The 112639-nt window shown below is 71.5% G+C and carries 111 protein-coding genes, 1 pseudogene and 2 riboswitches (1 of these 114 cut by a window edge); of the genes and pseudogenes, 58 read left to right on the top strand and 54 right to left on the bottom strand.

The features are described 5' to 3' along the window. Both AB0L75_RS20835 and AB0L75_RS20830 read left to right on the top strand, forming a co-directional pair. Positions 1-60, top strand: the final stretch of a protein-coding gene (locus AB0L75_RS20835; protein ID WP_365182774.1) for a cytochrome P450. Its footprint begins 1149 nt before the window's first position; the window shows 60 of its 1209 coding nt (coding positions 1150-1209); the start codon falls outside the window, past its left edge; it ends in the stop codon at positions 58-60. A gap of 125 nt (positions 61-185) precedes the next feature. Continuing rightward, complete coding sequence (locus AB0L75_RS20830; protein ID WP_365182772.1) at positions 186-464, top strand: hypothetical protein; 279 nt, start codon at positions 186-188, stop codon at positions 462-464. A gap of 18 nt (positions 465-482) precedes the next feature. On the opposite strand, the gene AB0L75_RS20825 is transcribed toward AB0L75_RS20830, so the two are convergent. The 5 genes from AB0L75_RS20825 to AB0L75_RS20805 all read right to left on the bottom strand — a co-directional run bounded on the left by AB0L75_RS20825 (position 483) and on the right by AB0L75_RS20805 (position 4073). Then, positions 483-1067: a hypothetical protein gene (locus tag AB0L75_RS20825; protein WP_365182771.1), complete on the bottom strand. Its 585-nt coding sequence runs from the start codon at positions 1065-1067 to the stop codon at positions 483-485. 31 nt (positions 1068-1098) lie between these two features. Further along, entirely contained in the window at positions 1099-2019 is a 921-nt protein-coding gene (gene htpX, locus AB0L75_RS20820) for a zinc metalloprotease HtpX (RefSeq protein WP_365182769.1), read from the bottom strand. A 113-nt stretch (positions 2020-2132) separates the two neighbouring features. Continuing rightward, the gene (locus tag AB0L75_RS20815; protein WP_365182767.1) at positions 2133-2387 is read right to left on the bottom strand and encodes a hypothetical protein; all 255 of its coding nucleotides are present in this window, start codon (positions 2385-2387) and stop codon (positions 2133-2135) included. A gap of 97 nt (positions 2388-2484) precedes the next feature. After that, positions 2485-2664: a hypothetical protein gene (locus AB0L75_RS20810; RefSeq protein WP_365182766.1), complete on the bottom strand. Its 180-nt coding sequence runs from the start codon at positions 2662-2664 to the stop codon at positions 2485-2487. 17 nt (positions 2665-2681) lie between these two features. After that, positions 2682-4073 (bottom strand): hypothetical protein, encoded by a 1392-nt coding sequence (locus tag AB0L75_RS20805; RefSeq protein ID WP_365182765.1) that lies wholly within the window; start codon positions 4071-4073, stop codon positions 2682-2684. Positions 4074-4251: 178 nt separating this feature from the next. On the opposite strand from AB0L75_RS20805, the gene AB0L75_RS20800 reads away from it, so the two are divergent. Next, positions 4252-5214: a hypothetical protein gene (locus tag AB0L75_RS20800; protein WP_365182763.1), complete on the top strand. Its 963-nt coding sequence runs from the start codon at positions 4252-4254 to the stop codon at positions 5212-5214. A 4-nt stretch (positions 5215-5218) separates the two neighbouring features. Here the strand turns inward: AB0L75_RS20800 and AB0L75_RS20795 are convergent, their stop codons facing one another. Both AB0L75_RS20795 and glnA read right to left on the bottom strand, forming a co-directional pair. Further along, positions 5219-5809: an isochorismatase family protein gene (locus AB0L75_RS20795; protein ID WP_365182761.1), complete on the bottom strand. Its 591-nt coding sequence runs from the start codon at positions 5807-5809 to the stop codon at positions 5219-5221. A gap of 167 nt (positions 5810-5976) precedes the next feature. Further along, positions 5977-7386: a type I glutamate--ammonia ligase gene (glnA, locus tag AB0L75_RS20790; protein ID WP_365182759.1), complete on the bottom strand. Its 1410-nt coding sequence runs from the start codon at positions 7384-7386 to the stop codon at positions 5977-5979. Positions 7387-7596: 210 nt separating this feature from the next. Here glnA and AB0L75_RS20785 point away from each other — a divergent pair, with 210 nt between their 5' ends. After that, the gene (locus tag AB0L75_RS20785; protein ID WP_365182757.1) at positions 7597-8067 is read left to right on the top strand and encodes an RDD family protein; all 471 of its coding nucleotides are present in this window, start codon (positions 7597-7599) and stop codon (positions 8065-8067) included. Between the two features lie 120 nt (positions 8068-8187). Beyond that, positions 8188-8688, top strand: a complete 501-nt coding sequence (locus AB0L75_RS20780) for a flavin reductase family protein (protein WP_365182756.1) — start codon at positions 8188-8190, stop codon at positions 8686-8688. Between the two features lie 22 nt (positions 8689-8710). Here the strand turns inward: AB0L75_RS20780 and AB0L75_RS20775 are convergent, their stop codons facing one another. From AB0L75_RS20775 to lipB, 4 genes are all read right to left on the bottom strand, one after another. Beyond that, entirely contained in the window at positions 8711-9400 is a 690-nt protein-coding gene (locus AB0L75_RS20775) for a DUF4191 domain-containing protein (RefSeq protein ID WP_365182754.1), read from the bottom strand. A 71-nt stretch (positions 9401-9471) separates the two neighbouring features. Next, on the bottom strand, positions 9472-9669 hold the full coding sequence (locus AB0L75_RS20770) for a hypothetical protein (RefSeq protein WP_365182752.1): 198 nt from the start codon (positions 9667-9669) through the stop codon (positions 9472-9474). Positions 9670-9887: 218 nt separating this feature from the next. Continuing rightward, entirely contained in the window at positions 9888-10853 is a 966-nt protein-coding gene (gene lipA, locus AB0L75_RS20765; protein ID WP_365182751.1) for a lipoyl synthase, read from the bottom strand. 77 nt (positions 10854-10930) lie between these two features. After that, positions 10931-11731 carry a lipoyl(octanoyl) transferase LipB gene (gene lipB, locus AB0L75_RS20760; protein WP_365182749.1) on the bottom strand — a complete coding sequence of 267 codons (801 nt, stop codon included), beginning with the start codon at positions 11729-11731 and terminating at the stop codon, positions 10931-10933. Between the two features lie 246 nt (positions 11732-11977). Here lipB and AB0L75_RS20755 point away from each other — a divergent pair, with 246 nt between their 5' ends. Beyond that, positions 11978-13447: a regulator gene (locus AB0L75_RS20755; protein WP_365182748.1), complete on the top strand. Its 1470-nt coding sequence runs from the start codon at positions 11978-11980 to the stop codon at positions 13445-13447. Between the two features lie 36 nt (positions 13448-13483). Here the strand turns inward: AB0L75_RS20755 and AB0L75_RS20750 are convergent, their stop codons facing one another. Then, positions 13484-14857, bottom strand: coding sequence for an NAD(P)/FAD-dependent oxidoreductase (locus AB0L75_RS20750; RefSeq protein ID WP_365182746.1), 1374 nt, complete (start codon positions 14855-14857; stop codon positions 13484-13486). Between the two features lie 205 nt (positions 14858-15062). Further along, on the bottom strand, positions 15063-15956 hold the full coding sequence (locus AB0L75_RS20745; protein WP_365182745.1) for a TIGR01777 family oxidoreductase: 894 nt from the start codon (positions 15954-15956) through the stop codon (positions 15063-15065). A gap of 64 nt (positions 15957-16020) precedes the next feature. Here AB0L75_RS20745 and AB0L75_RS20740 point away from each other — a divergent pair, with 64 nt between their 5' ends. Beyond that, the gene (locus AB0L75_RS20740) at positions 16021-16500 is read left to right on the top strand and encodes a GNAT family N-acetyltransferase (RefSeq protein WP_365182743.1); all 480 of its coding nucleotides are present in this window, start codon (positions 16021-16023) and stop codon (positions 16498-16500) included. Between the two features lie 3 nt (positions 16501-16503). On the opposite strand, the gene AB0L75_RS20735 is transcribed toward AB0L75_RS20740, so the two are convergent. Continuing rightward, entirely contained in the window at positions 16504-17688 is a 1185-nt protein-coding gene (locus AB0L75_RS20735) for a MarP family serine protease (protein ID WP_365182741.1), read from the bottom strand. Positions 17689-18356: 668 nt separating this feature from the next. On the opposite strand from AB0L75_RS20735, the gene AB0L75_RS20730 reads away from it, so the two are divergent. Further along, positions 18357-19145: a peptidoglycan recognition protein gene (locus AB0L75_RS20730; protein ID WP_365183117.1), complete on the top strand. Its 789-nt coding sequence runs from the start codon at positions 18357-18359 to the stop codon at positions 19143-19145. A 72-nt stretch (positions 19146-19217) separates the two neighbouring features. After that, a pseudogene (locus tag AB0L75_RS20725) lies at positions 19218-19454 on the top strand (hypothetical protein); the annotation flags it as partial. Positions 19455-19471: 17 nt separating this feature from the next. Here AB0L75_RS20725 and AB0L75_RS20720 read toward each other — a convergent pair. The 4 genes from AB0L75_RS20720 to AB0L75_RS20705 all read right to left on the bottom strand — a co-directional run bounded on the left by AB0L75_RS20720 (position 19472) and on the right by AB0L75_RS20705 (position 24763). Beyond that, positions 19472-19990, bottom strand: a complete 519-nt coding sequence (locus AB0L75_RS20720) for a DUF4240 domain-containing protein (protein WP_365183115.1) — start codon at positions 19988-19990, stop codon at positions 19472-19474. A gap of 67 nt (positions 19991-20057) precedes the next feature. Further along, positions 20058-21053 (bottom strand): WYL domain-containing protein, encoded by a 996-nt coding sequence (locus AB0L75_RS20715; protein ID WP_365182739.1) that lies wholly within the window; start codon positions 21051-21053, stop codon positions 20058-20060. A 125-nt stretch (positions 21054-21178) separates the two neighbouring features. Continuing rightward, positions 21179-23881, bottom strand: coding sequence for a pyruvate dehydrogenase (acetyl-transferring), homodimeric type (gene aceE / locus AB0L75_RS20710; RefSeq protein ID WP_365182737.1), 2703 nt, complete (start codon positions 23879-23881; stop codon positions 21179-21181). 258 nt (positions 23882-24139) lie between these two features. Next, positions 24140-24763 carry a GntR family transcriptional regulator gene (locus tag AB0L75_RS20705; protein ID WP_365182736.1) on the bottom strand — a complete coding sequence of 208 codons (624 nt, stop codon included), beginning with the start codon at positions 24761-24763 and terminating at the stop codon, positions 24140-24142. 258 nt (positions 24764-25021) lie between these two features. Between AB0L75_RS20705 and AB0L75_RS20700 the strand changes: the two genes are divergently transcribed. Further along, positions 25022-25237 carry a hypothetical protein gene (locus AB0L75_RS20700; RefSeq protein ID WP_365182735.1) on the top strand — a complete coding sequence of 72 codons (216 nt, stop codon included), beginning with the start codon at positions 25022-25024 and terminating at the stop codon, positions 25235-25237. Between the two features lie 56 nt (positions 25238-25293). Continuing rightward, positions 25294-25482, top strand: coding sequence for a hypothetical protein (locus AB0L75_RS20695; RefSeq protein WP_365182733.1), 189 nt, complete (start codon positions 25294-25296; stop codon positions 25480-25482). A gap of 92 nt (positions 25483-25574) precedes the next feature. On the opposite strand, the gene sucB is transcribed toward AB0L75_RS20695, so the two are convergent. From sucB to AB0L75_RS20670, 5 genes are all read right to left on the bottom strand, one after another. After that, a complete protein-coding gene (gene sucB, locus AB0L75_RS20690; RefSeq protein WP_365182731.1) occupies positions 25575-27365 on the bottom strand; it encodes a 2-oxoglutarate dehydrogenase, E2 component, dihydrolipoamide succinyltransferase in 1791 nt (596 codons plus the stop codon). Between the two features lie 61 nt (positions 27366-27426). After that, positions 27427-28815 carry a dihydrolipoyl dehydrogenase gene (lpdA, locus tag AB0L75_RS20685; protein ID WP_365182729.1) on the bottom strand — a complete coding sequence of 463 codons (1389 nt, stop codon included), beginning with the start codon at positions 28813-28815 and terminating at the stop codon, positions 27427-27429. A gap of 291 nt (positions 28816-29106) precedes the next feature. Continuing rightward, the gene (locus AB0L75_RS20680; protein ID WP_365182728.1) at positions 29107-30654 is read right to left on the bottom strand and encodes a leucyl aminopeptidase; all 1548 of its coding nucleotides are present in this window, start codon (positions 30652-30654) and stop codon (positions 29107-29109) included. Between the two features lie 308 nt (positions 30655-30962). Further along, on the bottom strand, positions 30963-31538 hold the full coding sequence (locus tag AB0L75_RS20675; protein ID WP_365182726.1) for an RDD family protein: 576 nt from the start codon (positions 31536-31538) through the stop codon (positions 30963-30965). A gap of 68 nt (positions 31539-31606) precedes the next feature. Continuing rightward, complete coding sequence (locus tag AB0L75_RS20670; RefSeq protein WP_365182724.1) at positions 31607-32392, bottom strand: adenosylcobinamide-GDP ribazoletransferase; 786 nt, start codon at positions 32390-32392, stop codon at positions 31607-31609. A gap of 60 nt (positions 32393-32452) precedes the next feature. Between AB0L75_RS20670 and AB0L75_RS20665 the strand changes: the two genes are divergently transcribed. After that, the gene (locus AB0L75_RS20665) at positions 32453-33217 is read left to right on the top strand and encodes a hypothetical protein (RefSeq protein WP_365182722.1); all 765 of its coding nucleotides are present in this window, start codon (positions 32453-32455) and stop codon (positions 33215-33217) included. On the opposite strand, the gene AB0L75_RS20660 is transcribed toward AB0L75_RS20665, so the two are convergent. The 3 genes from AB0L75_RS20660 to cobT form a co-directional block, all read right to left on the bottom strand. Further along, positions 33157-33918 carry a hypothetical protein gene (locus tag AB0L75_RS20660; protein WP_365182721.1) on the bottom strand — a complete coding sequence of 254 codons (762 nt, stop codon included), beginning with the start codon at positions 33916-33918 and terminating at the stop codon, positions 33157-33159. The genes AB0L75_RS20665 and AB0L75_RS20660 overlap by 61 nt on opposite strands. A 10-nt stretch (positions 33919-33928) precedes the next feature. After that, positions 33929-35734, bottom strand: a complete 1806-nt coding sequence (locus AB0L75_RS20655) for a phosphatidylglycerol lysyltransferase domain-containing protein (protein WP_365182719.1) — start codon at positions 35732-35734, stop codon at positions 33929-33931. 133 nt (positions 35735-35867) lie between these two features. Then, entirely contained in the window at positions 35868-36947 is a 1080-nt protein-coding gene (gene cobT, locus AB0L75_RS20650) for a nicotinate-nucleotide--dimethylbenzimidazole phosphoribosyltransferase (RefSeq protein WP_365182717.1), read from the bottom strand. Between the two features lie 133 nt (positions 36948-37080). On the opposite strand from cobT, the gene AB0L75_RS20645 reads away from it, so the two are divergent. Further along, positions 37081-38082, top strand: a complete 1002-nt coding sequence (locus AB0L75_RS20645; protein WP_365182715.1) for a class I SAM-dependent methyltransferase — start codon at positions 37081-37083, stop codon at positions 38080-38082. A gap of 35 nt (positions 38083-38117) precedes the next feature. Here the strand turns inward: AB0L75_RS20645 and AB0L75_RS20640 are convergent, their stop codons facing one another. Further along, entirely contained in the window at positions 38118-39320 is a 1203-nt protein-coding gene (locus tag AB0L75_RS20640) for a bifunctional adenosylcobinamide kinase/adenosylcobinamide-phosphate guanylyltransferase (protein WP_365182713.1), read from the bottom strand. An 80-nt stretch (positions 39321-39400) separates the two neighbouring features. On the opposite strand from AB0L75_RS20640, the gene AB0L75_RS20635 reads away from it, so the two are divergent. Beyond that, complete coding sequence (locus AB0L75_RS20635) at positions 39401-39616, top strand: hypothetical protein (protein WP_365182711.1); 216 nt, start codon at positions 39401-39403, stop codon at positions 39614-39616. 52 nt (positions 39617-39668) lie between these two features. Here AB0L75_RS20635 and AB0L75_RS20630 read toward each other — a convergent pair whose 3' ends face one another. From AB0L75_RS20630 to AB0L75_RS20620, 3 genes are all read right to left on the bottom strand, one after another. Beyond that, the gene (locus tag AB0L75_RS20630) at positions 39669-40751 is read right to left on the bottom strand and encodes a trypsin-like peptidase domain-containing protein (protein WP_365182709.1); all 1083 of its coding nucleotides are present in this window, start codon (positions 40749-40751) and stop codon (positions 39669-39671) included. 56 nt (positions 40752-40807) lie between these two features. Then, the gene (locus tag AB0L75_RS20625; protein WP_365182708.1) at positions 40808-41509 is read right to left on the bottom strand and encodes a methyltransferase domain-containing protein; all 702 of its coding nucleotides are present in this window, start codon (positions 41507-41509) and stop codon (positions 40808-40810) included. 83 nt (positions 41510-41592) lie between these two features. After that, a complete protein-coding gene (locus tag AB0L75_RS20620; protein ID WP_365182706.1) occupies positions 41593-42219 on the bottom strand; it encodes a DUF3043 domain-containing protein in 627 nt (208 codons plus the stop codon). A gap of 290 nt (positions 42220-42509) precedes the next feature. Between AB0L75_RS20620 and AB0L75_RS20615 the strand changes: the two genes are divergently transcribed. From AB0L75_RS20615 to AB0L75_RS20600, 4 genes are all read left to right on the top strand, one after another. Next, positions 42510-43301 carry a PspA/IM30 family protein gene (locus tag AB0L75_RS20615; RefSeq protein ID WP_365182704.1) on the top strand — a complete coding sequence of 264 codons (792 nt, stop codon included), beginning with the start codon at positions 42510-42512 and terminating at the stop codon, positions 43299-43301. A gap of 33 nt (positions 43302-43334) precedes the next feature. After that, positions 43335-43613, top strand: a complete 279-nt coding sequence (locus AB0L75_RS20610) for a hypothetical protein (protein ID WP_365182702.1) — start codon at positions 43335-43337, stop codon at positions 43611-43613. Between the two features lie 104 nt (positions 43614-43717). Continuing rightward, positions 43718-44950, top strand: a complete 1233-nt coding sequence (locus AB0L75_RS20605; RefSeq protein WP_365182700.1) for a histidine kinase — start codon at positions 43718-43720, stop codon at positions 44948-44950. Next, positions 44947-45624, top strand: a complete 678-nt coding sequence (locus tag AB0L75_RS20600) for a response regulator transcription factor (RefSeq protein ID WP_365182698.1) — start codon at positions 44947-44949, stop codon at positions 45622-45624. The genes AB0L75_RS20605 and AB0L75_RS20600 overlap by 4 nt, the downstream gene beginning before the upstream one ends. Before the next feature lie 87 nt (positions 45625-45711). On the opposite strand, the gene nadA is transcribed toward AB0L75_RS20600, so the two are convergent. Beyond that, on the bottom strand, positions 45712-46896 hold the full coding sequence (gene nadA / locus AB0L75_RS20595) for a quinolinate synthase NadA (RefSeq protein WP_365182696.1): 1185 nt from the start codon (positions 46894-46896) through the stop codon (positions 45712-45714). A gap of 264 nt (positions 46897-47160) precedes the next feature. On the opposite strand from nadA, the gene AB0L75_RS20590 reads away from it, so the two are divergent. Further along, a complete protein-coding gene (locus AB0L75_RS20590) occupies positions 47161-47517 on the top strand; it encodes an iron-sulfur cluster assembly accessory protein (RefSeq protein ID WP_030340884.1) in 357 nt (118 codons plus the stop codon). A gap of 88 nt (positions 47518-47605) precedes the next feature. On the opposite strand, the gene AB0L75_RS20585 is transcribed toward AB0L75_RS20590, so the two are convergent. Then, complete coding sequence (locus tag AB0L75_RS20585) at positions 47606-49240, bottom strand: hypothetical protein (protein ID WP_365182694.1); 1635 nt, start codon at positions 49238-49240, stop codon at positions 47606-47608. A 102-nt stretch (positions 49241-49342) separates the two neighbouring features. Next, on the bottom strand, positions 49343-49552 hold the full coding sequence (locus tag AB0L75_RS20580) for a hypothetical protein (RefSeq protein WP_365182692.1): 210 nt from the start codon (positions 49550-49552) through the stop codon (positions 49343-49345). 132 nt (positions 49553-49684) lie between these two features. On the opposite strand from AB0L75_RS20580, the gene AB0L75_RS20575 reads away from it, so the two are divergent. Further along, the gene (locus AB0L75_RS20575; protein WP_365182690.1) at positions 49685-50665 is read left to right on the top strand and encodes a carbohydrate kinase family protein; all 981 of its coding nucleotides are present in this window, start codon (positions 49685-49687) and stop codon (positions 50663-50665) included. Positions 50666-50690: 25 nt separating this feature from the next. On the opposite strand, the gene AB0L75_RS20570 is transcribed toward AB0L75_RS20575, so the two are convergent. Continuing rightward, the gene (locus tag AB0L75_RS20570) at positions 50691-52067 is read right to left on the bottom strand and encodes an aminotransferase class V-fold PLP-dependent enzyme (RefSeq protein WP_365182688.1); all 1377 of its coding nucleotides are present in this window, start codon (positions 52065-52067) and stop codon (positions 50691-50693) included. Positions 52068-52347: 280 nt separating this feature from the next. Here AB0L75_RS20570 and coxB point away from each other — a divergent pair, with 280 nt between their 5' ends. The 4 genes from coxB (at position 52348) to AB0L75_RS20550 (ending at position 56872) form a co-directional block, all read left to right on the top strand. Next, positions 52348-53307 carry a cytochrome c oxidase subunit II gene (gene coxB / locus AB0L75_RS20565; RefSeq protein ID WP_365182686.1) on the top strand — a complete coding sequence of 320 codons (960 nt, stop codon included), beginning with the start codon at positions 52348-52350 and terminating at the stop codon, positions 53305-53307. Then, entirely contained in the window at positions 53304-55037 is a 1734-nt protein-coding gene (gene ctaD / locus AB0L75_RS20560; RefSeq protein WP_365182684.1) for a cytochrome c oxidase subunit I, read from the top strand. The genes coxB and ctaD overlap by 4 nt, the downstream gene beginning before the upstream one ends. After that, complete coding sequence (locus AB0L75_RS20555; protein ID WP_365182682.1) at positions 55034-55432, top strand: cytochrome c oxidase subunit 4; 399 nt, start codon at positions 55034-55036, stop codon at positions 55430-55432. The genes ctaD and AB0L75_RS20555 overlap by 4 nt, the downstream gene beginning before the upstream one ends. Before the next feature lie 177 nt (positions 55433-55609). Continuing rightward, positions 55610-56872 carry an Ig-like domain-containing protein gene (locus tag AB0L75_RS20550; RefSeq protein WP_365182680.1) on the top strand — a complete coding sequence of 421 codons (1263 nt, stop codon included), beginning with the start codon at positions 55610-55612 and terminating at the stop codon, positions 56870-56872. A gap of 63 nt (positions 56873-56935) precedes the next feature. On the opposite strand, the gene AB0L75_RS20545 is transcribed toward AB0L75_RS20550, so the two are convergent. Continuing rightward, complete coding sequence (locus tag AB0L75_RS20545) at positions 56936-57337, bottom strand: hypothetical protein (protein WP_365182678.1); 402 nt, start codon at positions 57335-57337, stop codon at positions 56936-56938. Between the two features lie 167 nt (positions 57338-57504). Between AB0L75_RS20545 and AB0L75_RS20540 the strand changes: the two genes are divergently transcribed. The 6 genes from AB0L75_RS20540 (at position 57505) to AB0L75_RS20515 (ending at position 64567) form a co-directional block, all read left to right on the top strand. Further along, on the top strand, positions 57505-58125 hold the full coding sequence (locus AB0L75_RS20540; protein WP_365182676.1) for a heme-copper oxidase subunit III: 621 nt from the start codon (positions 57505-57507) through the stop codon (positions 58123-58125). Between the two features lie 62 nt (positions 58126-58187). Beyond that, entirely contained in the window at positions 58188-59000 is an 813-nt protein-coding gene (locus AB0L75_RS20535; protein WP_365182675.1) for a c-type cytochrome, read from the top strand. Continuing rightward, complete coding sequence (locus tag AB0L75_RS20530) at positions 58997-60055, top strand: Rieske 2Fe-2S domain-containing protein (protein ID WP_365182673.1); 1059 nt, start codon at positions 58997-58999, stop codon at positions 60053-60055. Before AB0L75_RS20535 ends, AB0L75_RS20530 begins: the two co-directional genes overlap by 4 nt. Continuing rightward, a complete protein-coding gene (locus AB0L75_RS20525) occupies positions 60052-61686 on the top strand; it encodes a cytochrome bc complex cytochrome b subunit (protein WP_365182671.1) in 1635 nt (544 codons plus the stop codon). Before AB0L75_RS20530 ends, AB0L75_RS20525 begins: the two co-directional genes overlap by 4 nt. A 118-nt stretch (positions 61687-61804) precedes the next feature. Then, positions 61805-62869, top strand: coding sequence for an anthranilate phosphoribosyltransferase (gene trpD, locus AB0L75_RS20520; protein WP_365182669.1), 1065 nt, complete (start codon positions 61805-61807; stop codon positions 62867-62869). A 75-nt stretch (positions 62870-62944) separates the two neighbouring features. Beyond that, positions 62945-63061, top strand: a riboswitch (SAM riboswitch). Positions 63062-63202: 141 nt separating this feature from the next. After that, a complete protein-coding gene (locus AB0L75_RS20515; protein ID WP_365182667.1) occupies positions 63203-64567 on the top strand; it encodes an aminotransferase class V-fold PLP-dependent enzyme in 1365 nt (454 codons plus the stop codon). A gap of 41 nt (positions 64568-64608) precedes the next feature. Here the strand turns inward: AB0L75_RS20515 and AB0L75_RS20510 are convergent, their stop codons facing one another. Together AB0L75_RS20510 and AB0L75_RS20505 are read right to left on the bottom strand one after the other, a co-directional pair. Continuing rightward, positions 64609-64890, bottom strand: coding sequence for an Lrp/AsnC ligand binding domain-containing protein (locus AB0L75_RS20510; RefSeq protein WP_365182666.1), 282 nt, complete (start codon positions 64888-64890; stop codon positions 64609-64611). Beyond that, complete coding sequence (locus AB0L75_RS20505) at positions 64887-65630, bottom strand: rhomboid family intramembrane serine protease (RefSeq protein WP_365182664.1); 744 nt, start codon at positions 65628-65630, stop codon at positions 64887-64889. Before AB0L75_RS20505 ends, AB0L75_RS20510 begins: the two co-directional genes overlap by 4 nt. A 312-nt stretch (positions 65631-65942) precedes the next feature. On the opposite strand from AB0L75_RS20505, the gene AB0L75_RS20500 reads away from it, so the two are divergent. The 5 genes from AB0L75_RS20500 to AB0L75_RS20480 all read left to right on the top strand — a co-directional run bounded on the left by AB0L75_RS20500 (position 65943) and on the right by AB0L75_RS20480 (position 71404). Next, complete coding sequence (locus tag AB0L75_RS20500) at positions 65943-66182, top strand: hypothetical protein (RefSeq protein ID WP_365182662.1); 240 nt, start codon at positions 65943-65945, stop codon at positions 66180-66182. A 51-nt stretch (positions 66183-66233) separates the two neighbouring features. Continuing rightward, complete coding sequence (locus AB0L75_RS20495) at positions 66234-67577, top strand: NYN domain-containing protein (protein WP_365182660.1); 1344 nt, start codon at positions 66234-66236, stop codon at positions 67575-67577. A 220-nt stretch (positions 67578-67797) separates the two neighbouring features. Beyond that, complete coding sequence (locus AB0L75_RS20490; RefSeq protein WP_365182658.1) at positions 67798-68832, top strand: NlpC/P60 family protein; 1035 nt, start codon at positions 67798-67800, stop codon at positions 68830-68832. A 318-nt stretch (positions 68833-69150) separates the two neighbouring features. Continuing rightward, positions 69151-70179, top strand: a complete 1029-nt coding sequence (locus tag AB0L75_RS20485; protein WP_365182656.1) for an NlpC/P60 family protein — start codon at positions 69151-69153, stop codon at positions 70177-70179. 28 nt (positions 70180-70207) lie between these two features. Then, complete coding sequence (locus tag AB0L75_RS20480) at positions 70208-71404, top strand: hypothetical protein (RefSeq protein ID WP_365182655.1); 1197 nt, start codon at positions 70208-70210, stop codon at positions 71402-71404. Positions 71405-71903: 499 nt separating this feature from the next. On the opposite strand, the gene AB0L75_RS20475 is transcribed toward AB0L75_RS20480, so the two are convergent. Continuing rightward, positions 71904-73139, bottom strand: coding sequence for a glycosyltransferase 87 family protein (locus AB0L75_RS20475; RefSeq protein WP_365182653.1), 1236 nt, complete (start codon positions 73137-73139; stop codon positions 71904-71906). A 169-nt stretch (positions 73140-73308) separates the two neighbouring features. On the opposite strand from AB0L75_RS20475, the gene AB0L75_RS20470 reads away from it, so the two are divergent. Next, the gene (locus tag AB0L75_RS20470; protein ID WP_365182652.1) at positions 73309-74451 is read left to right on the top strand and encodes a glycosyltransferase family 4 protein; all 1143 of its coding nucleotides are present in this window, start codon (positions 73309-73311) and stop codon (positions 74449-74451) included. Positions 74452-74553: 102 nt separating this feature from the next. Beyond that, the gene (locus AB0L75_RS20465; protein ID WP_365183113.1) at positions 74554-76140 is read left to right on the top strand and encodes a GMC oxidoreductase; all 1587 of its coding nucleotides are present in this window, start codon (positions 74554-74556) and stop codon (positions 76138-76140) included. Positions 76141-76168: 28 nt separating this feature from the next. Here AB0L75_RS20465 and AB0L75_RS20460 read toward each other — a convergent pair whose 3' ends face one another. Further along, positions 76169-77965 (bottom strand): AMP-dependent synthetase/ligase, encoded by a 1797-nt coding sequence (locus AB0L75_RS20460; protein ID WP_365182650.1) that lies wholly within the window; start codon positions 77963-77965, stop codon positions 76169-76171. A gap of 296 nt (positions 77966-78261) precedes the next feature. Here AB0L75_RS20460 and AB0L75_RS20455 point away from each other — a divergent pair, with 296 nt between their 5' ends. The 6 genes from AB0L75_RS20455 (at position 78262) to AB0L75_RS20430 (ending at position 83307) form a co-directional block, all read left to right on the top strand. After that, positions 78262-79059 carry a metallophosphoesterase gene (locus AB0L75_RS20455; RefSeq protein WP_365182648.1) on the top strand — a complete coding sequence of 266 codons (798 nt, stop codon included), beginning with the start codon at positions 78262-78264 and terminating at the stop codon, positions 79057-79059. A 123-nt stretch (positions 79060-79182) separates the two neighbouring features. Continuing rightward, positions 79183-79626 carry an SRPBCC family protein gene (locus tag AB0L75_RS20450; RefSeq protein WP_365182646.1) on the top strand — a complete coding sequence of 148 codons (444 nt, stop codon included), beginning with the start codon at positions 79183-79185 and terminating at the stop codon, positions 79624-79626. A 44-nt stretch (positions 79627-79670) separates the two neighbouring features. Then, on the top strand, positions 79671-80858 hold the full coding sequence (locus AB0L75_RS20445) for an ArsA-related P-loop ATPase (RefSeq protein WP_365182644.1): 1188 nt from the start codon (positions 79671-79673) through the stop codon (positions 80856-80858). A gap of 57 nt (positions 80859-80915) precedes the next feature. Then, complete coding sequence (locus AB0L75_RS20440; RefSeq protein ID WP_365182642.1) at positions 80916-81404, top strand: DUF5304 domain-containing protein; 489 nt, start codon at positions 80916-80918, stop codon at positions 81402-81404. Positions 81405-81471: 67 nt separating this feature from the next. After that, positions 81472-82425, top strand: coding sequence for an ROK family glucokinase (locus AB0L75_RS20435; protein ID WP_365182641.1), 954 nt, complete (start codon positions 81472-81474; stop codon positions 82423-82425). Between the two features lie 138 nt (positions 82426-82563). Next, on the top strand, positions 82564-83307 hold the full coding sequence (locus tag AB0L75_RS20430) for an endonuclease/exonuclease/phosphatase family protein (RefSeq protein ID WP_365182639.1): 744 nt from the start codon (positions 82564-82566) through the stop codon (positions 83305-83307). 39 nt (positions 83308-83346) lie between these two features. Here AB0L75_RS20430 and AB0L75_RS20425 read toward each other — a convergent pair whose 3' ends face one another. Both AB0L75_RS20425 and AB0L75_RS20420 read right to left on the bottom strand, forming a co-directional pair. Beyond that, on the bottom strand, positions 83347-83916 hold the full coding sequence (locus AB0L75_RS20425; RefSeq protein WP_365182637.1) for a hypothetical protein: 570 nt from the start codon (positions 83914-83916) through the stop codon (positions 83347-83349). Continuing rightward, positions 83909-84688 (bottom strand): alpha/beta fold hydrolase, encoded by a 780-nt coding sequence (locus AB0L75_RS20420; protein WP_365182636.1) that lies wholly within the window; start codon positions 84686-84688, stop codon positions 83909-83911. Before AB0L75_RS20420 ends, AB0L75_RS20425 begins: the two co-directional genes overlap by 8 nt. Before the next feature lie 188 nt (positions 84689-84876). Between AB0L75_RS20420 and AB0L75_RS20415 the strand changes: the two genes are divergently transcribed. The 4 genes from AB0L75_RS20415 (at position 84877) to AB0L75_RS20400 (ending at position 88687) form a co-directional block, all read left to right on the top strand. Further along, positions 84877-85605 (top strand): lysophospholipid acyltransferase family protein, encoded by a 729-nt coding sequence (locus AB0L75_RS20415; protein WP_365183110.1) that lies wholly within the window; start codon positions 84877-84879, stop codon positions 85603-85605. Between the two features lie 34 nt (positions 85606-85639). Next, positions 85640-86866, top strand: coding sequence for a DUF5931 domain-containing protein (locus tag AB0L75_RS20410; protein ID WP_365182634.1), 1227 nt, complete (start codon positions 85640-85642; stop codon positions 86864-86866). Continuing rightward, entirely contained in the window at positions 86863-87540 is a 678-nt protein-coding gene (locus tag AB0L75_RS20405; RefSeq protein WP_365182632.1) for a response regulator transcription factor, read from the top strand. Before AB0L75_RS20410 ends, AB0L75_RS20405 begins: the two co-directional genes overlap by 4 nt. A 118-nt stretch (positions 87541-87658) precedes the next feature. Then, positions 87659-88687, top strand: a complete 1029-nt coding sequence (locus AB0L75_RS20400) for a 6-phosphofructokinase (protein WP_365182630.1) — start codon at positions 87659-87661, stop codon at positions 88685-88687. A 5-nt stretch (positions 88688-88692) separates the two neighbouring features. Here the strand turns inward: AB0L75_RS20400 and AB0L75_RS20395 are convergent, their stop codons facing one another. Beyond that, positions 88693-90639, bottom strand: a complete 1947-nt coding sequence (locus tag AB0L75_RS20395) for an anthranilate synthase family protein (RefSeq protein WP_365182628.1) — start codon at positions 90637-90639, stop codon at positions 88693-88695. A 93-nt stretch (positions 90640-90732) separates the two neighbouring features. Next, a complete protein-coding gene (locus AB0L75_RS20390) occupies positions 90733-90789 on the bottom strand; it encodes a trp operon leader peptide (RefSeq protein ID WP_073894098.1) in 57 nt (18 codons plus the stop codon). Positions 90790-90896: 107 nt separating this feature from the next. Between AB0L75_RS20390 and AB0L75_RS20385 the strand changes: the two genes are divergently transcribed. Next, positions 90897-92249: a class II 3-deoxy-7-phosphoheptulonate synthase gene (locus tag AB0L75_RS20385; protein WP_365182626.1), complete on the top strand. Its 1353-nt coding sequence runs from the start codon at positions 90897-90899 to the stop codon at positions 92247-92249. A 151-nt stretch (positions 92250-92400) separates the two neighbouring features. Next, positions 92401-92643, top strand: coding sequence for a (2Fe-2S)-binding protein (locus AB0L75_RS20380; protein WP_365182625.1), 243 nt, complete (start codon positions 92401-92403; stop codon positions 92641-92643). A gap of 16 nt (positions 92644-92659) precedes the next feature. Here AB0L75_RS20380 and bfr read toward each other — a convergent pair whose 3' ends face one another. Continuing rightward, positions 92660-93142, bottom strand: coding sequence for a bacterioferritin (bfr, locus tag AB0L75_RS20375; RefSeq protein ID WP_123977855.1), 483 nt, complete (start codon positions 93140-93142; stop codon positions 92660-92662). A 174-nt stretch (positions 93143-93316) separates the two neighbouring features. Between bfr and AB0L75_RS20370 the strand changes: the two genes are divergently transcribed. Next, positions 93317-93949, top strand: a complete 633-nt coding sequence (locus AB0L75_RS20370) for a sulfite oxidase-like oxidoreductase (protein WP_365182623.1) — start codon at positions 93317-93319, stop codon at positions 93947-93949. A 3-nt stretch (positions 93950-93952) separates the two neighbouring features. Here AB0L75_RS20370 and AB0L75_RS20365 read toward each other — a convergent pair whose 3' ends face one another. From AB0L75_RS20365 to thiO, 6 genes are all read right to left on the bottom strand, one after another. After that, positions 93953-94426 carry a DUF4396 domain-containing protein gene (locus tag AB0L75_RS20365; RefSeq protein ID WP_365182621.1) on the bottom strand — a complete coding sequence of 158 codons (474 nt, stop codon included), beginning with the start codon at positions 94424-94426 and terminating at the stop codon, positions 93953-93955. Positions 94427-94501: 75 nt separating this feature from the next. Beyond that, the gene (locus tag AB0L75_RS20360; protein ID WP_365182619.1) at positions 94502-95398 is read right to left on the bottom strand and encodes a deoxyribonuclease IV; all 897 of its coding nucleotides are present in this window, start codon (positions 95396-95398) and stop codon (positions 94502-94504) included. Positions 95399-95440: 42 nt separating this feature from the next. Next, entirely contained in the window at positions 95441-97387 is a 1947-nt protein-coding gene (gene pknB, locus AB0L75_RS20355; RefSeq protein ID WP_365182617.1) for a Stk1 family PASTA domain-containing Ser/Thr kinase, read from the bottom strand. Positions 97388-97710: 323 nt separating this feature from the next. Then, positions 97711-98505, bottom strand: coding sequence for a thiazole synthase (locus AB0L75_RS20350; RefSeq protein ID WP_365182615.1), 795 nt, complete (start codon positions 98503-98505; stop codon positions 97711-97713). A 3-nt stretch (positions 98506-98508) separates the two neighbouring features. Next, a complete protein-coding gene (gene thiS / locus AB0L75_RS20345) occupies positions 98509-98709 on the bottom strand; it encodes a sulfur carrier protein ThiS (protein WP_365183109.1) in 201 nt (66 codons plus the stop codon). A gap of 2 nt (positions 98710-98711) precedes the next feature. Beyond that, entirely contained in the window at positions 98712-99881 is a 1170-nt protein-coding gene (gene thiO / locus AB0L75_RS20340) for a glycine oxidase ThiO (RefSeq protein ID WP_365182613.1), read from the bottom strand. Then, positions 99879-99990: riboswitch (TPP riboswitch) on the bottom strand. (Overlaps the previous gene by 3 nt.) 198 nt (positions 99991-100188) lie before the next feature. On the opposite strand from thiO, the gene AB0L75_RS20335 reads away from it, so the two are divergent. From AB0L75_RS20335 to AB0L75_RS20315, 5 genes are all read left to right on the top strand, one after another. Next, positions 100189-101421: an FAD-dependent oxidoreductase gene (locus AB0L75_RS20335; protein WP_365183107.1), complete on the top strand. Its 1233-nt coding sequence runs from the start codon at positions 100189-100191 to the stop codon at positions 101419-101421. A 133-nt stretch (positions 101422-101554) separates the two neighbouring features. Further along, positions 101555-101920 carry an Rv2175c family DNA-binding protein gene (locus AB0L75_RS20330; RefSeq protein ID WP_365182611.1) on the top strand — a complete coding sequence of 122 codons (366 nt, stop codon included), beginning with the start codon at positions 101555-101557 and terminating at the stop codon, positions 101918-101920. Positions 101921-102014: 94 nt separating this feature from the next. Beyond that, the gene (thiE, locus tag AB0L75_RS20325) at positions 102015-102662 is read left to right on the top strand and encodes a thiamine phosphate synthase (protein ID WP_365182609.1); all 648 of its coding nucleotides are present in this window, start codon (positions 102015-102017) and stop codon (positions 102660-102662) included. Between the two features lie 109 nt (positions 102663-102771). Continuing rightward, entirely contained in the window at positions 102772-103695 is a 924-nt protein-coding gene (gene metF, locus AB0L75_RS20320; RefSeq protein WP_365182607.1) for a methylenetetrahydrofolate reductase [NAD(P)H], read from the top strand. A 56-nt stretch (positions 103696-103751) separates the two neighbouring features. Continuing rightward, entirely contained in the window at positions 103752-104693 is a 942-nt protein-coding gene (locus AB0L75_RS20315) for a hypothetical protein (RefSeq protein WP_365182605.1), read from the top strand. A gap of 28 nt (positions 104694-104721) precedes the next feature. Here AB0L75_RS20315 and AB0L75_RS20310 read toward each other — a convergent pair whose 3' ends face one another. The 4 genes from AB0L75_RS20310 to AB0L75_RS20295 all read right to left on the bottom strand — a co-directional run bounded on the left by AB0L75_RS20310 (position 104722) and on the right by AB0L75_RS20295 (position 110151). After that, the gene (locus AB0L75_RS20310; RefSeq protein ID WP_365182604.1) at positions 104722-106233 is read right to left on the bottom strand and encodes an NAD(P)/FAD-dependent oxidoreductase; all 1512 of its coding nucleotides are present in this window, start codon (positions 106231-106233) and stop codon (positions 104722-104724) included. Positions 106234-106647: 414 nt separating this feature from the next. Next, a complete protein-coding gene (locus AB0L75_RS20305; RefSeq protein ID WP_365182602.1) occupies positions 106648-107277 on the bottom strand; it encodes a TetR/AcrR family transcriptional regulator in 630 nt (209 codons plus the stop codon). Positions 107278-107324: 47 nt separating this feature from the next. Next, entirely contained in the window at positions 107325-109409 is a 2085-nt protein-coding gene (locus AB0L75_RS20300) for a YhgE/Pip domain-containing protein (RefSeq protein WP_365182600.1), read from the bottom strand. After that, positions 109396-110151: an ATP-binding cassette domain-containing protein gene (locus AB0L75_RS20295; RefSeq protein WP_365183104.1), complete on the bottom strand. Its 756-nt coding sequence runs from the start codon at positions 110149-110151 to the stop codon at positions 109396-109398. Before AB0L75_RS20295 ends, AB0L75_RS20300 begins: the two co-directional genes overlap by 14 nt. A 174-nt stretch (positions 110152-110325) precedes the next feature. Between AB0L75_RS20295 and AB0L75_RS20290 the strand changes: the two genes are divergently transcribed. From AB0L75_RS20290 to AB0L75_RS20280, 3 genes are all read left to right on the top strand, one after another. Further along, complete coding sequence (locus tag AB0L75_RS20290; protein WP_365182599.1) at positions 110326-110889, top strand: SAV_6107 family HEPN domain-containing protein; 564 nt, start codon at positions 110326-110328, stop codon at positions 110887-110889. Positions 110890-111019: 130 nt separating this feature from the next. Further along, a complete protein-coding gene (locus AB0L75_RS20285) occupies positions 111020-111847 on the top strand; it encodes a methyltransferase (protein WP_365182597.1) in 828 nt (275 codons plus the stop codon). Positions 111848-112124: 277 nt separating this feature from the next. Next, on the top strand, positions 112125-112508 hold the full coding sequence (locus tag AB0L75_RS20280) for a DUF3040 domain-containing protein (RefSeq protein ID WP_365182595.1): 384 nt from the start codon (positions 112125-112127) through the stop codon (positions 112506-112508). The last annotated feature ends 131 nt before the right edge of the window (positions 112509-112639 follow it).

Below are 112639 nucleotides of genomic sequence, written 5' to 3'. Positions count from 1 at the left end.
CTCCGCTTCCGTGAGAACCCCGTCTTCCACTGCCTTGCCGAGCTGCCCGTCGCCTGGTGACCGACGAGAAGTCCGCATGCGGAAAACGGGATGCGAGTGGTACGGCGGTCTCCCTACGCTGAACAAACGGCACGAAGCCGACACACTCCACCCCAGCCACTCTCACCTCACGGGGGAGGTCCGTCATGCGTGGCATCGTCGCGTCCGGGACCGTCGTCCTGGTGATCCTCGGAATCGGAAACCATCTGTGGTGGCTCGCCGCCGTCGCGCTGCTGTATCTGTACGCGACGCACGGACGCGGTTCACCCGGCACCACACCACCCTCCGGCACGGGCACCGCGCCCCCGCCGGACAGTTACCGCACCTACCGCGAGCGCCGGGACCGGCAGGCCAAGTGGGAGCGGCGCTACCGCCGTGAGCGCCCCTACGAGGCCCGTCGGCAGGAGAGGGAGAAGAGCAGGTGAGGCGGAGGGCGCCCTGGGTCATAGACCGGGGGCGCCCCACACCGGGAACCAGCGGCTCAGGTCCTGCTCGATCCGCAGATCGTTCGCGAGTGCCGCCTTCACCTGGAGTTCCAGTGCGCTGTCCCGGCGCTCGCCGCCACCGGGCAGCGGGGCGAACGGGTAGAACGCGGCGCGCTTGTACAGATAGACCAGCGCCAGCCTGCGGCCGGCGTCATCCGTGAAGCCGGCCAGCGAGCACAGCAGCTGCGGGCCGAAGCCGTTGACCTCCATCGCGCTGTTCACCGCGTGCAGATCGTTGACCAGCTCCGGCAGCTGCTCCGGGCCGCGCGCGGAGACCAGCCAGGAGTAGCCGTAGTCGTCCCGCCGCAGCTCCACCGGCGGGCCACTGCGGTCGGTGTCCGCGTCCAGCAGCGCCTGCACCTCCCGGTGGGTCTGCTCGAAGGCGGCGCCCTCCACCGTGGCGAAGCACACCGCGCCGGTCCCGGTCGGTGTGAAACCGGCCGCGGCCTGCAGGGTCACGGCCGCCGACGGCAGCGCGAAGAGCTGGTCGAGATCGGGCGCGACCGGTTTCGTACGACCCAGCAGGATGTCCAGCAGCCCCAATGCTCAGCCCGCCTTCCGCAGTGCCATGGGTTCAGCCCGCCTTCCCGGGAGTGGTGGCCTCGCCCAGCTCCGCCGAGATCCGGCCCAGCTGGTCCAGCCGCTGCTCCAGTGTCGGGTGCGTGGAGAAGAACCGCTCGATGCCCGGCTCCTTGCCGGTCGCCGGGGTGAAGTAGAAGGCGTTGAAGGCCTGGGCCGTGCGCAGGTCCTTGGTCGGGATCCGGGCGATGTCCCCGGAGACCTTGGTGAGCGCCGAGGCGAGGGCCGAGGGGCGGCCGGTGAGATGCGCGGCCGCCCGGTCGGCCGCCAGCTCCCGGTACCGGGACAGCGCCCTGATCAGCAGGAAGCTGATCGCGTACACCGCCGCGGAGACGCCCATGACCGCGGCGAAGACGGCGGCGGTGTTCTGGTCCCTGCGACCTCCGCCGAAGATCTGCGAGTAGAAGGCGAACCGCACGATCAGCCCCGCCAGCACACCGAGGAAGGACGCGACCGTGATCACGGCGACGTCCTTGTGCGCCACGTGCGACAGCTCGTGCGCGAGCACGCCCTCCAGTTCGGCCGGCTCCAGCCGCCGTAGCAGCCCCGTGGTCACGCAGACCACGGCGTGGTCGGGATTGCGGCCGGTCGCGAACGCGTTCGGCATATCCATGTCGGACACCGCGACCACCGGCTTGGGCATGTCGGCGATCGCGCACAGCCGGTCGACTACCGCGTGCAGCTCGGGATACTCCTCCCGTTCCACGACCCGCCCGTGCATCGCGAACATGGCGATCCGGTCGGAGAACCAGAACTGCGCCACGAACATCGCTCCGACCAGCACGACGACCAGCACCCAGGACCTCAGCAGCGTGATCAACGCGGCGATGAAGCCCACGTACAGCAGACCGAGCAGGAACAGCGTGAGCCCCATGCGCACGGTCAGCCGTCGATCGCTCCGGAAGCGGCTCTGCATCTTGCATCACCCCGCAGTCAGGCACTCGTCCCGCTGTCCAGTGTGCACCTGCCCAATCCCATGAAGTGGTTCCGAACGGCCCTAGGAGCAGCAAAACGTACCTGTGAGCCGCCCTAGTGCGACGAGCCGAACTGCACCAGCCCGATCAGCACCATGACCACGATCACACAGCCGAACACCACGGCCGTCGACGCCCATGACGCCCGGCGCCGCACCGGATCGGCCTCGGCGCGGAAGGGCGCCGGGTCCGGCGGGCTCTCCTTCCAGCGCGCGGCGAGCATCCGGGCCCGGGCGGAGGGCTCCTTGTGCTCGGCGGAATTCGCCCACCGATGATCGAACTCCCGCTCCCAGTCGTCCTGTTCCGTCATCCCCGTTTCAACCTCTCTCGTCCGGCAGGGCCAGGAGGGATGATCCCCCGACAATAGGAAGTCTGGGAAGCACAAAAGGTTGCGTAAAAGGTCGCCCTCACCCCGCGTCCGGACCGCCCGGAGGCCCCTCGCCCGTGTCGTCCAGCTCCCGCCGTATCCGGCGCCAGGCCCGGATGATCCGCGGCAGCCTGCCGAGCACGTCGTCGATCTGCGCGAGCAGCAGCGTGACGCACCCGAACGCGGCGAGGACCGTCAGCGTGATGTCGTCCCAGCTCACCGCGGCACCCCCCGCTGTCACAGGCCGAGCAGGCCGCGGTCGGCCAGCCAGTCGAGGGCGGCCACGCCCAGCCGGTCCGGCGCCGCGAGCAACGCGGCCTCCACCGCGGGGAGGTCGGCGAGGGCGGCGGGCGCGTCCGAGCGGTCCAGGGCGGCGAGCCGCTCCATGACGGAGGCGACCACGGCGGGCCAGCCCGGCATGCCGAAGCAGGCGGCACCGAGGGTCGCCGCCGAGGCGGCCGAGAGCAGCACGCCTGCCCGCCAGCCCTGCTCGCGCATCACCTTCGCCGTGTACCGGACCCAGTCGCCGCTCCTCCGCACGAACTCCTCGGTCGGGGCGCCACTGCCCCGCAGGGTGAAGCGCGATCCCCCTGCCCACGGCAGATCCACGTCCGAGGCGACGGCCTGGAAGGCGAGCAGTGCCTCGGGCCCCTCCTCCCGGGCGGCGAGGAGGGCGGCCCGGGCCCTGCGGTGCAGGTCGGCGCTCTGCGCGAGGATCTCGCCGGCACTCGGCCCGCCGTCCGCCTCGCGGATCTCCTCCAGCGGCCCGTACCGCCAGGCCATGTCGACGAGCCCGACCGCCCCCGCACCGACCAGGACTTCCGGGTCGTCCGCAGCGACACCGGCCTGCGCCAGTACGGCGATCAGACCCTCGCTGTCCACCGTGCGCACCGGCCGCTCCGGCGCTGCCACCGGCATGGGGTCGTCCTGCGGGCGCTCGATCCCGACCCCGTGCTCCGCGAGGTCCTCGAAGATCGCGTCGGGTCCGCAGTCGACGTGGTCGGTGCCGTGCCGCCCGGAGCAGTCCTCGGGGCATTCCAGCTCCGCGCAGGATTCCGGATCGTCGGGCGCGCCCTCGTTGATCAGGTGGTAGGCGAGCCGGTGCGCGACCGCCTCGCGCGCGCAGATCATCTCCAGGCCCAGGCGGAAGTCCTCGTCCTTGAGAGCCGTGTCGTCCGGGCCGACGGACTCCGGTGGCTCGGGGGTGTCCCTGGTGGCCCAGGCGTACGCCGACTCCAGGGACACATACAGCCAGGCGATCCGCAGCGGCTCCACGGTCCCTTCGTCCGCGAGCCGGGCGACGGCCTCGGCCGCCTCGCGCACGCTCGTGACACCGGCCAGATACCGCTCGCGCCTCGCCTCCCACAGGGCTGCCTCGGTCCGCACCCGTTCGGCGTCCCGGACCAGCCGGGCATCGCGTGACCGACGTGCCCGTGTCACCAGCCGGGTCAGACAGGGGCGGCATCCGAACAGCCCGGACGTCGGTGTCGGCCCGAGCGGTACGGGTGCCAGGTCCTCGCCGAACGGTTCGTCGCACAGACAGCAGTGCAGGCCGCCGACCTGGCGGGAGGTGGGCCGGCCTGGCAGCGCGGCACGGATCGTGGCATGGGCGTAGGCAGGGATGTGCATGCGCGCAACTCCTCGGGCGAAGGCGCTCCGTCGGCGCCCTCTCCATGCTCACCTCGCCGATGGGCCGCGAGTCACGGTTTGGCGGGCGGGACGGCGAACTTGACGAAAGCTGACTCCGCCCTGGCCTGCGGCTTCTACGGTGTTGCCGAACATGACACCCCGAAGGGGAGGAACTCAGGTGTCTGCCTCCACCGTCTCGCCCCAACCAGGGGGCCCGCACCGGGAGTTGGCCGAGGCGCTGCAGGAACTGCACCGCGCGGCCGGCCGGCTGAGCTTCCGGAAGGTGAGCACGCTCATCCGCGGCCGCGAGGACCTGCTGTCGGACGCCAGCCATGAGAGCGTGCGGTCCGCCGTCAACGGGATACGGGTGCCGCGCTGGGAAACCGTCCACGACATCGTCATGGTCCTGGCCGGGCGGTGCAGCCCGTCGCGCGACGAGCACTCCGAGACCGCCCGGTTCCTGCCGCTGTGGCGCGCGATCCACGAAGGGGAGTCGGGCGCGCTGAAGTCGTTCCAGGAGCTGCTGGGCGGCGGCTGGGGCGGTGAGGACGGCAGGTGGACCCCGGAGCTGGTCATAGGCGCGTTGATCAATCCCTTCAGCGCCATCGAGATCCATCCCTCGCTCGCCGTGCCGCACGAGCCGCTGGTGTCGGAGGACACGTGGGTCCGCGCGATGGTCAGGTTCATCGAGGAGCAGGGGGCCGAACACGCGCTGCGGGTGCTGCTGCACACGCTCAAGGGCGACTATGTGGGGGCCGAGGAGGGCGCGCCGTACGGCTACCGGAATCCCGACCGGGAGGCCATGGAGGCGTACGCGGCGTTCCGGTACGGCTGCCGGGAGATCCTCAGGCGCCTTCGCCGCGAGCCCAATCTCCTCGCGGAGTCGATCCTTGCCATGCGCGCCGACGAGACGATGGACCGGGACGACCGGGCCGAGATGCTGGAGAACGAATCGGACCTGAGCCTCATGCGCGAGGTGATGATCGTGACTCCGGACACCTGGGACGAGGTCTCGGAGGACGCGCATCACATGGTCTTCGGCTATCTGATCAAGCAGATCAGCCCGGTGGGCCCGCTCGGCCTGCCCGAGGCCGAGCGGTTCCGGATCGTCTGGCGGGTGCCGGAGCCGCCGGACGAGTGAGCGGTCAGCCGAGCGACTCGGCCGACGGTACGACGACGCCGTACAGGTCGTCGATCGTCGCGAGCGCGCTGTGGTGGAGCTGCTCGGCGGACACCTCGGCGACGGCGGTGCGCAGCGGCCGGGTCGCGCAGGCGTCGGCGACGACGGTCGGCCGGTTGCCGCGCAGGAAGGCGCCCTGGGCGGTGAACACCACGCACATATGGGTCATGAACCCCGCGATCACCAGGTCCTTGTGCCCGGCGGTGTCCACGTGCGCGGCCAGATCGGTGTCGTGGAACGCGTTCGGCACCTGCTTGACGACCACCGCCTCGCCCTCGGCCGGCGCGACCTTCGGGTGGATCCGGCCGATCTCCTCGCGGATGTCGTACGGCGTTCCCGCGCCGCCGTCGTTGATGACGTGCACGACCGTCGCGCCCGCGGCGCGCGCCCGGGCCAGCAGCTCGGCGCCCGCGTCCAGGGCGGCCAGCCAGCCCTCCAGTTCCATCACGTCACGGGTGTAGGTGTTCTGGTAGTCGATGAGGATCAGGGTCGAATCGGCGAGCGAGGCCGGGGTCTGATCGAAGCCGTTGAGGTCACGCAGAGTCGTCGTAGCCATGTCCCTCACGCTATGAGTGGCCTGCCCATGTCAGCAATGTCGTGTAACTTGCAGATCCGGACATGCCGCTCGCCCTGGCCGGAGACCGTCGGCGACACCCGGGCCGAACACGACCGAGGCCCCCCGGCACGAGCCGAGGGGCCTGCTGATCCCGGGGGATCGGTCTGTCACACGTCGAAGTACAGCTCGAACTCGTGCGGGTGCGGACGCAGCTGGAGCGGCGCGATCTCGTTGGTGCGCTTGAAGTCGATCCACGTCTCGATCAGGTCCGGCGTGAAGACGTCGCCCTGGAGGAGGAACTCGTGGTCGGCCTCGAGCGAGTCGAGGACGGCCGGCAGGGAGGTCGGGACCTGGGCGACGTTCGCGTGCTCCTCGGGAGCCAGCTCGTACAGGTCCTTGTCGATCGGCTCGGCCGGCTCGATCTTGTTCTTGATGCCGTCCAGACCCGCGAGGAGCAGCGCCGAGAAGGCGAGGTACGGGTTGCCGGAGGAGTCGGGCGCGCGGAACTCGACGCGCTTGGCCTTCGGGTTGGAGCCGGTGATCGGGATACGCATGGCCGCGGAGCGGTTGCGCTGCGAGTACACCAGGTTGATCGGCGCCTCGAAGCCCGGCACCAGACGGTGGTACGAGTTCACCGTCGGGTTGGTGAAGGCCAGCAGCGACGGGGCGTGCTTGAGGATGCCGCCGATGTAGTAGCGGGCGGTGTCCGACAGGCCCGCGTAACCGGCCTCGTCGTAGAAGAGCGGGTCGCCGTTGCTCCACAGCGACTGGTGCACGTGCATGCCCGAGCCGTTGTCACCGAAGATCGGCTTCGGCATGAAGGTCGCGGTCTTGCCGTTGCGCCAGGCCACGTTCTTCACGATGTACTTGAAGAGCTGGAGGTCGTCGGCCGCGGCGAGCAGCGTGTTGAACTTGTAGTTGATCTCCGCCTGGCCGGCGGTGCCCACCTCGTGGTGCTGGCGCTCGACCTTCAGGCCGGCCGCCTCCAGCTCCAGGGAGATCTCGGCGCGCAGGTCGGCGAAGTGGTCGACCGGCGGGACCGGGAAGTAGCCGCCCTTGTAGCGGACCTTGTAACCGCGGTTGTCCTCGACGGCGCCGGTGTTCCAGGCGCCCGCCTCGGAGTCGATGTGGTAGAAGCTCTCGTTCGCGCTGGTCGCGAAGCGGACCGAGTCGAAGACGTAGAACTCGGCCTCGGGACCGAAGTACGCGGTGTCCGCGATACCGGTCGACGCCAGGTACGCCTCCGCCTTCTTCGCCACGTTGCGCGGGTCACGGGAGTACTGCTCGCCCGTGATCGGGTCGTGGATGAAGAAGTTGATGTTGAGGGTCTTGTCCCGGCGGAACGGGTCCACGCGGGACGTGGACAGGTCGGCGCGCAGGGCCATGTCGGACTCGTGGATGGCCTGGAAACCACGGATCGACGATCCGTCGAAGGCCAGCTCCTCGTCGGGGTCGAACGCCTCGACGGGCACCGTGAAGTGCTGCATGACGCCCGGCAGGTCGCAGAAGCGGACGTCGATGAACTTGACGTCCTCGTCCGCGATGAACTTCTTGGCCTCGTCGGCGTTCTGGAACATCCAGCTCCTCCTACTCCCGACCGTCCTCGCCGGGGTGGTAGATCGTTCGTGCGGCCAGTGCGGTGGCACACGCTGGCCTCGACCCTAGGGACGGGTGATTTCTCGGGCGTGACCCATTTGTTTCGCAGAAGTTAACCGGTCACGTATCCACCGTAGCCCCGACACACCCCTCGGCGTAGTGTCCGAATCCGGGCGCAGTACCGTGGACGGGTGGACAACAGGCAAGCACTCGGATCGTGGCTCTCCGGGCCCCGCGCGGCCATGGAAGAGGCCGGTGCGGACTTCGGCTACCGGGGTGAGCAGCTCGGCCTGCCCGAGGAGGGGCCGAACTCCATCGCCCGGCCCGGCCGGCGGCTCGGCGCGCTCGCCGTGGACTGGGGCCTGAGTGTCCTGATCGCATACGGCTTGATCACGGACGGCTACAAGGTCCCGGCCACCAACAACTGGGCGCTCGGCGTCTTCTTCGTCATGAGCGTGCTGACCGTGGGCACGATCGGCTTCACGCCGGGCAAGCGGCTGTTCGGCATCCGGGTCGTGGCCCTGGAGACCGGCACGGCCAACCCGCTGCGCTCGCTGCTCCGCACGGTGCTGCTGTGCCTCGCGATTCCGGCGCTGGTCTGGGACCGGGACGGCCGCGGCCTGCACGACCGGCTGGCGAAGACCGTAGAGGTCCGGATCTGACCGTCCGCGGCCGCGGGCCCGTCCTGGCTTTTCGCAACCCGGCATGCACCCGTGCCCGCCAATGGCCCGGATGCCCTCATCCAGTTGCCCGGTCAAACCCCCGGCGGCATCGTACGCGGTATGACCGATACACAGGATGTGATGGCGGCCGAGGTGACTCCCGAGGTCTTCCGGGACGCCATGGCGCGCTTTCCGTCGGGCGTGGTGGTGGTGACCGCCCGCTGTGAGGACGGCACCCCGCGCGGCTTCACGGCCAGCTCCTTCTGTTCGGTCTCCCTCGAGCCGCCGCTGATCCTGGTGTGCCTCGCGGACGCGGCCGATTCGGCGGCGGTCTTCGCCGGGTGCGACCACTTCGCGGTGAGCGTGCTGGCTCCCGAGCACCAGCCGCTGGCCCTGCTGTTCGCCACCAAGGGCGCCGACAAGTTCTCCGACGCCCTGCTGCAGCCGAGCCCCGCCGGGCTGCCGGCCGTGCAGCAGGCGCCGGTGCAGCTGGACTGTGCCGCATACGCGCGTTACCCGGCCGGGGATCACACGATCCTGATCGGCCGGGTAACGGGAGTACGGCTGGGCGAGGGGTCGCCGATGGTCTACTGCGGGCGGGAGTTTCGGAGGCTGAACTGACCGGCGGCGGCCGGCAGGGGGCTCAGCGGCCCTTCGGCATCCGCATGCCCTTGGGCATGGGGCCCTTCGGCACCGGCATGTTGCTCATCAGGTCGCCCATGGCCCGCAGCCGGTCGTTGGTGGCCGTCACCTGGGGGCCGGTGAGCACGCGCGGGAACTTCAGCATGGTCGTGCGCAGCTTCTTCAGCTCGACCTGGCCCTCGCCGGTGCCGACGATCACGTCGTGCACGGGGACGTCCGCGACGATGCGGTTCATCTTCTTCTTCTCGGCGGCCAGCAGGCCCTTCACCCGGTTCGGGTTGCCCTCGGCGACCAGCACGATGCCGGCCTTCCCGACCGCCCGGTGCACCACGTCCTGGCTGCGGTTCATCGCCACCGCCGGAGTCGTCGTCCAGCCCCGGCCGATGTTGTCCAGTACGGCGGCCGCGGCGCCCGGCTGACCCTCCATCTGGCCGAAGGCGGCGCGCTCGGCCCGGCGGCCGAACACGATCGCCGTCGCCAGCACGGCGATCAGCAGGCCGAAGATGCCCAGGTAGACGGGGTGGCCGAGCAGAAAGCCGATCGCGAGAAAGACAGCGAGGGTGCCGATGCCGACGGCCCCGAGTACAAGACCGATCTTCTTGTCGGCCTTGCGGGTCATCTTGTATGTGAGAGCGATCTGCTTCAGTCGCCCTGCGTTCGCGGCGTCCGCCGCGGTTTCCTTCCTCGCCATGCCACGAAGTCTACGTGCCCCGGGGAGCGCCTTCGACGGCAGTGCCCGGTGAGGAGGGACTGCGGAGGGGCTCAGGAGCGGCCGGCGGCCTGCTCCAGGACACGCTGCGTCTCGACCCGGTCCTTGGCACGACGTCGGTCCTCCAGCACAGAGGTCCACGCGTTGCGGCGGGCGGTGCGCTGACCGCCGCTCATGAGCAGGGACTCGACGGCGCGCAGGGCGTCGGTGAAGGACGGGATGGCGGTGGCGCGTACGGGCGCGGCCTGCATGATCGAGGTCCCCCCTCGGAAGCGGGTGGTGTACGAGGCGTGATACCAGAGTCACTGATTGGTGTTACCAGGGCGTGTCCGACCGGTCAAACGCCAATGAAGCCTTGATACAGAGCGCTGAAACGCTGACGCGGCCCTGATGCCCGCCCTCATCAGCGAGGACGGTCAGGACCGCGTCGAGTTGGCCATTACTGGCCGGTAATCACTTGTGCGTGAATTCACACAGCCTGGGCGGCGATGTAGGTACCGCGCTTCTCGATCGCCATCTGGTAGAGGCGCCCGGCGCGGTACGAGGACCGCACCAGCGGACCCGACATCACACCGGAGAAGCCGATCTGCTCGGCCTCCTCCTTCAGCTCCACGAACTCCTGCGGCTTCACCCAGCGCTCGACGGGGTGGTGCCGGACGGAGGGGCGCAGGTACTGGGTGATGGTGACCAGCTCGCAGCCGGCGTCGTGCAGCTGCTTCAGCGCCTCGCTGACCTCCTCGCGGGTCTCGCCCATGCCGAGGATCAGGTTGGACTTGGTCACCAGGCCGAAGTCGCGGGCCTCGGTGATGACCTTCAGGGAGCGCTCGTAGCGGAAGCCGGGGCGGATCCGCTTGAAGATCCGCGGGACCGTCTCGACGTTGTGCGCGAAGACCTCGGGCCGGGCGGAGAAGACCTCGGCCAGCTGCTCGGGAACCGCGTTGAAGTCGGGGGCCAGCAGCTCGACCTTCGTACGGCCGCCCTCGCGCTCCGCCGTCTGCTGGTGGATCTGGCGCACGGTCTCGGCGTACAGCCAGGCGCCGCCGTCCTCCAGGTCGTCGCGGGCGACGCCGGTGATGGTGGCGTAGTTCAGGTCCATCGTGACCACGGACTCGCCCACGCGGCGCGGCTCGTCGCGGTCCAGCGCCTCGGGCTTGCCGGTGTCGATCTGGCAGAAATCGCAGCGCCGGGTGCACTGGTCGCCGCCGATGAGGAAGGTCGCCTCGCGGTCCTCCCAGCACTCGTAGATGTTCGGGCAGCCGGCTTCCTGGCAGACCGTGTGCAGGCCCTCGCTCTTCACGAGGTTCTGCATCTTCGTGTACTCGGGGCCCATTTTCGCCCGGGTCTTGATCCACTCGGGCTTGCGCTCGATGGGGGTCTGGCTGTTGCGGACCTCCAGGCGCAGCATCTTGCGTCCGTCGGGTGCGACTGCGGACACGACCGGCTCCCTAGCGATTGATTCTTCGGCGTTCCCCAGGGTACGCCCGTTGATTTGGTGGTTCGGAGACGGTTGTTCTATGCCGCCGATGTCTTCTCGATCACGCGCGGCTTCAGCTCCGCGTTCTCCAGGATGTCCTTGAGGTGGCGCTCGGCCACCGGCAGGACCTCCTCGATGGTGACGTCCCGGCCCAGCTCGCCCGCGAGGGAGGCGACCCCCGCGTCCCGGATGCCGCACGGGATGATCCGGTCGAACCATTTGTTGTCGGGGTTCACATTGAGCGCGAAGCCGTGCATCGTGACGCCCTTGGCGACCCGGATGCCGATCGCGGCGATCTTGCGGTCCTCGCGCCGCTGGCCCGCGTTGGAGGGGGCGTACTCGGGGCCGTTGAGCCGCGGGTCGAATTCGTCGTCGGTCAGCCGCGGGTCGAAGTCCAGGGACAGCCCGCCGAGCACCGGCCGCTGCTCGATCGGGTCGCCGAGCACCCACACACCGCTGCGGCCCTCGACCCGGCTGGTCTCCAGGCCGAACTCGGCGCAGGTGCGGATGAGCGCCTCCTCCAGGCGGCGTACATGGGCGACGACGTCCACCGGGCGGGGCAGCTTCTGGATCGGGTAGCCCACCAGCTGGCCCGGGCCGTGCCAGGTGATCTTGCCGCCGCGGTCCACGTCGATGACCGGGGTGCCGTCCAGGGGGCGCTCGCTGTCCTCGGTGCGCCGGCCGGCCGTGTACACCGGCGGGTGCTCCAGGAGGATCACGGTGTCCGGGACCTCGTCGGCGAACCGGGCCGTGTGCACCCGGCGCTGCTCGTCCCAGGCCTCCTGGTAATCGACGGCATCCGCACCGAACCCCATGCGGACGAACCGCAACTCACTCACGGCAAGCGCCTCCCTCAGCGACCGAGCAATCGGTGTGTCAGGCACGTAACGCGCCCACGCCACTGTACGTCCGACCGGTGTACGTCAGCCCTGGGGAGGTTCCTCACACGATCGGATGAATACGCGGTGAAGGGTGTGATGGCCCGCTCACTCTCCGCTACATTCACGCCGGTCGAGAGGCTATAAGGGCAGCTCAACGGCAATCCGGGCGCTTCAGGGCCCGGTAGGCAGGAGACCGCACCGCAGATGACGGACCGACCCGCGCAGCGCACCCCCAACCGTCAGCTCGCCGCGCTCATCGCAGAAGCGGGGTTCTCCAACGCGGGTCTGGCCCGTCGCGTCGACCAGCTCGGCCTGGAGCACGGGCTGGACCTCAGATACGACAAGACCTCCGTCACCCGCTGGCTGCGCGGACAGCAGCCGAGGGGGACGACGCCCGCCCTGATCGCCGAGGTCTTCACCCGTCGGCTCGGGCGCCGGCTCACGGCCCAGGATCTCGGCCTGGACGCCTGTGCGCCGGTGTACGCCGGGCTGGAGTTCGCGGCCACCCCGGAAGAGGCCGTCGACATCGTCAGCGGGCTGTGGCGCAAGGACTCCGGCAGCCACGCCGAGCTGCGCAAGATCGCGTTCACCCCGGCGGGGCTCGTGGTGCCCAGCCGGGACTGGCTGATCGGCAAGCCCGACGACAAGGTGGCCCGCGAACCGGCGGCCCGGGTCCCCCCGCAGGGCCGCCCCGCCCCGGTCAAGCCCCCGGGCCGGCAGGCACTGGTGGTCCCGCCCCGGGCGCGCGGCCATGCCGAGCGTGCCCCCGGCCACCGGGTCACGGGCGGCGACATCGGCGCGCTGCGCTCGGTCGGCGAGCTGTTCCGCACCCTCGACGACCGGTTCGGCGGCGGCCACGCCCGGCAGGCCCTGGTGCGCTACCTGGAGCACGAGTGCGAGCCGATGCTCCGCGGCTGCTACGACGAGCAGACCGGCCGCCGGCTGTTCGGCGCCGCGGCCGATCTGACCCGGCTCGCCGGCTGGACGTCGTACGACATCGCCGCGCACGGACTCGCCCAGCGGTACTTCGTGCAGGCCCTGCGGCTCGCCCAGGCGGCGGGCGACCGGGCGTACGGCTCCTATGTGCTGGTCACCATGAGCCGCCAGGCCGTCTACCTCGGCCACGGCAGGGAGGCCGTGCAGCTGGCCCGGGTCGCCCAGCAGGGCGCCGGGACCGGTGGTCCGCCGGTCGTGCAGGCGCTGCTGCACGCCTCCGAGGCGAGGGCGCACGGCGTGCTCGGCGAGGTGCGGGCGTGCACGGCCGCGCTCGTGCGGGCCGAGCGCGCCCTGGAGGCGGCCCGGCCCGGGGACGAGGTGCCGTACTGGGCCAAGTTCTTCGACGAGGCGCAGCTCGCCGACGAGTTCGGGCACTGCCACCGGGATCTGCAGCAGTTCCGGGCGGCCGCCCAGCACGCCGAGCGTTCGCTCCAGCTCCGCGCGCCCTCGTACGCCCGCAGCAGGCTCTTCTGCCGGGTCGTCCTCGCCACGGCCCGGCTCGGCCTCGGCGAACTGGACCAGGCCTGCGCGCTGGCGGCGGAGGCCGCCGGGCAGGCCGCGGAGATGCGGTCCGCGCGCGCGATCGAGTACGTGAAGGACTTCGAACGCCGACTGGAGCCGTACCGCGACGCGGCACCGGTGCGGGGGTACCGGGAGAAGGTGGCGGCGCTGGGTTAGCCGGTCGCGCGGTTTTCCGCGCCTCTGGGGGGCGCGCTAGGCGGCCCTTGGCAGAGTCGGCGCGGGGTCCGCCCTGTGCATCGACCCCGCCGCACCCAGGTCCGCCAGAAGGGCGGCCGCGGCCCGGTGGGCCGAGTGCAGGGCGCCCTGGACCGTGCTGGTGTCGCGGTGGTCGCCGCAGACGTAGAGGCCGGCCAGCAGTCGTACCGGGCGGCGCAGGTCGTGCGGCGGGCGCATCGCCGGGACCGCCTCCGGCGTGTGGTGCACGGCCAGCGTCTCCCAGCGGCGCGTGGAGGTCCGGTAGAGCCGGGAGAGGTGGATGCGGACCGCGGTGTCGATGCCCTCGGGCGGTGTGCCGAGGACCGTCGAGGAGATCAGCACCCGGCCGACCGGTGCCCGGCTCGGGTCCACGTTGCTGAGCACCGCCGTGTGCGCCACCGGTCCGCCGCGGTCGGCGTCGAGCAGCAGCGAGGTGCCCGTCGCGAAGGCCGCCGCCGGATCGTCGGTGGTGTGGTGGACCACGGTCACCGGGTGGAAGCCGGGCACCCTCAGGCCCGGCAGCAGTCCCGCCGCGGCCCGCGCGTCCGTCGCCAGCAGCACCGCCCGGCAGCGGATCTCGCCGTGCTCGGCGGTGGTCACCGAGGTGGTGCACACCGAGGTCACCCGCACGCCGGTGCGTACGGTGCCGGGCGGCAGCGCCCGCGCCAGCAGCTCCGGCAGCACGTCCGCACCGCCCTCCGGTACACACAGGCGGCCGCTCGCGAAGGCGCGCAGCGCGAGGTCGGCGCACCGGCTGGAGGTGGTCAGCTCCGGGTCGCACAGCAGTGTGGCGAGCAGCGGGCGCAGGAAGCCGTCGATCGTGCGCGCCGGCATCCCGCGCTGGGCCAGGGCCTGTCGGGCGGGCATCTCGGGCCGGGCCAGGACGCGCTCCACGGGGGTGGCCGCGATGCGGCCGAGCGCGGCGCCGAGCCGGGCCTGGTCGACCGCGCCGCCCACCGGCGCGCCGACCCGGCCGGGGACGGCCGCCGGCCCCCTGGGGGCGCTTGCGAGGGCGCGCACCGCATGGAGTGCGCTCCGTGCGCCCCGTGCGCTCCCTCCGGTCGCCGGCGCGCCCGCGCGCTGGGTGCGTCCGTCGCGGTGCAGCAGGACGCCGGGAGCGAAGGTACGCAGGACCAGGGAGTCCAGGCCCGGGGTCGTGCGGAGTTCGGGGTAGGACGTGGACAGCAGCTGTCCGATGCGGTCCAGCCGGAAGCCGTCGACCTTCTCCGTCGACATGCGGCCGCCGACGTACGGGGCGGCCTCAAGGACGGCGGTCGAGATTCCTGCGCTGGTCAGCCGATGAGCCGCCGAGAGTCCGGCGATTCCGGCTCCCACGATGACGACGTCCACCTGGTACACGGGCTCAAGCACGAGGCCCCTCCTGTGGTTGCGCGGCCGGTGGAGACGTCATGCCCCCAACTGGCTCCAGGGATACTCGAGTTCGGGTCGAGGTTAGGTCCGTGATCGGTCACAAACAGTCGCGCATGGACAGGGCACGGTCGCATGGAGGTCGCATACGGTCACAAGAGGTCGCAGGACATCCCTGGCGTACGTCGGGCCGCCGGTATCGCGGACGTCAGGCCGCCCGGATCGCCTCGTCGATCCCCGCGAACGCGAACCGGAACCCCGACTCCAGCAGCCGCCTCGGCACCACCCGTTGACTGCCCAGCACATCCCCGGCCAGCTCACCCAGCACCGCCCGCAGCACCGGTGCCGGCACCGGGAACGGCGCCGGACGGCGCAGCACCCGGGCCATCGCCGCCGTGATCTCACGGTTCGTCAGCGGCTCGGGGGCCGTCAGGTTGACCGGCCCGGACAAGGTGTCGTTCTCGACGAGGTACCGGAGCGCGGCGACCTCGTCGTGCAGCGCGATGTACGACCAGTACTGCCGCCCGTCGCCCAGCCGCCCCCCGAGCCCCGCCCGGAACAGCGGGAACAGCCGTCCCCAGGCCCCGCCGCCACGGGCCACCACCAGCCCGGTCCGCGCGAACACCGTCCGCACCCCCGCCTCCTGCGCGGGCGCCGCCGCCTCCTCCCACTCCACGCACAGCGAGGGCAGGAAGCCGTCGCCCGGCGGCGCCTGCTCGTCCACCACCCGGTCGCCGGTGTCGCCGTAGAAGCCGATCGCGCTGCCGCTGACGAAGACCCGCGGCGGCTCGGGCAGCGAGGCCACCGCCTCCGCCAGCGCGGCCGTGCCCAGCACCCGGCTGTCCCGCAGCAGCCGCTTGTACGACGGCGTCCAGCGCCGGTCGCCGATCCCGGCCCCGGCCAGATTGACCACCGCGGCACAGCCGGTCAGCCCCGCCGCGTCCACATACTGCCCCTGCGGGTCCCAGCGGACCTCGCCCGGGCCCGAGGCGGCGCGGCGCACCAGCCGCACCACCTCGTGCCCGTCCGCGGTCAGGGACCGCACCAGGGCGCTGCCGATGAGCCCGGACGCGCCGGCCACCGCGATACGGAGACGTTCCATGGCTCCAGCATGCCCGGGTGAAAACCCCTGAGCCGCACCGGCCGCGCGCCGTAGAGTGATCGTCATGCCGGAGCCGTACATACGCGTCGCCGTGGCCGACGACGAGGAGGATCTCGCCCTCCTCGACCGCGCCACCTGGTCCCCCCTGCACGCGGTCTCGCCCCCGCCGCAGGGGCCGTTCTTCGACGAGCGCCATACCCCGGAGGACTACCTGGTCGCCGAGGCCGACGGGCGGGTCGTCGGCTACGTCCGGCTCGCCCGGCCCACCCGGCTCGCCTCGAACGCGCACGTGCTGCAGATCCAGGGCCTCGCCGTCGCCGAGGAGGCGCGCGGGCAGGGGCTCGGGCGCGCGCTGGTCCGGGCAGCCGTCACGGAGGCCCGCGGGCGCGGTGCGCGGCGGCTGAGCCTGCGCGTCCTCGGGCACAACGCCCCGGCCCGTGCGCTGTACGAGGCCGAGGGGTTCGTCGTCGAGGGGGTGCAGCCGGAGGAGTTCCTCCTCGACGGCGCGTACGTCGACGACGTACTCATGGGCCGGAACGTATGACGACTACGAGCTGACCAGCTGGCCCGTGTCCACCGGCGCCGTCGCCGCGGCCGCGCGCTGGGCGTCGCCGGCCACCTCGTCCGCCGTCAGCACATATCCCGTCTCGGCGTCCGAGGTGGAGCGGGCGAAGACCACCCCGAAGACCCTGCCGTCCGTGGTCAGCAGCGGACCGCCGGAGTTGCCCGGGCGGACCGTGGACCGGATCGAGTAGATGTCGCGGGTGACCGTGGCGTCGCTGTAGATGTTCTGCCCGGTCGCCTGCACCCGGCTCGCCACCGTCGCCGCCTGCAGATTCAGGCTGCCGTCCTGCGGATAGCCCGCGACCACCGCCGAGTCGCCGCGCGCCGCGCTCGTGTCGAAGCGCAGCACCGGGGCGCGCAGCCCCGGTACATACAGCACCGCCACGTCCCGGTCGGGGTCGAAGAGCACCACCCGTGCCGCGTACGACGGCCCGACCCCGCCCACCCGCACGCTCGGGTGGTCGATGCCCGCCACCACGTGGGCGTTGGTCATCACGTGCTGTGCGGAGTAGACGAAACCGCTGCCCTCGCGGCCCTCGCTGCCCGACACGCCCTCGATCTTGACCGTGCTGCGCTTCGCGGCGCTCGTCGCCGCCGGGGTGACGCTGTCGCCGGACGGCCGGGCCACCTGGGCCGTCGACTCGTTCTCGAACGGGTTGAAGACCTGCGGGAAACCCGCCTCCGTCAGCGCCGACGTGGCCCGTGAGAACCACGCGGGCGTCGTGTCCGGCATCGCCTCCTGCACCGCGCCCAGCAGCGTCGAGTTCCGTATCGCCGTCGCCAGCGTCTGCGAGGGGGCCGCGCCCAGCACGCTCGCCGCCACCCAGGCCACGATCAGCACCGCGACCGAGTTCGCCGCCGCGCCCCCTATCCCGTCCACGACCCGCAGCGGCCCCCGGTCCAGCTCCCCGCGCAGCCGCAGCGCCAGCCGGCCCGCCAGCTCATGCCCCACCACCGCAGGCACCAGCACCGTCGCCACCGCGAGGACCGTCGCCTGCGTCGTGCCGCGCTCCACCAGGCCCGTCACCCAGGGCAGCACCCACACACCGACGGCGGCACCGCCGACGAACCCGGCCAGCGAGACACAGCCGGCCACCAGCCCGCGCCGGTAACCGGACGCCGCGTAGACGAGGATCACCAGCACGAGCAGCAGGTCGAGCAGGTCCACGGAGCCGCCTTTCTCTCGGACCCCTCAGTACGGACGGGACGGGCCCGGTGATCAGTCACCCACCCACACACGACAGCGGCCACCGGGCGGCGAACCGGCCATGTATGTGTGTACCCACGGAAACGTGCCGGACCGGGACGATGGTTCCGCCAGGTGGCACAGCGCACATCGCGGGCACGACCCATCGACCCGAGAGTGGGACCATGCCCGACCGAACAACACTGCAGACGACCGGAGCCCCGCAGACCTCGGGGCCGCCGGACACGGAGACACCGGGAACCCCGCGGACATCGGGACCACCGGAGACAGAGGTGCCGGAGAGACCGGAGCCGGCGGAGACGGCCGCGCCACCGGGGAGTCCGGAGCCGGCGGGGGCGCCTGATCCGCAAGGGATACCGGAGACAGCCGGGGCGCTCGAGACGTCGTGCACTCCTGAGCCGTCTGAGCCCTCTGAGCCGCGGGAGACGCTGGGTCCGCCTGATCCGCAAGGGATACCCGAGACAGCCGAGGCGCCCGAGACGTCGTGCACTCCGGAACCGCCCGAGCCGCCTGAGCCGCTGGGCACACCGGCGCCGCAGGAACCGCCCGGGCCCCCGCGGGTGCCGCGAGCACCAGGGCCACCGGGCACCCGGAGCCGGTCCGCGCGGCGGATACCCGGAGCCGTGCTGGTGCTGCTCGGCAGTCTGCCCGGCCTGGTGGCGATCCTCGCGCTCGCCCTGTGCGCCCGCGGCGTCGAGCCCATCACCGTGGCCCGCCCCGAACAGCCCGTTCCGGCCCGCGCCCCCGCCGTCCACCGCGCCGCCCGGCCGCACATCGTGCCCCGCTCCGTCTGGCTGGGCACCGCCGGCCGCACCCAGCCGCCCCCGCGCTACGACGACAAGGTGGTCGCGGTCTTCCTCCACCACACCGACTCGCCGGGCGGCTACGACTGCGCCGACGCGCCGACCATCATCCGCCACCTGTACGCCGGCCAGACCGGTGACCGCCGCTGGGACGACATCGGCTACAACTTCCTCGTCGACCGCTGCGGCACCATCTACGAAGGCCGCGCCGGAGGCATCGAGCGGGCCGTCACCGGCGCCCACACCCAGGGCTTCAACCACCGCACCGCCGGAATCGCCGCGATCGGCACCTTCACCGCCGGCAGCCCCGTGCCCAAGGCCATGACCGACGCGATCGCCGCCCTGGCCGCCTGGAAACTCGGCCTCGCCGACGTCGACCCGCGCACCAGTGTCCGCCTGGTCTCCAGCAACAGCCTCAGCCGCTTCAGGACCGGGGCCACCGCGACCCTGCCCGCCCTGGCCGGCCACAAGGACGGCTTCATGACCAACTGCCCGGGCGCCGCCCTCACCGACCGCCTCCCCGAGATCAGGGACAAGGCCGCCCGGCTGCAGGGCCGGACCACCCCCGCGGTCACCCTCGGGACCACCCATGCGCCGCCCACAGGAAGCCCCTAGGCGCCACGCAGCCTCCTCCGAGCCCCGCGCCCTACGGTCGGCAACGACACCAGCCGACCGGAGGTGGGGATCATGAACAGCAGTCGTACGTGTGCCGGGACCACGGACGAGACCACGCAACGGGGTCGCCGGACGCGGCGGGCGCGCGGCCCCTGGGCGGTGGTCCGCGCGGTCGCCACCGTCGTCCTCGGGCCCGCCGCGGCCACCGCGTCCGCCCTCGGCCAGGCCAACGCCGCGCCGCTGCACCACGCGGTGGGGGCCGACCGGCAGGCCTCCGCGCCGGCCGACGCCACCCGCGGGCGCACGGCCGGCCGAGCCGGCGCCGGCTACTCCCGGAAACGGTCCCACAGCAGGGGAAACCGTTCGGCGAGGGCACGCTCGTTCTCGAAATCCACCGGCGTGCCCTCCGGCTCGGCGGGCGCCGGGGCGATGCCCAGATCCGGTGCGACGGTGCCGGTCAGCTGCTCGTACGCCTCGTCCGCCGCATAGCCCAGCTCCTCGCCGTCGCCGTCGATCTCCTCGTCGAACTCGCCCAGCAGCTCGGCCAGGGAGTCCGGCTCGTGCAGGGCGCCCTCGTAGACCTCCCGGCCCTGGCCGATCAGCCAGCAGCGGAAGAAGTCGAACGCGTCGTCGCTGGCCCCGTCCAGCAGCACCCAGGCGGCGCCCCACAGGTCCCAGCGGTAGGCGCGGTTGTAGCGGGCCTCGAAGTGACGGGCGAAGTCCAGGACCAGGTCGGGGTCCAGCTGGAGCAGCCGGTCCACGAGCACGTCGGCCTGTTCCTCGGGGTCGCCCTCGGCACTCTCGCGGGCGGCGTCGATCAGCTCCCAGAACTCCGTCTCGTCCATCACGGCACCAGCATCGGGCCTCCACCGGTGGGACGCACGCGGAGTACCCCTCAGTCACGGCGGATCGTTATCCGGCGTCGCCGCGGCCGTACAGCGCCGCGAGACGGGTGGCGTCCGCCGTGAAGCGCTCCCGCAGGCTCTCCGGGGCCAGCACCTCGGCCTCCGCCCCGAGCGCCGTCAGCTGCGCGTACGCGACCTCCTCGGACTCCACCGGCAGCGTCACCGTCACCCAGCCCGCCCCGTCCGGCTCGCCCAGCCCGCTCAGTGCCGCGCGCGCCGACACCGGCTCGACGGCGTACCGCAGCCTGCGCACGCCCTCCGGGGACAGCCGTACGACGACCTCGGCGCGCAGGATCGAGCGGGCGAACCGCTCGGCCTGCTCGGCCCAGTGGCCGGGCAGATCGAAGTCCGGATCACGGGTGAACCGTTCCTCCAGAGGCTCCACAGCGCTGAACCGGTCGATGCGATAGGTCCGGTACGTCCGGGCGGAGTCGCCGTCCGCCACTCGCGCGCACAGGTACCAGACGCCCGCCTTCAGCACGAGCCCGTACGGCTCGAGCAGCCGCTCGACCTCGTCCTCGCCCCGCCGGTACCGGGCGGTGACCGGGCGGTCGTCCCACACCGCCTCCGCGACCACCGGCAGCAGCGCGGGCGTCCGAGGCTCCTGGAACCAGGCCGGCGCGTCCAGATGGAAGCGCCGGGCCGCGCTGTCCGGGGCATCGCGCAGGGACGGCAGCAGCGCCGCGGAGACCTTCAGCCGGGCCGCGCAGGCGGCGTCCTCCAGACCCATCTCCCGCAGCGCCCCCGGCACCCCGCTCAGGAACAGCGCCTCCGCCTCGCTCCTGGCCAGCCCCGTCAGCCGGGTCCGGTACCCGCCGACCAGCCGGTATCCACCGGTCCGCCCGCGGTCCGCGTACACCGGCACGCCCGCCTCCGACAGCGCCTGCGCGTCGCGTGTGACCGTTCGCTCCGACACCTCCAGCTCCCGGGCGAGTTCCGCGGCGGTCATGGACGGCCGGGACTGCAGCAGAAGCACCATCCTGATGAGCCGAGCCGCACGCATCTCTTCATCATGCCGGGGACCACTGACAAAGAAGCAGCGGCAAAGGAGGCGGCGACAAAGAAGGGGTACGGCAGGTCGCCGTACCCCTTCACAGGATCTCAGTGCACCTCAGTGCACGTCAGTGCCTACAGCCCGTACTTCTCCCGGGCCTCCTTGACCGCCGTGGCCTTCACCTCGCCGCGCCGGGCGAGCTGGGCCAGGGCCGCGACGACGACCGACTGGGCGTCGATGCCGAAGTGGCGGCGGGCGGCCTCACGGGTGTCCGACAGACCGAAGCCGTCGGCGCCCAGCGAGGACCAGTCCTGCTCGACCCACTGCGCGATCTGGTCCGGGACCTGGCGCATGTAGTCGGAGACGGCCAGCACCGGGCCCTCGGCGCCCTGCAGCGCCTGGCGGACGTACGGCACGCGCTCCTCGCCGCGCAGCAGGGCCGCGTCGGCCTCCAGCGCGTCGCGGCGCAGCTCCGTCCAGGAGGTGGCCGACCAGACGTCCGCCGCCACGCCCCACTCCTCGGCCAGCAGCTTCTGCGCCTCCAGGGTCCAGTGGATCGCCGTACCGGAGCCCAGCAGCTGGATGCGCGGGGCGTTGGCAGCCGGGGACAGGCCCGCCGACTCCGCCGTGTTGAAGCGGTACAGGCCCTTGACGACGCCCTCGTCGATGCCGAGGCCCTGCGGCTTGGCGGGCTGCGGCAGCGGCTCGTTGTAGACCGTCAGGTAGTAGAAGACGTTCTGGTCCTCGCCCGGCTTGGCCTCGCCGTACATCCGGCGCAGACCCTCACGGACGATGACCGCGATCTCGTAGGCGAACGCGGGGTCGTACGTCAGCGCGGCCGGGTTGGTCGCGGCGATGACCGGGGAGTGGCCGTCGGCGTGCTGCAGGCCCTCGCCCGTCAGGGTCGTACGGCCCGCCGTCGCGCCGACGAGGAAGCCGCGGCCGAGCTGGTCGCCGAGCTGCCACATCTGGTCGGCGGTGCGCTGCCAGCCGAACATCGAGTAGAAGATGTAGAACGGGATCATCGCCTCGCCGTGCGTCGCGTACGACGACGATGCGGCGATGAAGTCGGCCATCGAACCGGCCTCGGTGATCCCCTCGTTGAGGATCTGGCCGTTCTTGGCCTCCTTGTAGTACATCAGCTGGTCGCGGTCGACCGGCTCGTACGTCTGGCCCTTGGGGGAGTAGATCCCGAGGGAGGGGAACAGGCTCTCCATGCCGAAGGTGCGCGCCTCGTCGGGGACGATCGGCACCCAGCGCTTGCCCGTCTCCTTGTCGCGGACCAGGTCCTTGATGAGGCGGACGAAGGCCATGGTGGTGGCCACGTTCTGCGAGCCGGAGCCCTTGTCGAAGGAGGCGAAGGCCTTCTCGGCGGGCGCGGGGAGCGGCGCGAGGGTGTGGGTGCGGCGGGCGGGGGCCGGGCCGCCGAGGGCCGCGCGGCGCTCCTGGAGGTAGCGGACCTCGGGGGAGTCGGCGCCCGGGTGGCCGTAGGGGACCACGCCGTCGACGAAGTCGCTGTCCTTGATCGGCAGGCCGAGCAGGTCCCGCATCGTCTTGAACTCGTCCACCGTCAGCTTCTTCATCTGGTGGTTGGCGTTCTTCGACGCGAAGCCGTCGCCCAGGGTGTGGCCCTTGACCGTCTGGGCCAGGATCACGGTCGGCGCGCCCTTGTGCTCGACGGCGGCCTTGTACGCGGCGTAGACCTTGCGGGCCTCGTGACCGCCGCGAGAGAGGTGGAAGACCTCGAGGATCTTGTCGTCGCTCAGCAGCTTCGCCATCTCGGCGAGCGCCGGGTCCTTGCCGAAGAAGTCGGCGCGGATGTATGCGGCGTCGCGGGTCTGGTACGTCTGGATCTGCGCGTCCGGTACCTCGCGCAGGCGGCGTACCAGCGCGCCGGTGGTGTCGAGGGCGAACAGCTCGTCCCAGGCGGTGCCCCAGAGCGTCTTGACGACGTTCCAGCCGGCGCCGCGGAACTGGGCCTCCAGCTCCTGCACGATCTTGAAGTTGGCGCGGACCGGGCCGTCGAGGCGCTGCAGGTTGCAGTTGATGACGAAGGTGAGGTTGTCCAGCTCCTCACGGGCGGCGAGCGCGAGGGCCGCCGTCGACTCCGGCTCGTCCATCTCGCCGTCGCCGAGGAACGCCCACACGTGCGAGGCGGAGACGTCCTTGATGCCGCGGTTGGTGAGGTAGCGGTTGAAACGCGCCTGGTAGATGGCCGAGAGCGGGCCGAGGCCCATCGACACCGTCGGGAACTCCCACAGCCAGGGCAGCCGGCGCGGGTGCGGGTACGACGGCAGTCCGCCCCCGCCCGCCTCCTGGCGGAAGTTGTCCAGGTGGTGCTCGTTCAGCCGGCCGTCGAGGAAGGCGCGGGCGTAGATACCGGGGGAGGCGTGGCCCTGGATGTACAGCTGGTCGCCGGAGCCGTCGCCCTCCTTGCCCTTGAAGAAGTGGTTGAAGCCGGTCTCGTAGAGCCAGGCCGCGGAGGCGAAGGTGGCGATGTGCCCGCCGACGCCGTGCTTGCTGCCACGGGTCACCATCGCGGCCGCGTTCCAGCGGTTCCACGCGGTGATACGGGCCTCCATCTCCGGGTCACCGGGCAGGCCCGGCTCGGCGGAGGTGGGGATCGTGTTGACGTAGTCCGTCTCGAGGAGCTTCGGCAGCGCGATGCCGCCCGCCTCGGCGCGCTCCAGCGTGCGCCGCATCAGGTACGCGGCGCGGTGCGGCCCGGCCTCCCTGGCGACGGCGTCGAGGGAGGCCTGCCATTCGGCGGTCTCCTCCGGGTCGCGGTCGGGGAGCTGGTCGAGCGCGCTCGGCTGGATGGCGTTGGGGTCGGTCATGTCGCCGCCTTCCTCAGTCGAAGGGGGTTCCCTCATCGGTAAGGGTTCGGGGGTGCCCTAGGTCTTTGGCAGGACAGGGCGCGGACTTCGGTGGAAGTCCGTCGGCGACTGTAACTCCCTGATCGATGATCGATCAAAGGGTTGACCTCGAAAACGTCTCGATTCCGAGAAAGTAGGCACGGGGTGCCTTGGGTGATGGCACCGGGTGACGCGGTTTCGCCTTGTTTTCGCAGGTGAGCGTAGGTCTGCTCGACTGCATCAGGCGCGCGGCGCGCACCCCAGGACATGAGCCTTCACGATCTCGGCGATCCGCGGGTCCCGCCGCTTGAAGGCGGCCACCAGCTCCTCGTGCTCCTCCGCGTACGACTGCTGCACCGTGCCCAGCCAGCGGATGGACAGCGCCGTGAAGACCTCGATGCCCAGGCCCTCCCAGGTGTGCAGCAGCACCGAGTTGTTCGCGGCACGGACCAGCTCGCGGTGGAAGCCCACGGTGTGGCGGACCTGGGCCGTGCCGTCGGCCTCGCGGTCGGCCTCGTACAGGGCCAGGACGTGCGGCTCCAGGGCCGAGCAGTCCTCCGCGAGACGGTCGGCCGCCAGCTCCGCCGCGATGGCCTCCAGCCCGGCTCGGACCGGATAGCTCTCCTCCAGGTCCGCCGCGGTCAGGTTCCGTACGCGCACGCCCTTGTTCGGCGCGGACTCGATCAGGCGCAGCGACTCCAGCTCGCGCAGGGCCTCGCGGACCGGGGTCTGGCTGACCTCCAGCTCGGTGGCGATACGGCGCTCCACGATGCGCTCACCCGGCTGCCAGCGCCCGCTGACGATCCCTTCCACGATGTGCTCGCGGATCTGTTCGCGCAGCGAGTGGACGACGGGCGCGGTCATGAGGGCTCCTCGGCAGTGCGGACCCGGCGGGTCGGCGGGACCCTTAGACAATACGGCGGCGGCCCCCGACGGGAGGGGTGCGGTCGCTCTCGCCACAGGTGATGCCTGTTACAGAGTGGTGCCCGCCGAGGGACGGAGGCATTCCGCCTCGCCGGCGCGGCGCTCCTGGGCGGAGTGCCAACGCGGTTGTGTGTCAGGGGCGTTGGAGTCCGTGACGGATCGGTGAGGCCATGAAGAAGCCGAGCCGAGGTGGACAAGGTGTCCACGCCCGCCGGCGACACCGAGGAGAAGCCGAGCGCGGCCCTCACCGCGTATCTGCGGCACACCTGGCACACCCGCCCCGCGCTCGCCGCCGCCGAGAGCCGGCTGCGGGAGTACGTGCGCACCCCGCCGGGGCGGCTGAGGACCCGGCTCGGCGGGTTCTACGCCCTGCCGGCGTGGGCCTGGCCGACGCGGAGATCCTGGACCGGCTGACCCTGCTCGCCGACCACATCCGGTTTCCCTGAGCTGGGGCAGTTCCTCGGCGGCTGGTGGGGGAGATCCGGGAGCTGCCGGCCCTCGGGCTCGACGAGAGCGAGGGCGCCGTCGGCGGCGCAGAGCTGGGCATGGAGGTCGAGGCCCAGGACCAGCTCGCCGTGGGCGGCTGGCTCGCGCTGGTGGGCCGCAGCCTCGCCCAGCGGCACTCCGCTCGCACGAGCGGAGCCCCCGCCCGGAGATGAACTCCGGGCGGGGGCTCCGTCGTGCTGACTGATCAGGGAGATCAGAGGCCTGGTTCGACTTCGTTCCGATCCTCGACCCGAAGGCCGCCAGGTCAGAGGCCGAGTTCGACCTCGAACTCGCCCGCCTCCAGGATCGCCTTGACCGCCGTCAGGTAACGGGCCGCGTCGGCGCCGTCGACCAGGCGGTGGTCGTAGGAGAGGGTCAGGTAGGTCATGTCGCGGACGCCGATGACCGTGCCCTCCTCGGTCTCGATGACGGCCGGACGCTTGACCGTGGCACCGATGCCGAGGATCGCGACCTGGTTCGGCGGCACGATGATCGTGTCGAACAGCGCGCCACGCGAACCGGTGTTGGAGATGGTGAAGGTCGCGCCGGACAGCTCGTCCGGGGTGATCTTGTTGGCGCGGACCTTGCCGGCCAGGTCGGCCGTGGCCTTGGCGATACCGGCGATGTTGAGGCCACCGGCGCCCTTGATGACCGGGGTCATCAGGCCCTTCTCCGAGTCCACCGCGATACCGACGTTCTCGGTGTCGAAGTAGGTGATCGTGCCCTCGGCCTCGTTGATCCGGGCGTTGATGACCGGGTGGGCCTTCAGCGCCTGGGCCGCGGCCTTGACGAAGAACGGCATCGGGGACAGCTTGACGCCCTCACGGGCCGCGAAGCCGTCCTTCGCCTTGGTGCGCAGCTTCATCAGGCGGGTGACGTCGACCTCGACGACCGACGACAGCTGGGCCTGCTCGTGCAGCGCCTTGACCATGTTGTCGCCGATGACCTTGCGGATGCGGGTCATCTTGACGGTCTGGCCGCGCAGCGGGGAGACCTCCAGCGCCGGGGCCTTCTTCGCGGCGGCAGCCGGAGCGGCGACGGCCGGAGCCGGGGCAGCGGCGGCGGCCTTCGCGGCCTCGGCGGCGGCGATGACGTCCTGCTTGCGGATGCGGCCGCCGACGCCGGTGCCCTTGACGGTGGCCAGGTCGACGCCGTTCTCGGCGGCGAGCTTGCGCACCAGCGGGGTGACGTACGCGCCCTCGTCGGTCGCCTGGGTGGCGGTCGGGGAGGTCGGCGCGGTGGCCGGGGTGACCGGGGCCGGCGCGGGCGCCGGAGCCGCGGGCTGGACCGGAGCCGGGGCGGCAGCGGCGGGCGCGGCCGGAGCGGCGGGGGCCGGGGCGGCAGGCGCGGCCGGAACCGGGGCCGGAGCGGCCGGGGCCGGAGCGGCCGGGGCAGCGGCGGCCGGAGCCGGGGCGGCCGGAGCCGGAGCGGCGGCCGGGGCGGCACCCGCGGCGCCGATGACGGCGAGCTTGGCGCCGACCTCGGCGGTCTCGTCCTCGCCGACCACGATCTCCAGGAGCACGCCGGAGGCGGGCGCCGGGATCTCGGTGTCGACCTTGTCCGTGGAGACCTCGAGCAGCGGCTCGTCGGCCTCGACGGAGTCACCGACCGACTTCAGCCAGCGGGTGACGGTGCCCTCGGTGACGGACTCACCGAGCGCGGGCAGGACCACGTCCGTGCCCTGGGCGCCACCGGCCGGAGCGGCGGGGGCGGCCGGGGCCTCGGGGGCCGGGGCGGGGGCCGGGGCCTCAGCCACCGGAGCGGCCGGAGCCGGAGCCTCGGCGGCGGCGGGGGCCGGGGCGGCCGCGGGGGCACCGGTGCCGTCGTCGATCACGGCCAGCTCGGCGCCGACCTCGACGGTCTCGTCCTCGGCGACCTTGATGGAGGACAGCACACCGGAGACGGGCGAGGGGATCTCGGTGTCGACCTTGTCGGTCGAGACCTCGAGCAGCGGCTCGTCGGCCTCGACGCGTTCGCCCTCGGCCTTCAGCCAGCGGGTGACAGTGCCCTCGGTGACGCTCTCACCGAGCGCCGGAAGGGTTACGGAAACCGCCATGGTTTCGGTTGCTCCTTACGAATTGCGGAAGTCTGTGTCGTCGCGCCCGTTGACCGAAGGCTCAGTCGTGGGAGTGCAGCGGCTTGCCGGCGAGCGCCAGGTGCGCCTCGCCCATCGCCTCGTTCTGCGTCGGGTGGGCGTGGATGAGCTGGGCGACCTCGGCCGGCAGCGCCTCCCAGTTGTAGATCAGCTGGGCCTCGCCGACCTGCTCACCCATGCGGTCGCCGACCATGTGGACGCCGACCACGGCACCGTCCTTCACCTGGACGAGCTTGATCTCGCCCGCGGTGTTGAGGATCTTGCTCTTGCCGTTGCCCGCCAGGTTGTACTTCAGAGCGACGACCTTGTCCGCGCCGTAGATCTCCTTGGCCTTGGCCTCGGTGATACCGACGGAGGCGACCTCCGGGTGGCAGTACGTCACCCGCGGGACACCGTCGTAGTCGATCGGAACGACCTTCAGACCGGCCAGACGCTCCGCCACCAGCATGCCCTCGGCGAAGCCGACGTGCGCGAGCTGGAGCGTCGGGACCAGGTCACCGACGGCGGAGACGGTCGGGACGTTGGTCCGCATGTACTCGTCGACCAGGACGTAGCCACGGTCCATGGCGACGCCCTGCTCCTCGTAGCCCAGGCCCTGCGAGACCGGGCCGCGGCCGACGGCGACGAGGAGCAGCTCGGCCTCGAACTCCTTGCCGTCCGCCAGGGTGACCTTCACGCCGTCCTGGGTGTACTCGGCCTTCTGGAAGAAGGTGCCGAGGCTGAACTTGATGCCGCGCTTGCGGAACGCGCGCTCAAGAAGCTTCGAAGAGTTCTCGTCCTCGACCGGGACGAGGTGCTTCAGGCCCTCGACGACCGTGACGTCCGAGCCGAAGGACTTCCACGCCGATGCGAACTCGACGCCGATGACACCGCCGCCCAGGATGATCGCGGACTTCGGCACGCGGTCCAGGACGAGGGCGTGGTCGGAGGAGATGATCCGGTTGCCGTCGATCTCCAGGCCCGGCAGCGACTTCGGCACGGAGCCGGTCGCCAGCAGGACGTGGCGGCCCTGGATGCGCTGGCCGTTGACGTCGACGGAGGTGGGGGAGGACAGCCGGCCCTCACCCTCGATGTAGGTCACCTTGCGGGACGCGATCAGACCCTGCAGGCCCTTGTACAGGCCGGCGATGACGCCGTCCTTGTACTTGTGGACGGCGGGGACGTCGATGCCCTCGAAGGTGGCCTTGACGCCGAACTGCTCGCTCTCGCGGGCCTGGTCCGCGACCTCGCCCGCGTGCAGCAGGGCCTTGGTGGGGATGCAACCCCGGTGCAGGCAGGTGCCGCCGACCTTGTCCTTCTCGATCAGGGCGACGTCCAGGCCCAGCTGCGCCCCGCGCAGGGCCGCGGCGTAACCACCGCTACCACCGCCGAGGATCACTAGGTCGAAAACGGTGCTGGCGTCGTTCGCCACGTCACGTCCTCCATGCATGTGCGCCTTACGCCGATCTCCTATGACCGGCGGGCGGCTGGTGTCCGGCCGCTTGATGCTTCGGCCCTTCGGTGGGGGCCCTGTCCTGCCGGGCTCCATCTTTGCACTTGTTCGAGGCGGACGAGACGCCGGGCTGGAGTGTGAGACACCCCACGTCCCCTTGAAATGAACAGGGCCGCGGCCGACCTGAAGGGGCGCGGGGAACTGCGCGAACAGCCCCCACGCCCCTTCAGGGCGCCGTACGACGGGTGGAACCGGGCTAGTGGGCGACCATCAGCCCAGGTCACCCGCAGCTGTGAGTTCCGCCAGCCGCACCAGCGTCCGTACAGCGGAACCCGTGCCTCCCTTGGGCGTGTACCCGAACGGCCCACCCTCGTTGAACGCCGGGCCGGCGATGTCGAGGTGCGCCCAGGTGATCCCCTCGCCCACGAACTCGCGCAGGAAGAGACCGGCGACCAGCCCGCCGCCCATCCGCTCGCCCATGTTCGCGAGGTCGGCGACCTGGGACTCCATGCCCTTGCGCAGGTGCTCCGGCAGCGGCATCGGCCAGGCCGGCTCGCCGACCTCCTCCGCCGCCTCGAACAGCGTGGAGCGGAACGCCTCGTCGTTGGCCATGACACCGAACGTCCGGCTGCCCAGCGCCAGCATCATCGCGCCGGTGAGGGTCGCGACGTCCACGATCGCGTCCGGCTTCTCCTGCGAGGCCGCCCACAGCGCGTCCGCCAGGACCAGGCGGCCCTCCGCGTCGGTGTTGAGGACCTCGACGGTCTTGCCGCTGTACATGCGCAGGACGTCACCGGGGCGGGTGGCGTTGCCCGACGGCATGTTCTCCGCCAGCGCCAGCCAGCCGGTGACGCTGACCTCCAGGCCGAGGCGCGCGGCGGCGACGACCGCGGCGAACACGGCGGCGGCACCGCTCATGTCGCACTTCATCGTCTCGTTGTGCCCGGCCGGCTTCAGCGAGATGCCGCCCGAGTCGTAGGTGATGCCCTTGCCGACGAACGCGAGGTGCTTGTCGGCCTTCGGGTGCGTGTACGACAGCTTGACCAGGCGCGGGCCCGCGGCCGAGCCGCCGCCGACGCCGAGGATGCCGCCGTAGCCGCCCTTGGCCAGGGCCTTCTCGTCGAGCACCTGCACCTTGATGCCGTGCTCCTTGGCCGCGGCCTGCGCCTCGGCGGCGAACGCCGCCGGGTTGAGGTCGTTCGGCGGCATGTTGATCAGGTCGCGGGCGCGGTTCAGCTCCTCGGAGACGGCGAGGGCGCGGGCGACGGCCGCCTTGTGGGCGGCGTCGCGCGGCTTGCCGCCGAGCAGCGCGGCCTCGGCCAGCGGCGCCTTGCCGTTCCTGGCCTTGGCGTCCTTGCCGTTCTCCTTGTAGACGTCGAAGGAGTACGCGCCGAGCAGCACGCCCTCGCCGATCGCGCCGACGGCGCCCGGACCGTCGATCGGCAGCGCGAACGCGGCCTTCTTCGAGCCGGCGAGCGCGCGGGCGGCGACACCGGCGGCCTTGCGCAGGGCCTCGGCGGTGTAGCCCTCGTCCTCGCTCTTGGCGTCCGGCTCCGCGCCCAGGCCGACCGCCACGACGATCGGGGCCTTGAAGCCGGCCGGTGCGGGCAGCTTCGTCAGCTCGCCCTCGGCACCCGAGGCACCGAGGGTCTCCAGGACGCCGGCCAGCCTGCCGTCGTACGCCTTGTCCACGGCCTCGGCGCCCGGCGCCACGACGAGGTCCCCAGACCTGGATCCAGTGCCCTTGGCGACACCGATCACGATCGCGTCGGCCCGCAGGCCGGGCGCCGCTGCGGTGCTGAGAGTCAGAGCAGTCACGGTGGTGAATTCTCGCTTCCGATGTGAAGTTGCTGTGGCCGTTGCGAATCCTCGGTCGCCCTGTAGGGAGACCGCCGCAAGGGGTGGGTCGACCGGGCCCGAGAGCCGACCCTGGGTCCAAACCTGGGCGCAGGTGGCAACCGGGGCCTTCACCCTGTCGGCGAACACCCGGGACGAGACTACGCGCGTGTGCGCCCTCGCTCATTCCTGCGGGTGTTCACCTGTGCGTGGCGGCGTGGCCATTTCCGCCTCCCGCACCCCGGGGAACGCGCCATGGTCACGGCCGCCGGAATCGAGGAGTCCGGGGCCTAGGGGCGCTGGAACGCGCCCACGACGGACGTGCCCGCCAGCCGGTCGGCGAGGGAGCGGCGGCCGGGGAGGAACACCGGCAGCGCGTTGATGAGGAACAGCAGCACCGCTGTGGCCCACACCAGCACCGACAGCAGGAACCTGCCCTCGATCAGCAGGACGCAGGCCAGCGCGTACACGGCCACGTCGGCGGCGGTGGTGACGGCGGCCCGGCGCAGGGAGTGCCGGGACAGCCGGGGGGTGACGTGCAGGCCGAGCAGGCCCTTGCCGAGGGTCCGGCCGAGCAGGGTGAGGCAGGCCCACTGGTAGAGGAACGTGACGACGACGAGCGCGCCGAAGGCCTCCTCCACGTCCAGCACGATCTGGTCCCACAGGGACAGGCCGAGGTGCTCGGAGGCGCCGATGACGTCACCGCGCGAGGTCACCAGGTCGAGGCCGCCCTTCGTGGCCAGCGAGGGCACGTCGGTCACCAGGGCGCCGATTCTGTGGAAGGTGAGGATCGCGAGCAGGGCGGCTGCCGCCGCCACCAGCGCGAAGTCTATGGACCAGGCCAGGGTGCGGCGCAGCCTCAGCACGGATTCCCCCCGAATCACCAAACTGTTGTCCGTGTACGGGCGAAGATCCTAGCCGCTGGCGGCTTGCGCTAACGGCCGCAGGCCAGGACCACCAGGGCCGCGGTCGCCGCCGTCTCCTCCAGCGCCCCGAAGACATCCCCCGTCACCCCGCCGAACCGGCGCACGCACCGGCGCAGCAGGAGGTGTGCCGCGGTCAGGGCCAGCAGGACCGCGCCCGCGGCCTGCGCGGCGCCGTACGCGCCGAAGGCCGTGCCTGCGGCCGCCACGGCCGCCGTGACGAGGGCCGTGACCGCCAGTGCGGCCGGCACCGGGACCACCCCGGCGACCGCCGCGCCCAGGCCCTCCGGGCGGGCGGCCGGTACGCCGGTGCGGGCGGCGAGGGTGAGGGCCAGCCGGGCCGTGACCGCCGCGGTCACGGCCGCCGCGGCGCCCCGGGCCCAGGAGTCGCCGTAGAGCTGTGCCAGCACGGCGACCTGGGCCAGGAGCGCGAGCACGAGGGTGAGGACGCCGAACGGTCCGATGTCCGACTGCTTCATGATCCTCAGGGCGTCCTCGGCGGGCTTGCCGCTGCCCAGCCCGTCGGCGGTGTCGGCGAGCCCGTCGAGGTGCAGCCCGCGGGTCAGCGCGGCGGGTGCGGCGACGGAGGCGACGGCGGCGAGCAGCGGGCCGGCGCCCAGGAGGAGCAGGAGCAGCCCGAGTCCGGCCGCGCAGCCGCCGACGACCAGCCCGGCCACGGGGGCGTTCAGCATCCCGCCGCGGGCGGCCTGCCGGTCCCAGCGGTGCACCCGGACGGGCAGCACGGTCAGGGTGCCGAAGGCGAAGCGGAGGCCGTCGAGGGGGGAGGACTTGAGCACCGGCGAAGGTTACCCGGCGGTCCTGGAGCCGCCCGTCCCGCCCAGGGATAAGGTGCGCATATGGGGCACTGGTGGGTACGGAACATCGTCGAACCGGGCAAGCTCCCGCTGCTGCTCGCCCTCGCCGCCTTCATGTTCACCTTCCTCGTCACCCGGGTGATCACCCGTCTGATCCGGGCCGGCAAGGGCCCGTTCGGCAACGTCAGGGCGGGCGGGCTGCACATCCACCACGTCGTGCCCGGCGTCGTCCTCACCGTCGTCGGCGGTTTCGGCGCGGTCGCCAGCGACCGGCACGGCGCGGGCGCGGCCGTCGCCGCCGTGCTGTTCGGGATGGGCGCGGGTCTGGTGCTGGACGAGTTCGCGCTGATCCTGCACCTGGACGACGTCTACTGGACCGAGGAGGGCCGCAAGAGCGTCGAGATCGTCGTGCTCACGGCCGCGCTCGTCGGGCTGCTGCTCGCCGGGTTCTCCCCGTTCGGCGTCAACGACCTCACCCAGCAGGAGCTGCAGGACCGCGGCGGCGCCCTCACCACCATCGGCATGAACTTCCTGTTCGCGCTGATCGCCCTGAGCAAGGGCAAGGCGCGCATCGCGGTCTTCGGGGCGATCGTGCCGCTGGTCGCGCTCGTCGGCGCCGTACGGCTCGCCCGCCCCGGCTCCCCATGGGCCCGCCGCTTCTACGGCCGCCGCCCCCGCGCCCGCGCCAAGGCCGCCCTGCGCGCCTACCACCACGACCGCCGCTGGGCCCGGCCGCGCCGCACCCTTCAGGACCTTATCGGCGGCAGGCCCGACCCGCGTCCGGTCCGGCTGTCCGACCGCCGCTGACCGCGCCGCGACAGACTGCCGGACGCGCGGCGCAGCCGGAGTCGCAGCCGCCCACGGCGGTGCCGCACCGCCACCGCCAGGCACAGCACGCCCACCGCCATCAGCGCGGCCAGATGCTCCTTGCCCGCCAGGTTCTCCTTGATCAGCACCTCGGCGACCATGGCGACGGTCACCGCACCGGCCGTCGCGTAGGCGCCGTACCGCCAGGCCACGAACACGGCGAGCCCCACCACCGCAGCCGACGGACCGGTGTCCACCACCTGGGCGTCCGTCCACGGCAGCCCGAACGGGGCGTGCGCGCCGAGCGAGATGCCGACGCGCGCGTACAGGGTCCCGGCGAGCGTGGCGACGTAGGCGATGACCAGCGTCCGCCACCAGCCGATGCACACCTCGGAGATCCCGAACACCAGCAGGATCTGCGCCAGCGCGCCCCACACCGGCAGATCCAGCGCCGGCACGAACAGCGACAGGGGAGTGCGCAGCAGGGCCAGCCACAGCGGGTCCTCGGCCCGTACGGCGCCCGTGTTCTGCACGAGCTGATAGCCCCACGGCTGGTTCTGCACGTACTGGAGCAGGGCCGTCAGACCCACCGCCCCGACCGTCATCGGCAGCGCCCGCAGCTTCCGCTTCAGCAGGGCTTCCCGCACGGTGACGTACAGCAGCCCCCACTCCTCACGGGCCCAGCGGGCGAGGGTTCTCATCAGGCGTTCCTCAGCGGTGCGTGTCCAGGTGTCTGCGGTGCAGCCACTTCGGCAGTCCCGGCGCTTCCAGAAAGCCCTCCGCGCGGGCTGAGGCGAGGCCGATGCGCGGCAGGTCCGCGCTCTTCTCGAAGAGCAGGAACCGCGGCTCCCAGATGGGCCGGTACTTGGCGTTGGCGCGGTACAGCGACTCGATCTGCCACCAGCGGGAGAAGAAGCTGAGCAGCGACCGCCACAGCCTCAGCACCGGTCCGGCACCGAGGCGTGCGCCACGTTCGAAGACCGATCTGAACATCGCAAAGTTGAGTGAGACCTGCGTGATCCCGATCTCGTCGGCCCTGCGCAGCAGTTCGATGACCATGAACTCCATCAGCCCGTTGTCGGAGTCCCGGTCGCGGCGCATCAGGTCCAGGGACAGGCCGTGCGGCCCCCACGGCACGAACGACAGCAGGGCGCGCAGCCTCCCCCCGGCGTCCGTGCACTCCAGCAGCACGCACCGGCCGTCCTCGGGGTCCCCGAGCCGGCCGAGCGCCATGCTGAAGCCGCGCTCGGTCGCCCCGTCCCGCCAGTCGTCCGCCCGCTCGACGAGATATGCCATCTCGCCCGTCGAGACGGCCGGGATGTCCTCGTGCCGCCGGATCCGCACCTGGTACCCGGCCCGTTTCACCCGGTTGTACGCCTGCCGGACCGTCCGCATCGCCCGGCCCTCCAGCGTGAAGTCGGCGACCTCCACGATCGCCTCGTCGCCCAGCTCCAGCGCGTCCAGCCCGTGCCGGGCATAGATCGTCCCGGCCTCCTCGCTCGCCCCCATCACCGCCGGGATCCAGCCGTGCGCCCGCGCCTCGGCCAGCCACGGCGCGATCGCGCCCGGCCACGCCTCCGGATCGCCGAGCGGATCCCCGGACGCCAGGCTCACCCCGCCGACCACCCGGTAGGCGACGGCCGCCTTCCCGGTCGGCGACCACACCACGCTCTTCTCCCGGCGCAGCGCGAAGTAGCCCAGCGAGTCCCGCTCGCCGTGCCGCTCCAGCAGGGCCCGCAGCCGCTTCTCGTCGTCCTCGGTGAGCGGGTCGACGGCGCGCCGGGAGCGGAAGGCGGCGTAGAGCACGGCGAGGACGAGGGCCGTACTGAGCACGTTGATCGCGACGTTGGCCCAGTTCGGCGGGTCGATGCCGGGGAAGCGGGACTCGTCGGCCGCCACCGACACCAGCCGCAGGGTGCCGTAGTGCCAGCGCTCCAGGAAGGTCGAACGGGCCGCGTCCGGCGCCTGGTTGATCACCGTCACCAGCAGTCCGGCCAGCAGGCTCGCGGCCAGCCCGCCGCCGACCGCGACCGTCGCCGCGAGCCGCGGGTTGGAGCGGTCGCCCTTGGCGTAGAACTCGCGGCGACCCGTCACCAGCGCGCCGACGAAGGCGGTCGTGAGCCCCAGCGAGATCCAGTTCTGCGGGTACCGCCGCAGCTCCGGGAAGACCATGGCGAACGCGAACAGGGCGAGGAAGGCCCCGCTGAGCACGAGGTTCAGGATCCAGGCGGCCCGCTTTCTGCGCCGCATGGTGATCGCCAGGAACGCCGTGAAGACACCCGAGGCGAAGCCGGCCGTCAGCAGGTACGGCGTGAAGTAGTCGTCCTGGTTGTGCCGGCGCACGTCCTGGCCGAGCGAGACCCAGACCGCGCTGAGGAAGTTGATGAAGGCGACGGTCCGCAGATACCAGACAGCGAAGGCGGCGGCCCGCCGGGAGGCCCCGGTGGACCGCCGCCCCTCCTCCCTGGGGCGCCCCGGCTCGGCTTGCGACGGCACGGCAATTCGGGCATCTCCCATGGGTAAGGATCATATGGGGGCTGCCCTGGCGAACCCCACTTTTCCGCCGCAACGGCACCCGGCCGGGACGGCGTGGCCGGGTCCCTCACGCCCTCAAGGCGGTGGGAGGCGTGCCGAACCGGCCGAAACCCGACTACTCCTCGGTCACTTCCGGCTCCTTCTCGGCCTCCGGCTTCTCGGGAAGCTCCGCGGCCAACGCGGCAGCGCTGCGCACCAGCGGCAGGGCCAGCAGCGCACCCGCGCCCTCGCCGACCTTCACCCCCTGCTCCAGCAGCGGCTCCAGGGCCATCCGGTCCAGCGCCTTCGCCTGCCCCGGCTCCCCGCTGTCGTGCCCGGCCAGCCACCAGTCCGGCGCCCGGAAGGCGATCCGCTGCCCGACCAGCGCACACGCGGAGGCCACGACACCGTCCAGGATCACCGGCAGCTTCCGTACCGCGCACTGCAGCAGGAACCCGGTCATCGCCGCGAGGTCCGCCCCGCCCACCGTCGCCAGCAGCTGCAACTGGTCCCCGAGCACCGGCCGCGCCCGCCTGAGCGCGTCCCGGATCGCCGCGCACTTGCGCATCCATGCCAGGTCGTCGATCGCGAGTCCGCCCCGCCCGGTCACCACCGACGCGTCGGTCCCGCACAGCGCGGCGATCAGCACCGCCGCGGCCGTGGTCCCGCCCACGCTGATGTCACCGAGCACCACCAGGTCCGTACCCGAGTCGGCCTCCTCGTCGGCCACGGCGACACCCGCGCGCAGCGCCGCCTCGGCCTCCTCCAGGGTGAGGGCGTCCTCGATGTCGATACGGCCGCTGCCGCGCCGCACCCGGTGCCGTACGACATCCTCCGGGAAGGCGTCCGGAGCGCAGTCCAGGGCCATGTCCACGATCCGTACGGGCACCTCCTGGCGCCGCGCGAGCACGGACACCGGGCTCGCGCCCTCCAGCACCGCCCGCACCAGCTGCTCCGCGCCGCCCGCGGGCCGCGCCGAGACGCCCAGCTCGGCGATGCCGTGGTCACCGGCGAAGAGGATCACCCGCGGCCGCTCGACGGGCCGTACCGGTACGGCGCTCTGCGCGGCGGAAAGCCACTCACCCAGCTCGTCGAGGCGGCCCAGCGCCCCGGGCGGCACGATCTGGCGCTCCCGCCGGGCCTCGGCGTCACGGCGCACGCCCCCGTCCGGGCGCTCGATCAGATCGGTGAAGTCGTCCAGATTAAGCCTGCTCATTCGCCGAACAGTACCGCCAGAGAACGAACGCGCCCGCGCCACATGGCCACCACACACCCATGACGTCATTGCGCCCAAGATCGTGATCCCATACTTTCCGGTTTATAGCGGAATGTCGCTCAGGGAGCCGCCCATGTCGACCTCGCCCGTCACCCCGAAGCCCCTTCCCGGGAAGGGGAACCCCCCACACTCCTCCGACCCGTTCCTCGAACCGCGCCGAGAGACCTGCCCCTGGTGCGGTTCCGCACGGCTGCGCACCCGGCTGCGGGCGAAAGACCCGCTGCGGCACCGGCCGGGCGCGTTCGTCGTCGACCGGTGCCGGGACTGCGCCCACACCTTCCAGAACCCCCGGCTCACGGCGGAAGGCCTCGCCTTCTACCACCGGGACTTCTACGAACGGCACCTGGAGGAGTTCACCGCCCGCGTCCTGTCCGCCCGCGCGGTCAGCCGCCGGCACCGGGCCGCCGCGTACAAGCTGTCGGCGCTGGCCGAGGCGGAGAGCTGGCTGGACGTGGGCACCGGCCACGCCGGCTTCCCCGAGGCGGCGAAGGAGTTCTTCCCGTACACGAGCTTCGACGGCCTGGACCCCACGGCCCGGGTCCAGCAGGCGCAACTGGAGGAGCGGGTCGAGGAGGCCCACCGCGGCTACCTCACCACCCCCGGAACGACGGCCCGGCTGCGCGCCCGCTACGACGTCGTCAGCATGTTCCGCCATCTGGAGCACACGCCCGACCCGCGCGCCGAACTCCGCGCGGCCCTGGCGGTCCTCCGCCCCGGCGGCCACCTCGTCGTGGAAGTCGCCGACCCGCGCTGCGCGTTCGCCACGCTGCTCGGCAGACGCTGGCTCCCCTACGGCCAGCCCCGCCACCTGCACCTGGTGCCGCTGGCGAACCTGCGTGCGGAGCTGGTGTCCCTGGGCTGCACGATCCTCGTCACGGACCGCCGCGCCGCGCACATCCCCTACGACCTCTCAGGCGCCGTCGCCCTGGCCTCGGCCCGCAATGCCGTGCTGAGGTTTCTCGCGGCGCCTGTGCTGGCCGCGGCGTCCGCGGTGGAGCACTTGCTGGCCCCGCTGCTCCGCCACACCTCGTTCTCCAACGCCTACAGGATCGTGGCCCGCAAGCCCGTCCGCTGACCGCGGGCGGGCGCCCCGCCGGCGCGGGCACCCGCTCACCCCCGGAGCACCGACGCCTGCCCCGCCACCACCAGCACAACCTGCTCGCACTCGTCGGCGAACGCCGCGTTCAGCCGCCCCAGTTCATCCCGGTACCGCCGCCCGGACGCGGTCGCCGGCACGATCCCCGACCCCACCTCGTTGGACACGGCGACAACGGTCCGCCGAGTCCCGCGCACGGCGTCCGCCAGCTCCCGCACCCGCTCCCGCAGGGACTTCTCGCCCCCGCCCGCCCACTCCGCGTCGTCCCACGCCCCCACGGAGTCCATGACGTCGGTCAGCCACAGCGACAGACAGTCGATCAGCAACGGCGGCCCGTCCTCGCGCAGCAGCGGCACCAGGTCCGTCGTCTCCGTCGTACGCCAGGACCCCGGCCGCCGCTCCCGGTGCGCGGCCACCCGCTCCGCCCACTCGGTGTCCCCGCCGCGCGTCCCGCCCGTCGCGACGTACAGCACGTCCGGGAAGGACTCGAGTCGCCGCTCGGCCTCCACCGACTTGCCCGAGCGCGCCCCGCCCAGCACCAGCGTCCGGCGCGGTACGTCCGGCACGTCCTCGTACGCGCCGACCGCCAGCGTCGTACCGTCCGGCACCGCCCGCGCCCCGGCCGCCGCCAGCCGGCGCCGCAACTCCGCGCCGGGCGGCACATCGTGGTCGAGGTGGACGGCGACCACGTCCGTCGTCGCACCGGCCGAGCCGACCGCCCGCAGCCGGGCCAGCGCGTCCGGGCGGGTCACGACGTCCGCGAGGACCAGGTGGTACGGCTCCGCCGTCGCCGCCTCCAGACCCGCCGGCGCCCCGCCCGGCGGCAGATACAGCAGCCGCTGCCCGTCCGGCCCGGTCACCGCGTACCCGGTGCCGCCCGCGTCCATCGCCACGGCCCGCACCCGATGCCCCGTCAGCAGCGCCAACTCCCGCCCGTCCGGCACCCGCACGGGCTGCGGCAGCCCGGCCGGCACCTCCACCGCCGGACCGTCGTGCGGATGCGACAGCAGCACCTGCCGTACCCCGCTCAGCGAATGCCCGGCCCGCGCCGCCGCGAACGCCACGCCCGGCGTCAGGTCGAGCAGCAGCGTCCCGTCCACCAGCACGGCCGTCGCCGCCCGGGCGTCCGGCCCCAGCGCGGTCGCGCAGGCGGCACAGGGGCAGTCGGGGCGGGGCAGTCCGGCCGGGGCGCCGGTACCGAGCAGAGTCACTTCCACGGAATCGATTTTCGCCTGTCTGATCAGGTCTTGCGCTTCCGGCTAGTCTTCCAGCAGGTGTGGGATCAAAGGAGGCCCAGATGACGGCATGGACGTGGCGATTCGAGAAGGCCGACGGGACGGAGGTCCAGCCCCCGGTGCAGCCCGAGGAGTTCACCACGCAGGGGGATGCCGAGTCCTGGATCGGCGAGGAGTGGCGGGCGCTGCTGGACGGCGGTGTGGACCAGGCGCGGCTGTTCGAGGACGGCACCGAGATCTACGCGGGTCCGATGAGCCTTCACGCCGACGAGGGGTAACCGTCCCGAGGGGTACGGCGCGAGGGGTACGGCCCAGGGGCCGTACCCCTGCTCACTGCTCGCCCAGCGTCGCGTTCGCCGTTCTCTCGGCGCCGGCGCGCTGGTACGTCACCGTCGTCTTCTGGCCCGGCTTGTCCGCCGCCAGCGCCTCCGAGAGGGAGGTGATGGTGTTGATCGGCACGTCATCCAGCTTGGTGATGATGTCGCCCGGTCTGAGGCCCGCCTTGTCGGCCGAGCCGCCGCTCTTGACGCTGACCACGGCCACCCCGGCGGGCTGGTAGTGGTCGTCCACCACGGTCCGCGCGGTGATGCCGAGCGCGGCCCGCCCCGAGTCGACGACCTTGCCGTTCTTGATGATCTGGTCGGCGATCGTCTTCACCATGGACGCCGGGATGGCGAACCCGATGCCGGGTGCCGCGCTGCCCCCGAGGTCGGGGTCGGCGGCGGCGAGCGTCGGGATGCCGATGATCTGCCCGTCCAGGTTGACCAGGGCGCCGCCGCTGTTGCCGGGGTTGATGGCGGCCGAGGTCTGCACCATGTTCGCGATGGTCGCGCCCGTACCCCCGCCCGCGGTCTCGCTGACGGTCCGCCCGGTCGCCGAGACGATGCCCTGGGTCACGCTGGACGACAGCCCGAGCGGCGAGCCCATGGCCAGCACGATCTGGCCGACCTCCACCTTCTCGGAGTCGGCGAAGGTCGCCGCCCTGAGCCCGGACGGCACCTTGTCCAGCTTGATCACGGCCAGGTCCTGCTGCGGGTAGGAGTACACCAGGCTCGCGGTGAGCGGCTCCTCGCTGTTGGCCGTGGTCACCTTGAAGGTCTTCTCCGACCGGACCACGTGCGCGTTGGTGACGATGTGCCCCTTGTCGTCGTACACCACCCCGGAGCCCAGGTCGTGGCTCGCCTGGATCTGCACGACCGACGGCAGGACGTTCTTGATGACCTTCTGGTAGTCGCTCTGCAGATCGTTCGCGGCCATCGGCAGGGCCGCCCGCGCGGTCGCCGCGGTGTCGGTGTCGGTGTCCTGCGCGGCCGGGGATGCGGAGGGGGAGCAGCCGGCGGCGAGGACGGCGCAGCACACCAGCGCGGCGGCGGCCACGGCCCTGCCGAGGGCACGGGTACGGGAAGCGTCCATGTCCCGAGTCTCACCGGAGGGTGAGCGACCGGCCCGTGGTGTTGCCCCGAACGGGCTCAGCCCCGGACACCGCACAGGTGCAGCAGTGCCGCCACCCCGCGGTAGGGGTCGGTGCGCCCGGCCCGCTCCTCGGCTGCCAGCAGCGGCTCCAGGTCCTCCGGGACCGGCGCGTCGTCCGCGGCCGTGTCCGTGAAGACCCGCACGCCGTACCAGGCGTGCAGCGGGGCGGCGATCCCGGCGAGCGTGGCGCTGACGGAGGCCAGCCGGTCGGCCCGTACGTCCAGGCCGAGGCGGTTGCGGTAGGAGAGGGTGTCGAAGGCGGCCAGGGCGTCCGGCCAGTCGCCGGACAGGCCCGCGCGCATGGCGAGCGCGTCGCCGTTGCGGACGAGGAGGGACAGCAGCCCGCCGGGCGCGAGCATCCGGGCCAGGCCCGCCAGCAGCGGATCGGGCTCGTCGACGTACATCAGCACGCCGTGGCACAGCACCACGTCGAAGCCGCCCGGCAGAAAGTGCACACCGGTGTCCCGCCCGTCGCCCTCGACCAGCCGGACCCGCTCGCGGATACCCTCCGGCTGCGCGGCCAGCGCCTCGCGCGCGGCGGCGATCATCGTCGCGTCCTGCTCGACCCCGGTCACCTGATGACCGAGCCGGGCCAGCCGCAGCGCCTGCGTGCCCTGGCCCATGCCCACGTCGAGCACCCGCAGCCGCTGCCCGACCGGGAACCGCCCCGCTATCTGCTCGTCGAGCTGCCGGGCCACCAGCTCCTGGCGTACGACATCACGCAGGCTTCCCAGCTTGTTCAGCCAGGACTGGGCCGCGCCCGGTGTGAAGGCGTCTGCGCTCAGGGCCGCTCTCCGCGCTTGACCTGCGGCTTCGGCAGCCGGAGCCGGCGCATCTGCAGGGACCGCATCAGGGCGTAGGCGACCGCTCCGCGCGTGTTCTGGTCCGGGAAGCGCTCCTTCAGCCGCTTCTTCAGCCGGAACCCGCTGAACGCCGCGTCCGCCACGATCAGCACGATCACCACCAGCCACATCAGCAGCGCGATCGACTGGATCGCCGGCACCCGCACCACGCTGAGCACGAGGATCACCACGGCGAGCGGCAGGAAGAACTCCGCCACGTTGAACCGCGAGTCCACCCAGTCGCGGGCGAACTTGCGGACCGGGCCCTTGTCCCGGGCGGGCAGATAGCGCTCGTCACCGGTGGCCAGCGCCTGGCGCTGCCGCTGCAGGGCCTGACGCCGCTCCTCGCGCTGGCGCTTCGCGGCCTCCTTGCGATTGGTCGGCGTGTTGGCCACGCTGCGCCGCTGGGACTGGGCCTCACTGCGCTTGGGCGTGGGCCTGCCCTTCGGGGCCTGCGGGTCACGGGGCTGCTTGGAGTCGGCTACCGGCGTCTTGTCGGCGGGTGCCTTCTCGTCCTTGGCACGGCTACGGAACACAAAACCCAAGGGTAAGGGCTTCACCGGCATGGACCCCAGCCGGGCGGGGAACGATCCGGCAACACCGGACGTCTGTAGAGGGACAGAGGGGACGTTGCAGGCGCTTCATCCGGCGGTCGCCGGCGGTCATCGACGGGCCTCGGAAGGGCCCAGCCCGAGGGCCACCTACTCCTCACGCCGGAGCGATACCGTCCGCAGTCGTCCTTGGGGATGAGCGTATCCGTCCCCGAACAGTGCGGTAATGGAGTCAGGGCCCGTACTGTGGGTCCTGTCGCAGGATCTGTGAGCTGGAGTCCGTCAGAAGGGGGCGCGCGAAGCCCATGAGCGGTGTCATGAAGCGTATGGGGATGATCTTCCGCGCGAAGGCGAACAAGGCCCTTGACCGGGCCGAGGACCCGCGCGAGACCCTCGATTACTCGTACCAGAAGCAGCTGGAGCTGCTGCAGAAGGTGCGCCGCGGTGTCGCCGACGTGGCGACCAGCCGCAAGCGCCTGGAACTCCAGCTCAACCAGTTGCAGCAGCAGTCCACCAAGCTGGAGGACCAGGGCCGCAAGGCGCTCGCGCTCGGCCGCGAGGACCTGGCCCGCGAGGCGCTGTCCCGGCGCGCCGCCCTCCAGCAGCAGGTCACCGACCTGGAGACGCAGCACACCACCCTGCAGGGCGAGGAGGAGAAGCTCACCCTGGCGGCTCAGCGCCTGCAGGCCAAGGTGGACGCGTTCCGTACGAAGAAGGAGACCATCAAGGCCACCTACACCGCCGCCCAGGCCCAGACCCGCATCGGCGAGGCCTTCTCCGGCATCTCCGAGGAGATGGGCGACGTCGGCCTCGCCATCCAGCGCGCCGAGGACAAGACCGCCCAGCTGCAGGCCCGGGCCGGCGCCATCGACGAGCTGCTCGCCTCCGGTGCCCTCGACGACCCGAGCGGCATGGCCAAGGACGACATCGCCGCCGAGCTGGACCGCATCTCCGGTGGTACGGATGTAGAGCTGGAACTGCAGCGCATGAAGGCCGAGCTGGCCGGAGGCTCCCCGCAGCAGGCCATCGAGGGCGGCACCGGCCAGGGGCAGAACCAGCACCAGCCGCAGGACACCCCGCGCTTCGACAAGCAGTAGTCCGGCACCGGGGGCCGAGCCGAGGAGGCCGACGTGATCGTACGGATCATGGGTGAGGGCCAGGTGCGCCTGGACGACTCCCACGTCGTCGAGTTGAACAAGCTGGACGACGAGCTGCTGGCGGAGATGGAGACCGGCGACGAGGCGGCCTTCCGCCGCACGTTCGCCGCGCTCCTGGACGCCGTCCGCCGTCTCGGCACCCCGCTCCCGGACGACGCGCTGGAACCCTCGGAACTGATCCTTCCCTCCCCGGACGCCTCGCTGGCGGAGGTCCAGGAGATGCTCAGGGACGACGGGCTGATTCCGGGGTAGCCCCGTCGGGGGTGCTCGCCGCCACGGGGTCCGCGTCCATGCGAGCGGGACCCCCGGCCGGCGGCAGCACAGGGCACTGCGCAGCCCCCGTACTGTGGTCACCCGTGAGCACTCTCGACCGCGCCCGCTGCAGCCTCAAGGCCCACCCCTGGGCCCTGGACGCGGCCATCGCCGCCGCCGTGCTCGTGTGCATGATCGCGGGATCCTTCGTGACGCCCCGCAGCGACAACGGCGTCACCTGGGGCGTCCGCAGTCCCGACCCCCTCAGCATGCTCCTCATGGTGCTCTCCGCGGCCGCCCTCGCCTTCCGCCGCCGCGCCCCGAGGACGGTCCTCGCCGTCACCGGAACCCTCTCCGTGATCGAGTCCGTCACCGGCGACCCCCGCGCCCCGGTCGCGATGGCCGCCGTCATCGCCCTGTACACCGTCGCCTCGACCACCGACCGCACCACCACCTGGCGCCTCGGCCTGCTCACCACGACCGTGCTGACGGCCGCCGCCATGCTCGGCGGCCCGCTGCCCTGGTACGCGCAGGAGAACCTGGGCGTGCTCGCCTGGACCGGCATCGGCGCCACCGCCGGGGACGCCGTACGCAGTCGGCGCGCGGTCGTGCAGGCCATCCGGGAGCGGGCGGAGAGAGCCGAACGCACCCGTGAGGAGGAGGCCCGCCGCCGGGTCGCCGAGGAGAGGCTGCGGATCGCCCGGGATCTGCACGATGTCGTCGCCCACCACATCGCCCTGGTGAACGTGCAGGCCGGGGTGGCGGCGCACGTCATGGACAAGCGGCCCGACCAGGCCAAGGAGGCCCTGGCCCATGTCCGCGAGGCCAGCCGCTCCGCCCTCGACGAACTGCGGGCCACCGTCGGCCTGCTCCGTCAGTCCGGTGACCCCGAGGCCCCGACCGAGCCCGCCCCCGGCCTGAGCCGCCTTCAGGAGCTGGCCGACACGTTCCGCAACGCGGGCCTGCCGGTGGCGGTGGCCCGCGCCGACCAGGGCACCGAACTGCCCGCCGCCGTCGGCCTGGCCGCGTACCGGATCATCCAGGAAGCCCTGACGAACGCCCAGAAGCACGCGGGGCCGGCGGCGAAGGCCGAGGTCAGCGTCGTACGCGTCGGGCCGAACATCGAGGTCACCGTGTTGGACGACGGCGCGGGCGCGGCCGGGGTGCCCGGGGCCGGCGGCGGGCACGGACTGCTCGGCATGCGCGAGCGGGTCACCGCCCTCGGCGGCACCCTCACCACCGGACCCCGCTACGGCGGCGGCTTCCGCGTCCATGCGATCCTGCCCCTCAAGACCCGAAGCGAGACCCGTACGACGGCCCCGGGGGAGCCCGCATGACGATCCGTGTCCTGCTCGCCGACGACCAGGCACTGCTGCGCAGCGCATTCCGGGTGCTGGTCGACTCCGAGCCCGACATGGAGGTGGTGGGGGAGGCCTCCGACGGGGCCGATGCGGTGCGGCTGGCGAAGGAGCACGGCCCCGACGTGGTCCTCATGGACATCCGGATGCCGGGCACGGACGGTCTCGCCGCGACCCGGCTGATCAGCGAGGATCCCTCCCTCACCGAGGTCCACGTGGTCATCCTGACCACCTTCGAGGTCGACGACTACGTCGTCCAGGCCCTGCGTGCGGGCGCCTGCGGCTTCCTCGGCAAGGGCAGCGAGCCGGAGGAGCTGCTGAACGCCATCCGGGTCGCGGCCGGTGGTGAGGCCCTGCTGTCGCCGACGGCGACCAAGGGGCTGATCGCCCGGTTCCTCGCCCAGGGCGACGACGACGGCCGCGACCCGGCCCGCTCCGAGCGGCTCGGCGCGCTCACCGGCCGGGAGCGCGAGGTACTCGTCCAGGTCGCGGGCGGCCACTCCAACGACGAGATCGCCGAGCGTCTAGAGGTCAGCCCGCTGACGGTGAAGACGCACGTCAACCGGGCCATGGCCAAGCTGGGCGCGCGCGACCGGGCACAGCTCGTGGTGATCGCGTACGAGTCGGGTCTGGTACGTCCGAGGACGGACTGATCCCGCCCCGGGCGACTACGACAACCCCACACCGAGGCTCGGCCCGCGTCCGGCGGGCCGAGCCTCGGTGTAGGTGCCGCTGAAGCCCTACGGCAGTGCGAGCATCCGCTCCAGGGCCAGCTTGGCGAAGGCCTCGGTCTCCTTGTCGACCTCGATGCGGTTGACCAGGTTGCCCTCGGCGAGGGATTCCAGCGTCCAGACCAGGTGGGGGAGGTCGATGCGGTTCATCGTCGAGCAGAAGCAGACCGTCTTGTCGAGGAAGACGATCTCCTTGCCCTCGGGCGCGAAACGGTTCGCCAGCCGGCGGACCAGGTTCAGCTCCGTGCCGATGGCCCACTTGGAGCCGGCCGGGGCGGCCTCCAGGGCCTTGATGATGTACTCGGTCGAACCGACGTAGTCGGCGGCGGCGACCACCTCGTGCTTGCACTCGGGGTGGACCAGCACGTTCACGCCGGGGATGCGGGCGCGCACGTCGTTCACCGAGTCCAGGTCGAAGCGGCCGTGCACCGAGCAGTGACCCCGCCACAGGATCATCTTCGCGGCCCGCAGCTCGTCCGCCGTCAGACCGCCGTTCGGCTTGTGCGGGTTGTAGACGACGCAGTCGTCCAGGGACATGCCCATGTCCCGGACGGCGGTGTTGCGGCCGAGGTGCTGGTCGGGCAGGAACAGCACCTTCTCACCCTGCTCGAAGGCCCAGTCCAGCGCCCGCTTGGCGTTGGACGAGGTGCAGATCGTGCCGCCGTGCTTGCCGGTGAACGCCTTGATGTCGGCGGAGGAGTTCATGTACGAGACCGGAACGACCTGCTCGGCGATGCCCGCCTCGGTCAGGACGTCCCAGCACTCCGCGACCTGCTCGGCCGTCGCCATGTCGGCCATGGAGCAGCCGGCGGCCAGGTCGGGCAGGACGACCTTCTGGTCCTCGGAGGTGAGGATGTCCGCCGACTCGGCCATGAAGTGCACACCGCAGAAGACGATGTACTCGGCCTCCGGGCGGGCGGCCGCGTCCCGGGCCAGCTTGAACGAGTCGCCCGTGACGTCCGCGAACTGGATGACCTCGTCGCGCTGGTAGTGGTGGCCGAGCACGAAGACCTTGTCCCCGAGCTTCTCCTTGGCCGCGCGGGCGCGCTCGACCAGGTCCGGGTCGGACGGCGAGGGCAGGTCGCCGGGGCACTCGACGCCCCGCTCGCTCTTCGGGTCGGCGTCACGGCCGAGCAACAGCAGGGCGAGCGGAGTCGGCTGCACGTCGAGATCCGGGGTCTGGGCGGTGGTCACGTCACGCACCCTTTCTACTTTTCGTCTAACTGACGCTATCTATCATAACTGGTTCATGTCACTTTGACGATGGCCATAACGTCGATGTGACATGAATCCCGCCCGGCTCCCTCCACAGGCCGCTGCCGCCGCCGTGGGGCATGTGCGAGCATGAAGAAGGAAGCAAGAACGCGACAACGCGACTGCCCGGCCCGGAATGAATCCGCGGAAGTGCCGGTTGCACTCGTCGGCAAGCAGTCTCCGTACAACCCGGGAGAGATGTAGATGTCCGTATCGGACGAGACCACCACCGTCACCGACGGCATCATCCTGACCGACGCCGCCGCGGCCAAGGTCAAGGCCCTGCTCGACCAGGAAGGCCGCGACGACCTCGCGCTGCGTGTCGCCGTCCAGCCCGGCGGCTGCTCCGGCCTGCGCTACCAGCTCTTCTTCGACGAGCGCTCGCTCGACGGCGACGTGGTGAAGGACTTCGGCGGGGTCAAGGTCGTCACGGACCGCATGAGCGCTCCGTACCTGGGCGGCGCCACCGTCGACTTCGTGGACACGATCGAGAAGCAGGGCTTCACGATCGACAACCCGAACGCGACCGGCTCCTGCGCCTGCGGCGACTCCTTCAGCTGAGCCGACGGACCGGCACCGGCCGACGGCCCGAGAAAGGCGGCGGCCCCCCAGCACGGGGGGCCGCCGCCTTCGTCGTAGTACCGGGGCACTAGCGGGTCCGCGCCGACGCGTCCGGCCTCAGCGAGCCCGGCTTCGCCTGCGGGATCGGCTTGCCGTCGCTGCCGACCACCGTCCGCCCGCCCAGCGGCGCGTCCAGCTTCACGGTCTTCACGTACTCCTTGGCGATCAGTACGCACACCTTGTCCGGCCAGGGCCGCTCGGTGACGGTCACGGTCACCCGGTCGCCGCTCTCCCGCGCGGACGCCTGGTAGTCGGCGCACACCCCGCCGAAGAAGCTCACGTTCAGCTCCCGGTCGTCGGCCGTGTAGCCGGTGACCTTCACCGTGTGCGGCTTCGGCGCCGTACTCGGCCCGTTGCTCGGCCCGCCGGAGGGAGCCGTCGTCGACGCCAGGTACCGGGGGTCGATCGCCGGATACGTCACCGTGGACGCGCCCTGGTCCGCCGGCTCCCGCACGTCGAACAGCCAGGACGGCACCAGCGTCTGCCGCCCGGCGACGGAGTGTGCGGCCAGCCCGAACACCGCCTTGTCCACGGTGACCCGGTCGGCCCCCTGTTTCGGCACCCCCGTGGAGCCCCCGCAGGGCTGCTCCAGCCGGTCCTTCAGCGGCATCGGGCTCGCACAGCCGCCGATCCCCATCCGGTGGTCGCCCTTCGGCGCCGCGTTCATCAGCTTCAGCGTGCTCGCGGCGCTCAGCACGGGATACGTGTCGCTCTTCACCGGAGCCCCGAGCAGCCCGTGCCCGCCGACCAGCTCGCCCTGCCGGTCCACGGTCAGGCCGGTCGTCCAGCCGTACGTCGGCAGCCCGCCGACCACCGGATCGGCGTTGACCACCCGCTGGGCGCCCATGACCTGGCTCGCGTCGACCTTCGCGTCGTCCAGCCCGGCCGCCTTCAGCACGGGTGCCGCGGCCGCGGTCGCCCTGGACACGCTCACCGGGCTGCCCGTCGGGCCCATCGGGTCGTGCGTGCAGAGGACACCCTTCTTGCAGTTGTCGGTGCCCGGCGCATACCGGCTGAAGCTCCAGCTGCCCGGCGCGTCCCGGTTCACCTGGAGACTCGGGCCGGTGCCGTCCTTGCCGCCGACCCGCCAGATCGCGCCCCCGGCCACCGGCGTGCCGTCGACGCCGAGCGCCTTCGCCAGCCGGGCCACCGCGTCCTCGCCGACCTCGCCCTTCGGCACGTACACCGGCGCGGAGCCGGGCCCGGCCGGCAGCTCGCCGCCGGCCACATAGGTCGCGCCGTACGGGTCCGGCTCGCCCGGAGCGATACCGCCCCCGCCGCTGAAGCCGTCCAGGGCGAGCGGTGGGGGAGTGGCCCCGCCGCGCGCACCGGGGCCGCCCGTACGGCCGCCCGCGTCGCTGTTCGCCGCGAGGTAGGCGCCACCGCCGCCGACCAGCAGCACGGCCGCGGCGACGGAGAGGACGGCGAGCCGCGACCGGCGCCGCGCACCCGGCCGGTCCTCCGCGTCCTCGCCGCCGTACGCGCCCTCGGCGGCGGTGGCGTCGGTCGCGTCCGCCGCCGGGGCGGCCGTCGGCTCGGGAGTCCCGGAGTCCTCGAAGCCCTCGTGGCTCCCTGCGCTCTCAGTACTTCCGGCGCTCCCGCTGCTCTCGGCGTGCTCGGAGCCCTCGGCGTGCTCGCGGTTCTCGGGTCCCTCGGTGTTCACCGCATCGCTCCTCGCTGGTCGTATCCCGCATCCCCTGCATGGGGGACGGCGATGGGACGCGGGAGGGGAGCGTGCGGTTCCCGGCGAGACGCGCCCGGCGGGTCAGTCGCCGTAGTCCGACATCGCGTCCAGCAGCCGCGCGGACCTGTCCGGCACGGTCACCCCGTGGATCAGGGACGGCGGCACCGGCCGGGACTCGGCGTGCTCGGGAACCTTCCAGTGCGGAGCCATCCGGGCGCAGTCACCGCGCAGCGCGGCGAGTCCACCCTCAAGGTCGGCCGGAGCGGTCGAGCGGAATCTGAGATTCGTCATGACACGCACCGTAGGCCTGCTCCAGCCCGCGAAGAAAGATCTACTATCGGGTAGTTTCGCCACCTACAGCGCCGGCGGCCGGACCGGGTAGCGTGAACTGTCAATCCAGCCTCCCGCAGGAGATTCCCCGTCGTGCGCATCGCAGTCACCGGCTCCATCGCCACCGACCACCTCATGACCTTCCCCGGCCGTTTCGCCGACCAACTCGTCGCGGACCAGCTGCACACGGTTTCGCTCTCCTTCCTGGTCGACAACCTCGACGTGCGCCGGGGCGGCGTCGCCGCCAACATCGCCTTCGGCATGGGTCAGCTCGGCACGCAGCCGATCCTGGTCGGCGCCGCCGGCTTCGACTTCGACGAGTACCGCGCCTGGCTCGACCGGCACGGCGTGGACACCGAGTCGGTCCGCATCTCCGAGACGCTGCACACCGCCCGCTTCGTGTGCACGACCGACGCCGACCACAACCAGATCGGCTCCTTCTACACCGGCGCGATGAGCGAGGCCCGCCTCATCGAGCTGAAGACCGTCGCCGACCGCGTGGGCGGCCTCGACCTCGCCCTCATCGGCGCCGACGACCCCGAGGCCATGCTCCGCCACACGGAGGAGTGCCGCTCCCGCGGGATCCCCTTCGCCGCCGACTTCTCCCAGCAGATCGCCCGGATGGACGGCGACGAGATCCGCGTCCTGCTGGACGGCGCGACCTACCTGTTCTCCAACGAGTACGAGAAGGGTCTCATCGAGACCAAGACCGGCTGGACCGACGCCGAGATCCTGGCCAAGGTCGGCCACCGCGTCACCACGCTCGGCTCGCGCGGCGTACGGATCGAGCGGGTCGGCGAGGACCCCATCGAGGTCGGCTGCCCCGAGGAGGAGCGCAAGGCCGAGCCCACGGGTGTCGGCGACGCCTTCCGCGCCGGGTTCCTGTCGGGACTGGTGTGGGGTGTCTCGCTGGAGCGCGCCGCCCAGGTGGGCTGCATGCTGGCGACGCTGGTCATCGAGACGGTGGGGACGCAGGAGTACCAGCTGCGGCGGGCCCACTTCATGGAGCGGTTCACCAAGGCGTACGGCGATGAGGCCGCTGCCGAGGTCCAGGCGCACCTGAGCCGGGACTGACGGTCCCCCGCGCCTCTTCGGGCGTTCAGCTCACCCGGCGTACCAGGTACGCGGTCCCCTTTTCCGCCGGCTCCTCCCCGACGTACTCCTGACCCCGCATCTCGCACCACGCCGGGATGTCCAGACGGGCCGCCTCGTCGTCGGAGAGGACCCGGACCGTGCCGCCCACCGGCACCTGTCCGAACACCTTGGCCAGTTCGATGACCGGGATCGGGCAGCGCTTGCCGAGGGAGTCGACGACGAGTTCCTCGGCCCGTACGGCCGTCTCGGGCGCCGGCGCGCCGAGCTTCTCCCGGACGCCGGCCACGGCGCCCGGGAGCACGGCCAGGAACCGCTCCACGTCCTCCCCGGCGGTCCCCGCCGGCAGGGACACCCGTACGTTGCCCTCGCTCAGCACGCCCATCGCCTTCAGGACATGGCTGGGCGTCAGCGTGCCGCTCGTGCAGGAGGAGCCGGAGGAGACCGAGAAGCCCTCCCGGTCCAGTTCGTGCAGCAGCGCCTCACCGTCGACGTAGAGGCAGGAGAACGTGACGATTCCGGGCAGCCGCCTCCCAGGGTCGCCGACGACCTCCACATCCGGCACCAGCTCCGGCACCCGGGTCCGGATCCGCTCCGTCAGCTCCCGCAGCCGTACCGCCTCCTGGGCCGCCTCGGCCCGCACCGCGCGCAGCGAGGCGGCCGCTGCCACGATCGCCGGGATGTTCTCGAATCCGGGCGCCCGCCCCGACTCCCGCTCGTCGAGGGGCCCTTGGGCGGCGAACCGCACCCCCTTGCGGACGACGAGCAGCCCGACCCCGGACGGCCCGCCCCATTTGTGCGCGCTGGCTGTCAGCAGCGACCAGTCGCCCTCGACGGGCCCCCAGCCGAGCGACTGCGCCGCGTCCACCAGCAGCGGCACCCCGGCGGCCCGGCACACCTCGGCCACCTCGCCCACCGGCTGCACGGTGCCCACCTCGTGGTTGGCCGACTGGAGGCACGCCAGCGCGGTGTCCTCCCGGAGGGCAGCCGCGTAGGCCGACGGGTCCACGACTCCGGCACGGTCCACGGCCACCTGGGTCACCGTCCCTCCGTCCGCCTCGAACACCTCCGCCGAATGGAGGACGGAGGAGTGTTCGACGGATGACACGATCAGGTGGAGGCCCACCCGCCGCCGCCCGGCCAACGCCCCCGCGACACCGGTATGGACGGCCTGCGTTCCCGAAGAGGTGAACACCAGCTCATCGGCCCGACACCCGACGGCTTCGGCGGTCGCCTCGCGTGCGGCGTCCAGGAGCATGCGAGCCCTGCGGCCTTCCCGGTACAGCCGCGCAGGATCCGCCCACCCCTCGTCCAGAGAGGCCAACAACGCCTGACGGGCAACGGGATGGAGAGGAACGGCGGTGGCAGCGTCGAAGTAGGCCATACGGCAACGTTAAGACCCCCGTGGAAGCAGCCGACTCAGGGGCGCGGGGCTGTGTCGATTGCGGCTCCGCCGCGGGGCGCGATCAGCCCCGATGGACCCGCAGCCGCCAATTCAGCGAACTACCCACTTCAGTAGGCCCCCCTCCCCGCGAACCCTCGGAGAGCGTCGGCTAGGGTTTGGTCCGCATAAACATCCAAACCCCTGCCCGACGCAGGGCGGCGACCGACCAGCGAGAAGGCCGCAGCCGACCGCGCGGGCGAGACTCTCGGGAAGGCGCTACGTGAGTCCCAACGGCTCCGACCGCTCGCCGCGGCGCCCGATGCGGCGGAAGCTGCTGCAGGCACTGACTGCGGGCCTGGTCCTGGCGACCGCTACCGGTTGCACATACAAGGACTTCCCCCGCCTTGGCATGCCCACCCCGACCACGGAAGAGGCTCCGCGGATCCTCTCCCTGTGGCAGGGCTCCTGGGCTGCCGCGCTGGCCACCGGCGTGCTGGTGTGGGGCCTGATCCTGTGGAGTGCTTTCTTCCACCGGCGCAGCCGCACCAAGGTCGAGGTACCTCCGCAGACCCGGTACAACATGCCGATCGAGGCCCTGTACACGGTGGTCCCGATCATCATCATCTCGGTGCTCTTCTACTTCACGGCCCGGGACGAGTCGAAGCTCCTTGACACCTCCAAGAAGCCCGACGTCACCATCAATGTGGTCGGCTACCAGTGGAGCTGGGGCTTCAACTACGTGGAGAACGTCCCCGGTGTCGCCGGCGACGCGAAGACCGACAAGAACCTGGACGCCATTCCGGACCGGTTCAAGAAGGACTTCCCGGCAGCCGCCGGCGGTGTCTACGACGCCGGTACGCCCGCCACGCGGAACCTGGAGACGGGCAACCCCGGTCCGACGCTCTGGCTCCCCAAGGGCAAGACGGTCCGCTTCGTCCTCACCTCCCGTGACGTCATCCACTCCTTCTGGGTGGTGCCGTTCCTGATGAAGATGGACGTCATCCCGGGCCACACCAACGCGTTCCAGGTGACCCCCAACCATGAGGGCACCTTCCTCGGCAAGTGCGCCGAGCTCTGCGGCGTCGACCACTCGCGCATGCTCTTCAACGTGAAGGTCGTCTCCCCGGCGGCGTACCAGAAGCACCTCCAGGACCTCGCCAAGAAGGGGCAGACCGGTTACATTCCCGCCGGCATCGCGCAGACGAGCCACGAGAAGAACCGGGAGACGAACAACCTGTGAGCATCCTCAACGAACCCCAGGGTGCCGCGGCAGCTGAGGACTCGTACGAGAACGAGCTGCCGGTCAGGCGCAAGCAGCCCGGCAATGTCGTGGTGAAGTGGCTGACGACCACCGACCACAAGACGATCGGGACGATGTACCTGGTTACGTCGTTCGCGTTCTTCCTGATCGGCGGCGTGATGGCGCTGCTCATGCGCGCCGAGCTGGCCCGTCCGGGCCTGCAGATCATGTCGAACGAGCAGTTCAACCAGGCGTTCACGATGCACGGCACGATCATGCTGCTGATGTTCGCGACGCCGCTGTTCGCCGGTTTCGCCAACTGGATCATGCCGCTGCAGATCGGCGCGCCCGACGTGGCGTTCCCGCGGCTGAACATGTTCGCCTACTGGCTCTACCTGTTCGGCTCGACCATCGCGGTCGGCGGCTTCCTCACGCCTGAGGGCGCGGCGGACTTCGGCTGGTTCGCCTACTCGCCGCTGTCGGACGCGGTCCGCTCGCCGGGCATCGGCGCCGACATGTGGATCATGGGTCTGGCCTTCTCCGGCTTCGGCACCATCCTCGGCTCGGTCAACTTCATCACCACGATCATCTGCATGCGTGCCCCGGGCATGACCATGTTCCGCATGCCGATCTTCGTGTGGAACGTGCTGCTGACCGGTGTCCTGGTCCTGCTGGCCTTCCCGGTCCTCGCGGCCGCGCTGTTCGCCCTGGAGGCGGACCGTAAATTCGGCGCCCATGTCTTCGACGCCGCAAACGGCGGCGCCTTGCTCTGGCAACACCTCTTCTGGTTCTTCGGCCATCCAGAGGTGTACATCATCGCGCTGCCGTTCTTCGGCATCATCTCCGAGGTCATCCCGGTCTTCTCCCGCAAGCCGATGTTCGGCTACATGGGTCTGATCGCCGCGACCATCTCGATCGCCGGTCTGTCGGTGACGGTGTGGGCCCACCACATGTACGTCACCGGTGGTGTGCTGCTGCCGTTCTTCTCCTTCATGACCTTCCTGATCGCCGTACCGACCGGTGTGAAGTTCTTCAACTGGATCGGCACGATGTGGAAGGGCTCGTTGTCCTTCGAGACACCGATGCTCTGGGCGACCGGCTTCCTGATCACCTTCACGTTCGGTGGTCTGACCGGTGTCATCCTGGCCTCGCCGCCGATGGACTTCCACGTCTCCGACTCGTACTTCGTGGTGGCCCACTTCCACTACGTGGTCTTCGGTACGGTCGTCTTCGCGATGTTCTCCGGCTTCCACTTCTGGTGGCCGAAGATGACGGGCAAGATGCTCGACGAGCGCCTCGGCAAGATCACCTTCTGGACGCTGTTCATCGGCTTCCACGGCACCTTCCTGGTCCAGCACTGGCTGGGTGCCGAGGGCATGCCGCGTCGTTACGCCGACTATCTGGCGGCCGACGGCTTCACCGCCCTGAACACGGTCTCGACGATCAGCTCGTTCCTGCTCGGCCTGTCGATCCTGCCGTTCCTTTACAACGTGTGGAAGACGGCCAAGTACGGCAAGCCCGTCGGCGTGGACGACCCGTGGGGCTACGGCCGCTCCCTGGAGTGGGCGACCTCCTGCCCGCCGCCGCGCCACAACTTCGTCACCCTGCCGCGGATCCGCAGCGAATCCCCGGCGTTCGACCTGCACCACCCTGAGATCGCCGCGCTCGAACAGCTCGAGCACGCCGGTCACGGCACCGCCATCGCGGGCAGCAAGGAGGCCGGCAAGTGAAGATCCAGGGTCGGATGTTCATCTGGCTGAGCGTCTTCATCCTGATCATGGCCATCGTGTATGGCGTGTGGTCGAAGGAGCCGGCCGGTACCACCGCGCTCTTCCTGGCCTTCGGCCTGAGCATCATGATCGGCTTCTACCTGGGCTTCACCGCCCGGCGGGTCGACGCGGGCGCCCAGGACGACAAGGAAGCCGATGTCGCGGACGACGCAGGCGAGCTGGGCTTCTTCAGCCCGCACAGCTGGCAGCCGCTCATGCTGGGCTTCGGCGGCGCGATCGCCTTCCTCAGCATCGCGGTCGGCTGGTGGCTGATCTACTTCTCGGCCCCGTTCATCGTGGTCGGCCTGTTCGGTTGGGTGTTCGAGTACTACCACGGTGAGAACCGCACCCAGTAACACACCTGAACACACACCGGAAGCCCGGACACTCCATCAGGAGGGTCCGGGCTTCCGGCCGTTCGGGTGTCCCGCCTGACCCGTCACCCATCCGCTGTCCGCCCTCTGCCGTAGTGTCGATCACTCGAACGGATTACCTACCGCGCCGGTGAGGTCTGCGCCTCATAGCGTGATCGTATGAACCACACACCGCGGACCCGCACCGTCGTCGGCTGCACCCTGCTGGCGACCGCACTCGGCGCGGGCGTCACCGCCTGCGGTTCGAGCGGCAACCCCCTGTCGGCCAAGCCGTACGACGCAGCGGGCCTGATCTCCTTCAACGGCCCCACCGGTGCAGGCAAGCGGGCCGACCCGGACAAGCCCCTGGAGGTCACCGCCAACGGCGGTGAGGGCAGCATCACCGATGTCACCGCCCAGGACTCCACAGGACGCTATGTGGCGGGCGAACTCTCCGCCGACGGCAGCAGATGGCACAGCACCGCCCCGCTGGCCGCCAACGCCCACTACACGGTCACGGTGAGCACCGAGGACCAGGACGGCGCACCCGGCCGCAAGGTCCTCACGTTCGACACCAGCATGCCCACGAGCAAGAAGCGGCTGACCGTCACCTTCGGGCCGGACGCGGGCGAGTACGGCGTCGGACAGCCCATCACCGCCCAACTCGGCCAGGAGGTGAAGGACAAGACGCAGCGCGCCGTCGTGGAGCGCGCCCTCCGGGTGGAGTCCACGCCGGCCGTGCAGGGCTCCTGGTACTGGGTGGACGACAAGGAACTCCACTACCGGCCCAAGGTGTACTGGCCCACCCACGCGACCGTCACCGTGCACAGCAACCTGGACGGCATCAGGATCAGCGACCGGCTGTGGGGCGGCGCGTCCAAGCCGCTGACGATCACCACGGGCGACCGGCTGGAGGCCGTCACGGACGCCGCGGCGCACCACATGACGGTCTACAAGGACGGCGTGCCGATCAAGGTGCTCCCCGTCACCACCGGCAAGCCCGGCTTCGAGACCCGCAACGGCGTCAAGGTCGTGCTGGCCAAGCAGTACTTCGTACGGATGCGCAGCACCACGGTCGGCATCGCCGCGGGCACCTCCGACTCCTACGACCTGCCGGTCTACTGGGCCACCCGGGTGACCTGGTCCGGTGAGTACGTCCACGCCGCGCCCTGGTCCGTGGGCTCACAGGGCTCCGCGAACGTCAGCCATGGCTGCACCGGCATGAGTACGGCGAACGCCGAGTGGTTCTTCGACACCGTCCGCGAGGGCGACATCGTCAAGGTCGTCAACTCCAGGGGCGACCAGATGGAACCCTTCGGCAACGGCTTCGGCGACTGGAACGTCGACTGGAAGAAGTGGAGCACGGGCAGCGCGCTGACGGGCGGCACACAGAGCGCCTCCGCCGAGTCGAACGCGGTACGGCTCCAGCCGACGGTGCTCTGAAGGGGCGCGGGGCCGTATGAACATGCGGCTCCGCCGTGCACACGCCCCGGCGCCCCCGGGCTACTAGGCGCTCAGCAGCCTCTTCTGACGGAGCAGCGACGCGAGGGCCGAGGCGAACTCCACGGGATCCACCGGCAGCGTCACCGCCGCGTCGGCCCGGCTCCAGGTGGCCAGCCAGGCGTCCTGCGGCCGCCCCATCAGCAGCAGCACCGGCGGACAGTTGAACACCTCGTCCTTGATCTGCCGGCACACACCCATGCCGCCCATCGGCACGGCCTCGCCGTCGAGCACGCAGACATCGATCCCGCCCAGGCCCAGCTCCCGGACGACCGCCTCCGGAGTAGCGCACTCCACGAACTCGACCAGGGGAACATCAGGAGCCGGCTTGCGGCCGGCGGCCAGCCGTACTTGCTCGCGGGTGTTGGAGTCGTCGCTGTAGACCAGCACCGTGGCGGTCGGCTGCATTGTTCCTCCGGGACGTCAGCGTCGTACGGACGGGACGGACAGGGCCGTTCGGGGCGGAGCTTACTCCCGCCGAAGTACCCATGAACACCACGTCAACACCGGTTCGGCGGGCAGCAACACTCCGAACGGCACCCCCCGGAGTGAGGGCGGGATAAGCGACCGACATAATGTCGGTCGTGGCGACAGCAACGACAGTAGAAACCGGGCACGCGCACCCGTCGGTCAACCGGCCGAACCTCACCAGCGTCGGAACCATCATCTGGCTGAGTTCCGAGCTGATGTTCTTCGCGGCCCTCTTCGCGATGTACTTCACCCTGCGATCGGTGACGGGTCCGGCGCACTGGAAGCACATGGCCGAAGCGCTCAATGTGCCCTTCTCGGCGACGAACACCACGATCCTGGTGCTCTCCTCGCTCACCTGCCAGCTCGGCGTGTTCGCGGCCGAGCGCGGTGATGTGAAGAAGCTCCGTGGCTGGTTCATCCTCACCTTCATCATGGGTGCGATCTTCATCGGCGGTCAGATCTACGAGTACACGGAGCTGGTGAAGAAGGACGGCATCTCGCTGTCCTCCGACCCGTACGGCTCGGTGTTCTACCTGACCACCGGCTTCCACGGCCTGCACGTGACGGGCGGCCTGATCGCCTTCCTGCTGGTCCTCGGCCGCACCTACATGGCCAAGAGGTTCACCCACGAGCAGGCGACCGCGGCCATCGTCGTGTCCTACTACTGGCACTTCGTCGATGTGGTCTGGATCGGCCTTTTCGCCACGATCTACCTGATCAAGTAGCCGGGACCGGCTCCCGCAATCCAGAAGCACCGACGCAGAAGATCCTGACACCGGGGTAATCCGTGAAAAAGCTCTCCGCACGACGACGCCATCCGCTGGCGGCGGTCGTCGTCCTACTCCTCGCGCTGGCGGCCACTGGGGGGCTGTACGCCGCGTTCGCACCCGCGGGCAAGGCGCAGGCCGATGAAACCTCCCAGTCCCTGACCATCAAGGAGGGCAAGAAGCTCTACGAGGTCGGCTGCGCCAGCTGCCACGGCACCGGTGGCCAGGGCTCCTCCGACGGGCCGAGCCTGGTCGGCGTGGGTGCCGCGGCCGTGGACTTCCAGGTCAGCACCGGCCGTATGCCCGCGGCCACCTCGCAGGGCGCCCAGGTCCCGCGCAAGAAGGTCGTCTACGACCAGACGCAGACCGACCAGCTCGCCGCGTACATCGCCTCGCTGGGCGCCGGCCCGAGCGTGCCGACCAAGGACCAGTACGGTCCGGACGGTGCGGACATCGCCAAGGGTGGCGAGCTGTTCCGCACCAACTGCGCGCAGTGCCACAACTTCACCGGCAAGGGCGGTGCCCTGACCAAGGGCAAGTACGCGCCCACGCTGGAGGGTGTCGACCCGAAGCACATCTACGAGGCCATGCAGACCGGCCCGCAGAACATGCCGTCCTTCCCCGACACCACCCTGACGTCGAAGAACAAGAAGGACATCATCGCGTACCTGCACGCGGTCGACAGCAGCGAGACGACGAACCCCGGCGGTCTGGAGCTGGGCGGCCTCGGGCCGGTCAGTGAGGGTCTGTTCGCCTGGATCTTCGGCCTCGGCGCGCTGATCGCCGTCGCCGTCTGGGTCGCCGCTCGGACCGCAAAGGCCAAGAAGTCATGAGTAGCCAAGACATTCCAGAAGAGAACCTGCCTGCTGAGCAGGACCACGCACATGGCGCGGTGACGGTCGCGGACGAGGAGAACCCGTTCTCCGACCCGGGTCTGCCGCCGCACGAGCACCGGATCCAGGACATCGACGAGCGGGCCGCCAGGCGGTCCGAGCGCATGGTCGCCCTGCTGTTCACGGTGTCGATGCTGGCCACCGTCGCCTTCATCGCCGCGTACCTGGTGATCCCGAACGACAAGTCGATCTTCGTCTTCCCGATCGGACACCTCAGCGCGATGAACTTCGCGCTGGGCCTGACCCTCGGCGTGGCGCTGTTCTGCATCGGCGCGGGCGCGGTCCACTGGGCCCGCACCCTGATGTCCGACGTGGAGGTCGCCGACGACCGTCACGCGATCGCGGCCTCGCCCGAGGTCCGGGCGAAGGTCCACGCGGACTTCCGCCAGGGTGCCAAGGAGTCGGCGCTCGGCCGCCGCAAGCTGATCCGCAACACGATGTTCGGTGCGCTGGCCCTGGTGCCGCTCTCCGGCGTCATGCTGCTCGGCGGCCTCGGCCCGGCCCCCGGGACCAAGCTCCGCCACACCATGTGGGCCAAGGGCAAGCGCCTGGTCAACATGAACACCAACCAGCCGCTGCGTCCCGAGGACGTCGCCGTCGGCTCCCTCACCTTCGCCAAGCCCGACGGGCTGGAGGAGACCGACGAGGAGTTCCAGAACGAGATCGCCAAGGCCGCGCTGATGATCGTCCGGCTGCAGCCGGGCAACATCAAGGACAAGCGCGAGCTCGACTGGTCGCACGAAGGCATCGTCGCCTTCTCCAAGATCTGCACCCACGTCGGTTGCCCGATCTCGCTGTACGAGCAGCAGACGCACCACGTGCTGTGCCCGTGTCACCAGTCCACCTTCGACCTCTCCGACGGTGCCCGAGTGATCTTCGGCCCCGCCGGCCACGCCCTGCCGCAGCTGCGCATCGGCGTGGACAGTGAGGGTTACCTCCAGGCGCTCGGCGACTTCGAGGAGCCCGTCGGTCCTGCATTCTGGGAGCGCGGATGAGTACTGCAGCGAACGAGACCCGCTCTCGCGGGAAGGCACCGGCCGGCGAGCGCATCGCCGACTGGGCCGACGGCCGGCTCGGGATCTACTCCCTGGCCAAGTCCAACATGCGCAAGATCTTCCCCGACCACTGGTCGTTCATGTTGGGCGAAGTGTGCATGTACAGCTTCATCATCATCATCCTGACGGGTGTGTATCTGACGCTGTTCTTCCACCCGTCGATGAACGAGGTGGAGTACCACGGCAGCTACGTCCCGCTGCAGGGACAGCTGATGTCCGAGGCGTTCAACTCGACCCTGCACATCTCCTTCGATGTGCGCGGTGGCCTGCTCGTCCGGCAGATCCACCACTGGGCCGCGCTGATCTTCCTCGCCGGCATGTTCGTGCACATGATGCGCGTGTTCTTCACCGGCGCGTTCCGCAAGCCGCGTGAGATCAACTGGCTGTTCGGCTTCCTGCTGTTCGTCCTCGGCATGTTCACCGGCTTCACCGGTTACTCGCTGCCGGACGACCTGCTCTCCGGCACCGGTGTCCGCTTCACCGAGGGCGCGATCCTGTCGATGCCGATCGTCGGCACGTACATCTCGATGTTCCTCTTCGGCGGCGAGTTCCCCGGCCACGACTTCGTCGCCCGGTTCTACTCGATCCACATCCTGCTGCTGCCGGGCATCATGCTCGGTCTGATGGTGGCGCACCTGATCCTGGTCTTCTACCACAAGCACACGCAGTTCGCGGGTCCCGGAAAGACCGAGAAGAACGTCGTCGGCATGCCGCTGCTGCCGGTCTACATGGCCAAGGCCGGAGGCTTCTTCTTCCTGGTCTTCGGTGTCATCGCGGCCATCGCGGCGGTCGCCCAGATCAACCCGATCTGGGCCATGGGCCCCTACCGGCCCGACCAGGTGTCCACCGGCGCCCAGCCCGACTGGTACATGGGCTTCGCCGAGGGTCTGGTCCGCTACATGCCGGGCTGGGAGATCAACCTGTGGGGCCACACGCTCGTCCTGGGCGTGTTCATCCCGCTGGTGCTCTTCGGTCTCGTCCTGGCGGCGATCGCGGTCTACCCGTTCATCGAGTCCTGGGTCACCGGCGACAAGAGCGAGCACCACATCCTGGACCGCCCGCGCAACGCCCCGACCCGTACCGCGTTCGGTGTCGCCTGGGTGACGGTCTACATGATCGGCCTGGTCGGCGGTGGCAACGACCTGTGGGCCACCCACTTCCACCTGTCGATCAACGCCGTCACCTGGTTCGTCCGGATCGGCTTCTTCGCCGGACCGGTCCTCGCGTTCATCGTCACCAAGCGGATCTGCCTCGGCCTGCAGCGCCGCGACCACGACAAGGTGCTGCACGGTCGCGAGACCGGCATCATCAAGCGCCTGCCGCACGGTGAGTTCATCGAGGTGCACGAGCCGCTCAGCCAGGAGCAGCTGCACACCCTCACCGCTCACCACCAGTACGAGCCGGCCGAGATCGGCCCCACGGTCGACGAGAACGGTGTCGAGCGCAAGGTTCCGGCCTCGGAGAAGCTCCGGGTCAAGCTGTCCCACGCCTACTACGGCGAGGACAACCAGATCCCGAAGCCGACCGTCGAGGAGTACAAGGAGATCACGAGCGGCCACGGCCACCACTGATCGCCGCGTCGCCACGCCACACTGAAGGGCCCCGTCCGGGTTACGGACGGGGCCCTTCGCCGTGCTCCTGGCTGGATAGGGTGGGATCACACTGTTCTTACGACATCAGGAGCGGCTCATGAGCGCTGTGACCCCCGCTGGAGGCGACACCGCGGCGGGCCGTTCCTGGCCCGAGGTACTGAACGCCCTGCTGGAGGGGCGCGACCAGAGCGCCGACGCCACCGCATGGGCGATGGACCGGATCATGCGCGGGGAGGCGACCGACGCGCAGATCGCGGGATTCGCCGTGGCCCTGCGCGCCAAGGGCGAGACGGTGGAGGAGATCACCGGGCTCGTACGCGCGATGTACGAGCACGCGAACGTCATCGAGGTGCCCGGACAGACCGTCGACATCGTCGGCACGGGCGGCGACGGTGCCAAGACGGTGAACATCTCCACGATGTCGTCGATCGTCGTCGCCGGCACCGGCGCGAAGGTCGTCAAGCACGGCAACCGGGCCGCGTCCTCGGCCTCGGGGGCGTCGGACGTGCTGGAGAAGCTCGGCGTCAATCTGAACCTCCCGCTGGAGCGGGTCGCGCAGGTCGCGGAAGAGGCCGGGATCACCTTCTGCTTCGCGGTGAAATTCCACCCGGCGCTGCGCCATGTGGCTGCGGCGCGCGGCCAGTTGGGCATCCGCACGACCTTCAACGTCCTCGGCCCGCTGACCAATCCGGCGAAGGTGCGGTCCCAGGCCGTCGGCGTGGCGGATCTCCGGATGGCGCCGATCGTCGCGGGCGTGCTCGCCGAGCGCGGCAACTCCTCGCTGGTCTTCCGCGGCGACGACGGCCTGGACGAGCTGACCACGACGTCCACCTCCCGGGTCTGGGTGGTCCGGGACGGCAAGGTCACCGAGGAGAGGTTCGACCCGCGTGACGTCGGTATCGACCTCGTCCCCGTGGAGGCGCTGCGCGGCGGCGACCCGTCGTACAACGCCGAGGTCGCCCGCCGTCTGCTGGACGGCGAGCAGGGCCCGGTACGGGACGCCGTCCTGCTGAACTCCGCGGCGGCCCTGGTGGCCCTGCACCCGACGGACGCCTCGCTCGCCGACCAGCTCCGGGCCGGCATCGCCAAGGCCGCCGAGTCCATCGACTCGGGCGCAGCGAAGCGGGTGCTGGAGCGCTGGGTGGCGGCGAGCAACGCATAGCGTTCGCCGGCGGTCGTCCCGCGATCCGGACTCGGGTTGCGGGACGACGATCTCTTCGCGTACGTTCCCGTACCAGGTCATGAGTGACAGTCATGCGGCCCCGGCCGACTGTCCGGCAACCCTCCGTCCGTGGCGGGGTGCCCCGGGTGAAGACCAGGCCGTAGGCAGCGAGGTCTACGGCAAGCGCGGACCCCTCGCGCCCCTTTGATTTTTTCCGCGAGGGCAGGGGTCCTGGTCGTCGAGGAGCCTTCCGTGAGCAAGCGAATGCGATAGGGCCGCCGAGCCCCGCCTCCGCACACCCTTTTCTCTTTCACGTTCTCACGGGAGTTCCCCATGTCCGTCTTCACCGCTGCCGCCGACCAGTCTGTTTGTGCCGCTCTGCCCGTTCTGGGTCGGGATGTCACCGTCCCGCTCGTCACCGGCGGCGAGGTCACCTACGCGGCCCTCGACTACGCGGCCAGCGCCCCCGCCCTCCAGCGCGTCTGGGACGACGTCGCCGCCTACGCCCCGTACTACGGCAGCGTCCACCGCGGCGCCGGCTACCTCTCCCAGCTCTCCACCGACCTGTTCGAGAACGCCCGCAGGACGGTCACCGAGTTCCTGGACTGCCGCGCCGACGACCAGGTGGTCTTCACCCGTTCCACCACGGACTCCCTGAACCTCCTGGCCCGCGCCCTGCCCGCCGACTGCCAGGTCTTCGTCTTCGAGACCGAGCACCACGCCTCCCTGCTGCCCTGGCAGGACGCCCAGGTCAGCTACCTCGACGCCCCGCGCACCCCGCAGCAGGCCGTGGCGACCCTGGAGCGGGCCCTCGCCGACCGCGACCCCTACGGACCGGCCCTGGTCTGTGTCACCGGTGCCTCCAACGTCACCGGCGAGCTGTGGCCGGTGCGCGAGCTGGCCGCCGCCGCGCACGCGCACGGCGCCCGTATCGTCCTGGACGCCGCCCAGCTCGCCCCTCACCACCCCGTGTCCGTCCGTGACCTGGACGTCGACTGGGTCGCCTTCTCGGGCCACAAGCTGTACGCCCCCTTCGGCTCCGGCGTCCTGGCCGGCCGCGCCGACTGGCTGCGCGCGGCCGAGCCGTACCTCGCCGGCGGCGGCGCCAGCCGCAAGGTGACCCGGCGTCAGGACGGCGGCGTGGACGTGGAGTGGCACGAGAGCGCCGCGCGGCATGAGGCCGGGTCGCCCAATGTCATCGGCGCCTACTCCATCGCCTCCGCGTGCAAGGCGCTCACCGAGGCCGGCTTCGACACCCTCGTCGCCCGTGAGCGGCACCTGATCGAGAAGGTGCGGTCGGGTCTGGCCGAGGTCCCCCAGGTCCGGGTCCTCTCCCTCTTCGGCGACGACGCCCCGCGCGTCGGCGTCATCTCCTTCGTCGTCGAGGGCTGGAACAGCTCCCACTTCGCCGCGGCCCTCTCCGCCGAGTACGGCATCGGCGTCCGCGACGGCCTCTTCTGCGCCCACCCGCTGGTCAGGACCCTGCTGGGCTCTGACCCCCAGACCCAGGGCGAGTGCGGGGCGCCGGAGGCGGCGCCGGGGGAGAAGTCCCTCAACGCGATCCGTGTCAGCTTCGGCGCGGGAACGCCCGACGAGCACGTGGAGCGTTTCGTGACGGCGGTGCGGGAACTGGTGACCGACGGCGCGAAGTGGACGTATCGCACGCAGGACGGCCGCTGTGTACCGGCGGTGAGCTGACCGGGCCGCGCCCCGCGGACGCCCGGGCGGTCTTCAGCCGGTCAGTTGTCCAGACCGATCGCGAAGGCCGCCTCGAGGTCGTGCTGCGAGTACGTCCGGAACGCGACATGCGTGTCCGTGGCCTCGACCCCCGGGATCTTGCTGATCCGCCCCGGAATCACGTCGGCGAGATCCTCGTGCCGGCCGACCCGGACCATGGCGATCAGGTCGTACGTACCGGTGACGGAGAAGACCTCGCTCACCGAATCCAGCGAGGCGATCTGCTCCGCGATCTCGGGGATCCGGTCCACGCTGGTCTTGATGAGGACGATCGCGGTGATCACGGCTGGTTCTCTCCCTCGGGTGCCGGGGCCGGTGCGGACCTCACTCTAGTGGTACGGCCGTAGCGGACCCACGCGTAGCCGAAGCCGAGCCCGAAGCCGACCAGGTGGGCCAGATAGGCCACCCCGGGCCCGGCGGAGGTCCGCTCCGCCGCCGCCCACTGCAGGGCCGCCCAGAACGGCAGCACGACCCAGGCGGGGAACCGGACCGGCAGGAAGAACAGGAACGGAAGAAGACTGGTCACGCGGGCGCGGGGGAACAGGTAGAGGAACGCTCCGAGGACCGCCGAGATCGCCCCGGAGGCGCCGACGAGCGACTGCGCGGAGGTGGCATTGGCGGCCGCGTAGCCCAGCAGGGCCAGATAGCCGCAGCCGACGTAGAAGAGGGCGAACTCGACCCGGCCCATCCGTTGCTCGGTCATCGCGCCGAAGACGAAGAGGAAGAGCATGTTGCCGAGCAGGTGCACCCAGCTGCCGTGCACGAACAGGGCCGTGGCGGGGGTCAGGGCCTCGCGCACCGGCCCGGCGAACAGCTCGGCCGGGACCACGCCCCAGCGCCGGAAGTACGCCCGCTGCGCGGCGAGCAGCGCGTTCCCGGTGCCGTACCCCGGCGTGAGACCCGAGGCCGGGCCGAGGGCGAAGAGCAGGCAGCACAGGGCGATGAGGCCGTATGTCAGGGGTGCCGAGCTGCTCCGGACCGCTCTGAGGGCCCTGCCGGTCGCCGTGCTCCACGCGCTGATCATGAATACAGAGCATGACGTAACGGGACGCAAGCTGACAGACCGCCTCGCCGCCGGGGCCTGTCCGGCGGATCGGGCCGCAGGCGCGCACGGCGCCTTATCGACGCAGGTGAGCGGGGTATGGTGCGTGCGGCTGCACGGCGGCGGACGGCGTCGGCGCGGAGCGCCCCGCGTCCACGGCTGGATCCGCCGGACGAGCCCTGGGGACGGGCCAGCGGCGAGTCCCCGCCAGGCCGTAGGGTTACGGCCACACGCGTCGGCCCGCGGCGCGCGCAGCGAGTACGAGCGACGACGAGAAGGAAGCGGACAGCCACGATGACGGTTCCCCAGCCGACCGCCACCACCCGATGGCGCTGCACCCTGTGCGGCAACCTCACCCGGTTCGATGTGAGCCGTTCCTCGAAGGTCGTCGAGTACATCCATCTCGATCTGGCCGGTGAGCCGACGGTGGAGGAGCGTGAGGTGGTCAGTGAGACCATCGAGTCGGTGCGCTGTCGCTGGTGCAACGCGGTGGACCAGGTGGAGCTGGTGGACAGGCCGGGTGCCGGCTCCTGAGCGGAGCGGCCCGCAGACGTGACGCAGAAGTGAAGTAGTGGGGTGTGACGGATGGTGGAGACCACAGGCGGGGGGCCGGGCGACGGCACCGCTGAGGTGCTTGACCGTCCGCTGCCCGACGGCGTGCGCCGGCGCGTGGTGCAGATCGTCTCGGAGGGCTTCGGCGGCCTGACGGTGACGGAACTGCCCGCCCAGCTGAGGCAGTACGCCCGGTTCGCCCCCAATCGCCGGGCCAAGTTCGCCGGTAACGCCATGGCGGCGGCGCTGGAGACCGATGCGCTGTTCCGGCAGCGGATCGGGGAGAAGCTCAGAGAGGTCCAGCCGGAACTGGCCGGCGCTCTCGACTCCGGCTCCCCGCCCCCGGCCGCGGACCCGCTCGACGTGGCGGCCGCGGCCTACGTACTGCGCCCGGCGGGCTGGGTGAAGCTGGTCACCGCGGCCGGCGAGGAGGCTCAGCGCGCCGACGCCGAGCGCGCGGACGACGAGAGCCGGGCCGAACTGGAGCGGCTGCGCGCCGAGCTGGCCCAGGCCCGCGACCACACCCGCGCCGAGACCGAACGGCTGCGCGCGGAGCTGGAGTCGGCGAAGAAGGAAGCGGAATCGCTTCACCGTAAGCTCCGGGCCGCCCTCAGCGACGTCAAGAGGGGCGAGGCCGCGCTGCGCAAGGCGCGCGGCGAGATGGACGCCGTACGGGCCGAGGCGCAGACGCAGGTGTCGGCCGCCGAGAGCGAGTCCCGCCGGCTCAAGGCGCGCCTCGGTGAGGCCGAGGCCGCGCTGGAGGCCACCCGCCGCGCGGCCCGCGAGGGCCGCAGCGTGGAGGACATGCGGGTACGGCTGCTGCTGGACACCCTGCTGGAGGCGACTCAGGGCCTCAGGCGCGAACTCGCCCTGCCGCCGGTGTCCGTGCGGCCCGCCGAGACCGTGGACGCGGTCGAACCGGGACGAATGACACCGAAGGACATCGCGGCGCGCGCCCTGTCCGAGAACGATCCGGCCATCCTCGACCAGTTGCTCGCGCTGCCGCAGGCGCATCTGGTGGTCGACGGCTACAACGTCACCAAGACCGGCTATCCGCAGATGCCGCTGGAGAAGCAGCGGCTCAGGCTGCTCGGCCAGCTCTCGGCGCTCGCCGCGCAGACCGGCGCCGAGGTGACCTGCGTCTTCGACGGCGCCGAACTGGCCGCGCCGGTGCTGCTCGCGCCGCCGCGCGGGGTGCGGGTGCTGTTCTCCAAGCCGGGGGTCACGGCCGACGAGCTGATCCGCCAGCTGGTGCGCGCGGAGCCGCCGGGCCGTCCGGTCATCGTCGCCTCCACCGACCGCGAGGTGGCCGACGGGGTCGCCAAGGCGGGTGCCCGACCGGTCGCGTCTGCGGTGCTTCTCAAGCGGCTGTCCTGAAGGTCCAACGGGCGTAGGCAATGCCCGGATTGGTCGGATCGTCACGCAACGTAGTGTCAATCGCAGATCACTCCATGTGAGTTGAGTGCAAAGAATGCATTGCGTGATGGGATTTTCTGGTGTGAGGATTTGAACTGATCACAAGAAGGTCACTAGGGTCTGGGCTCGAACCTCCGAACGGGTGATCGCTCACTCACTCACGAGAAGGAGTTCGTCCTCCGTGGCGTCCCACCGTCGACCCAAGCAGCAGAGTCGCGCCCGCGTGACCGTGCTGACCACCGCAGCCGCAGCCGCCGTCGTGCTGAGCGCGAACGCCGCCAACGCCGCGCCGAGCCAGAAGCTCAGCAAGGACCAGGTCAAGGCCAAGGTCGACGCGCTCTACGAAGAGGCCGAGAAGGCCTCCGAGAAGTTCGACGGGGCGAAGGAGAAGCAGCAGAAGCTGCAGAAGGAAATATCCACGATCCAGGACAACGTCGCGCGAGGTCAGCAGGACCTCAACAAGCTGCGCGACGGCCTCGGTTCGCTGGCCACCTCGCAGTACCGCTCCGGCGGCATCGACCCCTCGGTCCAGCTCTTCCTGTCCTCCAACCCGGACGACTTCCTCGACAAGGCCTCCACGCTCGACCAGTTGAGCGCCCAGCAGGTCGACGCGCTGAAGAAGATTCAGGACAAACAGCGCGAACTCGCCCAGGAGCGGACGGAGGCGAGCGAAAAGCTCAAGGACCTCTCCTCCACGCGCACCGAGCTGGAGCAGAAGAAGAAGGAAGTACAGGGCAAGCTCGCCGACGCGCAGCAGCTCCTCAACACCCTGACGGCCAAGGAGAAGCAGGAGCTGGCCGCCCAGCAGGAGCGCGCCGACCGCTCCTCCAGCTCGCGGGTGAACCTCGGCGACACCCCGCCGGCCTCCGGCCGCGCCGGGGCGGCCTTCTCCGCCGCCCAGAGCCAGATCGGCAAGCCGTACGTGTACGGCGCCACCGGCACCGCCTCCTACGACTGCTCGGGCCTGACCTCCTGGGCCTACGCCCAGGCGGGCATCTCCATCCCGCGCACCTCCCAGGAGCAGGCCACCATCGGCACCCGGATCGACTCGATCAACGACCTCCAGGTCGGCGACCTGGTGTTCTTCTACGGCGACATCCACCACGTCGGCCTGTACGCCGGCAACGGCCAGGTGCTGCACGCCCCGCACACCGGTGCCGTGGTCCGCTACGAGTCGATGTCCGACATGCCGTTCCAGTTCGGCGTGCGGGTCTGACCGCTCCGCGAAAACCGGTCCGACGCCCCGCGAAACACGCTCCGACGCCCCCGTGAAAGCCGCTCTGATACCCCCGCGATCGCGCGGGAAACGCTGACACGGGGGCGCCCGAACGGGCGAATCCCAAGAACCGAAACTGACTCCACGCCCCGCCAGCCACCTGCGATCAGAGGCGGGGCGTCACTGTGTGTTGCCATCACGGTCTTTGGCCGTGACCCTTCCGCACGGCTACTGTCTGCCGCGTTTCCCCGGCGCCGGGGCCTCCCCGTCCCCAGGCGCCGGGGGAGCGGTCTCCTGTCCGCCAGCAGAAGGACTGCCGTGGGGTCTCATCGCCGCCTTGCCTCGTCCGGTTTCGACCGGGGCGCCGTCGCCCTGTGCATGCTGTCGGCCACGGCCGCCGCGCTCGGGGCCGTACCCGCACAGGCCGCGCCGCACAGCGGCACCCGCGCCGAGGTGGACCGCCTCTACCAGGAGGCCGAGCAGGCGACCCAGGCCTACGACAAGGCCCAGGAGCGCTCGGACTCGCTGCGCCGCGAGGTGCGGGGCGCCCAGGACACCATCGCCCGGCAGCAGCAGCACATCAACACCCTGCGCGAGCAACTCGGTTCGCTGGCCGGCGCCCAGTACCGCTCCGGCGCCATCGACCCGACCGTCGCGCTGCTCTTCTCCGACGACCCCGCCGACTACCTCGACAAGGCGACCACCCTCGACCGCATCAGCGCCCAGCAGGCGGGCCGGCTGCGGGAGCTGGAGTCGGCGATGCGGGAGCTGGCCCAGGAGCGCGCGGCGACGGCCGGGAAGCTCGTCGAGCTGGAGAAGAGCCGCAGGGCCGTGGCCGCGCACAAGCGGACCGTCGAGCACAAGCTCACCCGGGCCCGGCAGCTGCTCGACGCGCTCCCGGCCGGCGAACGCGCCGCCTTCGGCCGGGCCTCCCGCTCCGACGACTCCGGCCGCCTCGACCTGCCCGACCTGACCGGTGTCTTCACCACCGAGGCCCCCGACGCCCGGGCCGCCGCCGCGGTGGCCGCCGCCCGCTCCGCCCTCGGCCGCCCGTACGTGTGGGGGGCGAGCGGCCCCTCCGGCTTCGACTGCTCGGGCCTGATGCAGTGGTCGTACGCGCACGCCGGGATGGAACTGCCGCGCACCTCGCAGGAGCAGCGCTTCGCCGGCCGGCAGATCCCGCTCTCCGACGCCCGCCCCGGCGACCTGGTGGTCTACCGCTCCGACGCCAGCCATGTGGGGATGTACGTCGGCAACGGCCAGGTCATCCACGCGCCCTATCCGGGAGCGGCGGTGCGCTACGACCCGGTCGGGATGATGCCGATCTCGTCGGTCACCCGGCCCTGATCGCGCCGCTCGCCGTTACGATCGGGAAATGGCTGGTCGCAGACGGGCGTGGGGCATCGGGGCCGTGGGCCTCGGTCTGCTGCTGCCGCTGGCCGGGTGCGGCGGCGGCACGGCGACCGACTCCGCCCGCACCGAGGTGCAGCACCTGCTCGACCGGCGCTCCGCGGCCCTCCTGCACCACGACGAGAGGGCGTACGGGGCGACGGGCACCCGGACCGAGTACACCCGGCTGCGCGCCCTCCCGCTGGCCTCCTGGACCTACCGGGTCACCGCCGTCAGCCGCACCTCCTCCGGCGCCACCGCCGACGCCGAGCTGAGCTACCGCGTCGCCGGGTACGACAGGGCCCCGGTCGACGCCAGCCGCACCCTCACCCTCGGCCGCGCCGCCGACGGGGGCTGGTACGTCACCGGCGACAAGCCCGCCGAGGAGGCCGGGCAGCAGCTGTGGGACCAGGGCCCGGTGACCGCAGTCGAGGGCGCGCACAGCCTCGTGCTGGGCACCGGCCGGACCGCCGCCCAGCTGCGCGCCTACGCCACCCTGGCCGACCGCGCCGTCCCGGCGGTCTCCCGCGCCTGGGGCACCGGCTGGAGCCGCCATGTCGTCGTCCTCGTCCCGCGGTCCCTCAAGGACATGGGGGGACTGCTCGGCTCGCCCGCCGCGAACTACCGGGGCATCGCCGCCGTCACCACCGGCGAGGCGGGCGGATCCGGCCGGGCGCCCGCGGACCGGGTGGTCGTCAACCCGGAGGCGTACGCCGTCCTCGGCGACCTCGGCAAGCAGGTGGTGCTCACCCATGAGACCACCCATGTGGCCACCCGGGCGGACACCACCGCCGCGACCCCGCTGTGGCTCTCCGAGGGCTACGCGGACTGGATCGGCTATCTCGGCACCGGCCGCACCCCCACCGAGGCCGCGCCGGAGCTGACCCGCGCCGTCCAGGACGGCCACCCCCCGGCCGCCCTGCCCACCGACCAGGACTTCGGCTTCACCAGCGACCCCACCAAGCTGGCCCAGGCCTACGAGAGCGGCTGGCTGGCCTGCCGGATGATCGCCGGCCACTGGGGCACGGCCCGGCTCGACGCCTTCTACCGCGCCGTCGGCGCCCACGGGAGACGGGCGGGCGCGGTCGAGGACGCGCTGAAGAAGGTGCTCGGCACCACGCCGGGAGCGTTCACCGGGCAGTGGCGGGAGTATGTGCGGGCGCAGCTGAGCCGGACCGAGTGACCTCGGCCCGACCCGCCGTGCAGGACGGTCAGCCGGACCGGCCGAGCGCCCCGACGGCCTCGCCTGCGCTGTGTCGTCCCCCATCCGCTGCCGATGGCCTGCTTCAGCGCGCCTCGGCGGGGTCCTGGAGGGCGCCGGCAAAGCCCCGACGCTGCTCCGGGTCACCCGGCTCGGCACAGCGGTCCAGCTGCCCCCTGGCCTACGCCCTGCCAGGCGCCGGCGCTCGCAGTGGGCGGCCGTGACGCTGCTGCCAGGTCGGCAGGGCCTGGAGCGGGCCGTGATCCCGTTCGTGCGCGTCGGGCGGGTCAGGAGGAGACGGGAGCCGGGCCGGCTCGGGCGGCAGGGGTCGGGCGGCGGTTGAGCGCCACATCCGGCGGGCCGCCCGGTGTCTGCCTGGTGCTGGCGCTCGTGATGGTCGTGCAGTGGGCGGGCGTGACGCTGCTGCCAGGTCGGCAGGGCCTGGAGCGGGCCGTGATCCCGTTCGTGCGCGTCGGGCGGGTCAGGAGGAGACGGGGGCCGTGCGGGGCCGGGCCGGCTCGGGCGGTAGGGGGGCGGCAGGGGCAGGGGTGACGGTCGAGCGCCAGAGCCGGCGGGCCGCCGAGAGCGCGGCCGCGACCAGCAGGCCGTTGCGCGTCACCAGCAGCAGGACGCCGTACCGGTCGCTGGTCACCACGTGCGCGAAGCCGAGCGGGAACTCCAGGACCGTCACGAAGGACGCGGCCACCACCATCAGCGCGGGCGCCCCCATCCGGCTCGCCCGGTACGACAGGCAGACCGCGGCCAGGCCCACCAGCCACACCAGGTACTGCGGGCTGATCACCCGGCTGGTGACCGTGAACAGCAGGACGGCCGTGAAGGCCGCCTCCGCGAGCATGTGCGGCGCCCTGCCCACCGCCCGCAGCCGCCACAGCAGCAGCCAGCCGAACGCGGCCGCCGTCAGCACCAGCGCCAGCGTGCTGACCTGGTCCACATGCGGGCCGACGAACTCGACCGAGCCGTAGTTCAGCAGCACCTGGCCGCTCCAGCCGAAGTGCCGGGCCACATGGAAGACCAGGGAGCCCACCGACTCCACCTCGGTGCCCCGGTTCCGCTGGAAGGCCAGGAAGGCGAAAGCGCCCGGCATGGACACCGCGAACAGCGCCGCGAGCCCGGTCGCCGTCACCGTCGCCGACGCCCACGCCCGCCGCCGGAAGGAGCCCACCAGCAGCAGCACCGGCCACACCTTCAGCAGCGCCCCGAACGCGGCCAGCGCGCCCAGCACCCGCGGATGCCGGGCCCCGGCGAGCAGCGCCGCCACGGCCACCGCGGTCACCATCACGTCGTAGCGGGCGTACACCGTCGGCCCGAGCAGCGGCACGCCCGCCACCCACACCCAGGCACCGCGCGCAGACCGGCCGGGCCGCCGGCCCGCATACAGCAGCAGCCCCGTGACGACCACGTCGGCGAGGAAGGCCAGCACGAAGAAGGCGTGCTCGTACGACAGGAAGGGCAGGACGGCGGGGGCGAGGACCGGCAGGGCGGCGGCCGGCGGGTACTGCCAGGTCACGTCGTCCAGCGGGAACGTTCCCTGGCGCAGCACCTCGTACCAGCCCCGGTAGATCACCGAAACGTCCGAGGTGACGTCCAGGTCCGAGAAGGCGTACACCCCGAAGACGAACAGCAGCAGCGCCGCACGGGTCACGGCCCAGGTCGCGAGCAGCCATGCCAGGGACCGCCCGGCGCCTTTGGTCTCCACGTGATCCCCTTGCCGTTCGATTCCCGCTTCGCTGTTCGCTGCCGTGTCCGCTTTCGCGTGACCATGATGTCCTGACCGGCTGTGCGCATGCCACAGACCCGGCCGCACCCTGCCGTGGACAGCCCATTCGGTCCGGCCCGCCGGAGCCCATTGGGTAGGGTCGGCGGCAATGCACAAGACGCTGATCGTGACCAACGACTTCCCGCCCCGGCCGGGCGGCATCCAGGCCTTCCTGCACAACATGGCGCTGCGCCTGGACCCCGGCCGGCTGGTCGTCTACGCCTCCACCTGGAAGCGCAGCCGGGAAGGCATCGAGGCCACGGCCGCCTTCGACGCGGAGCAGCCCTTCACCGTCGTGCGCGACCGTACGACCATGCTGCTGCCCACCCCGCAGGCGACCCGGCGGGCGGTCGCCCTGCTGCGCGAGCACGGGTGCCGCTCCGTGTGGTTCGGCGCGGCGGCTCCGCTCGGCCTCATGGCACCGGCGCTCCGCAGGGCCGGCGCCGAGCGGCTGGTGGCCACCACCCACGGCCACGAGGCCGGCTGGGCCCAGCTGCCCGCCGCCCGGCAGCTGCTGCACCGGATCGGTGAATCGACGGACACGATCACGTACCTGGGCGAGTACACGCGGTCGAGGATCGCCACGGCACTCGCCCCGGCGGCCGCCGACCGCATGGTCCAGCTGCCGCCCGGCGTCGACGAGAAGACCTTCCACCCCGGCTCCGGCGGCGACGAGGTCCGCGCCCGCCTCGGCCTCACCGACCGCCCCGTCGTGGTCTGCGTCTCCCGGCTCGTCCCGCGCAAGGGCCAGGACACCCTCATCCAGGCCATGCCCCGCATCCTCGCCGCCGAGCCCGACACCGTCCTGCTCGTCGTCGGCGGCGGCCCCTACGAACAGGATCTGCGCCGCCTGGCCCGCGAGACAGGCGTGGAGTCGTCGGTCCGCTTCACCGGCGCGGTCCCCTGGTCGGAGCTGCCGGCCCACTACGGCGCGGGCGACGTCTTCGCGATGCCCTGCCGGACGCGACGAGGCGGCCTGGACGTGGAGGGCTTGGGGATCGTCTACCTGGAGGCCTCCGCGACCGGCCTCCCGGTGGTGGCGGGCGACTCGGGCGGCGCACCGGACGCGGTCCTGGACGGGGAGACCGGCTGGGTCGTCCGGGGCGGCGAGCCGACGGAGGCCGCGGACCGGATCGTGGCCTTGCTGGGCGACCCCGAGCTGCGGCGGCGCATGGGCGAGCGGGGCAGGCAGTGGGTGGAAGAGCGCTGGCGCTGGGACCTGTTGGCGGAGAAGCTCAAAGCCCTGCTGTAAATCCGGACGGCGACTCTAGGCGGAACCGGAAAATCCGCACATGCTGCCCGCATGACAGCACAACTGATGCAGCGTCAGCTGAGTAGACGTCAGATACTGGGCATGATCGCCCTCCAGACCGCCGCCACGGCGGGCTTCACCCGCATCGGCCTCCAGTCCGCGCGGGCCGCCGAACCGGCCGCCGTCGACAACGCCCCGGCCATCGTGGTCGGTTCCGGCTACGGCGGCGCCGTGGCCGCCCTCCGCCTCGGCCAGGCCGGTATCCCCACCCTCGTCCTCGAAATGGGCGGGCTGTGGAACACCGCCGGCAGCGACGGCAAGGTGTTCTGTTCCACCTCCGCCCCCGACCGGCGCTCCATGTGGTTCCGCACCCGCACCGAGGCCCCGCTCGCCGCCTTCCTCTGGCTGGACGTGGTCAACAAGGACATCAGCCCCTATCCCGGCGTCCTGGACCGCGTGCACTACGACAACATGTCCGTCTACGTCGGCCGCGGCGTCGGCGGCGGCTCCCTGGTCAACGGCGGCATGGCGGTCACGCCCCTGAAGTCGTACTTCACCGAGCAGTTCCCGACTGTGGACGCCGACGAGATGTACGGCACCTACTACCCCCGGGCCCGCGCCATGCTCGGCGTCAACACGATCGACCCGGCCTGGTTCGAGTCCACCGAGTGGTACCGGTTCACCCGCACCTCCCGCAAGGCCGCCGGCAACGCCGGCCTGAGGACCACCTTCGTGCCGAACGTCTACGACTTCGGCTACATGCAGCAGGAGGCCGCCGGCACGGCCACCAAGTCCGCGCTCGCCGGCGAGGTCATCTACGGCAACAACCACGGAAAGCGCAGCCTCGACAAGACGTATCTGGCCGCCGCCCTCGGCACCGGCAACGTCACCATCCACACCATGGAGAGGGTGAAGTCCATCAGCAGGGCCGGCGACGGGTCGTACGTCCTGACCGCCGACCGCATCGACACCACCGGCGCGGTCGTCGAGACCAAGAGCTACGGCTGCACGTACCTCTTCCTCGGCGGCGGCAGTCTCGGCACCACCGAACTCCTCGTCCGCGCCCGGGACACCGGCACCCTGCCCGACCTGAACTCCGCCGTGGGCGCGGGCTGGGGCACCAACGGCAACACCATGCTCGGCCGCGCCAACCACATCTGGGACACGGTCGGCGCCAACGAGGCGACCATGCCGGTGATGGGCATCGACGACTGGGCCAACGCCGACAACCCCGTCTTCGCCGAGATCGCCCCGCTGCCCATGGGCTTCGAGCACTGGATCAGCCTGTACCTCGCGATCACCAAGAACCCCGAACGGGCCTCCTTCACCTACGACTCCGCCTCCGGCGCGGTGAAGCTCGGCTGGAGCGCCGCCCAGAGCGCGGTCTCGGTGAGCATGGCCAAGAAATTGTTCGACCGGATCAACCTGGCCAACGCAACCATCTACCGCTACGACCTGTTCGGCCCGACCAGCAAGGTCTTCGCCGACGACTTCACCTACCACCCGCTGGGCGGCTGCGTCCTCGGCAGGGCCACCGACGACTACGGCCGGGTGCAGGGGTACGACCGGCTGTACGTCACCGACGGCTCGCTCGTGCCCGGCAACATCGGCGTGAACCCCTTCGTCACCATCACCGCGCTCGCCGAACGCACGATGGCGCGGGTCCTCGCCGAGGACACCGCGCCATGACACTCCGTCAAATCCGGCCGGAGGCATGCTACTTCGCGTAGATCGCCTCGATCTCGGTCGCGTAGTCCTTCGCCACCACGTTCCGCTTGAGCTTCAGCGACGGGGTGAGGTGGCCCGACTCCTCCGTGAACTGGGAGGACAGAATGCGGAACTTCCGCACCGATTCCGCCTTCGACACCGCGGCGTTGCCGTCGTCGACCGCCGCCTGGATCGCCGCCAGCAGATCCGGGTCGTCCTTCAGCGACGCCGCGGTGGAACCCGCCGGCTTGCCGTGCTCCTCGGCCCAACGGCCCAGGAACTCGTCGTCGATGGTGACCAGCGCGCCCACGAACGGCCGCCCGTCGCCCACCACCATGCACTCCGCGACCAGCGCGTGCGCCCGGATCCGGTCCTCGATCACCGCCGGAGCCACGTTCTTGCCGCCCGCCGTGACGATGATCTCCTTCTTCCGGCCGGTGATCCTGAGGTAGCCGTCCTCGTCCAGGGTGCCGATGTCGCCGGTGTGGAACCAGCCGTCGGCCAGCGCCTCCGCCGTCGCGCCCGGGTTGTTCCAGTACTCCTTGAACAGGTGCTCGCCGTGCAGCAGCACCTCGCCGTCGTCCGCTATCCGGATCACCGAGCCGGGCAGCGGCTGGCCGACCGTGCCGATCTTCTGCCGGTCCCAGGGGTTGAACGCGGTCGCCGCACAGGACTCGGTCAGGCCGTAGCCCTCCAGCACCGTGAAGCCGATGCCCCGGAAGAAGTGGCCGAGCCGCTCGCCCAGCGGGGCACCGCCGGAGATGGCGTACTCGCCCCGGCCGCCGAGGACCGCGCGCAGCTTGCTGTAGACCAGCTTGTCGAAGACCTTGTGCTTGACCTTCAGGCCGAACGACGGGCCGGAGGCGCTGTCCAGCGCCTTGCTGTAGGCGATCGCGGTGTCCGCCGCCTTGTCGAAGATCGCGCCCTTGCCGTCCGCCTGCGCCTTGGCGCGCGCCGAGTTGTAGACCTTCTCGAAGACGCGCGGGACGCCGAGGACCAGCGTCGGCCGGAAGGCGGCCAGCTCGTCGGTGAGGTGCTTGATGTCCGGGACGCAGCCCAGCTTGATCGGCGCCATCATCGGGGCGATCTGCACCAGCCGGCCGAAGACGTGCGCGAGCGGCAGGAAGAGCAGCACCGAGCACTCGCCGGTACGGAACAGCGGGCGCAGCCGCTCCACGATGTTGCCGCACTCGGCGAAGAAGCTGCGGTGGGTGAGCACACAGCCCTTGGGGCGGCCGGTCGTACCGCTCGTGTACACGATGGTCGCCGGGTCGTCGGCCCGGGCGAGCGAGCTGCGCTCCTCCACCGTGCCGTCCGACACGTCCTGTCCGAGCCGCGCCAGCTCCTCGATGCCGCCGGCCTCGATCTGCCAGACGTGCTTGAGGGCGGGCAGCGACTCGCGCACCGACTCCACGGCCGCCGTGTGACCGTCCAGCTCCACGATGCACGCGGTCGCGCCCGAGTCGGACAGGATCCACTGCACCTGCTCCGGCGAGCTGGTCTCGTACACCGGCACGGTGACCGCGCCCGCGCTCCAGATCGCGAAGTCCATGAGCGTCCACTCGTACCGGGTGCGGGACATCAGGCCCACCCGGTCGCCCGGCTGCACCCCGGCCGCGATGAGGCCCTTGGCGGCGGTGTGCACCTCGGCCAGGAACTCCCGGGCCGTCACGTCCTGCCAGCTCCCGCCGGCCTTGCGGGCGATGACGGCGACGTCGGGATGCTGCGCGGCGTTTCTGCGGACGATGTCGGTCAGGTTGCCGTCCGCGGGGACCTCGTACAAAGCCGGAAGGCTGAACTCGCGCAAGACTGCTGCTCCTCATAGGGCGCCGACGCCACGACACTGTGTGATGCGACGGTGCGGTCCAAGGCTCGGGCTGGTGCTCTGGGCTTCGGTGGTTGAAATCCAGAGCACGACTGGACTGCCCGGACGTTACCCGCCGGTATGGCGTTCCCGACAGGGGGTCCGAGCGAGATGTTCGCTGCGTCACACATGTTGGCGTTCCTGCGCGCACAGTAGTCCACGGCTGAACCGACCGGCGAGTAACCGCAGGCGGCACCGACACTGTTCACGCACACCGCACACGCCTACCCTTGATCGTCATGGCATCCACACCCTCCGGTACCCGAAGGACCCGCGTCCACGTGGTCAGCGACGTGCACGGCAACGCCCGGGACCTGGCCCGGGCCGGCGAGGGTGCCGACGCCCTGATCTGCCTGGGCGACCTCGTCCTCTTCCTCGACTACGCCGACCACTCGCGCGGCATCTTCCCGGACCTGTTCGGCAAGGAGAACGCCGACCGCATCGTCGAGCTGCGCACCGCCCGCCGCTTCACGGAGGCCCGGGAGTTCGGCGCCCGGCTGTGGGCCGGCATCGGCGCGGACCGGGCCGGGGCCATAGAGAAGGCGGTACGCAAGCAGTACGCCGAGCTGTTCGCCGCGTTCCCCACCCCGACGTACGCCACCTACGGCAACGTCGACATGCCGCCCCTGTGGCGGGAGTACGCCCGCCCCGGAACCACCGTGCTCGACGGCCAGCGGGCCGAGATCGGCGGCCGGACCTTCGGATTCGTCGGCGGCGGCCTGAAGACGCCCATGCGGACGCCGTACGAGATCGACGACGAGGAGTACGCGGCGAAGATCGAGGCGGTCGGCGAGGTCGACGTACTGTGCACGCACATCCCGCCGGAGGTCCCCGAGCTGGTCTACGACACCGTCGCCCGCCGCTTCGAACGCGGCAGCCGCGCCCTGCTGGACGCCATCCGCCGTACGAAACCCCGCTATTCGCTCTTCGGGCATGTGCACCAGCCGCTCGCGCGCCGTATGCGGATCGGCGCGACCGAGTGCGTCAACGTGGGCCACTTCGCGGGCTCGGGGCGGCCCTGGGCGCTCGAATGGTGACCGGTGGAAGGCCGCCGGGACATGGGGTTGAAGGCGGCAGGTCGGCGGCGCGGTAGCCTTCACGCTGCACACACGTGCGCACGACGACCTCAGTACCGGCCCGCATCTGGAGGAGCCACGGCGATGGCGGAACACACCAGCTCGAGCATCACGATCGAGGCGGCAACGGCCGACGTCATGGGGGTGATCGCCGACTTCGCCCGCTACCCGGACTGGACGGGCGAGGTGAAGGAGGCGGAGGTCCTCAAGACCGACGACCGGGGCCGCGCCGAGCAGGTCCGCCTCGTCATGGACGCGGGGGCGATCAAGGACGACCAGACGCTGGCCTACACCTGGACCGGCGACAACGAGGTCTCCTGGACCCTGGTCAAGTCCCAGATGCTGCGTTCCCTGGACGGCTCGTACCTCCTCAAGCCCGTCGGCCCCGGCAGCACCGAGGTCACCTACCTCCTGACGGTCGATGTCAAGATCCCGATGCTCGGCATGATCAAGCGCAAGGCGGAGAAGGTCATCATCGACCGCGCGCTGGCGGGCCTGAAGAAGAGGGTGGAGTCGGGGGAGAAGTAGTCACCCCGGTTCGCCACCCGCGCACGGCGGTACCGTTCACCCTCATGCGCACCATCCTGATCACGGGCCCCGGCGGCAGCGGTCGTACGACGATCGCCGCCGCCACCGCGCTCACCGCCGCCCGCGAGGGCACCCGCACCCTCCTGCTCGGTGCCGACCGCACCGACACCCTCGGCGCCGCGCTCGGCCGTGCGACAGGACCGGCCCCCGAAAAGGCCGCGCCGAACCTCACCACCTGGCGCCCCGACGCCGCCGACCGCTTCCGGCAGGACCTCACCGCCTTCCAGGCCCGCGCCGCGAGCGTCCTCGACCTGCTCGGCGCCGCCCGCCTGGACGCCGAGGAGGTCACCCCTCTCCCCGGCGCCGAGGAACTGTCCTTCCTTCGCGCGCTCCGTGACGCCGCCCTCTCCGAGCGCTACGACCTCCTCGTCGTCGACCTCCCGCCGCTCCATCAGGCACTCTCGCTGCTCGCGCTCGCCGAGGAGCTGCGCCGCTATCTGCGCCGCCTGCTCCCGCCCGAGCGGCAGGCCGCCCGCGCCCTGCGCCCGGTCCTCGGCCGGCTGGCCGGCGTGCCCATGCCCGCCGACTGGCTGTACGAGACGGCGGCCCGCTGGGACGTCGAACTGGCCGCCGTCCAGGCCGTCCTCACCGACCCCGGCACCGCCGTACGCCTGGTCGCCGAACCCGGCCCGGCGGGCGCCGACGCCGTCCACACCGCCCGCCTCGGCCTCGCCCTGCGCGGTCTCGGCATCGAGGCCCTGATCGCCAACCGCACCCTGCCCGAGGCCACCCCCGACAGCTGGCTCTCCTCCCTCCTCGCCCAGCAGCGCAAGACACTCGCCGACTGGCGGGAGCAGCCCTGCGATGCTGATTGCGTTGTCCATCCCGTCCCGCACCTGGGCCGCGACCCGCGCGGCGGCGACGACCTCACCGCCCTCGCCGTACCCGCCGTCAATCCGGATCCCGCCCCGGTCGAGTGGCCCGTCGCCGACCGGATCGCCGAGGACGGCGTGCTGGTCTGGCACATCCCGCTGCCCGGAGCGATACGGGACGAGCTGGATCTGATCCGGCGCGGCGACGAACTCGTCATCACCGCGGGACCCTTCCGCCGGATCGTCCCGCTGCCCTCCGCCCTGCGGCGCTGCACCGTCGCCGGGGCCGGCCTGCGCGAGGGCGAACTGCGCGTCCGGTTCGCCCCCGACCCCGACCTCTGGCCCACCGGCGGACGGTGAGCCGGGTACGCCCGTTCGGGTAACGTCGTAAAGGCGAACCGTAGTCAGGAGTCCGCCATGAGCGAAGAGCGTCCCGCAACCGACTCGTCCGAGGAGCAGGACCGGGCGACCGACGCCGATGCCTGGGCCACGGCCTGTGCCGAGGACCTCGCCGCCGAGAAGGCCCGCCGCCGCGCCGAGCACGGCCCGCAGCCCGGCTCGGCCGCGGAGGAGCTGAAGAGACTCGTGGACACGGTGGCCGACAAGCTGTCCGGCCTGCAGTCACCGCTCCTCGGCGGCCTCGCCGGACCCGCCGCCCAGCAGGCGGTGCGCCAGGTCGTCCAGCAGGCCAAGGCCGCCGTCGAGCCTGTCATAGAGCGCAACCCGGACGTCTTCGACCACCTGGCCGCGGCCGGCAGCGAGCTGCTGGCCGCCTACCGCTCCGCCGTCCAGGCCCAGGAACGCCGCTGGACCGCCGGCTCGGCCGGCCTCGCGGACGAGTGGCGCGACGACCGGCGCGACCGGGGTGAGGGCAGCGGTCCGGGAGAGCGCATCGACCTGGACTGAAGCCGTCCCCCGGCAGGGCCTCGGGTACGGTTGGCCGTAGCGGGGCTCGACCGAAACTGAGGGATTCATGGGACTCACCATCGGCGTCGACATCGGCGGCACCAAGATCGCGGCCGGCGTGGTCGACGAGGAAGGCAACATCCTCTCGACCCACCAGGTGCCGACCCCGGGCACGCCCGAGGGCATCGTGGACGCCATCGCCGCTGCCGTCGAGGGCGCACGCGTGGGGCACGAGATCGTCGGCGTGGGCATCGGTGCGGCCGGCTATGTGAACCGGCAGCGCTCGACGGTCTACTTCGCGCCGAACATCGACTGGCGCCAGGAGCCGCTGAAGGAGAAGGTCGAGGCCCGCGTGGGCCTCCCGGTCGTGGTCGAGAACGACGCCAACGCCGCCGCGTGGGGCGAGTACAAGTTCGGCGCCGGCAAGGGCCACCGCAACGTCATCTGCATCACGCTCGGCACCGGCCTCGGCGGCGGCATCATCATCGGCAACAAGCTGCGCCGCGGCCACTTCGGCGTGGCCGCCGAGTTCGGTCACATCCGGATGGTCCCGGACGGCCTGCTGTGCGGCTGCGGCTCGCAGGGCTGCTGGGAGCAGTACGCGTCGGGCCGGGCGCTGGTGAGATACGCCAAGCAGCGCGCCAACGCCACCCCCGAGAGCGCGGAGCTGCTGCTCTCGCTCGGCGACGGCACCCCCGACGGCATCGAGGGCAAGCACATCTCCATGGCCGCCCGCCAGGGCGACCCGGTCGCCGTCGACTCCTATCGCGAGCTGGCCCGCTGGGCGGGCGCCGGCCTCGCCGACCTGGCCTCCCTCTTCGACCCCTCCGCGTTCATCGTCGGCGGCGGCCTCTCCGACGAGGGCGAACTGGTCCTCGACCCGATCCGCAAGTCCTACAAGCGCTGGCTGGTCGGCGGCAACTGGCGCCCGGTGGCCGACGTGATCGCGGCCCAGCTCGGCAACAAGGCAGGCCTGGTGGGCGCGGCCGACCTGGCCCGGGAGCCCGACCCGATCATGTAACAGACGTTCGCTGTACTCACTCAGGGGCGCGGGGCTGTACAAACATGCGGCTCCGCCGCGTGGGCGCGACCAGCCGCACCACACCGGCAGTCGCACACGAACCTCGCGCCCCGAGCTGTCGGGCGTACATTGATCCACATGGAGCTTCCCAACTCCCGCACAGAGTCGGACGGTTCACCCGTCATCCGCGTCCTGAGCTACAACATCCGCTCGATGCGCGACGACACCGCCGCCCTCGCCAGAGTCATCACCGCCTGCGCCCCCGACCTGGTCCTCGTCCAAGAGGCCCCCCGATTCCCCCGCTGGCGCAAGAAGCTCGCCCGCCTCGCCGCGGCCTCCGGCCAGGTCATCCTCACCGGCGGCGGCACCGCCGCGGGACCGGCGATCCTGTGCTCGCTGCGGGCCACCGTGGAGCGGACGGAGGACATCCTGCTGCCCCTCACCCCCGGCCTGCACCGGCGCGGCCTCGCCACGGCGGTCGTCCGCTTCGGCGCCGCCCGCGTGGGCGTCATCAGCTGCCACCTCAGCCTCGACAGGAACGAGCGGTACGAGCAGGGCGCCATGGTCCTCGACCGCCTCGCCGGACTCGGCGTGGAGCACGCCGTCGCGGGCGGCGACCTGAACGAAAGCCCCGGCGGCCGGACCTTTCGCCTCCTGGCCGGCAGCCTCCAGGACTGCCGCGCCGTGGCCCCCTGGGGCGGCGAGAACACCTGGCCGCACAGCGCGCCCCCGCAGCGCATCGACGCCGTCTTCGCGACCAAGGGCATCGAGGTGCTCGGCTGCGGAGTCCCCCTGGACCAGCCGGGCGTCACCCGGGCCGATCTGACCGCTGCCACCGACCACCTCCCGGTCCTCGCCGCGCTGCGCGTACCGGTGGCGTGACCGGGCACGCGGAACCGGGGGGTCAGCGGAACCGGCGGGTCAGACGACCGCGCCCCGCCCCGGGTCGTCGTCCTCCTCGTCCGTGCGCATCCGCACGACCAGCGTGGCGAAGCCGCCGAGGAAGCCGCCGATGCCGAGGGTCGTGAGCCACCAGGTCATCTCCCAGCCGAACAGCACCGCCAGCAGCAGCAGAACCGGCCCGCCGACGACACCCAGCCAGGCGAACTTCGCGGTGGTGTCGGCGGCCGGCAGTGGCGGCGGCTCCGGCGGCACGAAGTGGCCCTCGCCGTCCTCGTCGTCCTCGGAAGGCTCCGGCGGCGAGTAGTCGCGCGGGCCGACGCCGGGCGCGAACGAGACCGAGCTGCCCAGCGGCCGGACCGGCGCCTTGTCGGTGCCGCTCTCGGCGTCCTTCTCCGGCTCCGGTTCCGGCAGCGCCAGGTCCTCCACCGGCTTGAAGGGCCGTGCGCCCGGCGGGTCCGGCGGTTCCTCGCCGTACCCGGCGACGATGGCGCGCCAGGCGGCGTCCTCGTCGAAGCGCGCCCCCTGCTCGTCCGACTCGCTGCCCTCCCGGCCCTCGCGGTCCTCGCGGTCGGACTCGTGCTCAGCCACCTGTGGCCGTCCCTTCCTTGCCGAGACTGGGTGCGAGCCGGCCCATGAAGGCGAGGCTCTCCTCGAAGATCCGGTCCGCATCCTGGTCCAACGTCGCCACGTGGTAGCTGTGTTCCAGCACGATCTCCGTCACGTCCGTGGACGACACCCGGCTGAGCACCCGGGCCGAGTCGGCCGCCGGGACGACATGGTCCTGCGCGCTGCGCAGCAGCAGCAGCGGCTGGGTGACCTGGGGCAGCTCGCCGTCCAGCCGGCGCAGGAACTGCCGCAGCGAGTGCGCCGCGTGCAGCGGCACCCGGTCGTACCCCAGCTCCGCCGCGCCCTCCTTCGCGATGTCGCTGGCGATGCCCTTCGTCGTCCGTACGAGATGCCGGGCCACCGGAAGGGCGTACGCCGACAGGCCGTGCACCTTGTTCGCCGGGTTGACGACCACCGCGCCCGTGACCCGCTCGCCGTGCCGGGCCGCGAGCCGCAGCGCCAGGGCGCCGCCCATGGACAGGCCCGCGACGAACACCCGGGAGCAGCGCTCGGTGAGTTCGGCCAGCTCGCGGTCCACCTCCGCGTACCAGTCCTGCCAGCCGGTGAGCTGCATGTCCTCCCAGCGGGTGCCGTGGCCGGGCAGCAGTGGCAGCGACACGGTCAGGCCGTGCGCCGCGTGGTGCTCCGCCCAGGGGCGCAGCGACTGGGGCGAGCCGGTGAAGCCGTGGCAGAGGAGGACCCCCACCTCCCCGCCCTCGTGGCGGTACGGCTCGGCTCCGGGGAGGACCGGCACCTTCGACGCTCCTGTTCCGGTGAGAGGGCCCCCACCGGTGGCCGGCAAAGGCGAGAGGGAAAAGCGCGGATGTGCTTCACCGTACGCGACCGCACTGACACCGACCAGGGTCGTCGGGCTCATTGACGGTCCTCCGGGTTAAGGTCTGTTCGACGGAAACAGGAGGCACACGGGTGTTGTACGGCACGATGAAGGTCGCCATCGGAGGGCCGCTGAAGGTCGCCTTCAGGCCCTGGGTGGAGGGCTTGGAGAACGTACCGGCCGAGGGCGCCGCCATCCTGGCGAGCAATCACCTCTCCTTCTCGGACTCGTTCTTCCTGCCGGCGGTCCTGGAACGCAAGGTCACCTTCATCGCGAAGGCCGAGTACTTCACCACCCCCGGTGTGAAGGGCCGGCTGACGGCGGCCTTCTTCAAGGGCGTCGGACAGCTCCCGGTGGACCGCTCCGGGGCGCGCGGCGCCGGCGAGGCCGCGATCAAGAGCGGCATAGAGGTGCTGGAGCGAGGCGAGCTGTTCGGCATCTACCCCGAGGGCACCCGATCGCCCGACGGCCGGCTCTACCGGGGCAAGCCCGGCGGCCTCGCGCGCGTGGCGCTCGCGACGGGCGCGCCGGTCATCCCGGTGGCGATGATCGACACCGAGAAGATCCAGCCGCCCGGCAAGGTGATGCCCAAGCTGATGCGGCCCGGCATCCGTATCGGCAAGCCGCTGGACTTCAGCCGCTACGCCGGGATGGAGCACGACCGCTTCGTCCTGCGCGCCCTGACCGACGAGGTCATGTACGAGATCATGAAGCTCTCAGGCCAGGAGTACGTCGACATGTACGCGACCGCGGCCAAGCGGCAGATCGCGGATGCGGCGAAGGCGGCCAAGGAAGCGGAGAAGGCCAAGGAAGCCGAGAAGAGGACAGAGGCCTAGCGGGCTGACGAGAGGGGCCGGGGAACGGGGGGACATGCCCAAGCGCGAGCGCGTCATGAGGATGTCGGTCGAGCTGCCGCTGTGGCGCGCGCTCGCCGGCTACCGCGTGCTGACCATGCTGTACGCCATCGGTCTGTGCGCCACCGCGTACTCCCACTTCGTGCGCCCCTGGGTCGCCGTCACCTACTACGCCGTCCTGGCCGTGTGGACCCTCGCCACCCTGCCGTGGGTACGCAACGCGGCGAGCTGCACCAAGCGCTTCCTCGCCGCCGACCTGGCCATCGCGCTCGCCGGCATCCTGCTCACCCGGCTCGCCGACAGCCACGAGCGGATCGCGGGCGGCGGCCCCACCCTGCCCTCGATATGGACCGCCGGCGCGGTGCTGGCCTTCGCCATCAAGGGCGGCTGGCGCTGGGCGGCCGTCGCCTCCACGGCCGTGGCCGCCGTCAACCTGGTGGAGCGCGGCCACCCCGCACGGGACACCGTGCACAACGTGATCCTGGTCTGGGTCGCCTCGATCGCCATCGGCTACGTCGTGGAGGTCGCCCGCGCCTCCGAGGCCACCCTCGCCCGCGCCCTGGAGATCGAGGCGGTGACCCGGGAGCGGGAGCGGCTGGCCCGGGACATCCATGACGGCGTGCTGCAGGTGCTGGCCATGGTGCAGCGGCGCGGCGCGGTCATCGGCGGCGAGGCGGCGGAGCTGGGGCAGCTCGCGGGGGAGCAGGAGGTGGCGCTGCGCACGCTGGTCTCCGGCGGTCTGGTGCCGGTCTCGCGGGTGTCGGAGGACGTCTCCGCCGGAGCGTTCGTACGCGCGGTGGAGGAGCCTGACGACGAGGGCCCGGTCGACCTGCGCTCCCTGCTCGCCCGCTACGCGGGTGCCCGGGTGACCCTGGCCGAGCCCGGGGCACCGGTCGAGCTGCCCCGGCCGGCCGCGCGGGAGCTGGCCGCCGCGGTCGGCGCCGCCCTGGACAACGTACACAGGCACGCCGGCGAGCAGGCCCGGGCCTGGATCCTGGTCGAGGACGAGCCGGACGAGGTCGTCGTGACCGTCCGGGACGACGGCCCCGGTATCCCCGAGGGCCGGCTCGTCCAGGCCGAGGGCGAGGGCCGGCTCGGCGTGGCCCAGTCGATCCGGGGGCGGGTGCGCGACCTGGGCGGCAGCGCCGAGCTGGTCTCCGTCCCCGGACAGGGCACGGAAGTCGAACTGAAGGTACCGAAGGGCGCCGGACGGGCGCGGGGGAAGAAGGCGGGGCGTCGATGAGCGAGCAGCAGGACCCGATCAGGGTCATGGTGGTGGACGACCACCCCATGTGGCGTGACGCGGTCGCCCGGGACCTGGCCGAGTCCGGTTTCGAGGTGGTCGCGACCGCGGGCGACGGCGAGCAGGCGGTCCGCCGGGCCAGGGCCGCCGCCCCCGATGTGCTCGTGCTGGACCTCAACCTGCCGGCCAAGCCCGGTGTCCAGGTGTGCAAGGAACTGGTCGGCCACAACCCGGCGTTGCGGGTCCTCGTGCTCTCGGCGAGCGGCGAGCACGCCGATGTGCTGGAGGCCGTGAAGTCCGGTGCAACCGGCTATCTGCTGAAGTCGGCCTCCACCGAGGAGTTGCTGGACGCCGTGCGCCGTACCGCCGTAGGCGACCCGGTGTTCACGCCGGGCCTCGCCGGACTGGTCCTCGGCGAGTACCGCCGGCTGGCCTCCGAGCCCGCGCCGGCCCCCGACACCGACGAGCCCGGCACACCGCGGCTTACGGACCGCGAGACGGAGGTGCTGCGGCTGGTCGCCAAGGGCCTGAGCTACAAGCAGATCGCCGAACGCCTCGTCATCTCCCACCGCACGGTCCAGAACCATGTGCAGAACACCCTCGGCAAGCTCCAACTGCACAACAGGGTCGAGCTGGTGCGGTACGCCATAGAGCGCGGACTCGACGACGAGTAGCGCCGCCGGGGCGCTTTCCGGCAATGCACCGAAATCACCCGTCCCGCCTCTCCCGGTGTGACCTGAGTCACCGTTAGCGTGACCGCCTGTCAGGGAATCGCGGTGAAGGGACTTTTCCATGCGCGTCGGAGTACTGACCGGAGGCGGCGACTGCCCCGGTCTCAACGCCGTCATCCGGGGCGTCGTCCGCAAGGGCGTGCAGGAATACGGCTATGACTTCGTCGGCTTCCGGGACGGCTGGCGCGGTCCCCTCGAAGGCGACACCGTCCGTCTCGACATCCCCGCGGTGCGCGGCATCCTGCCCCGCGGCGGCACGATCCTCGGCTCCTCGCGCACCAACCCCCTCAAAGCGGACAACGGCATCCGCCGGATCAAGGACAACCTGGCCAAGCTGGACGTCCAGGCCCTCATCGCGATCGGCGGCGAGGACACCCTGGGCGTCGCCGCGCGGCTGTCCGGCGAGTACGCGGTGCCCTGCGTCGGGGTGCCCAAGACGATCGACAACGACCTGTCCGCCACCGACTACACCTTCGGCTTCGACACCGCCGTCAACATCGCCACCGAGGCCATCGACCGGCTGCACACCACCGCCGAGTCCCATATGCGGGTCCTGGTCGTGGAGGTGATGGGCCGGCACGCCGGCTGGATCGCCATCCACTCGGGGCTGGCCGGCGGCGCCAACGTCATCCTCATCCCCGAACAGCGCTTCGACGTCGATCAGGTCTGCGCCTGGGTCACCTCCCGCTTCCGGGCGTCGTACGCGCCGATCGTGGTCGTCGCCGAGGGCGCGATGCCCAAGGACGGCGACATGGTGCTCAAGGACGGGTCGCTGGACTCCTTCGGGCACGTCCGGCTCTCCGGGGTCGGCGAGTGGCTGGCCAAGGAGATCGAGCGCCGCACCGGCAAGGAGGCGCGGACCACGGTCCTCGGCCATGTCCAGCGCGGCGGCACGCCCAGTGCCTTCGACCGCTGGCTCGCCACGCGCTTCGGGCTGCACGCCATCGACGCCGTCCACGAGGGCGACTTCGGCACGATGGTCGCTCTGCGCGGCACCGACATCGTCCGCGTCCCGCTCGCCGATGCCACGGCCAAGCTGAAGACCGTGGACCCGAAGCTGTACGCGGAGGTCGGGGTCTTCTTCGGCTGAGGGGTTCAGGCCGAAGCGGAGGTCCGGGGGCGGCAGCCCCCGGACAGCCGGCCGACGAGTTCGTGCACTACGGCGGCCCCGTTCAGGCTCAGCACCGACTCCGGGTGGAACTGCACCCCGCTGAACCCCGGCCCCCGCATCGCATGCACCTCGCCGCTGGCCGCCCGGCTCACCTCGATCCCGTGCGCGGCCAGTTCGCTCGCCTCCTCGTCGTCGCAGCGCGCCACGAAGCTGTTGTAGAAGCCGACGGTCTCGGCCCGCCCGAACAGGTCGATCGTGGTCTGCGCCCCCTGGTACGGCACCTCCTTGCGGACGATGTCCAGCCCCAGTTCGGCCGCGATCAGCTCATGGCCCAGGCAGATCCCGAGCACACCGTGCCGGTGCCCCCGGAGCACGGTGGCGGTCAGCTCCCGCAGGAACCGCATCTTGGGGTCGGCGAGGTCCGCCGGGTCGCCCGGGCCGGGGCCGAGCACCACCGGGCCCTCGTGCGCGAGCACCGCCGCCCGCAGCCCCGGCTCGTCGTACCGCCGTACCGTCACCTCCAGACCGCCCGAGCGCAGCACGTGCGCCAGCATCGCGGTGAAGGTGTCCTCGCCGTCGACGACGAGGGCGTGGCCGGTCAGGCCCTGTACCGGCTCCTGCATCCGCAGCCAGAACGGCGCCAGCGACAAGCGCCGGCCGTCCAGCGCCGCCCGCACCCGCAGGTCGTCGGCGAGCCGGGGCCGCTCCCGCTCCGCGCGCGGCCGGGACGGCCGTACCCCGAGCGCCGCGAGCACGCCCGCCGCCTTCGCGTGTGTCTCCGCGACCTCGCCCGCCGGATCCGAGCCGCGCACCAGCGTGGCGCCGACCGGGACGCGCAGCTGCCCCCTGGCGTCGATGTCGGCGGTGCGGATCAGGATGGGGGAGTCCAGGGTCTGGGCGCCGCCGAAGTCCCGGCCGAGCAGCGCCAGCGCACCCGCGTAGTAACCGCGGCCGACACCGTCCCGCCCGAGGGGCTCATGGCGCTCGATCACCCGGCACGCGTTCTGCACCGGCGACCCGGTCACCGTCGCCGCGAACATGGTCTCCTTCAGCACCTCCCGCACATCCAGGGAGGACTTCCCGCGCAGCTCGTACTCGGTGTGCGCGAGGTGCGCCATCTCCTTCAGCCGCGGCCCCACGACCACGCCGCCCATGTCGCCGACGGTGCACATCATCTTCAGTTCCTCGTCGACGACCATCGACAGCTCCTCGACCTCCTTGCCGTCGGCGAGGAAGGAGAGGAGATGCTCGGGCGTCGGGCCCTCGGCGGGGTAGCGGTAGGTCCCGCTGATCGGGTTCATCACGACCGTGCCGCCGGACATCCTCACGTGTACCTCCGGGCTGGCCCCCACCAGCGTGCGCCCACCCGTCTCCCGCCCCCGCCCTTCCAAGGAAGGCCCTTCGGGCCCCTTTTGATCTCCGGTGTGCACGACGAACGTCCAGTACGCGCCCCGCTCGCCCTCCAGCAGCCGCCGGAACAGCGCGAGCGCGTCGGCCCGCGAGAAGCCGGGGATCCGGCCCTCGTACGTCCGCCGGATCACGAAGTTCGCGCCCTCGCCCGCGCCGATCTCCTCGTCCAGCACCCGTGCGACGATCCGCGCGTACTCCTCGTCGCCGACGTCGAAGCCGCCGCCCTCGACCCGCACCTCGTGCGCCGGCAGCTGGGTGAGCGCCACGTCGAGGGGGATCTCGTACGACTCCTCGGGGGTCAGCACCAGCAGCGGGGTGCCGTCGTCGCGGACGTCGAAGCCGCGCTCGCGGATCTGCCGGAACGGGACCAGGGCGAGGCCCTCGTCGGGCAGGTCGGCGAGCCGGTCGCGGCTGGTCACCGGGCCGAGCAGCAGCTCCACCGGGTGCTCGTCGCGGCCCGGGACGCGGCGGCGGAGCAGGGCGAAGGGGCGATCGTCGTGCAGGAGCTGTGCCAGGTCCATGGGTCCTCTTCCGTCGATGTCGGTGAGGAACGACCCCGGACACGCCGAAGGCCGCCCCTCGGGCGGCCTTCGCGAAGTCTTGCGTACGCGCAGTCAGTGGGCCGCCGGAGAAGCGGTCCACCACCAGTTCTGGATCGACAGCGCGAACATGGCAGGAACCCTACCGCACCCGGCCCCCGGTCCACAGGACAACCCTCGCGTCTCACCCTTCGAGCCAGAAGATGGGTCACACGACACGACCCCGTAATGTTTACGAGGTGACCGTGAACGCTAAGACCAGCCTTGGCGCTGGCAACACCTGGCGAGACCTGCCCGCGGCGCAGCAGCCCGAGTACCCCGACCCCGAGGCTCTGCGCGCAGTGATCGCGGACCTCGAGTCGTATCCGCCGCTCGTCTTCGCGGGCGAGTGCGACCAGCTGCGCGCCCGGATGGCGGCCGTCGCCAAGGGAGAGGCGTTCCTCCTCCAGGGCGGCGACTGCGCCGAGGCCTTCGACGCGGTGTCCGCCGACCACATCCGCAACAAGCTGAAGACGCTGCTCCAGATGGGTGCCGTCCTCACCTACGCGGCCGCCGTGCCCGTGGTGAAGGTCGGCCGTATCGCGGGGCAGTACTCCAAGCCGCGCTCCAAGCCGATGGAGACCCGCGACGGCGTGACGCTCCCGGTGTACCGGGGCGACTCCGTCAACGGCTTCGACTTCACCGAGGCGTCCCGCATCCCGGACCCCGAGCGGCTGAAGCGCATGTACCACGCCTCGGCGTCCACGCTGAACCTGGTGCGCGCCTTCACCACCGGCGGTTACGCGGACCTGCGCCAGGTGCACGCCTGGAACCAGGACTTCGTGAAGACCTCGCCGTCGGGCCAGCGCTACGAGCAGCTCGCCCGCGAGATCGACAACGCGCTGAACTTCATGCGGGCCTGCGGCACGGACCCGGAGGAGTTCAAGACCGTCGAGCTGTTCTCCTCGCACGAGGCGCTGCTGCTGGACTACGAGTCCGCGCTGACCCGCGTCGACTCGCGCACCGGCAAGCTGTACGACGTCTCCGCGCACATGGTGTGGATCGGTGAGCGCACCCGGCAGCTGGACCACGCGCACATCGAGTTCGCCTCGCAGATCCGCAACCCGATCGGCATCAAGCTCGGCCCGACCACGACGGCCGAGGACGCGCTGAAGTACATCGACCGCCTCGACCCCGAGCGGGAGCCGGGCCGGCTGACCTTCATCGTCCGGATGGGCGCCGACAAGATCCGCGACAAGCTTCCCGAGCTGGTGGAGAAGGTCACCGCGTCCGGCGCCACGGTGGCCTGGGTGACCGACCCGATGCACGGCAACACCTTCGAGGCGGCCTCCGGGCACAAGACCCGCCGCTTCGACGACGTGCTCGACGAGGTCAAGGGCTTCTTCGAGGTCCACAAGGGGCTCGGCACCCACCCGGGCGGCATCCATGTGGAGCTGACCGGCGACGACGTCACCGAGTGCGTGGGCGGCGGCGACGAGATCTTCGTCGACGACCTGCACCAGCGCTACGAGACGGCCTGCGACCCGCGGCTGAACCGCAGCCAGTCGCTGGACCTGGCGTTCCTCGTGGCGGAGATGTACCGGGACCAGTGACGATCCCGGGCTGACGATCTGGGGCGCGGATCACATCCGATCCGCGCCCCTCCCCACTTTTGCGGGCCCTGTGCGGCGGGTAAGGTTAGGTTTGCCTCACCGATCAAGGGGATGGCATTCATACAGCGATCCCGTCGGGAGGTGAATCCGCGTGTACGTCTGCAGCTGCTTCGGCATCACCGAGGACCAGGTCAAGCAGCACGCGGAGGGCGGCGCCTGCACCCCCCGCCAGATAGCCTCCGCCTGCAAGGCCGGCACGGACTGCGGTTCCTGCGTCCGCCGGATCCAGGCCCTCCTCGGGCGGGGCGCCTGCCCGCGCCGCGAGCTGGCCGACCAGGGCAAGCCCGCGCTCGCCGAGCTGTCCGGCCCGGTCGGCCTGGACGAGGCCGCCTAGTCCTCGCCTGGTCCGGTCAGCTGCTCTCGGGCTGCTCGATGATCTGCGAGATGTAGAGCGCCTCGCCGAGCTTCTCCACCAGCTCCAGCTGGGTGTCGAGGTAGTCGATGTGGTTCTCCTCGTCGGCGAGGATGTCCTCGAAGATGTTCGCGGACGTGATGTCGCCCTTCTCGCGCATCACCTTGATGCCCCGCTTCAGCCGGTCGATCGCCTCCACCTCGATCTGCCGGTCGGCCTCGAACATCTCCTTCACGGTCTGTCCGACGCGGACGTGGAAGAGCCGCTGGTAGTTGGGCAGCCCCTCCAGGAACAGGATCCGGTCGGTGAGCACCTCGGCGTGCTTCATCTCGTCGAACGACTCGTGCCGCGTGTACTTGGCGAGCTTGTACCAGCCGAAGTTCTCCTGCATCTTCGCGTGCAGGAAGTACTGGTTGATCGCGGTCAGCTCGCCGGTGAGCTGCTCGTTGAGGAACTCGATGACCTCGGGGTCGCCCTGCATCGCAGCGGCTCCTTCCACACGGGTACGGGGGAGGTATGCGGCGGCATGATTGCATCGGGGGCGAAGATCGTCCAGTAAGTGCGGACTTAGTAAGTAAGTGCTTAGTCGATGTAAGTTGTCCGCTTCGTGAAGCCATGGTCAAGGGCACAGCCCGAGGTCTGTCAGGATGGATACATGGGTCATCCGGTGGAGCGAGAGTCTGGAGCAGCGGCAGGGTCCGAGCTTCCGCCGGGTCAGCGGCTCCAGCGTGGCTGGCCGGTCACGCACTACGGACCCGTCCCCAAGTTCCGGCCCGAGCGCTGGGAGTTCCGGGTCTTCGGCGCCACCGCCGACGGAGACAAGCACACCTGGGGCCACGAGGAGTTCACGGCCCTGCCGTACACCACAGTGGTGGCCGATCTGCACTGCGTGACGAAGTTCAGCATGACCGGCTCGGAGTGGGGCGGCATCCCCGCCCGCACCATCCTCGACCTGGCCCCGCCGGCGCCGGACGTCACCCATGTGATGGTCTGGGCGGAGTACGGCTTCAGCTCCAACCTCCGCCTGTCCGACTTCGCCTCCGACCGCACGATCTTCGCCACCCACAAGGACGGTGAACTGCTCACCGCCGAGCACGGCTTCCCGGTCCGGCTGATCGTGCCCCACCTGTACGCCTGGAAGGGCCCCAAGTGGGTCCGGGGCGTCGAGTACATGACCGCCGACCGCCGCGGCTTCTGGGAGGAGCGCGGCTACCACAACATCGGCGACCCATGGAAGGAGCAGCGCTACTCCTACCAGGAGGGTCCGGGGGACGGCCCGGAGCTGTAGCCCTCAGTGGTGGTACTGGTGCGCCACCGCGTGCCCCCTGCCGCGCCCGATCGTCCACTTGTTGACCGGTGTGGTCACCACGAAGGCGAGCGCGAGCGAGATCACCAGCGAGGCCCAGAACAGCGCGTCGCCGAGCTGCGCGTTCATCGCGGACGGCCAGACCAGGATCACCCCGTTGTCGATCAGCTCCATCACGGCGATGGACAGGGTGTCGGCGGCCAGCGCCACCCGGAACGCCGTGCGGAAGTCGACCCCGGCCCGCAGGACTCCGCGCAGGGTCAGCGAGTAGCCGAAGAAGAACGCCAGGACGGTCGCCAGCAGGGTGGTCGGCAGGTTGCCCCAGCCGAGGGCCGTGGCGACGACCATGCCGAGCACCTCGCCGATCGCGCAGCCGGTGAGGCAGTGCAGGGTGGCCTGGGCGGCCATGGGCCAGGTGGCGGCGGGTGCGTGGTGATGTGCGTGCGCTTCGTGCTGCATGACTACCCCCATGTCGGACGACGGTTCCTGCACCGGGCAAGAACCGTATACCCCCTGGGGGTATTCCTCAGCGGGTCATGAATCCCGCAGTTTCTTCAGCCGCTCCACATCCGCCGCGTGCCCCTCCTTGCCGCCGGGCGTCTCGATGACCAGCGGTACGCCCTCGGTCGCGGGGTGGGTCATGAGCGCCCGGAACGGGTCCTCGCCGATGTGGCCGGCGCCGATGTTCTCGTGCCGGTCCTTGTGTGCGCCGACCACGTCCTTGGAGTCGTTGGCGTGGATCAGCTTCAGCCGTCCCGCACCGACGGTGTCCACCAGCAGGTCCAGCGTCTGGTGCATCCCGCTCGGCCCGGTCAGATCGTGGCCGGCGGCGAAGATGTGGCAGGTGTCCAGGCACACGCCCAGCTTCGGATGGGCGTCCAGCGCCTCGAAGTACGGCCCGAAGTCCCAGGTGCGGGAGCACAGGGAGGCGCCCTGCCCGGCCGTCGACTCCAGCAGCAGGAACGGGTCGTCGTCGTGGGTCAGCTCGTCCAGCAGCGGCAGCAGGTGCGCGCGCACCTGCCGCAGCGCCACCTCCCGAGCCCGTCCGCCGGTCGCGCTCCCGGTGTGCACGACCACACCGAGCGCGCCGATCTCCCGGCCCCGCCGCAGCGAGTGCCGCAACGACTCCACCGACCGCTCCACGGTCGCCTCGGTGTGCGAGCCGAAGTTGATCAGATAGGGGGCGTGCACATACACCGGGATCGACTCCTCGGCGCAGGCCCCCCGGAACGCCTCGTCCTGCCGGGGGTTTCCGGCGGGCGTCGCCCACCCGCGCGGATTGGCGACGAAGACCTGCACGGTCTCCGCCTTCAGATCACGGGCGTACGACAGCCCCACCGAGTGCAGGCCCCCGGCGACGGGGACATGACCGCCGACGGGATTGCGCGGACGGGACGACGGCTGAGCGGGCGGCGACTGGTGGGGACTCACCCGTTCAGGGTGTCATGCCCCCACCGGCGGCCGGACCCGCGGTCACCGGATGGTGATCGTGACGGTCGCCCCCTTGGGCGCCTTGTCGCCGCCCTTCACCGACTGCTGCTTCACGGTGTCGCCGAACAGCCCGAGCAGCCCGCGGTCGTCCTCCACCTTGAAGCCGGCGCCCTCCAGCGCCTTGTGGGCGTCGTCCACGCTGTCGCCGGTCACATCCGGCACCTCGACCATCTCCGGGCCCTTGGACAGCGTCAGTGTCACCGTGTCGCCCTCGGCGGCCTGGCTGCCGTCGCCGGGGGTCTGCCGGGCCACCTTGCCCTTGTCGTACTCGGAGTTGACCTGCTCGGAGGCGATCTTCACCTTCAGTCCGGCGTCCGTCAGCTCCTTCTTGGCGTCGTTCAGATCGTCACCGGTGACGTCCGGCACATCGACCGGGCTGCCCTTGCTGACGGTCAGCGCGATCGCCGAACCGGCGTGCCGCTTGGTGCCCGCCTGCGGTGTCGTGCCGATCACCTTGCCCTGGTCGACGTCGCCGCTGAACTGCTGGGTGACCATGCCCGGCTCCAGCCCGTCCGCCTTCAGCCGCGCGCGTGCCTCGGCCAGGGTGCGGCCCGCCACATCCGGGACGTTCACCGTCTCCGGGCCCAACGAGATGGTCAGCGTCACCGAGTCGTGGTCGCGGATCCGGGTGCCGGGGGCCGGATCGGTGCCGATGACCGTGCCGCGCTTGACGGCGTCGTTGTACTGCCGCTTGATCTGCCCGACGTCGAGTCCGGCCGCCCTGAGCCGGTCCCGCGCCTGTGTCTCGGTCTTCGACAGCAGCGGCGGGACCTTCGTGAACTGGCCGGAGTTGATGTACCAGACCCCGGCGCCCACGCCGAACACCGCCAGTACGGCGGCGACGATCGTCAGCACCAGGCGCCGGGACCGCCCGGGCCGCGGCCGCCGGGACCGCCGCGTCGACGCGGCGGGCGGCGCCTGCAGCCGGGTGGTGTGCTGCACGGCACCGTCCGCCGGGTGTTCGTCCTCGTTGACCGGCAGCGGCCGGGGCACGGTCAGTGAGCGCGGTATCACGCTCGTACGGTCCCCGGCGTTGTCGTGCTCCGAGGACAGCGCCTGCGGCGGCACGGTGTCCAGCTGGCCGTCGCTCAGCCCGTGACGCGCCTCGCGCACCTGGGCGAGCAGCGCCACGGCGTCCTGCGGGCGCAGGCCCGGGGTGCGCGCGGTCGCCGACGCGACCAGCTCGTCCAGCGCGTACGGCAGCTCCGGCACCTGTGCCGAGGGCGGCGGAACATCCTCGTGGATGTGCTTGTAGAGCACCTGGGCGGGGGAGTCACCGGAGTGCGGCTTGTCGCCCGTCAGCATCTCGTAGAGCACGACGCCGCAGGCGTACACGTCGACGCGCGGGTCGGCGGTGCCCTGCTCGATCTGCTCCGGCGCGAGATACGACACGGTGCCGAGGACGGTGCCGGTCGTGCTGGTCTGGGTGTCCACGGACCGCACCAGCCCGAAGTCGGCGACCTTGACCCGGCCGTCGTCCCCTATCAGCACGTTCTCGGGCTTCATGTCCCGGTGCACGAACCCGGCCCGGTGCGCGGCGCCGAGCGCGGCGAGGACGGGCTCCAGGATGTCGAGGGCCGCGCGGGGCTGCAGCGCCCCGCGCTCACGCAGCACGTCCCGCAGGGTGCACCCGGCGACGTACTCCATCGCCAGATAGACGTACGACCCGTCGGTGCCCTGGTCGAAGACCTGCACGACGTTGGGGTGCGCCAGCCGCGCGACCGACTTCGCCTCCCGGATGAACCGCTCCACGAACGACCCGTCGGCCGCCAGCGTCGGATGCATCACCTTGAGCGCGAGCACCCGGTCCAGACGGGTGTCCAGGGCCCGGTAGACCGTGGCCATCCCGCCGACCGCGATCCGCGCGTCGACGCGATAACGGCCGTCGAGCACCTGCCCGACGAGGGGGTCCTGAAGGGTCGTATCCACGCAGGGGAGTCTACGAGGGACGACCGACACTTCCCTCGCCGAGACCGCTTTCCCCCACCCACTGAAGCCGACCTGTAACGCTTCCCACATACCCCGCCCACGCCACCCGCCGCGAAGGAACCCCCCCTACGCCCCCACCGCCGCCTCCCGCCCCCCCGCGCGGCGGCGACGACGGACGCGGACGGACCCGACAGCCCCCCGCCGCCGTCCCACCCACCCGCGGCCGCCGACGGCGGGGACGACCCGCGGGAAAGTCCGGCCCTCCAGTCGGCGGTGACGGGTGGTGCGTGGGTGGGAGGGCGTAGGGGGACTGCGGCGCAGGGTCAGAACGCAGGACGCTCGGGATCCAGCACGGCCAAGCCCTCCGCAGGAGACGACGCCTCGGCGAAGTGCCTGCGCGGAATCCGCCCGGCCAGCCGAGCCAACCGCCCCCCTTCCACCGCGTGCCTCATGGCGGCAGCCATCCGCTCCGGATCCTGCGCCCGCGTCACGGCGGAGGCGAGCATCACCCCCGCACACCCCAGCTCCATCGCCAACGCCACATCGGACGCCGTACCGGCACCGGCATCCAGAATCACCGGCACGCGCGCGTGCTCCACGATCAGCTGGAAGTTATGGGGGTTCCGGATACCGAGCCCCGACCCGATCGGCGACCCCAGCGGCATCACCGCCGCACACCCCGCATCCTCCAGCTTCCGCGCCAGCACAGGATCGTCGTTGGTGTACGGCAGCACCGTGAACCCGTCGTCGACCAGCGTCTCCGCCGCCTCCAGCAGCTCCACCGGATCCGGCAGCAGCGTCCGCTCGTCGGCGATGACCTCCAGCTTGATCAGGTCCGTGCCCAGCGCCTCCCGCGCCAGCCGCGCGGTCAGCACGGCCTCGCCGGCGGTGAAACAGCCCGCCGTGTTCGGCAGCACCCGGATGCCCAGCTTCTCCAGCACCGACAGCACCGACCCGTGCACCGAGGCGTCCACCCGCCGCATCGCGACCGTCGTCAGCTCCGTACCGGAGGCGACCAGCGCCCGCTCCAGCACCTCCAGGCTGGGCGCACCGCCCGTACCCATGATCAGCCGCGAGGAGTACGTCGTACCCCCGAGGACGAAGGAATCGTCGGCCATGGCTCAGCCTCCCTGGACAGCGGTGAGGACTTCGACCCGGTCGCCCTCGGCCAGCGCCGTGGTCGCCCACTGGGCGCGCGGGACGACGGTCTCGTTGACAGCGGCGGCCACACCGGAGGGCGCCGGGACCAGCGACCGTACGACGATGTCGAGAGCGGTGCCCGGGACGATCTCCCGGCGCTCTCCGTTGACGGAGATCGAGATGCTCATGCGGGCTGCTCCAGGAGTACGGCGCCGAAGCGCTGCGGCGTGAACGGGCGGGCCTCTTCCGGCAGTTCGCCGTCGGCCAGCAGCTGTGCCAGCACATCGCCGGTGACCGGCGTCAGCAGCACCCCGTTGCGGAAGTGCCCGGTGGCCAGCACCAGCCCGTCGAGCCCGGACGGGCCGAGCAGCGGCGCGTTGTCGGGAGAGCCGGGGCGCAGTCCGGCCCGGGTCTCGGTGAGCGGCAGTTCGGTGATGCCCGGCACCAGCTCATGGGCGTCGCGCAGCAGCTCGTACACACCGCCGGCGGTGACGGTCGTGTCCCAGCCCAGCTCCTCGCTGGTCGCGCCGACGACCAGCTCGCCGTTCTCGCGGGGCACCAGATAGACATGGCCGCCGCGCACCACGGCCCGCACAGTACGGCTGAGGAACGGCGCGTACCGGGGCGGCACCGTCAGCCGCAGCACCTGCCCCTTGACCGGCCGCACCGGCGGCAGCACCGCCTCCGGGACGCCCGCGAGCCGTCCGCTCAGGCTGCCGCCCGCGAGCACCACCTGCCCGGCGCGCAGCTCGGTGCCGTCCGCCGCGGTGACGCCCGCGGCCCGGCCCCCCACGACGTCCAGCTGCTCGGCCCACACCCGGTGGAACGTGACGCCGGCCCGCTCGCACGCGACCACCAGGGCCGCCGCCAGCCGCCGCGGGTCGATCTGGTGGTCGCCGTCGACCCGCAGCCCGCCGCGCACCCCGGGCGCCAGCATCGGCTCCAGGCGCCGGCACTCCCGCCCGGACAGCCACTCCGACTCCAGGCCGCAGCGCCGCTGGAGGGCGTGCAGCTCGCGCAGATGGGCGCGGTCGTCGGCGTCGAGCGCGACCTGGAGGGTGCCGCAGCGGCGATAGCCCAGCTCGTGGCCGGTCAGCTCGGTCAGCTCGGCCGCGAAGTCCGGGTAGCGGCGCGCCGATTCCAGATTGAGGGCGAGCAGGGTCTCCTCGCCGTAGTGCAGTTCGGTGACCGCGGCCAGCATCCCGGCCGCGACCTGCGCGGCCCCGCCGCCGGGCTCGGGGTCCACCACGGCCGTGGCGAGCCCGCGCTGCGCCGCGCGCCAGGCCGTGACCAGGCCGATGATTCCGCCCCCGATGACGAGGACGTCGGACGTATCGGACGTACGTGACGACATGGGCGTCCAGCCCCTCCCTTCGCCGGCATGACCCGGATCAGGTTCGTACGGTCGGAGGCCGCCAGCCTCCCTCTCAGCCCGGTGCGTCCGGGCTCCCGCGAGTGCTTGTACGGTGGCCACCCTAGCCCGCCCCGCACATCACCCGTAAGGGAGCCCTCGCCCAGGGCGGCCGGATCCGGGCCGAGCGCGCGGGCGGCGATGGCGTCGGTACGAGTGTTGTGGAACAGGTCACCGAGCACGCCCGCTGACTGACGCTCCGTCATCTGACTATGGTGATCGGGTGAGCGAGCAGACAGCGCAAGAGGGCATGTCACAGGGGCGGCGCGTGGTCGTCGTCGGCGCGGGCATGGCCGGGGTGCAGACCGCGGTCGCCCTGCGCGAACAGGGCTTCAAGGGCGCCGTCACCGTGCTCGGCGCCGAGCCGCACCAGCCGTACGACCGGCCGCCGCTGTCGAAGGCCGTGCTGCTCGGCACGGCCGAGGGCTCCGCCTTCGACGTGGACTTCGAGACGCTCGGCGTCGAACTGCGGCTCGGCTGCGAGGTGCTGGGCGTGCGCCCCGCCGAGCACGAGCTGGACACCGAGGCGGGCCCGGTGCCGTACGACGTGCTGGTCCTCGCCACCGGCGCCGAACCGATCACCCTGCCCGGCACCGAGGGCGTGCCCGGCGTGCATCTGCTGCGCACCCTGGACGACGCCGAGCGGCTGCGGCCGGTGCTGGGCCGGCGGCACGACATCGTGGTCGTCGGGGCCGGCTGGATCGGTGCCGAGTTCGCGACGGCCGCCCGTGAGGCGGGCTGCGCGGTGACCGTCGTGGAGGCCGCCGACCGGCCGCTGGCCGGCGCCCTGCCCGCCGAGGTCGCCGCGCCGATGGCCGCCTGGTACGCCGACGCGGGCGCCGATCTTCGCACCCACGCGCGCGTGGAGCGCGTCGAGCCCGGCACGGTGATCCTCGCCGACGGCACCCGGCTGCCCGCCGACGCCGTCGTCGTCGGCATCGGCGCCCGCCCGGCCACGGCCTGGCTGGCCGGCTCCGGCATCGAGCTGGGCCCGCACGGGGACGTCCTCGCCGACGCGCACCTGCGCACCTCCGTCGAGGACGTGTACGCCGTCGGCGACTGCGCCTCCTTCCCCTCCGCCCGCTACGGCGAACGGCTGCTCGTCCACCACTGGGACAACGCCCTGCAGGGCCCGCGCACGGTCGCCGCGACCATCCTCGGCGAGACCCCCGCGGTCTACGACCCGGTTCCGTACTTCTGGTCCGAGCAATTCGGCCGGTTCGTGCAGTACGCCGGTCACCACGCCACCGCCGACCGCATGGTGTGGCGCGGGGACCCGACGGGCCCCGCCTGGACGGTGTGCTGGCTGCGCGAGGACCGGCTCGTGGCCCTCTTGGCCGTCGGCCGCCCGCGTGACCTGGCCCAGGGCCGCCGCCTGATCGAGGCAGGCCGGCGGATGGACGCGGGGGCACTGGCCGACCCGGGAAGACCCCTGAAGGATGCCGCGGCCGATGGCCAGGGGCCTGGGGGCGGCGCCCCGTAAGGGGCGCGGGGTTGTGCCGGTACACGGCCCCGCCGTCTGCGCGCGAGCAACCGCGACGGACCCGCACACGACCGGCAACACATCCCGGCACGGTCCATCGCGGCCGAACCAGCGGAGCGCCTACCCTTGTCCCGTGACCGAGATTGACGCAAAGATCGATGCTCTCGTCCCCGCCTGGCTCACCCTCCCCGACATCGCAGAGATGTTCGACGTCGAGGTGACGCGTGTGCGGCAGCTGGTCAAGGAGGGCCAGCTCATCGCCGTACGCCGAGGTGAGAACCGGGCGCTGCACGTCCCCGCCGCCTTCATCGACGGAGACAAGGTCGTCAAGGGCCTGACCGGCACCCTGACGCTCCTGCGGGACGACGGCTTCACGGACGAAGAGATGCTCGAGTGGCTCTTCACCCCTGACCCGACCCTGCCCGGCACCCCCGCGCAGGCCCTGAGCGAGAATCGCGGCACGGAGGTGAAGCGCCGCGCCCAGGCGCTCGCCGTCTGAGCCGACCCGCACCACGAGGGGTGGCGTGCGGGCCGTCGCAGCCCGTACGCCACCCGCTGAAGCCGCCAGGGACACCGACCAGGGGGACCCACGTATGTCCGACACCGCACGCACCGCGCTCGCCGACGCCCGCCTGTACCTGTGCATGGACGCGCGCACCCGCCAGGGCGACCTTCCCGAGTTCCTGGACGCGGTCCTGGCCGGCGGTGTCGACATCGTCCAGCTGCGCGACAAGGGAATGGAGGCCGCCGAGGAGCTGGCGCACCTGGAGGTCTTCGCGGACGCCTGCGCCCGGCACGGCAAGCTCCTCGCGGTGAACGACCGCGCGGACGTCGCCCACGCCGCCCGCGCCGATGTGCTGCACCTCGGCCAGGGCGACCTGCCGGTCCCCGCGGCCCGCGCCGTCCTCGGCGACGAGGTGCTGATCGGCCGCTCCACGCACGCCGAGTCCGAGGCCGCCGCGGCCGCCGTGCAGGACGGCGTGGACTACTTCTGCACCGGCCCCTGCTGGCCCACCCCCACCAAGCCCGGCCGCCACGCCCCCGGCCTCGACCTGGTCCGGTACACGGCGGGCCTGGGCACCGACCGCCCCTGGTTCGCGATCGGCGGCATCGACCTCGCCAACCTCGACCAGGTGCTGGACGCGGGCGCCCGCCGCGTGGTCGTCGTCCGCGCGCTCACGGAGGCCGACGACCCGGGCGCCGCGGCGGCCGAGTTCGCCAAGCGGCTGCGGCAGGTCTGACAAGAGGCCGATCCGGTGATGTGTCCAAGGGGTGGACACTAAGTCGACAATACGGACAAATCACCTGCGTCCGGTTGGGGGGCCGCCCACCCCTGGCTAACCTGCCCGTATGGCCCTCGGAACCCCATCCACCAGGACAGATCGCGCACGCACCGTGCGCGATATGCTCGCCACCGGCAAGACCACGTACTCGTTCGAGTTCTCGGCGCCGAAGACCCCCAAGGGCGAGCGGAACCTGTGGAGCGCGCTCCGGCGGGTCGAGGCGGTCGCGCCCGACTTCGTCTCCGTGACCTACGGCGCCGGCGGTTCCACCCGCGCCGGCACGGTCAAGGAGACCCAGCAGATCGTCGCCGACACCACGCTCACCCCGGTCGCCCACCTCACCGCGGTCGACCACTCCATCGCCGAGCTGCGCAACATCATCGGCCAGTACGCGGACGCCGGGATCCGCAACATGCTCGCCGTGCGCGGCGACCCGCCCGGCGACCCCATGGGCGACTGGATCGCGCACCCCCGGGGCCTGACCTACGCGGCCGAACTCGTCCGGCTCATCAAGGAGGCGGGCGACTTCTGTGTGGGCGTCGCCGCGTTCCCGGAGATGCACCCCCGCTCCCTGGACTGGGACACCGATGTGGCCCACTTCGTGGACAAGTGCCGTGCGGGTGCCGACTACGCCATCACACAGATGTTCTTCCAGCCGGAGTCGTATCTGCGGCTGCGCGACCGGGTGGTGGCCGCGGGCTGTGACACCCCGGTGATCCCCGAGATCCTGCCGGTCACCAGCGTGAAGATGCTGGAACGGTTGCCCAAACTCAGCAACGCCGCCTTCCCGGACGCCCTGAAAGAGCGGATCCTCACAGCGAAGGACGATCCGGCGGCGGTACGCTCCATCGGTATCGACTTCGCCACGGAGTTCTGCGCTCGGCTGCTCGCCGAGGGGGTGCCCGGACTGCACTTCATCACGCTGAACAACTCCACGGCGACTCTGGAAATCTACGAAAACCTGGGCCTGCACCACCCCCCGCAGGCCTAGACCGGCCGCACCGCGGTACGACACACTGCGTAGCGGCCACTGGGAGAGGGGCGTACATGGGCTGGACGGTCCTCTACATCGCGTTCGGCGCCGTCGCACTGTGGCTGCTGGGCGAGGTGCTGTTGCAGTACAAGGCGCGGCTGCGCTGGCGGCTGCTCGCGTTCACCGGCTTCCTCGGTGTCGTGGTCGGTGTGCTGATGCCGTCCGTGATCGTGATCGGCGTCGGCGCCATCGCCTTCGCGGTGGGCCAGACCTACGTCACCCTGTCGTTCCGCCGCGGCTTCGCCGCGGGCTGGGCGGTCAAGCGCCCCGACGCCGAGACCGGCGGCGGCAGCAAGCGCCGCCGCGGCCGGGCGGACCGGCACGACCCGGAGCCGGAGGCCGCCGACCTGGACCCCGCCGCGCCGGAGGACGACCGCGACGCCGACCGGGCCGTCTACAACCAGCCGCACGGGGACTACGACGACTACGACCGCGACGACGTCTTCACCCCGGCCCGCCCGGCCGACCCCACGGCCGCCGAGACCACCACCGTCTACGAACCCCAGCCCCTGCCCGAGGACACCGGCAACTACGGCGTCTACGGCAACACCGCCACCCACGCGACCGCGGCCCAGCACCAGGACAGCGGACAACAGGCCTACGCCTACGACTACTCGGGCTACGGCCAGCAGGGCTACGGCTATGACGCCGGGGGCCAGCAGGCCTACGCCAACTACTCCGACCCGTACATCGGCAGCCAGTCCTACGGCGGCGCCTCGTACGACACCGGCTACGCCGGGCAGTACGGCCAGCAGGGCTACCCCCAGGACCCCTACGCCGTCGGCGGCTACGGCGAGACCCCGGCGGGCGGGGTGTGGGTGCCGCAGCAGCGCACCGACGAGACCTACGGCGGTGAACTCCCGCAGGAGCAGCCCTACCCGTACCAGGGCAACGCCCAGCAGCCGCAGCCGCAGCCGCAGCCCGGCGCCGGGTACGACGAGCAGTACCGCTTCTGAGGCTTCCGCTCAGCTCACGGGGAGCCGCTCACTGGGAGCCGCGGAACTCCGGGCCCTCCACGATCAGCCCGGCCACCAGCGCGCCCGACATGCCCGCGTGCGGCAGGCCGCCGCCGGGATGGGACCAGCCGCCGACCCGGTACAGACCGGGGAGCCGCGTGGTGTTCGCCGGGTGCAGGAAACGGCCCTGGCCGGCGGCGAGTGAGGGGGCCGGCACGGCGCCGAGGAAGGCATTCGTCTCGTCGTCGGTGTCATCGGGCGTGCGCACCTCCTGCCACAGGACGCGGTCCCGCAGTCCCGGTAGCGCGGCCTCGGCGGCTTCGAGGAGATGGTCCGTGTACTGCCGGACCATGCCCTCCTCGTCCCAGTCGGCGGCGCTCGGCACCACCGCGGCCAGCACCATGGACTCGTGCCCGCCGTCCGGTCTGAGCGCGGGGTCGTCGGGGCGCAGCACGGTCACCGTGGGCGCCGGCGGCTGGTCCCCGTCCGCCGAGGCCAGGAAGTCCAGCTCGGACTCCGGGTCCGGTGCGTGGACGACCGTGCGATGCGCGGCGCCGGCTTCGCGCCCGCCGCGCAGGGCCAGCAGCACGGTGAACCGTCCCGGACCGGTCATGAACGGATCGGCCCGCACATCCCCGCCCTTGTCCAGCGGCCGGTCCGTCATCGCCTTCAGGCGCGCCGGGTCCACGTCCGCCACGACATGGTCCGCCTCGGCCACCTCGCCGTCTTCCAGCTCCACGCCCGCGGCCCGGCCGTCCTTCTCCAGGATCCGCATGACCTCCGCGCCGAAGACGAACTCGACCCGGAGCTTCAGGCACCGCTCGTACACCGCGCGCGCCAACTCCCGGATGCCGCCGCGCACATACCAGGTGCCGAAGGCGTGCTCCATGTAGGGCAGCACGGCAGCGCTCGCCGGAGCGGTCCGCGGATCGAGGCCGTGGGCGAGCACGGAACTCTCCAGCAGGGCCGCGAGGCGCTCGTCGCGCAGCTCCCAGGAACCGATCTCGGACAGGGTGCGCGCCTGTCGGCTGCGCAGCAGGCGCCGCTGCGGGACGGCCGGATACGGCTCCTTGCCGGCCAGCACCCGCCAGTTGGGCCACAGCGGCTCCTCCAGCAGCGGCCTGCGGGTGCGGTCCCAGGCTTCCCGGGCCCGCACCAGGAACTCGCCCCAGCGCTCGCCCGCGCCCGCACCCAGCGCCTCGTCCAGGGCGGCGACCACGCCAGCGCGCGAGGCGTTCGGCACCGACACCTCGGTGCCGTCCGCGAAGACATGCCGCGAGGAGGGGTCGACCTGGACCAGCTCGACGCAGTCCTCCAGCGGCTCCTTGCCGGTCTTGACGAACAGATCGCGGTACACGGCGGGCAGCGTCAGCAGCCCGGGGCCGGTGTCGAACGCGAACCCCTCCCGCTCGAACCGGCGCACCGCGCCGCCGTACGTCTCCGTACGCTCGTACACCACCACCCGGTGGCCCGCGACGGCCAGCCGGGCGGCCGCCGCCATCGCGCCCATCCCGGCGCCGATCACCGCAATCCGTGCCATGCCTGCGACTTTATCGACCCCCACTGACAACCCGGCCCGCGGGCGTGTCGGCGGAGCGCCGCGCCGGCCGCTCCTTCCCGGACTACGTGGGCACGCGCGCGTACGCCTGAGTATCCGTACCTAGGTCGCGAGATGAGTACCTGCACGGATGGGCCGCGACCGGTGGGAAGGGGACAGTGGTGACACGGCAAGGGGCACGGCCCGGCACCGCCGACACGGGGCGGCGGAACGGTGCCCGCCACCTGGCCGCTCCTTCCGCCGATCCGTCGGCGGAAGCGAGGCGGGGGACCCGGGGGAACGACCACCCGCGGGGGACCATCGGGGGAGACCGTACGGGGGAGTACGGGGAACAAGGGGAACGGGAAGGCGCCGGTCCGGCAGCGGACCGGCGCCTTTCCCTTGCCCCGGGGGTGCTCAGCCCCTGCCGCTGACCCGGCCCTGCAGCAGCCGGGACAGGGCCGCGTGGACGTCGTCCAGGGAGCGCTCCGGCTGGAAGGACTTCCAGTCCAGCGCGGCCACCAGAACCATGCCGACCAGCGCGGCCGCCGTCAGCTGAACGTCGATCTCGTCGCTGAACTCGCCGGCCGCCACGCCCTCGCGCAGTACCTCCTCGACCACGGCGACGGCCTCCTGCCGGACCACCATCAGCGTGGACTGCCAGGCCCGGTTGGTGCGCCACAGCTCGGCCACGTACAGCTGGGTGAAGGCCGGGTAGCGGTCGATGAACACCAGGCCCGCGCGGACCATAGCGTCCAGCGCGTCCACCTTGCTGCCGCCCGCCCGCGCGGTCTCGTCCGCCGCCTCCTTCAGCGAGGCGGTGAGCAGGCCCACACCGTGCCGCAGCAGCTCCTCGAAGAGGACCGACTTGCTCGCGAAGTTGTAGTAGACCGTGCCCTTCGCGACTCCTGCCCGCTCGGCGATCTCGTCCACCGTGGTCGCCGAGAAGCCTTGCTCCGCGATGAGCGTCACGGCCGCCTCGTAGAGCTTCTGCCGGGTGGCCTCACGGCGCGTGCTGCCCCCGGACCTGGTGCTGCTGCTTTCCATGGCCCTGATTCTCACAGGTACGCGCGCGTGCGGCGGCTGCCCGGGGATCACAGGCTCAGCTCCGGATGCAGCCGGTCCAGCGTCCACACCTGGCGGCGCCGGGCCGCGAGGGCGGTCAGGGCGAGCGCGCCCGCCGTGAACGCGGTGAGCACACCGCAGGCCTGCCACACCGGGCCCAGCCCGCCGCCCGTGATCAGCCGGCGCAGCGCCGCAATGATGTAGCTCATCGGCAGGAAGGGGTGGATCGCGTTGAAGAAGCCCGGGCTGGTCTGCACGGGATAGGTGCCGCCGGCCGAGGTCAGCTGGAGCATCAGCAGCGCGAGCACCAGGATCCGGCCCGCCGCGCCGAAGCGGGCGTTCAGCCACTGCACGATCGCCGCGAAGCAGGCCGTGACCAGGCACAGGAAGCCGATCGTGCCGGCCGCGCGCATCATCTGCAGACCGATCGCCCAGTGCAGTACGGCCATCAGGGCGCCCACCTGGAGCACGCCCACCGCGACCACCGGCAGCCAGCCCGCGAGCGCGATCCGCCAGGACGGCGAACCGGCCGCCAGGGCACGCCGGTTGAGCGGCTGGATCAGCATGTAGGCGACCATCGCGCCGACCCACAGGGACAGCGGGATGAAGTACGGCGCGAAGCCGGTGCCGTAGTTCGGCGCCTTGTGCAGGTCGTGGGAGGCCAGCTGGACCGGGTCGGCCATCACACCGGTGCGCTGGTCGCGGTCCTGCTTGTCGTAGTCGGGGATCTTCTTCGCGCCGTCGTGCAGTCCGCCGGCCAGCTTGCCGGAGCCGTCGGACAGCTTGTACAGGCCGCCGTTCAGGGTCTGGGCGCCCGACGCGGCCGTGCCGATGCCCGTGTCCAGCGCGGTGGCGCTGGTCTGGGCGGTACCGAGCCCGGTGTGCAGCTTCTTGGCGCCGGCGGCGACCTTCTGTGCGCCGGTGTTCAGCTTGTTGATCTCCTTGACCGCGTCGTCGACGTCGTCGTACAGGTGCGGTGAGCGCTTCTCAAGGTCCTTGGCCTGCTTCTGGAGCGTGCCGAGGTTGTCGCGCATCGTCTTCAGGTCGCCGTCCTGGTCGGCGATCAGCGTGTTGAGGTCGTCGGCCACGGTGGCCACCTCGGCGGCGGCCTTCTCGGCCCGCTTCAGATCCGGGCAGGCCGGGTCGGGGAGAGCCGCTCGCTCGCAGCGGGCCCGGTAGATCTCGTCCAGGAGGGCGGAGTTCGCGTGGGCGATCTTCGCGCTGCCCGGGGCGATCTTCACCAGGACGTCGAGATTGTCCTTGACGGTCATGGCCGAGTCCGCGACCAGCCGCGCGGTGTCCCCGATGGTCTTCTCGTTGTCCTTCAGGAACGGGCCGGTCTTGCCGTAGACGCCGTTGACCTCGTCGGCGAGCGCCTGGGTGCCGTCGGCGACCCGCTCGGAGCCGTCCTGGAGGTCGCCGGCGCCCGAGTTCAGCTTCTTCAGGCCCGTGGCCAGCTTGCCGCTCCCGCTCTGGGCGTCCTTCAGCCCGTCGGCGAGGTCCTTCGAGCCCTTCTCGGCCTTCCCGATGCCGGTGTTGAGCTTGTCGGCGCCGTTCGCGGCCGTGACGGTCTTGCCGTGGATGTCGGAGAAGGACACGAAGATCTTGTCGAGGAAGGTGCGGGAGGCCTTGGTGGAGGCGGCCGAGCGGACCTCGTTGAAGACCGTGCGGGAGATCTGGCCGACGATGTAGTTGTTCGCGTCGTTGGTGCGCACCCGAAGGGCGCCGGTCTCGGGGGAGCCGCCGGAACTGGAGGCGATCCGCCGGCTCAAGTCGGCCGGCATGGTCAGCGACAGGTAGTAGGTGCCGTCCTCGACTCCCTTGCGGGCCTCGTCGTCGCTCACCTCGTGCCACTCGAAGGTCCGGCTGTCGCGCAGCTTATGGACGATGTCGTCACCGGCGGTGATCTTCTTGCCGGCCGCCGTGGCGCCCTTGTCGTCGTTCACCAGCGCCACCGGGATACGGTCCAGACGGCCGTACGGGTCCCAGAACGACCACAGGTACAGGGCGCCGTAGAGCAGCGGCAGCACGAGCAGCGCGACCAGGGCGGCGCGCGGCAGCTTCCCGCGTCCGAAGCGCCTCAGCTCCAGCGCGGCCAGCCTAGGCGAGCGCATCGACGTCCTCCTTCGGACCGCTCTTCTCGTCGCCCTCGCCCTGGTCGGCCTCCACTCGGGTCTGCTCCGGCCCGGTCGGTACGACGACGCAGTCGCCGGGAGCGGTGCGGCAGACGACCGCCACCGTCGTCCCCGCGCGCGTGAGGGCGCGCAGGCCGTCCCACACCTCGGCGCGCTCGCCGTCCGACAGCTTCAGGTCGATGTCGTCGACGCCGAGCAGTCCGGGCCGGCCGAGCAGGGCCAGGGCGACGGACAGGCGCAGTTCCTGCGGCCGCTCCAGGTCGCGCACGGCCGTACGGGAGCCCTTGGGCAGCGTCTCCAGGGCGAGTCCGGCAGCGGCCAGGGCCGCGTCGACGCGCAGCCGGGCCTCGTGCAGGCGCTGGGCTCGGGGGCGCAGCAGGTCGCGCAGGGAATCGGCGAAGCGGCTCTGCAGCAGGGCGCGTTCGCGCAGGTGCTCGCCGACGGTCAGGGCCGGCTCCAGATCGGTCACCCCGGCCACGTTGGCCACCGCGCTGACGCGGCGCAGCCGGGCCATGTGCCGGGGCAGCCGCAACCCGCCGACGGCGGCCGTTCCCTCGGTGGGTTTCATCCGTCCCGTGAGCGCGAGCAGCAGACTGGTGCGGCCGGAGCCGGACGGTCCCGCGATCGCGATGAGTGTGCCGGGTTCCGCGTCGAGGGTGATGCCGCGGAAGGCCCACCCCCGCGGCCCCTTGAGCCCGAGGCCCTCGGCCCGGACGTCCATGCCGTCCACAAGCCCCCCTGCCGTACGACAGATTTGAACTGACTGGTCAGTGCAAAAATACGCCCGAACCTACGATCGAAGCAAAACCCCAGGTCAGAACGGATTGTCAGTGCCATACCGCACGATGGGCACATACGGCACCCGTGCCGTCACCCAGACGACAGGAGGTTCGTCATGGCCAACCCGTCCGCAGCCGCCGCCCGTCGGCACCGCGCCACCGGCCCTGCCCCCTCACTGACCGGCCCGGCGAGCGATGTGCACCCCGTGCTCCGCCGGACCACGGCCCCGCCCGCCGCCCTCGACCTGCTCGCCCAGGCCCGCGCCGGACTGGAGGAGGCCGCCGTCCTGGAAACGCCGAACGAGCGCTATGCGACGGCCCACCTCGCCGCACTGCGCACCGCAGCCGCCGTGCTCGCCGCCCGGGGCCGCCCCGAGACCTCCCCGCGCCGTCGCGCCCGGATCCGCAGCGCCTGGGAAGTGCTGCCCGAGATCGTCCCCGAACTGACCGAGTGGAGCGCGCTGTTCGCCTCCGGCGCCGCCCGCCGCGCCCGTGCCGAGGCCGGCATCCAGGGCGCGGCGAGCCGGCGCGACGCCGACGACCTGATACGGGACGTGGCGATGTTCCTGCGCCTCGTCGAGCGGATGCTCGTCCTCCAGCCGGTCCTGCCCCAACCCCGCCGGGACAGCGGCGAGCGGGCCGGCCCGAGCGCCCCGGGTGGCCTTCCGGACGCCGGCTGACCACCGCAGGCCCACCGCGCGGGACGCGCCCGCCCGTATCCGCCCGCGGCGACCGGTACGGCGGCGGAGGCAATAGGGTGGAGGTCGCCTGAAGCCCTGAGCCCTGAGCCCTGCCGAGGAGTCAACTGCCGTGTCGGACCCGATGCGCCCGCCCGTCTCCCACCACCACCCGCAAAGGGCGTCGCTCCGCTCCGACCCCTCTCGGTCCCGCGCCTCCCTGCGTACCGCCGTGGTCTGGGACGTCCTCCAGGACGCCCTCGACCGCCGGGTCAAGGCCACCGGACGGGAGTCGCTGGACGTCCTCGACACCGGAGGCGGCAGCGGCAACTTCGCCGTGCCCGTCGCCCGGCTCGGCCACCGTGTCACCGTGGTCGACCCCAGCCCGAACGCGCTGTTCGCGCTGGAACGCCGGGCCGCCGAGGCCGACGTCGCCGACCGGGTCCGGGGCGTCCAGGGCGACGCGCACGGCCTGTTCGACGTCGTCGAGCGCGGTGGCTACGACGCCGTGCTGTGCCATGGCGTCCTGGAGTACGTGGACGACCCGGCCGAGGGCATCCGCAACGCCGTCGCCGCGCTGCGCTCCGAGGGCGTCCTCAGCCTGCTCGCCGCCGGCCTCGGCGGGGCCGTGTTCGCCCGCGCTCTCGCGGGCCACTTCACGGAGGCCCGGCAGGCCCTGCGGGACCCCGAGGGCCGCTGGGGCACCGGCGACCCGATGCCACGCCGGTTCACCGCCGAGCAGCTCACCGCGCTGGTCGAGGGCGCAGGCCTCACGGTGGGCGCCGTGCACGGCGTGCGGGTCTTCGCCGACCTCGTCCCCGGCGTCCTCGTGGACACCGAGCCCGGCGCCCTCGACGCACTCCTGCAGCTGGAGGCGGCCGCGGCCGAGTTGCCCGCCTTCCACTCCGTCGCCACCCAGCTGCATGTGCTCGGTGAGACGCGGGATGCCGCCGCGACCTGAGCGCACCACCGGGACCCGCCGCTGATCAGGGCCTGGGCGGCGGATGGAGTACGCCACAAGACGCCCGATCGAGGGGTTTGCGCCGTATGATCGAGGTGCACCACCCGGCATGACGGGTCGGCCGCAGGGGAATGGAAGCCTCAGCGAGCCGGGACAGTCATGGCGGGTTCTGGTTGGCCAATTGGCGTAGAGGGGCGGGTTTCACGGGGGCGATTCCCTGCCTATCCTGAAGGGACCCCCCGGGTCGCCCCGGCGACTGCACGATGAGGAGGACTCCGTGCCGCTCTCGGAGCACGAGCAGCGCATGCTCGAGCAGATGGAGCGAGCGCTGTACGCCGAAGATCCCAAGTTCGCGTCAGCGCTTGAGGGAAGCGGACTGCGTACGTACACCCGGCGGCGGGTCTACCAGGCGGTCGCAGGTTTCCTCGTGGGTATCGCGCTCCTCATGGCCGGAATGGTCGCGCAGCTGATCTGGGTCAGTGTGGTGGGTTTTCTCGTCATGCTGGGCTGTGCCGTACTCGCCGTCACGGGCTGGCGCAAGGCCCCGAAGCCGGGTGAGCAGCCCGCAGAGGCCGTTCGCCGCCAGGCACGGCCGAAACGCTCCATGATGGACCGGATCGAGGAGCGCTGGCAGCGCCGCCGGGACGAACAGGGACACTAGCCGTCCAGCGGTTTCCGCGGACGGCGACAGACAACGCGAACGTGTGAGCCGATGCGGAAGGCCAGTTCGGGCGCGCTGGGCTCGCCTGTGAGCAGGGGGCAACCGTGTTCGTCCTGCCAGTCGACGACGGA

Source organism: Streptomyces sp. NPDC052101, from assembly GCF_040680235.1.
Classification (GTDB): Bacteria; Actinomycetota; Actinomycetes; order Streptomycetales; family Streptomycetaceae; genus Streptomyces.
The sequence above is the reverse complement of the archived record's forward strand: the minus strand, read 5'-3'. Positions and strand labels throughout refer to the sequence as shown.

Coding starts and splice junctions, on each gene's coding strand:
- AB0L75_RS20310 (WP_365182604.1), bottom strand. CDS start 106,233: ATGGCACGGATTGCGGTGATCGGCGCCGGGATGGGCGCGATGGCGGCG.
- AB0L75_RS20630 (WP_365182709.1), bottom strand. CDS start 40,751: ATGGACGCTTCCCGTACCCGTGCCCTCGGCAGGGCCGTGGCCGCCGCC.
- AB0L75_RS20515 (WP_365182667.1), top strand. CDS start 63,203: ATGTCCGTCTTCACCGCTGCCGCCGACCAGTCTGTTTGTGCCGCTCTG.
- cobT (WP_365182717.1), bottom strand. CDS start 36,947: ATGAGCAGGCTTAATCTGGACGACTTCACCGATCTGATCGAGCGCCCG.
- AB0L75_RS20570 (WP_365182688.1), bottom strand. CDS start 52,067: ATGGCCTACTTCGACGCTGCCACCGCCGTTCCTCTCCATCCCGTTGCC.
- AB0L75_RS20635 (WP_365182711.1), top strand. CDS start 39,401: ATGACGGCATGGACGTGGCGATTCGAGAAGGCCGACGGGACGGAGGTC.
- AB0L75_RS20705 (WP_365182736.1), bottom strand. CDS start 24,763: ATGACCGCGCCCGTCGTCCACTCGCTGCGCGAACAGATCCGCGAGCAC.
- sucB (WP_365182731.1), bottom strand. CDS start 27,365: ATGGCGGTTTCCGTAACCCTTCCGGCGCTCGGTGAGAGCGTCACCGAG.
- AB0L75_RS20430 (WP_365182639.1), top strand. CDS start 82,564: ATGGAGCTTCCCAACTCCCGCACAGAGTCGGACGGTTCACCCGTCATC.
- AB0L75_RS20580 (WP_365182692.1), bottom strand. CDS start 49,552: ATGACGAATCTCAGATTCCGCTCGACCGCTCCGGCCGACCTTGAGGGT.
- AB0L75_RS20295 (WP_365183104.1), bottom strand. CDS start 110,151: ATGGACGTCCGGGCCGAGGGCCTCGGGCTCAAGGGGCCGCGGGGGTGG.
- AB0L75_RS20620 (WP_365182706.1), bottom strand. CDS start 42,219: ATGCCGGTGAAGCCCTTACCCTTGGGTTTTGTGTTCCGTAGCCGTGCC.
- AB0L75_RS20405 (WP_365182632.1), top strand. CDS start 86,863: ATGAGCGAGCAGCAGGACCCGATCAGGGTCATGGTGGTGGACGACCAC.
- AB0L75_RS20540 (WP_365182676.1), top strand. CDS start 57,505: ATGTCGGTCGTGGCGACAGCAACGACAGTAGAAACCGGGCACGCGCAC.
- AB0L75_RS20505 (WP_365182664.1), bottom strand. CDS start 65,630: ATGATCAGCGCGTGGAGCACGGCGACCGGCAGGGCCCTCAGAGCGGTC.
- AB0L75_RS20500 (WP_365182662.1), top strand. CDS start 65,943: ATGACGGTTCCCCAGCCGACCGCCACCACCCGATGGCGCTGCACCCTG.
- AB0L75_RS20300 (WP_365182600.1), bottom strand. CDS start 109,409: ATGCGCTCGCCTAGGCTGGCCGCGCTGGAGCTGAGGCGCTTCGGACGC.
- AB0L75_RS20740 (WP_365182743.1), top strand. CDS start 16,021: ATGCCGGAGCCGTACATACGCGTCGCCGTGGCCGACGACGAGGAGGAT.
- AB0L75_RS20440 (WP_365182642.1), top strand. CDS start 80,916: ATGAGCGAAGAGCGTCCCGCAACCGACTCGTCCGAGGAGCAGGACCGG.
- AB0L75_RS20815 (WP_365182767.1), bottom strand. CDS start 2,387: ATGACGGAACAGGACGACTGGGAGCGGGAGTTCGATCATCGGTGGGCG.
- AB0L75_RS20665 (WP_365182722.1), top strand. CDS start 32,453: ATGGGGCACTGGTGGGTACGGAACATCGTCGAACCGGGCAAGCTCCCG.
- AB0L75_RS20335 (WP_365183107.1), top strand. CDS start 100,189: ATGTCACAGGGGCGGCGCGTGGTCGTCGTCGGCGCGGGCATGGCCGGG.
- metF (WP_365182607.1), top strand. CDS start 102,772: ATGGCCCTCGGAACCCCATCCACCAGGACAGATCGCGCACGCACCGTG.
- AB0L75_RS20615 (WP_365182704.1), top strand. CDS start 42,510: ATGAGCGGTGTCATGAAGCGTATGGGGATGATCTTCCGCGCGAAGGCG.
- AB0L75_RS20395 (WP_365182628.1), bottom strand. CDS start 90,639: ATGGACCTGGCACAGCTCCTGCACGACGATCGCCCCTTCGCCCTGCTC.
- AB0L75_RS20745 (WP_365182745.1), bottom strand. CDS start 15,956: ATGGAACGTCTCCGTATCGCGGTGGCCGGCGCGTCCGGGCTCATCGGC.
- AB0L75_RS20350 (WP_365182615.1), bottom strand. CDS start 98,505: ATGGCCGACGATTCCTTCGTCCTCGGGGGTACGACGTACTCCTCGCGG.
- AB0L75_RS20590 (WP_030340884.1), top strand. CDS start 47,161: ATGTCCGTATCGGACGAGACCACCACCGTCACCGACGGCATCATCCTG.
- AB0L75_RS20720 (WP_365183115.1), bottom strand. CDS start 19,990: ATGGACGAGACGGAGTTCTGGGAGCTGATCGACGCCGCCCGCGAGAGT.
- AB0L75_RS20305 (WP_365182602.1), bottom strand. CDS start 107,277: ATGGAAAGCAGCAGCACCAGGTCCGGGGGCAGCACGCGCCGTGAGGCC.
- AB0L75_RS20465 (WP_365183113.1), top strand. CDS start 74,554: ATGATCGCCCTCCAGACCGCCGCCACGGCGGGCTTCACCCGCATCGGC.
- AB0L75_RS20445 (WP_365182644.1), top strand. CDS start 79,671: ATGCGCACCATCCTGATCACGGGCCCCGGCGGCAGCGGTCGTACGACG.
- AB0L75_RS20400 (WP_365182630.1), top strand. CDS start 87,659: ATGCGCGTCGGAGTACTGACCGGAGGCGGCGACTGCCCCGGTCTCAAC.
- thiE (WP_365182609.1), top strand. CDS start 102,015: ATGTCCGACACCGCACGCACCGCGCTCGCCGACGCCCGCCTGTACCTG.
- AB0L75_RS20805 (WP_365182765.1), bottom strand. CDS start 4,073: ATGCACATCCCTGCCTACGCCCATGCCACGATCCGTGCCGCGCTGCCA.
- AB0L75_RS20495 (WP_365182660.1), top strand. CDS start 66,234: ATGGTGGAGACCACAGGCGGGGGGCCGGGCGACGGCACCGCTGAGGTG.
- AB0L75_RS20455 (WP_365182648.1), top strand. CDS start 78,262: ATGGCATCCACACCCTCCGGTACCCGAAGGACCCGCGTCCACGTGGTC.
- bfr (WP_123977855.1), bottom strand. CDS start 93,142: ATGCAGGGCGACCCCGAGGTCATCGAGTTCCTCAACGAGCAGCTCACC.
- AB0L75_RS20530 (WP_365182673.1), top strand. CDS start 58,997: ATGAGTAGCCAAGACATTCCAGAAGAGAACCTGCCTGCTGAGCAGGAC.
- AB0L75_RS20315 (WP_365182605.1), top strand. CDS start 103,752: ATGGGCTGGACGGTCCTCTACATCGCGTTCGGCGCCGTCGCACTGTGG.
- AB0L75_RS20770 (WP_365182752.1), bottom strand. CDS start 9,669: ATGCAGGCCGCGCCCGTACGCGCCACCGCCATCCCGTCCTTCACCGAC.
- thiO (WP_365182613.1), bottom strand. CDS start 99,881: ATGTCGTCACGTACGTCCGATACGTCCGACGTCCTCGTCATCGGGGGC.
- AB0L75_RS20655 (WP_365182719.1), bottom strand. CDS start 35,734: ATGGGAGATGCCCGAATTGCCGTGCCGTCGCAAGCCGAGCCGGGGCGC.
- AB0L75_RS20525 (WP_365182671.1), top strand. CDS start 60,052: ATGAGTACTGCAGCGAACGAGACCCGCTCTCGCGGGAAGGCACCGGCC.
- htpX (WP_365182769.1), bottom strand. CDS start 2,019: ATGCAGAGCCGCTTCCGGAGCGATCGACGGCTGACCGTGCGCATGGGG.
- AB0L75_RS20450 (WP_365182646.1), top strand. CDS start 79,183: ATGGCGGAACACACCAGCTCGAGCATCACGATCGAGGCGGCAACGGCC.
- AB0L75_RS20480 (WP_365182655.1), top strand. CDS start 70,208: ATGGCTGGTCGCAGACGGGCGTGGGGCATCGGGGCCGTGGGCCTCGGT.
- AB0L75_RS20600 (WP_365182698.1), top strand. CDS start 44,947: ATGACGATCCGTGTCCTGCTCGCCGACGACCAGGCACTGCTGCGCAGC.
- AB0L75_RS20545 (WP_365182678.1), bottom strand. CDS start 57,337: ATGCAGCCGACCGCCACGGTGCTGGTCTACAGCGACGACTCCAACACC.
- AB0L75_RS20365 (WP_365182621.1), bottom strand. CDS start 94,426: ATGCAGCACGAAGCGCACGCACATCACCACGCACCCGCCGCCACCTGG.
- AB0L75_RS20370 (WP_365182623.1), top strand. CDS start 93,317: ATGGGTCATCCGGTGGAGCGAGAGTCTGGAGCAGCGGCAGGGTCCGAG.
- AB0L75_RS20715 (WP_365182739.1), bottom strand. CDS start 21,053: ATGCGTGCGGCTCGGCTCATCAGGATGGTGCTTCTGCTGCAGTCCCGG.
- AB0L75_RS20780 (WP_365182756.1), top strand. CDS start 8,188: ATGACCGATACACAGGATGTGATGGCGGCCGAGGTGACTCCCGAGGTC.
- AB0L75_RS20410 (WP_365182634.1), top strand. CDS start 85,640: ATGCCCAAGCGCGAGCGCGTCATGAGGATGTCGGTCGAGCTGCCGCTG.
- AB0L75_RS20415 (WP_365183110.1), top strand. CDS start 84,877: ATGAAGGTCGCCATCGGAGGGCCGCTGAAGGTCGCCTTCAGGCCCTGG.
- AB0L75_RS20470 (WP_365182652.1), top strand. CDS start 73,309: ATGCACAAGACGCTGATCGTGACCAACGACTTCCCGCCCCGGCCGGGC.
- AB0L75_RS20775 (WP_365182754.1), bottom strand. CDS start 9,400: ATGGCGAGGAAGGAAACCGCGGCGGACGCCGCGAACGCAGGGCGACTG.
- AB0L75_RS20795 (WP_365182761.1), bottom strand. CDS start 5,809: ATGGCTACGACGACTCTGCGTGACCTCAACGGCTTCGATCAGACCCCG.
- AB0L75_RS20645 (WP_365182715.1), top strand. CDS start 37,081: ATGTCGACCTCGCCCGTCACCCCGAAGCCCCTTCCCGGGAAGGGGAAC.
- AB0L75_RS20830 (WP_365182772.1), top strand. CDS start 186: ATGCGTGGCATCGTCGCGTCCGGGACCGTCGTCCTGGTGATCCTCGGA.
- trpD (WP_365182669.1), top strand. CDS start 61,805: ATGAGCGCTGTGACCCCCGCTGGAGGCGACACCGCGGCGGGCCGTTCC.
- AB0L75_RS20435 (WP_365182641.1), top strand. CDS start 81,472: ATGGGACTCACCATCGGCGTCGACATCGGCGGCACCAAGATCGCGGCC.
- glnA (WP_365182759.1), bottom strand. CDS start 7,386: ATGTTCCAGAACGCCGACGAGGCCAAGAAGTTCATCGCGGACGAGGAC.
- AB0L75_RS20550 (WP_365182680.1), top strand. CDS start 55,610: ATGAACCACACACCGCGGACCCGCACCGTCGTCGGCTGCACCCTGCTG.
- AB0L75_RS20290 (WP_365182599.1), top strand. CDS start 110,326: ATGGCCAACCCGTCCGCAGCCGCCGCCCGTCGGCACCGCGCCACCGGC.
- aceE (WP_365182737.1), bottom strand. CDS start 23,881: ATGACCGACCCCAACGCCATCCAGCCGAGCGCGCTCGACCAGCTCCCC.
- AB0L75_RS20755 (WP_365182748.1), top strand. CDS start 11,978: ATGACGGACCGACCCGCGCAGCGCACCCCCAACCGTCAGCTCGCCGCG.
- AB0L75_RS20660 (WP_365182721.1), bottom strand. CDS start 33,918: ATGAGAACCCTCGCCCGCTGGGCCCGTGAGGAGTGGGGGCTGCTGTAC.